We start from the raw sequence: 114281 nt of genomic DNA, 5'->3' as shown, positions 1-114281 counted from the left end.
ACTCACAAAAGATGGGCGTATGCAAGTCGATGAACAAGCATATAAGCAGCTTGTGTACGAACGGCTTCGCTCATACGGATTAAACGTTGTGCCAGACGTCGAACGCGTCATCACTCCGCTTCATATTGCTGAACAGTTTGGCGCATATCGCGGCGCATTGTATGGCGTGGCGTCGAATCGGCGGCGGGATACGTTTTTACGTCCGTCAAATGCATGTAAAGAAGTGAAAGGATTATATTTCGTTGGAGGGACGACCCACCCGGGAGGTGGATCGCCAATGGTTGTCATTAGTGGACAAAATGTCGCTTATTATTTGCTCGGTGTTAAGCTGTTGCTTCCTTTTTGACGAACGATTTTGTGCGCCATACATTTGATTTCCAGCGCCAATAGACGAGCAAGCCGCGCAGCCATTCGTCCGCCGTAAAGGCGAGCCAGATGCCAACTAAGCCGAGATTGAACGAAATGCCAAGAATATAGGCGAGCGGGACGCTGATCCCCCACATCGATGCGATACCGATGTAGACAGGAAATTTTACGTCGCCAGCCGCGCGTAAAGAGTTAATGATGACGAGATTAAACGAACGTCCGGGTTCGAGAAGCATCGTGAGTAAAATGAGCGTCCCGCCTGTTTCAATCATCCGATTGTTGCTTGTGAAAATGGAAAACAGTTGATCGGAAAAGACGGAAAACACGGCCGCAACGGTAAACGAAATGATGACGGCGAGCCGTAAACTTCGCAAGCAGCGGATATACGCCTCATGAAAGCGTTCCGCCCCAACGAGATGCCCGACGATAATTTGCGTCCCTTGCCCAATGGCAACGCTAAATAAAAAAATAAACATCATGATGTTTTGCGTATATACTCTTGTCGTTAACGCTTCTGTGCCAAGCATCGTAATGAAATAGGTGATGACAAGTTGTGATGTATTGTAAGCGACATGTTCGCCGGCAGATGGAATGCCGATTTTTAATAATTGTTTGACGTAAGAAAATGAAAGCGCCTCTTTCGATAAAAGCGGGAGCGGATGTCGGAGACGTTTCATCACGAGAAAAAATCCAACGACAAGCCCGATCATGCGGCTAATCGTCGTTGACCAAGCGACACCTTCGACACCTAATACAGGTAAGCCGAACGGCCCAAACAAAACGAAATAGTTTCCGATAATGTTTAATATATTGACCCCGATCGTAATGTTCATCATGTCGCGCGTAAACCCGTAGCTGCGCAATATCGCTCCGAGCGTCATAATGAGCGCTTGCACAAACGAAAAGCCGCCGACAATCCATAAATACGTGCGCGCATCTGCAATGAGTTCATTCGGGACGTTCATGAGTTGAAGAAGAGTGTCGCTTCCTGCCCAAAGGGCCACACTTAATACGATGCCAAATAACATATTTGCCCAAATGGAAACAGCTCCGATGTAGGAAGCTGTTTTTTCATCGTTTGCCCCCGCATATTGTGCAATTAAAATCGATGTTCCTGTTGCGATAAAGCCAAACATGACAACGACCATAAACAACAGTTGATTCGCTACACCGACCGCAGCCACCGCTTCATCTGCATATTGGCTAAGCATAAACGTATCGGCGTTGCCCGTTAACATATGAAGCGTCAATTCAATAAAAATCGGCCAAGTGAGCGCAAATAAAGAAAGCTTTTTTGCCAAAGAAGACAACTCCTTTACGATTTCCGACTTGCAAACTGTTTTCAGTGTAATGGATTGTTATAATGGAGAAAAGGGAAAAAGACGATTACTTTTGTACATTTCCGACTTAAAGGAGGGGTCTTATGTATATATCGTTTTCCGTTCCGCCGTTTCCTGTTTTTATTAAAGGGGGCGAGGCGATGTTTCGAAAAGGAATGAAACATTTTCGGCGCACGTTTTCTGTATTTGATTTTTTGTATGTGCAAAAAGGAACGTTATATATGACGGAACATGAAGAAACGTTCGTTGTTCGTGAAGGAGAATACGTGATTTTATGTCCGGGCTTTGAACATTACGGGCATGAGCCGTGCGATGAAGATACGCAGTTTATTTGGATTCATTTTTCAGTGCCGCAATACGATCGGGTTGAAAAACAGCCGTATGGCTGGGGTGATATTATTGAGAGAGAGGCTACATATGTCGATTATGCGCAATATCGTTTATGTATCCCGCAATATGGAAAGTTGAAACAATCGGGGATGGAGTCGATGCTCCAACACATTGTTCGTGAGCAACAAACGCCGGATCATGCGTTAACGCAACAGTTGTTATTCGCTCAATGGATCGTTCAACTGCAAAAACAAATGCTTCATATTCCGTCAGCTGCCGAGCATGTATGTGCAGCGGCGATGGAATATATTCATCGTCATTACGGAGAACCGTTTGACATGGAGCATCTCGCTTATGCGCTTCGTCTTCATCCAGACTACATTTCGCGTTGCATGCAAAAAACGATCGGCATGAGCGCGTTGCAATATGTGAACGATTATCGGCTAAAGATGGCGAAGAAAAAATTAGCCGCGACGAATGAGACGGTCGCGGCAATCGCAAAACAAGTCGGATTTGAAGACGGCGCGTATTTTTCGCGCGTATTTAAAAAAATGGAAGGAATGACACCAAGCGAATATCGTCGCTTTATTCAGCGGACGTAGCTTGTACGAGCAGCATTCGAAAGCCGTACGGTTCGATTGTCATCGTTCGCTCTGTTATTTGCTCGTTTGTCCAAAGGTTTGTCACCGTTTTGTCGCCAAGCGAAAACGGAACGGTCCATTCCAATGGGGCTTCTCCGTTGTTTAATACGCAAACGATCGTTTCGTCTTCATATGTTTTCACGTAAGCGATATGATTCGTTTCATCGTTTGCTTCTAACACATGAAATTCGCCAAAGCGCAAGGCACGATATTGTTTGCGCAGTGCAATAAGCGTTTGGACGTGTGCGAATAAATCGCGGTCTTGTTTTTCCTCTTCCCATACCATACATTTACGGCAAAGCGGATCTTGACCGCCAGTTAAGCCGATTTCGTCTCCGTAATATATGCATGGCGATCCGCTGAAAGAAAGTTGGAACGTAAACATAAGTTTCACTTTTTCTTTTTGTTCGCCGCATTGGGTGAGAATGCGCGGCGTGTCGTGGCTGCCGAGCAAATTAAAGGCGACTTCGTTTACGTTTTGCGGATAGTTATGCCATACGTGAATGATCGTGTTCGCAAATTCGCTGGCGCGCACATGTCCTTTCGCGAAATAGTTCAGCGCCCCGTTTGTAAAAGGATAGTTCATGACGGCATCAAACTGATCTCCGCGCAACCATGGCATCGCATCGTGCCAAATTTCACCGAGAATGTACACGTCCGGTTTGATCGCTTTCACCGCTTGGCGAAACTCGCGCCAAAATTGATGATCGACTTCGTTTGCTACGTCTAATCGCCATCCGTCGATGTCAAATTCGCGAATCCAATATGTTGCGACGTCTAATAAATATTGTTTCACTTCCGGGTTTTCTGTATTTAACTTCGGCATTTCTGGCACGAACGCAAACGTATCGTAATTTGGAATTGGTTTTGTTTGTAACGGAAACTGACGAATATGAAACCAATCTTTATAGCGCGATGTTTCCCCGTTTTTTAATACATCTTGAAACGGAGCGAAATAGTAGCCGCTATGATTAAATACCGCATCAAGCATGATGCGAATGCCTCTGTCATGGCATGCATCAACGAGCCGTTTAAACGTCTGTTTATCGCCAAATTGCGGATCAATTTCAAAATAGTCGATCGTATCGTATTTATGGTTCGACGGGGCTTTAAAAATAGGCGTAAAATAAATGCCGTTAATGCCGAGCTCGACAAGATAGTCTAGCCGTTTCATAATCCCTTCAAAATCGCCGCCAAAAAAGCTCGTTGTTGTCGGATCGACGCTTCCCCATGGGAGCGTATGAGGTGGATTTAATTTTGGATCGCCGTTGGCGAATCGTTCAGGGAAAATTTGATACCAGATTGTATCTTTCACCCAGCTAGGTGCGTCAAAAACGTCGATGCGATTTAAAAATGGAAAACAAAAGTAGTATGCGGTATCGTCTGTTGGCGCTTTTTCATAAAAGCCTTTTTCCGTATAGATGAGCACGTTTTCTTCATCGTGCAATTCAAATCCGTAGCGCAAGCGGCGATACGGTGGTTGCACAGCGATAAACCAATAATCAAATAGCGCGTCACAACCGCTTTTTTGCATCGGTTTTTTATCAAATTGCCACGCGCCATCTTCCCATACGTATGGGTCACCGAAAAGAAGAAAGACAGCATCGACATCATCTTTTTTTGTCCGTAAACGAATATGTAACGTTCGCTCATCGTATGCATAAGCAAACGCATCTTTTGGACGGTGGTAAATCGCTTCTTTTAACATGTTTCAATCACTCCTCTCCATTTAGCGCGCAATCGATTGCGCTTTTGTCACATAGTTGGACATGTTTTCTGTCTTCGTTTAAGGAAGCGGATACAATGCTTATGTTAAGCGTAAAATGAAAGAGATAAAAAAGTCAACATTCATTCAAAAAAAGATGAAAAAAATAGTTGTCAAAGCGGAAAATGTTTGTATAATAAAGATAAAGGTTGTGCAATCGTTTTCGCAAAAATGAAAGCGTTTGTACGTATTGCTTAAAACACAGGAGGGGTCGAAATGAAAAAGACGGTATCCATTTTTTCATCGCTTGCGTTGCTTGCAGGTGTGATGGCAGGTTGTGGTCCACAAGATGAGGCAAAGCCAAAAGAAAACGAAAATGAAGGAAAAACAGAAGTAACGGAAGACGGCATGCCGCCGAAACCAGAAAAGCTTGTCGTTTGGGAAGACGTGAAGCGCGGTGTAGCGTTAGAACCAGCGATTAAAGCGTTTGAAGAAAAATACGGCATTAAAGTGGAGTACAAAGAAGTTGAAATGGCAACAAAACAACGCGATCAACTTCGCCTAGATGGTCCGGCTGGCACAGGTCCTGACGTCATTACTGTTCCGCACGACCAAATCGGTCAGCTCGTAACAGAAGGATTAATTCGTGAAATTAACGTCGATCAAGCGGTATTAGATACGTTTACAGAATCTTCGATTGCGGCGCAAATGTATGATGGAAAGTTATACGGACTTCCAAAAGCAGTAGAAACTCCTGTATTCATTTATAACAAAAAATTAATGGACAAAGCGCCTGAAACGATGGACGAATTGTATCAGTTCTCAAAAGAGTTTACAAAAGGCGATCAATACGGTTTCTTAGCGCTTTGGGATAACTTCTATTTCGCACATGGCGTTATCGCTGGGATGGGCGGCTACGTATTTAAAAACAATAACGGTGCGTTAGATCGCAACGATATTGGCTTAAATAACGAAGGAGCAGTGAAAGGAACAGAGTATATTCAAAAATGGTATAAAGAGTTGTTCCCGAAAGGTATTATCGGTGAAAACGGTGGTTCAGCGATGGACGGCTTATTTAACGAAGGAAAAGCAGCGTCTGTCATGAACGGTCCGTGGGCGTTCCAAGGTATGCGTGATGCAGGTATTGATATCGGTGTAGCGCCAATGCCAAAATTGCCAAACGGTGAGCCTGTAAAAACGTTTATGGGTGTAAAAGGTTGGCACGTATCTGCATTCTCGAAACATCCTGAGTGGGCGACAAAACTGATTGAATTTATTACAAATGAAGAAAATGCGAAAAAACGCTTTGAGTTAACGCGCGAAATTCCGCCAGTGAAGTCGCTCATTAATGATCCGATAATCGCAGAAGATGAAGGAGCAAAAGCCGTTGCGATCCAATCTCAATATGCGATTCCGATGCCAAACATTCCTGAAATGGCAGAAGTATGGGGACCAATGGCGACAGCGCTTCAACTTGTCGCAAACCAAAAAGCAGAGCCAAAACAAGCGCTTGATGAAGCTGTAAAAACAATTAAAACGAACATTGAAACAAACCATCCAAGCAAGTAAGTAACGAGCGGTACCTCTCTTGTAGAGGTACTGCTTCAACTTTCTTTTTTTTGTTTACTTATTCACATTCAAGTGCGCTCCTCGCAATTGTTTAGAAAGGAGACAAAATCAATGGAAACACCAATGTATCAATCCAATCATCGGAAAATTGCCCTCGGTTTATCGCTCATTCCGGGATTTGGCCAACTATATAATCGCCAATACGTCAAAGGCGTTTCGTTTTTCATTTTAGCTGCTTCGTTTTTCATCGTTTTTAAAGATTTATTAAATATGGGATGGTGGGGGATCTTTACGCTCGGTGAAGTCATCGGACGTGACCATTCCATTTTCTTGCTTGTCGAAGGGATTTTAGCCGTTATTATTTCCGTGTTTGGTCTCGGTTTTTATGCGTTTAACTTGCGCGACGCTTATAAAAATGGGCAAAAGCGGGATTTAGGGTTGAAAATTAGCTCGTTGCGCGAGCAATATCGTGCGCTCGTCGACAACGGCTTTCCATATTTAATGATTTCACCAGGTTTTATTTTGCTTGTATTCGTCGTCATTTTCCCGATTATTTTCGTTGTCTTATTGGCGTTTACAAACTATGACTTATATCATTCTCCGCCAGCTAAACTTGTTGACTGGGTTGGGTTTCAAAACTTCATTGATTTAGTGAAGCTCGATCTTTGGCGAAAAACGTTTATTAACGTCCTTGCTTGGACGATCGTTTGGACGTTCGGGGCAACGACGTTACAAATTGCGCTCGGTATTTTCTTAGCGATTATTGTGAACCAAAAAGATTTAAAAGGAAAAGCGATCATTCGGACGATTTTCATTTTACCTTGGGCCGTTCCTGCGTTCGTGACGATTCTCGTCTTTTCCGGCATGTTTAACGAATCGTTCGGGGTCATTAATAAAACGATTTTAGCATCATTAGGCATCGGACCGATCGAGTGGATGACCGATCCATTTTGGACGAAAGTTGCCCTTATTTTGATTCAAACGTGGCTTGGTTTCCCGTTCATCTTTGCGATGACAACGGGGGTATTGCAGGCAATTCCGAACGAATTGTACGAGGCAGCGACAGTCGATGGCGCTTCAAGTTGGCAAAAGTTTACGAAAATTACTCTTCCGCTTGTGTTGTATGCCACAGCGCCGATTTTAATTACGCAATATACGTTTAACTTCAACAACTTTAACATCATTTACTTATTTAATGGTGGCGGCCCTGCGGTATCCGGGCAAAATGCCGGTGCGACAGACATTTTAATTTCATGGATTTATCGTTTAACGATGACATCTGCGCAATATTCGAAAGCAGCGGCGATTACGTTATTGCTTTCGCTCGTTGTCGTATCTGTTGCATTATGGCAGTTTAGAAGAACAAAATCATTTAAAGAAGAGGATATGATGTAATATGGATATGAAAAGACAAAAACTCATTCGGCTCACGTTGTCGTATGCGGTCATTTTGGTGATGACGATCATTATCGTCTATCCGCTTCTTTGGGTCGTTGGCTCGTCGTTTAACCCGGGGCAAAGTTTGTCCGGTTCGAAAATGATTCCAGACAACGCCACGCTTGCCCATTACAAAAAATTGTTTGATACGTCGCAAAGCGACTATTTGACTTGGTATTGGAACTCGTTAAAAATTTCAACGTTGACGATGATTTTTTCGGTCATTTTAGTTAGTTTAACGGCGTATTCATTTTCGCGTTATCGCTTTGTCGGGCGCCAAAACGGGCTCATGACGTTTTTAATTTTGCAGATGATTCCAAACTTTGCGGCGCTCATTGCGATTTTCATTTTAGCGCTTTTAACGGGATTAGTTGATACGCATTTAGGGTTAATTCTCGTATACGTCGGCGGTGCCATTCCGATGAATACGTGGCTCATGAAAGGATATTTAGATACGATTCCGAAAGAGCTTGATGAATCGGCGAAAATTGACGGAGCAGGGCACTTGCGCATTTTCTTCCAAATCGTTTTACCGCTTGCGAAGCCAATTATTGCGGTCGTGGCGCTCTTTACGTTTATTGCACCGTTTGGTGACTTCATTTTAGCGAGCGTTTTGCTGCGCAGCAAAGAAAAATATACGCTAGCGGTCGGATTGTACGATTTAGTGGCGAAGCAGTTCGGTAGCGAATTTACAACGTTTGCGGCAGGTTCGGTATTAATTGCTGTGCCGATCGCTATTCTCTTCCTTTCATTCCAAAAGTATTTCGTTTCTGGTTTAACGGCAGGTGGAACAAAAGGATGAGAAACGAAAGGAAAGAATCGTTTTGGTTCTTTCCTTTCTTACTATTTAGAGATATATTAACATAAGAAGCTTTGGAATGAATGGGGAGTGAAATGAAATGAAACGTGTATTTCGTGCGCTACTTATTTTTGTTTTGTTGTTGTCCGTGACGACGCCAGCGAGTGCGAAAACGGAGCGAGCGTGGCAAGATGAGCGCATTTATTTTATTATGGTCGACCGTTTTAATAACGGGAATCCGAAAAACGATTACGATGTCAATGTGCATGATCCGAAAGCATACCATGGCGGTGATTTACAAGGGATTATTGACAAGCTCGACTACATAAAGGAAATGGGCTTTACAGCCATTTGGCTGACGCCGATTTTTGCGAATGAAAAGGGCGGGTATCACGGCTATTGGATTGAAGACTTTTATAAAGTAGAAGAGCATTTTGGAACGCTTGATGACTTCAAACGGCTTGTGAAAGAAGCGCATAAACGCGATATGAAAGTTATTTTAGATTTCGTTGTCAATCATACGGGCTACAATCATCCGTGGTTAAATGATCCAGCGAAAAAAGATTGGTTTCATGAGAAAAAAGACATTTTTAATTGGGCGAACCAACAAGAAGTAGAAAACGGTTGGTTGTTTGGCCTCCCGGATTTAGCCCAAGAAAATCCGGAAGTGAAAGCGTATTTATTCGCTGTCGCGAAATGGTGGATAAAAGAAACAGACGTTGACGGATATCGTTTAGATACGGTGAAACATGTGCCAAAATCGTTTTGGGACGAGTTTTCAAAAGAAGTGAAGTCGGTGAAACAAGACTTTTTCCTTCTTGGAGAAGTATGGCATGACGACCCACGTTATGTCGCGGAATATGGGAAGCACGGCATCGATGCGCTAATTGATTTTCCGTTTTACAAAGAAGCGTCAACCATTTTTTCAAACGTCGATCAATCGCTTGAGCCGCTTTACAACGTATGGAAGCGAAACGTGGCGTTTTATGACCGACCGTATTTGCTCGGAACGTTTTTAGACAATCACGATACCGTTCGGTTTACGCGTTTAGCGTTGCAAAATCGCATCAATCCGGTGACGCGTTTAAAGCTCGGATTGACGTATTTGTTTGCAGCGCCGGGCATTCCAATCATGTACTATGGAACAGAAATTGCGCTTGACGGTGGGGAAGATCCAGATAACCGTCGTTTAATGAATTTCCGTACCGATAAAGAGTTGATTGATTATGTGACAAAGCTCGGAGAATTGCGCGAGACACTTCCGTCGCTTCGTCGCGGTGATTTTGAATTGCTTTATGAAAAAGATGGCATGGCTCTATTTAAGCGGACGTATGGAAAGGAAACGACGGTAATTGCGATCAATAATACGTCAAAAACGCAAAAAGTGACGCTCGACGATGAGCTAGAACAAGGAAAAGAATTGCGCGGGTTGCTGGCGGGAGATTTAGTGCGCAGCAAAGACGGCAAGTACGACATCATTTTAGATCGCGAAACGGCGGAAATTTACGTGCTTGCGCCAAAAACGGGATTAAACATTCCGTTTATTGCGGCGCTTCTTGCGGTATATACGGCATTTGGTCTGTTTTTATACTTCGCGCGCAAACGAAAAGCATAATGATGATGGGGGAGAGAGCATGCTAGAAGATACAAGTTTTGCGATTCGGCCGGTCGATCAGACGGATGAAGCGGAAAGATGGCAACCGATTGGACATGTGCAAAAAATTGAAGGAAAAAAGCAAATATTTGCATTTACGTGCGAGCGGGCATCGGGTAAAATACATTTTTATCGTGATGATATCGTTCGAGTGACGATCGATCCGTTCGCTCAAAAGTACGTCTCTGTCAGTCCTGCGGTCGTCGCAACGCCAGAAAAAGTGGACGTGCGCGTTCGTGAAGAAGAAAACGGTTGGACACTACAGACGAAACAGCTGACGGTCATCATCGAGCGAAGTCCGTTTCGTTTAGCGATATACGATCAGGAAGGGACGCTTCTTGTTCGCGACGTACAACCTGTATGTTTTGAAGCGAAAGGGCGCATGCGTTGTACACATGCGCTCGCTCCGACAGATGTCGTATACGGTTTAGGAGAGAAAACGGGTGTATTAAATAAGCGTGGCGAAGTATGGACGATGTGGAATACAGACGTGTATGCGCCACACAATTTAGAAACAGATCCGCTATATCAATCACATCCGTACATGATGGTGTTAAAAAACGGACATGCGCACGGCATCTTTTTTGACCATACGTATAAAACGACGTTTGATTTACGTCATGAATCGTTTTACACATTTACATCAGATGGGGGAGCGCTCGATTATTATGTGTTTGCTGGGCCGCATCCGAAAGATGTGTTAACGCAATATACGCACCTCATTGGTCGCATGCCGCTGCCGCCTAAATGGGTGCTTGGGTATCATCAATCGCGTTATAGTTATGAAACGGAACAAGAAGTGCGCGAATTAATTCATACGTTTCGCACGAAACAAATTCCGCTTGATGCGGTGTATTTAGATATTCATTATATGGATGAGTATCGTGTGTTTACATTTGATCAAAAACGATTTCCACATCCGCAATCGCTCGTTCAATATGCGAAAGAACAAGGGGTTCATATCGTTCCGATTGTAGATCCGGGCGTGAAAGTCGATGCGGAATACGAGACGTATCGCGATGGGGTGCAAAAAGATTATTTTTGTAAATATGCAGATGGAACGTTATACAAAGGAGACGTTTGGCCGGGGACGAGCGTGTTCCCAGACTTTTTAAAGAAAAAAGTGCGAAAGTGGTGGGGGGAACAACACGCGTTTTATACAAACATCGGCATAGAAGGGATTTGGAACGATATGAATGAGCCGTCCGTGTTTAATGAAACGAAAACGATCGACGAACACGTTGTTCATGACGGCTGGAAAACGCATCGTCAAGTGCATAACGTATATGGCATGATGATGACAGAGGCGACATATCACGGATTGAAAAAGCAATTGAAAGGAAAACGTCCGTTCGTATTGACGCGCGCAGGGTTTTCCGGCATTCATCGCTATGCAGCGGTATGGACGGGCGATAACCGCAGTTTTTGGGAACATGTTGAGCTTTCGTTGCCGATGTGTTTAAACTTAAGTGTGTCCGCTGTTGCATTTTGCGGGGCGGATGTCGGTGGCTTTGCGCATGATACGAATGGGGAGTTGCTCGTTCGTTGGACGCAAGTCGGCGCCTTTTTCCCATATTTTCGCAACCATTGTGCGATCGGTTTTGCGCGGCAAGAACCGTGGGCATTTGGGGAACGGTATGAACAAATGATTAAACGATATATTGAATTGCGTTATGAATGGCTTCCACATTTATATACGTTATGTTTTGAAGCGCATAAAACAGGTGTGCCGATGATGCGTCCGCTCATGATGGAATATCCGAACGATGAAGAAACGTGGAATATATCGGATCAGTTTATGGTCGGGGAACAAGTGATGGTCGCACCGATCGTTCGCCCATATACGAAACATCGCATCGTTTATTTTCCAGAAGGACGCTGGATCGATTATTGGACGAAAGAGCGATTTGAAGGTGGACGAAGATACATCGTTGAAGCCCCGCTTGATCGTTTGCCAATATACGTGAAGGAAGGGGCAATGATTGCTCACGCGAAAGTGAAGCCATCGACGTTCATTGAGGATGAACAGTTGACGTTATATGTGTATACAATGAAGGAAGGAACATCGATATATACGCTTTACGATGATGACGGTACGACGTTTGCGTATGAAAAAGGCGAATATGTACACATGCATATTCGTGCGACGTTTTTGGATGATACCGTTCATTTCGAAGTAGAAACAGAAGGGGCGTACGAACCAACTTGGCAGTTGCGTGTCGTGTTCGTTGGAGACGTACCGTTAACGGTTGTTGTAAACGGTGAACAACGAGCGGTAGAGGAAGCGGCAATTGTTTTGTAAGAGATGGGGGATTTTTTATGACAGTAACAATTAAAGATGTAGCGAAGCGAGCGAATGTCGCACCATCGACTGTTTCACGTGTCATCGCAGATAGCCCGCGCATTAGCGAGAAAACGAAGAAAAAAGTGCGCGAGGCGATGAAAGAGCTTGGCTATCATCCGAATTTTATCGCGCGCAGCTTAGCAAATAAGTCGACGCAAGTCATCGGCTTAATTATGCCAAGCTCAGCGGATAAGGCGTTTCAAAACCCGTTTTTCCCAGAAGTCATTCGCGGCATCAGTAAAGCGGTGCACGATCGTCAATATGCGCTGCAGTTATCGACGGGGGAAACGGAAGCGGAAATTTACGATGGCGTCGTGCATATGGTACAAGGAAAGCGCGTCGATGGAGTCATTTTGCTGTATTCGCGTGCGAACGATAAAATTATGGCGTATTTGCAAAAAGAAGACGTGCCGTTTGTCGTCATCGGGAAACCGCATAAAAAAGCGGAGGAAATTACACATGTCGATAACGATAACGTGCGCGCGGCGCGCGAGGCGACAGAATATTTAATTGAACTCGGTCATGAGCGCATCGCTTTTGTCGGCGGAAACGTCAATCTCATTGTGACGATGGATCGTTTGCGCGGATATGAAAAAGCGTTAAAATCGGCAGGGCTGACGTATCGAAAAGATTACATTGTACATGAAGAGTTTTTAAAAGAAGGCGGACAAGAGGCGATGAAAGAGCTGCTTTCACTCGCTGAGCCGCCAACTGCGCTCGTTGTCGCCGACGATTTAATGGCGCTCGGTGTCTTAAATACGCTTGCAGAAATGGGCTTAAGCGTGCCAACGGATTTATCGATCGTCAGCTTTAACAACGTCCTTTTATCGGAAATTTCCCGTCCGCCGTTAACGTCGGTAGACATTAACATTTTCCAACTTGGCTTTGAAGCGGCAAGAAATTTAATACAACAAATCGAAAATCCGAATGAGCCGATTAAACGAATTATCATTCCACATACGCTCGTGAAACGATTTTCGTGCGATTACTACAAAGCGCCTTCTGAATAAGAAGGTGCTTTTTTCGTAAACAGGATAGGCAAGAAGAAAAAAATGGTGTATCATATGATTAACATCATGTTCTTTGAAAACGCATATACGATGAGCAAGTACGGTGCATACAAACGTATGCTGAAAAGGGAAGAACGGTGCAAAGCCGTCGCGGTACCCGCCACTGTGATGGGGAGTTTCGTTGCAACGTGCCACTGATTTTTTGGGAAGGCGCAGCGAAATGATGAACCTAAGCCAGGAGACCTGCCTGCTTGCGATACGTCGGCTGCCTACGGGAATATAGGTAGACGTGCGGGAACGATGGACGTTATAGCGATGATGTATGCTTAGATGGCGTATGCTCTATTTTTTGAATCTTTCGTTTTTTCTGCACCTCTGCCTAGGGGTGCTTTTTTTATTTTTGATAAAAGGAGCGAAGATATATGGCGACGTGGAATTTGCAAGGAACGAAGCATCATGTGCTCATTTGCAACGGAGGGAGCTGCATGCGAAAGGGAGGAGAGGAGGTGACGCAAGCCATTCGTGATGAAATTGATCAACTTCAACTACATGCCGACGTGCATACGACGCGAACGAGGTGCAATGGTCGCTGTGAAGATGCGTGTGTTGTTATCGTGTATCCAGAAGGTGTTTGGTATCGTACGATCGATGAGCACGTTGCACGGGACATTGTCCGAAAACATATACGTGATGGCGACATGTTATGTGATTACGTGACGTACACATATGATGAAAATTTTAAGATGCCGAAATATAGTCAGGCGACAAGGGGGAAAGAAAAGTGAGAAAAAAAACATGGTGGATGACGATTTGTATTGCTGTGTACATTCTTTTCGCCCTTTCTCCATCTGCATATGCGATGCATATTATGGAAGGATTTTTACCTTGGCATTGGGCGCTCGTTTGGTGGTTACTCTTTTTGCCATTTTTCTTTGTTGGCATGCGCCATGTTTCACATTTGATGAAACAAAAGCCGGAGGTGAAACTACTTCTTGCGTTCGCGACGGCGTTTACATTCGTTCTCTCGGCATTAAAAATTCCATCGGTGACGGGAAGTAGCTCGCATCCGACTGGGACAGGACTTGGTGCGCTTTTATTTGGACCGTTTATTATGACGGTCATCGGTACAGCAGTGCTATTATTTCAAGCGCTTTTGCTGGCGCATGGAGGTTTGACGACGCTAGGGGCGAATGCTTTTTCTATGGCTGTTGTTGGTCCGCTCGTTGCGTACGGTTTGTTTGTTATATGTAAAAAGTGTGGAATATCCGTGCGTATATCCGTCTTTTTAGCAGCGATGATGGCTGATTTGGCAACATACGTTATGACGTCGTTTCAGCTCGCCCTAGCATTTCCAGATGTGACAAGCGGCGTATGGGGCGCATTTTTGAAATTCGCTTCCATTTTTGCACTGACACAAGTTCCGCTTGCGATTACGGAAGGACTTCTTACCGTTGTTGTATGGAACTTTTTGCATACGTACTCGAAGCGAGAGTTAGATGTGTTAGAGGAGAGAGGAGTGTTTTTTAAATGAGCAATCGTCTATTGTTGTTCATTGCCGCTCTGTTGATCGTGCTGCCGCTATTTATTGTGAAAAATACAGAGTTCGCTGGGGCTGATACGCTTGCAGAAGAAATGATTCAACAAATCGCTCCGCATTATGAACCGTGGTTTGATGTTTTATTTGAGCCGCCAGGCGGTGAGGTGGAAACGTTGCTATTTTCATTACAAGCAGCGCTTGGTGCTGGAGTCATTGGATATATTATCGGGCTATATAAAGGGCGAAAGCGAAATGGTTAGTTGGCTTGATGAATGGGCTTACCGAAACGAGCTTGCTAAACTAAATATCACTTTTAAACTGACGCTGACATTTGTCTGGCTCATATGGGCATTATGTGGAACGAATGTCGTTCGCTGTATCATCGTCGTTTGGTTGTTTAGTTGGCTTCTTTATCATGCGCGCTTGCCTTGGCGTGTTTGTGTTCGCTTTTTTGTCATCATCGTGCTTGTCGTGATCGGAAGTTGTGTTCCGCTTCTTTTTACGGTTGATCAGACGATTCATTTTGTCAGCGAAAATATGGCGGAAGCGGCGACGATTTGCTTGCGAGCATTGGCAAGTTCATTTGCCCTCTTTTTTCTCGCAATCACAACACCATTTTTTCGCATTGTCCATGGGTTAAGCAGGTGGCACGTCCCTAAAGCATTTATTGAGCTACTGTTATTGACGTATCGCTTCATTTTCGTGTTAGAAAAAGCAGCGATGCAATTGTTTATGACGGTGCGAATAAAAAATGGTGAACGAAGTTGGCGCCTCGCGTCGCTTGCGGTGGCACAACTGTTTCGCCAAGCGATGCGCGACTACGAAGCGACGATCATTGCACAAGCGGCGCGGAACGTATCGTTTATTTTTCCGATTTGTGGGGACGAACAATTGCCGCGCAAATATGTGATTGAAGCGTGTGTATGGTTTGTTGTTTTACTTATGATGGAGGTCTTATATGTTAACGTTTCATGATGTTCATTATACGTACCGAAACGGCGTATCCGCATTAAAAGGTGTATCGCTTACGATTGAGCGTGGGAAAAAATATGCGTTAATTGGGAAAAACGGTTGTGGAAAAACGACATGGCTCCTTCATGCAAACGGCATTTACCGTCCGACGAAAGGAGACGTATATTGGGAAGGCAAAAAGGTAGCAGATCGGCGTCAGCGATATGATTTGCGCCAGCATGTCGGCGTCGTTTTTCAAAACCCAGAACACCAATTTTTAGCTCCGACCATTGAAGAAGAATTAGCGATTAGTTTGCAATCAAATCGCGAGCGGATGAATGAAGTGATAGAGCAGTTTTCACTTCAACAATGGAGAGATATACCGATTCATCATTTAAGTCTTGGACAAAAAAAATGGTTATCGCTTGCGGTAGCCATAGCTCCGCACCCTCGCTTACTTATTGTCGATGAGCCGTCTGCTTATTTAGATTGTTCACAAAGCGAGCGCTTAGTGAGCAAATTAAATGAGTTGCACGAAGCAGGCACGACGCTTGTCGTCATTACACATGATCTCGATTTTGTTTGGCAGTGGGCGGACGAAGTATTTGTCATGCATGACGGACGCATCGTTTTGCACGGAACACCTGCCTTTGTATTTACACAAACGAATATATTTCGTGAACTTCATTTCCCATTACCGCTTCTTTTACGCATATGGGAGTATGAGAAGAAAACGTATACTGAACAACAATTCGCGCAATGGATTGAACGATGGAAAAAGGGGTGAAGATGTATGGCGGGAAAACTGTTTGTTGTTGGCTTTGGACCGGGAAGTGTTGATCATATGACAAAACGGGCGCGTGAAGCGATAGAGGAAAGCGACGTCATTGTCGGATACAAAACGTATGTTGATTTAGTAATGGATCTCATTCATGGAAAAGAAGTCATTTGTACCGGAATGACGGAAGAAGTCAGTAGAGCTCAAGAGGCGATCAAGCAAGCGGAGCGCGGCAAAAAGGTAGCTGTCATTTCAAGCGGAGATGCAGGACTTTATGGGATGGCGGGGCTCGTTTATGAAGTGTTAATTGAAAAAGGATGGAAAAAAGAAACAGGAGTCGAGGTAGAAATTATTCCAGGTATTTCAGCGATTCATTCTTGCGCTGCTTTGTTAGGAGCACCGATTATGCACGATGCATGTACGATTAGTTTAAGCGATCATTTAACTCCGTGGCATATGATCGCGAAAAGAATTGAGGCGGCGGCTGCAGCGGATTTTGTCATTGCGCTATACAATCCAAAAAGTGGTCGACGTACACAACAAATTGTTGAAGCGCAGCGCATTTTATTAACGTATCGCTCACCAAATACGCCGGTTGGACTTGTCAAAAGCGCGTATCGCGAGCGACAACATGTCGTTATTACAAATTTAGGAGATATGTTACAGCACGAGATTGGCATGTTGACGACGGTCATTATCGGAAACTCTTCTACGTTTATCCATGATGGTTTGATTATTACTCCGCGTGGTTACGAACGGAAATATACGCTATCAAGTGCCGTTCAACCGTTAAAGCCGCATGAACGGTTACGGCCAGAAGCGGAGCCATGGGCGCTAGCGAACGTGCGCACATTAGCGGAAGAAGCGTGTGAAAAAGTGACGTCTCCAAAAAAGATGGAACGGTTAGAAGTAGCCATTAGCCCGGGAGTGGCAAATAAAACGTTGACACCACAACAAATGACGAATATTGCGCGCATCGTTGGAGAACGAGGAACGATTGTGTATACTCCGGATCATTATTTAAAGGTGACAATGGAAACAGAGCGACCAGATGAGGTCATTGCATCTTTTTTAGCCGCAGGGTTAACGGTTGCGCCAGTTGGGGATGTACTTGTGTTGAAGGCGTGCGATTTTTGCGACGGGGAGAAAAAAGATGCCATTCCTTATGCAGAACAGTTGTACAAGCAATTTGGAGGGATGTCTTTACCAAAAGAGTTACGTCTCGGATTTAATGGGTGCGGCATGGCGTGTTACGGTGCAGTCAATGAAGATATTGGCATCGTTTATCGAAAAGGGGCGTTTGATTTATTTTTAGGAGGAAAAACAGTGGGAAGAAACGCTCATCCGGGTCAGCTTGTTGCAGAAGGCATTCATCCAGATGACATTGTTGCCACGATTGCACGCATTATTGAGCAATACAAAGAAGAAGGATATGCAAACGAACGTTTCCATAAATTTTTTGAACGAAAAAAAGAAGTCGGCAGCTTTGTTTACGGACAAACAAAGAAAGTAGAGCCGGCTGCATGTGGGGAGTGAAAAAAATGAAAGCTGTTTTGTTTGTTGGACACGGAAGTCGCGATGAAGAGGGGAACGAACAAGTTCGCCAGTTTGTACAAACGATCCGTCCGCAAATCGATGAAACGTTTTATGTGCATACATGTTTTTTAGAGTTTGGTGTTCCATCGGTTATTGACGGCATTGCTCATTGTGTGGAACAAGGGGCGAAAGATATCGTCATCATTCCAATTATTTTGCTACCGGCCGGTCATTCGAAATTACATATTCCGGCGGCCATTGACGAAGCGAAACAACGCTATCCGTACGTTTCTTTTACGTATGGACGACCGCTTGGCATTCACGATGCAACGTTTACTATTTTACAAGATCGTTTAAAAGAAGCAAAAGTTGCTTTAGATGAGCATACAGCGATCATTTTACTTGGGCGCGGTGGGAGCGATCCAGACGCCAATAGCGATTTATATAAAATTGCTCGTTTATTTTGGGAGCGAAATAAACAAGCAATCGTTGAACCAGCGTTTATGGGCGTCACAAATCCGTCATTAGATGAGGCTGTTGTAAGATGTACGAAGCTCGGAGCAAAAAAAATCGTTGTTTTACCTTATTTTTTATTTACAGGCGTGCTTATTAAGCGATTAGAAAAGAAAGTTTCCGAGTTTCAAAGCATGTATCCGAACATGTCATTTGTTCTGGCGCATTATTTTGGCTTTCATCCGTCGCTACAAACGATTGTGCTCGATCGGTTACAAGAAGCTATCGGTGATTTCGTGCCAATGAATTGCGATACGTGTCAATATCGCATTCATGTCGCCGAACACCATCATCACCATCATCATCACGAACATTGAGGTGAAACGAATGATTATGATGTTATCTGGAACGAGCGATGCCCGCCAATTGGCATTAGCGATTCGCGACGCTGGGCACGATGTGTTTGCCACAGTAGTGACAGAGCATGCAGCAGAACAAATGGCACATGTCGGATTGCGCGCGCATGTCGGGCGTTTAACAGCGTATGAAATGGTTCAGCTTATCCAGCAACATGGAGTGATCGCCGTCGTTGATGCGAGCCATCCGTTTGCGGAAGAAGCGTCGCGCCAAGCGATGAAAGCAGCAGAAGAAGCAAATGTTCCGTACATTCGTTATGAACGAAAAGAAAGCGTCATTACGTACGATCGCGTCACATTTGTTGACAGTTATGAAGTCGCAGCACAGTATGCAGCAAATAAAAAAGGGGTGGTGATGCTGACGACGGGCAGTAAAACGTTGCCGATTTTTGCACATACGTTGCTCCCGCTTCCTGATGTTCGTTTAATTGCCCGAATGTTGCCGCGAAAAGACAATATGGAATTGTGTGAACGATTGCGCTTTCCACAAGAAAACATTATCGCGATGCAAGGTCCATTTACGAAACAATTGGATATCGCTTTGATGCAACATTTCGGTGTGACGCTTCTTGTGACGAAAGAAAGTGGACGAGTGGGATTTGTCGATGAAAAAATTGCAGCAGCGAAACAACTTGGCATCGAAACGGTCGTCATCAGACGTCCGAAACTTTCTTATCCCGTCGTTTACCATGAATTTTCTGACGTCATTTGCGCGTTAGAAGAAATAAAAAAGAAAGGAGAAAAATAAATGGACTTTCGAACAACGTTTCGTCCGATAACGGTGCAACCAGAACAAATTGAACAAAAAAGCTTTCAAATCATTGATGAAGAAATCGGAGAACACTCGTTTACAAGCGAACAATATGCGGTTGTTCAGCGTATTATTCATGCGAGCGCTGATTTTGAATTAGGGAAAAGTTTATTGTTTCATCCACGTGCGATTGAAGCAGGTGTTTCTGCGATTCGCGCAGGAAAAAAAGTCGTCGCTGATGTACAAATGGTGCAAGTTGGAATTAATAAAGCGCGTCTTGAAAAATATGGTGGGAGTGTGCACGTGTATATTTCTGATGATGATGTCATGAAAGAAGCGAAGCGATTAAACACGACGCGGGCAATTGTTGCGATGCGCAAAGCTGTGAAGGAGGCGGATGGAGGGATATTTGCGATCGGGAATGCGCCGACAGCACTTCTTGAGCTGATTCGCCTTGTGAAAGAAGGGGAAGCGCGCCCAGGGCTTATTATCGGTTTACCGGTCGGCTTTGTTTCGGCAGCGGAATCGAAAGAGGAATTAGCGAAACTTGACGTGCCGTTTATTACGAACGTTGGAAGAAAAGGGGGGAGCACGGTTACGGTTGCCGCTTTAAATGCCTTGTCTATTTTAGCGGAGCGAGAATAAGTATGGAGAAAGAAAAATTGCGCGAAGGATATACAACTGGTGCATGTGCAACGGCTGCGACAAAAGCGGCGTTATGTGCGCTCATTACTGGGAGGAAACAAACAGAAGCGACAATTATGTTGCCGATTGGGCGGGAAGTCACTTTCCCGATCGTTTCTTGTGAAATTGAGAAAGATCGGGCGAGCGCGACCGTGGTGAAAGATGGAGGAGACGACCCTGATGTGACGCACGGTGCTTCCATTGTTGCGACGGTTTGCTGGACGGAAGAAGGGATTCATATTGATGGAGGAGAAGGCGTCGGAAGAGCAACGAAACCGGGATTGCCTATTCCAGTTGGCGAAGCAGCGATTAATCCCGTACCGCGTCAAATGATGACCGACGTCGTCCGTCATTTACTGACCGAGCACCGTTTAACACGTGGGGTACGCATTATCATTTCCGTTCCAAATGGAGAGGAAATAGCGAAAAAAACGTTAAACGCTCGGCTTGGCATCGTTGGTGGCATTTCTATTTTAGGAACTCGCGGCATCGTCGTTCCGTTTTCCACGTCTGCGTACCGAGCAAGTATTGTACGCGCGCTCGAAGTGGCAGTTGCTTGTGGCTGTGATCACGTTGTTGTCACGACAGGGGGAAGAAGCGAAACGTATGCGATGAAACAATATCCTCATTTGAAAGAAGAAGCATTTATTGAAATGGGCGATTTTGTTGGATTTACGTTGAAACAATGTAAAAGGCTGCGGATTCAAACGGTGTCGCTCGTTGGGATGATGGGGAAATTTTCAAAAGTCGCCCAAGGCATCATGATGGTTCATTCTAAAAGTGCGCCTGTTGACTTTCAGTTTTTAGCAGATGTCGCGAAGCAAGCGGGTGCTCCGAAGCCCCTCATTGAAGCGGTGAAACAAGCGAATACTGCGTCACAAGTTGGAGATATGATGTACGAAGCAGGATATTTATCGTTTTTCGATTTGTTATGTGATTATTGTTGTCAACATGCGTTGCGTGAAGTGAACGGCGGAATGGTCATTGAAACGACGCTTTATACGTTAAAAGGACAACGGTTAGGAAGGGCGGTACGAAACGATGGAGCGAATGAAATTAATCGGAATTGGAGCTGATGGAAGAGATTCTCTTCCTTCGTTGTATGAACGATGGATTCATGAAAGCGAGCGGCTTGTTGGCGGGGAAAGGCAACTATCTTTTTTTCCGCACTACAAGTGGGAAAAAATCGTTATCCGAAGCAACTTATCATCGCTTGTCGAAACGCTTGTAAACGAGCCGAAAAAAACGGTCATTTTAGCATCCGGTGATCCGTTATTTTACGGAATCGGTAGTTATTTAGCGAAAAAAGTTCCGATTGAAGTATATCCATCTGTCAGTTCTCTCCAATGGGCGTTTGCGAAAATGGGAGAAAGCTGGCACGATGCATATGTCGTTAGTTTGCACGGACGTTCGATAAAAGGGCTTGCTCAGCGTATAGATGGAAAAGAAAAAGTAGCCATTTTAACAGATGAAACGAACGATCCGCGTGCGATTGCTTCATATCTTTTAGAATATGGGATGACAGAATATGAGGCGTTTGTTGGGGAGAACCTTGGGGGAGAAAACGAACGCTGTCGATTCATGACGTTAGAAGAGATGAAAGATGGCATGTTCGCTTCCTTAAATATTGTTGTTTTACGACGTGTCCATCAAGGGCCGAGTTGGACGTTTGGTATAGAGGATGAAGAGTTTTTTCAGCGGAAACCAGAAAAAGGGCTCATTACGAAAAAAGAAGTACGCATCTTAAGCTTGCAAGCGCTTTGCCTTCATGAAAAAAGCGTCGTATGGGATATCGGTACGTGTACAGGATCGGTAGCGATTGAAGCGGCAAAAATGGCTCGTGAAGGAGCCGTATTTGCGATTGAGAAAAACGCTCATGACATAGAAATATGTCAGAAAAATATGAAAAAGTTTCGTGCGGATTTTACACTTGTTCACGGTCGAGCGCCAGAACAATTAGAGCAGTTTCCTGATCCGGATGCCGTCTTTATTGGAGGGACGGCAGGAAGTTTACGGGATATTGTTGCGGTTTGTTGTACGCGTTTAAAACAAGGGGGGCGCATCGTCGTGAATGCGGTGACGATTGAAACGTTATATGAAGCGATGGAAGCGTTTCGTCAATATGGGTATCATGCCGATATTTTGCTTGCCCAATTTTCACGAAGCAAACCGATTTTACAGTTAACGCGTTTTGATGCGTTAAATCCAATTTATATCATTTCAGCACGAAAGGATGAAAAAAATGATCGGTAAGTTATATGGTATAGGCGTTGGTCCAGGCGACCCTGAACTGTTGACTGTAAAAGCGTTTCGGCGTTTAAAAGAAGCAGATGTCATCGCCTATCCGAAAAAGACAAACGGCAGTAAAAGTTACGCGCAACAAATTGTAGAGGCATATTTTTCTCCGTCCGAAAAGCATATGCTTGGCCTCGTTTTTCCGATGACAAAAGATGAAAACGTACTGCGTGAAAAGTGGGATGAAACGGTAGATGCTGTATGGAAACATTTGTGTGAAGGAAAACATGTTGCATTCGTGACGGAAGGAGATCCGCTTTTATATAGCACGTGTATTCATTTTATGCGCACGATGCAAATGAAATATTCGGATGTATCGATCGAAATCGTTCCTGGTGTTTCTTCTATCAATGGAGCGGCAGCACGGTTGCAACTGCCGCTAGCTGATGGGGATGAGACGATTGCGATCGTTCCTGCACGCGATGATTATGATGCGATGAAAAAAGCGATCGAAGCACACGATTGTGTCATTTTTTTAAAAGTCGCGAAAGTGATGCCCCTTCTTTTATCGATTTTAAAAGAGATGAACTTAACAAAAAAAGCGGCAGTTGTGACGAAAGTGACGTCACATGAAGAAGTGCGATGGGACATCGAGCAATTAGAACATGTGTCGTTGCCATATTTAACGTTGATGGTGGTGAGAAAATGAAACTATACATTGTTGGAGCTGGTCCGGGAGCGAGCGATTTAATTACTGTCAGAGGAATGAAGTTGTTGCAGCGAGCGGATGCGATTTTTTATACCGATTCACTCGTCAATGAAGAGCTGCTTACATATGCGAAAACAGAAGCGCGTATTTTTCGTACTTCTGGTATGCATTTGCAACAAATCGTTTCACTCATGCGTGAAGAAGTGCAAAAAGGACACGTTGTCGTACGACTTCATACAGGCGATCCGTCGATTTATGGAGCGACGATGGAGCAAATCGCTCTTTTGAAAAAAGAAGGAATCGACGTGGAAATTGTACCAGGAGTCAGTTCAGCATTTGCTGCTGCCGCTGCGGCACAAGTGGAGTTGACGGTGCCGAACTTAACGCAAACGGTTATTTTTACGCGTGCGGAAGGAAGAACGCCTGTACCAGAAAAAGAACAACTTGCCTCTCTTGCGAAACATCATTGTACGATTGCCCTGTTTTTAAGTGCCACGTTAACGAAAAAAATAACGGCTGCTCTTCTTGAAGCGGGATGGAGCGATCAAACGCCTGTCGTAGTTGTATATAAGGCGACGTGGCCGGACGAAAAAATTGTACGTACAACGGTTGGCATGCTTCATGACGATATGCAACGTCACGGCATTCGCCAACATGCTCTTATTTTAGCAGGTTGGGCCCTTTCGAATGAGCTAGATGAATCGTATCGCTCGAAATTGTATGACGAAACATTTACGCACGGCTATCGCAAGGGAGGAAAGTAAGATGTATGCTGTTGTCGCGATTACGAAACACGGGGTACATATTGCGAGAAAGCTACACGATCGACTCCCGCATGCGCACATTTATTATGCCGATAAATTTGCGCAAGGGGACGAACACGAGAAAGGCATTTATTTATTTTCAGGAAATGTCCGGTTGTTGTTGCCGCAATTGTTTTCAACATATCGCGGGCTCATTCTCATCATTTCGCTCGGTGCCGTCGTACGCATGATTGCTCCGTTGCTAAAAGATAAAAAAACAGATCCTGCGGTTGTTGTCATTGATGATAAAGCAGAACATGTCATTAGTGTATTATCTGGCCATTTAGGAGGAGCCAATGAGCTGACAAAAAAAGTGGCGAATTTACTTGGCGCCCGTCCGGTCATCACGACAGCATCCGATGTGCAGCAAACGATTGCGGTTGACTTATTCGGTCGCTCATTCGGATGGGAATGGGAAAACGAAAACAATTTGACGCCTGTGAGCGCCGCGGTTGTAAATGAGCAACATGTTGCGATTGTACAAGAATCAGGCGAGCGCAATTGGTGGACGTATGATACGCCGATTCCATCAAACATTCGGCAATATGCTTCGATTGCTGAGGCGCTTGAAGCGAAGCCGGATGCGGCGCTGATCGTCACACATCGCTTGCTTGAAAAAGAGGAAGAAGCGATTTTACAAAACGGTGTGTTATATCGTCCAAAAGTCATTGTCATCGGTATTGGCTGTAATCGTGGGACGAGCGCAGAAGAAATTGAACATGTCATTGATGAAACGTTACAACAGCTTCGTTTTTCCATGAAAAGTGTCAAAGCATTATGCACGATCGATTTAAAAAAAGATGAAGAAGGGTTGCTAGCTGTCGCAAATAAGTATAAATGGCCGCTTATTTTTTACACGCCTGAGCAGTTAAACGCTGTTCCGATTGATGAGCCTTCGGAAACGGTATTTCGCTACACGGGAGCATATGGGGTAAGCGAACCTGCAGCGAAACGATATAGCGGACAAAATAAGCTTGTGTTAACGAAAAAAAAGAGCGGGAATGTAACGATTTCCGTTGCGCTATGGGAGGGAAAAGAGTGAGGCGGATTGTCGTTGCAGGAACGGGGAGCGGTGTTGGAAAGACGACGATCACACTCGGTTTAATGAGTGCGTTTAAACAAAAAGGATATGTTGTTCAAGGGTTTAAATGTGGGCCAGATTATATTGATCCAACGTATCATACGGCGGTAACAGGAAGACGTTCGCGCAACTTAGATAGTTGGATGGGAAATGAACAAATTGTGCGCCACGTATGTAGCCGTGGGAGCGAGGGAGCGCATTTGTCGATCATTGAAGGGGTGATGGGACTATTTGATGGAAAGCGAGTAGCGACAAATGAAGGTTCCACTGCAGAAATTAGCATTATCACCGAAAGTCCTGTCTTGTTAGTTGTCGACTGTTCAGGCATGGCGCGTAGCGCAGCGGCAGTTGTGCGCGGATTTCAACGGTTTGATGAGCGCGTTCGCATCGTTGGAGTTATTGCAAATCGCGTTGGGAGCGAAGGACATTTTCGTCTCGTCAAAGAAGCGATTGAACAACAATGCGGTATTCCTGTCGTTGGCTATTTGTTAAAAGAAAACGATTTGACGATTCCAGAGCGTCATTTAGGGCTTGTTCCATCTGTGGAGCGTGGAGAGCTTCAACCGTTTTTTGAACGGCTTGGTGAGCGCATCGCGCAAACGTTCGATTTAGATGCTATATGGAAGCTAGCGGAAACGACCGTCCTTCATAGCGAACCGTTTTTTACACCAAAACAAACGTACGATGTACGCGTGGCTGTCGCAAAAGATGCGGCGTTTCATTTTTATTACGAAGAAAATTTAGAAATGCTTCAGGCGTATGGGGCAACGCTCGTTTATTTTTCTCCGCTTGCCGGTGAATGTGTGCCGAACGATGTGCATGGATTGTATATTGGTGGAGGTTTTCCGGAAGAATTTGCCGCGGAGCTTGCGCGTCACGAAAAAGTGAAACGATCAGTTTCCGAAGCCATTCAGCGCGGTTTACCGACGCTTGCGGAGTGCGGTGGATTTATGTATTTAACAGAAGGCATTGAAACGACCGACGGGCAATATTATGAGATGGTCGGCGTTATTCCGGGGCACGTGTGTATGCATGAAAAGCTTGTAGCGCTCGGATATCGCGAAGTAACAGGAATGGAAGGAAACTTTTTGTTTGAACAAGATGAAGCGAAAGGACATGAATTTCATTATTCAACGTTTATTCGACGCGAAGAAGAAAAATTTGCATATGAAGCGAAAGGGCTGCGCGGATGCAAGCGAGATGGATATATGGATGAGCGGTTAGTCGCTGGTTACGTTCATTTTTATTTTCCGTCGAATGCTTTGCTTGTTGAGCGTTGGTTGAAGGCGTGCAGCGAGGTGAAAGGAGATGCGTAAAGCGCTGCCGATTATGTTTCAAGGAACGCATTCAGATGCGGGAAAAAGCGTGATCGCCACGGCTTTTTGTCGCATATTTGCTCGCAACGGTTGGAAAACGGCGCCATTTAAATCGCAAAATATGTCGCTCAATTCATACGTAACGGTCGATGGAAAAGAAATCGGACGCGCGCAAGGGGTGCAGGCGGAAGCGGCAGGTGTGTTAGCGACGACGCACATGAATCCGATTTTAATTAAGCCGAGCCGCGATCAAGAGGCGCAAATTGTCGTACATGGAAAACCGTATAAAAACATGCAAGCGAGCGCTTATCGAACCGAGTTTTTTCATACGGGATTGAACATTATTCAACAGTCGCTCGATGTATTGATGAAACAATACGATCGACTTGTCATTGAAGGAGCAGGAAGTCCTGCGGAAGTAAATTTGAACGATCGTGAGCTTGTGAATATGCGTGTGGCGCGCATGGCGAATGCCCCTGTTGTTTTGATTGGTGATATTGAGCGCGGAGGAGTGTTTGCGAGTTTAGTTGGCACATTGCAGTTGTTAGATGAATGTGATCGTAAACGTGTCATTGGGGTGATCATTAATAAATTTCGCGGCGATGTTGCGCTTCTTCAGCCGGGATTGCGTTGGTTTGAACAATATACAGGCGTGCCGGTGCTTGGCGTCGTTCCGTATATGCATTTGCGCATCGATGCGGAAGATTCTGTGACACTTTCTCGTTATGTGACAAAAAAAGACGATGCGAAAGCGATTGATGTAGCGGTCATTCAATATCCGCGCATATCTAACTTTACGGATATCGATCCGTTTTTTGACGAGCCGGACTGTTCGGTGCGATTTGTGACGGCTGCGTCGTTGTTAGGCGAGCCAGATATACTTATTTTGCCGGGCAGTAAAAATACGATTGAAGATGTCCAGTTTTTAAAAGAAACAGGGTTATTTGTAGCGATCCGACGTTTATATGAACGAAGCGATACGATCATGATCGGTATTTGCGGTGGTTATCAAATGCTTGGAGAACGTATAAAAGATCCGTTTCATGTCGAAACGCCACTCGATGAGATAGAAGGATTAAGTTTGTTGGCAATGGAAACGACGCTTGCTTGTGAAAAAACGACTGTGTTATGTGAAGGGATATTGACGTTTCAACGCGAAACGTTTCATGTGAGTGGATATGAAATTCATATGGGACGCTCGATCGTAAAAAGCGGTGAGCCACTTATTTCGCAGAATGGGAAAACAGATGGTTGTAAAACGAAAGATGAACGCGTGATTGGAACATATATGCACGATTTATTTCATAACGATGCGTTTCGCCATCATTTATTAAACGATGTGCGGAGAAAAAAACAACTGCCGCCACTTTCTACACGACCGCTTTATCGACAATTGCGCATGCAAGCATTTGATGAACTAGCCAATTGCGTCGAAACAAGCGTCAATGTGACAACAATTGAACGAAAAATGATGGAATTTCAAGGGGGAGATCATCATGCTTTATGAGCAAATTGGGGAAGAAGTACGCAACTATATTGATCAACTAACGAAACCGCGTGGAAGCCTGGGACGACTTGAAGAGTTAGCGATTGATATTGCGAAAATGACAGGGGAGCGTTTTCCTAGCGTGACGCCACCGGGTGTGCTCGTCTTTGCGGCCGATCATGGTATTGCAAAAGAAGGGGTGTCTGCGTATCCGCAAGAAGTGACAGCGCAAATGGTGCTCAATTTTGTGCGTGGCGGGGCTGCCATTAACGTATTTAGCAAACAAATTGGCGCAACATTTTCAGTTGTCGATGTTGGCGTGGCGGTTGATATTCATGAAGAACGTGTCATCGACGAAAAAGTAGCATATGGAACGAACAATTTTGCCAATGAACAAGCGATGACGAAAGAAGAAGCGGAGCGAGCAGTGCAAGCCGGATATCGCCAAGCAAATGCGATGATTGATCACGGCATCTGCTGTTTGATTGTTGGGGAAATGGGGATCGGCAATACGACGACAGCTAGCGCCCTGTTAGCAGCGATAAGCGGCCGCAACGTGGCTGAACTTGTCGGAAAAGGAACAGGCGTTCATGATGAAGCGTTGAAACGTAAGCGAGACGTGATTGAATGTGCGCTTGCAAAACATAAACCGAATGCGTCTGATGCCATCGATTTATTGACAAAAATCGGAGGGCTTGAAATTGCGGCGATGGCAGGAGCGATGATCGCGGCCGCAGAGCGACGCATTCCGATTTTGCTTGATGGCTTTATTTGTACGGTCGCAGCGTTAATCGCCGAACGACTGGATAAACGTGTCGTTCATTATATGATTGCGGGGCATCGGTCGCAAGAACCGGGGCATCGCATTGCTCTGGAGTTGTTACATAAAGAGCCGCTTGTTGATTTAGGTATGCGGCTTGGAGAAGGAAGTGGAGCGGCGGTAGCATTTCCGATTGTTCATATGGCGACGGCGATGCTTCATATGGCGACATTTTCATCAGCAAACGTAGCGACAGGGAGCGATCATGATGAATAAAGGAAAAGTATATATTGTTGGGGCAGGGCCGGGGGATCCGAAGCTTATTACTGTATACGGACGTGAATGTATTGAAAAGGCGGATGTTATTATTTACGATCGACTCGTGAGTGAACAGCTGTTGACTTACGCTAGAGAAGGAACAATGCTTTTATATTGCGGCAAAGAGCCGGGAAAGCATGGGAACATTCAACAACAAATTCATCAATGGCTTGTTGAACATGCGCTGCAAGGAAAGACGGTTGTTCGCTTAAAAGGCGGCGATCCGTTTATGTTCGGTCGCGGTGGGGAAGAGGTGGAGCATTTGCGCGCATATGGCATCCCTTATGAAATTGTCCCCGGTGTGACAGCCGGCGTCGCTGCCCCGGCATATGCTGGCATTCCTGTGACGCATCGCAATTATGCTGGCGGGGTGACGTTCATCGCAGGACATCTGAGCGGGGAACGTGATCGCATTCGCTGGGATGCATTAAGCGAGGCAACAAATACGATCGTATTTTATATGGGGATGGCAAATATCGCTTACATTTGTGAACAACTACAACGTCATGGCAAAAATGGCGAGACACCTGTGGCTGTGATCGAATGGGCAACGACGACAGAGCAACGAACCGTTGTCGGTACGTTACAAACAATCGTTGACATCGTTCATGAAAAACAATTTTCTTCCCCTGCTATTATCGTTGTCGGAGATGTCGTCCGCTTACACGATCAGTTAAAGTGGGTGGAAGAAAAATGGTGATTGTTTATACGGGAGACGGAAAAGGAAAAACAACTGCGGCGGTCGGCCTTGCCATTCGCGCTGCGGGGCATGGAAAAAAAGTGATCGTCATTCAATTTATTAAATCGCCGCATCGTCCATATGGCGAGGCGAAAATATTGCAGCAACTCGGTATAGAGGTGCATCAAACAGGCGTTGGCTTCACGTGGACAAAAACGCCAGAAGAACATCGCGAAGCGTTACAAAAAGGGTGGGCGCTTGCGAAACAACATGTGTTATCTAGTTTATATGATGTTGTCGTTTTAGACGAATTAAATGTTGCTTTAGCGATTACATCGTTTCCGATTGATGATGTTTTGCCAATGCAAGATGTTGTGCATACGTTGGCGAATAAGCCAGCGCATACGCATGTTGTCGTGACAGGAAGAGGGGCAAAAGAGGAAATGATTCACCTTGCCGATTTAGTGACGGAAATGAAAGAAGTGAAACATTATTATCATAAAGGCGTTCATGCGATCAAAGGGATTGATTTGTAGATGATATTTCATCTTTACCGTTGAATAATGTAAAGATAAAATAAAAGTAAAGAATATTGGGGGGATACGATGGAAAATAACACATATGTTTATTCGTCGACACTTTCTTCGAAACATCAAGTGACGATTCCGACAAAGGTGAGAGAATGGCTTGGAGCAGAACCAGGCGATCAAGTTGTGTTTGTTTATGGCGAAAATCAAGAAGTAACGTTGAAAGTAAGAAAGAAAGATTCGTTACTATCGTTATTTGGAAGCATGCCACCAAAGCGAGAACAAAAAGATATGAATTGGGAGGACATTCGAAAAGAAGCTAGAGAACAATGGCTTGCTAGCAAGCAAAAGAAAGAAGATGAACGATGTACATTTTAGATGCAAATGTAATTGTTCGCTTTTTAACGAACGATGATAAAATCCAATCACCAATTGCTTATCGATTATTCGAAAAGGCGGTAAACGGAGAACTGTCGTTTGTACTACATCCGTTAGTGATTGCAGAATGTTGTTGGGTTCTTGAGTCAAAACGTTACGGTTATCGGAAAGAAGAAATAGCTGAACGTTTAACACAGCTTGTTGAGGCTCCATGTATAAAAACGATCGATAAAGAGGTTGTGTTGCAAGCGATAGCGAGTTATGGAAAGTATCGTGTTGACTTTGCGGATGCTTATCTTAGTTCACTTATGAAACATTCTCCTACCGTACAAGCGGTCGTCACATGGAATGAAAAGGATTTTAAAAAACTAGCATGTGAATATTATTTGCCCGATCGTATTGTGTGAAAAAGCTGATCAAAGTCAGCTTTTTCACAACACGTTAAAATATCTCGCTTCCGGATGGGCGAAGACGATGGCGGAAACGGACGCTTCTGGTTCCATCATATACCCTTCCGTTAAATGAATGCCGATTTCTTCTGGGCGTAAAAGACGGAATAGTTTCTCTTGGTCTTCGAGATTTGGGCAAGCAGGGTAGCCGAAAGAAAAACGTTGTCCTTGATACTTCGCCGCAAATCGTTGTTCCATCGTAAAATCAGGAGAATCCGGAAAGCCCCAACGGTCGCGCATAATTTGATGGACGCGTTCCGCTAATCCTTCCGCTAGTTCAAGCGCTAGCGCTTGAATGGCATGGCTTTTTAAAAATTGTCCTTCTTCTTTTAGACGTTGTGCCATATCGAGCACTCCTGCTCCAGCTGTCACAGCAAATAGCCCGACGTAGTCGATTTGTTCATTCGAAAGATAATCTGCTAAGCATAAATGCGGCGCTTTCGTTTGTCTTGGAAACGTAAACGTTTCAATGACCGTTTGTTGATCGCGCGGATCGTAAATGATCACCGTATCGCCGTCGCTTCTGGATGGGAAAAATTGATATACCGCTTTCGGTGCAAGGGATTTTGTTTGTTTTGCTTCAGCGAGCAGCTCATCGATCAACTCTTTTAACATGATTGCTTTTTCGTTTCCTTCTGCCAACAGCTTTTTTACATTTCCTTTTAAACCGAGATGGTGGCCAAGAAGCATTTGCCAATTGACGTACGGTTCAATATGTGAAAGCGGAATGTCTTTTAATATATGTTTTTCTGTATCGGTCGGAACGTAAATCGGTGCCCGCTTCACATTTGACTTTGTCATGACAGCGACTGTGCTTTGCCGTTCGATTGTTTGTTTCGTTTTTTCTTTTTTCTCATAAGAAATGTCTTGTTGGACGATACGGTTGGCAAGCATCAATCCTTCCATCGCATCTTTCGCGTATAAAACGATGCCGTCATATTCGGGCGCGATTTTCGTATCGGTAAATTTGCGTGAAAGAGCGGCGCCGCCAACTAAAATTGGCAAGGAGATGCCTGCTTGTTTTAAGTCTTGCGCAGTGAGCACCATTTGTTGAGCCGATTTTACAAGCAGTCCGGATAAGCCGATCATGTCTGGCTGTTCGTTTCGCACCGCTTCGATGAGCTGCTGCGGCGTGACTTTAATGCCTAAATCGACGACGTGAAACCCGTTGTTGCTTAAAATAATATCGACTAAATTTTTTCCGATGTCGTGCACATCGCCTTTGACTGTTGCTAGCAACACTTTTCCTTTGACGCTCGTTTCGTTTTTTTCCATATACGGCTCTAAAAAGGCGACGGCCGCTTTCATCACTTCTGCGCTTTGCAACACTTCGGCGACGATGAGCTGATTATCGTTAAATAGGCGACCGACTTCGTCCATTCCGTTCATCAGTGGACCGTTAATAATGTCAAGCGGACTGTACGTTTGTAAGGCGAGCGTCAAGTCTTCGATAAGCCCATCTTTCGTTCCTTCAATGACGTATGTGGCAAGCCGCTCTTCTAACGTCATATGGACGTTTGTTTGTTTCGGTTGTTTCGTTTTATCGCGATAAAATTGAATAAATGCGTTTAACGTTTCATCGTTTGTGTGAAATAACAACGCCTCTGCTAAGCGCACTTCTTCTTCAGGAATGGACGCAAAGCGCTCTAATTTTTCCGTATTGACGATCGCGTAATCAAGCCCTGCTTGCGTGCAATGGTATAAAAAGACGGAGTTTAACACTTCGCGTCCGACAGGTGGCAAACCAAATGAGACGTTGCTAATGCCGAGCATCGTTAAACAGTTTGGCAAATGTTGTTTAATGAGGCGAATGCCTTCAATCGTTTCTTTTGCTGCGCCAATATATTGCTCATCTCCTGTACCGATTGGGAAGACGAGCGGATCGAAAATAATGTCGTGCGGTGACACGCCATATTTATTGACAAGTAAATCGTATGAACGAAGGGCGATGTCCAGTTTTCGTTTCGCTTCAATGGCCATTCCTTGTTCGTCAATTGTGCCGACGACGACCGCTGCACCGTATTGATGAAGAAGCGGGACAATTTTTTCAAATCGTTCTTCCCCGTCTTCTAAGTTAATGGAGTTAATAATCGCTTTTCCTTGGGAATACGATAACGCACAGGCGATGACGTCTTCATCGGTCGAGTCGATGACGAGCGGCACTTTCACTTTTTTCACGACTTGTTGAATAAATTGTTCCATATCTTCTTTTTCATCGCGGTCAGGGTCCGCTAAACAAATGTCGATGACGTGCGCTCCATTTTTCACTTGTGCGCGCGCAATTTCTGCCGCTTCTTCATATTTGCCTTCCGCGATGAGCCGTTTAAACTTACGTGAGCCAATGACGTTCGTTCGTTCCCCGACAAAAAGCGGCCGCATCGTTTCATCGTATATCAACGCATCAATGCCGGATACTGCATGCATGGCAAACTGTTTCGGGATGACACGAGGTGGAATGTCGCGCACCGCTTCAGCGATGGCGCGAATATGTTGTGGCGTCGTGCCGCAACAGCCGCCGACAATGTTTAGCCATCCTTTTTCAGCAAATTGGCGAATTTTTTTCGCAAGCATGTCTGGCGTTTCGTGGTAGTGCCCTTCTTCGTCAGGAAGCCCGGCGTTTGGATAACAGCTGACGGCCGTGTTCGCTAATGAAGCGAGCGAGCGCAAATGGTCGGTCATAAATTCCGGACCTGTGGCGCAGTTTAAACCGACGGCAAAAGGTTTCATATGTTGAATGGAAATAAAAAACGATTCGATCGTTTGTCCGGCAAGCGTCGTTCCCATCGGTTCAATCGTTCCAGAAATCATCAGCGGCACCCGTTTTCCGACCGCTTGAAACGCTTCGGTAATGCCGAGAAAGGCGGCTTTGACGTTTAACGTATCTTGGCACGTTTCTAACAACAATAAATCGACGCCGCCAATTAATAGCCCGCGCGCTTGTTCTTCATACGCAGCAACGAGCTCCGTAAACGTCGCTCCGCCTGTGACAGAAAGCGTTTTTGTCGTCGGACCCATCGAGCCTGCAACGAAGCGCGGCCAATCGGTTGTCGTATATTTTTCCGCTGCTCGTCTTGCAAGTTTCGCTGCCTCGATATTTAACTCAAGCGCTAAATGGCCGAGATCATATTCGTCTAGGACGATGCGCGTTGCCCCGAACGTATTCGTTTCGACAATGTCGGCCCCTGCGGCAAAATACGCTTCATGGATGTGAGAAATGACGTGTGGGGCGGTGATCGTTAAATATTCGTTGCATCCTTCATATGCTTCACCGCCAAAATCGTCCGCAGTTAAGTTGGCCGCTTGAATCATCGTTCCCATTGCACCGTCAATAATTAAAATTTTCTTTTCGAGCTGTTCAAATAAACTAGCCATAATAAACCGTCCTTTCTTTTGCGAGCCGCTCTTTTTCATGAATGTAACGAACGAGTTCGACCGTCATATCGTAACGTAAAAATGGGGTAATTAAATAAATGCCTTGGAATAAATCGAACGCGGCATCGATGAGCGCTTTGGCGATCGCTAATCCTTCTTTCGTTGATTGAACACGGTCGTTTGCGCACATGGCCATGCGGTTGCGAATGTCATCAGACAATGTAATGCCCGGCACTTCGTGATGTAAAAAGTCGGCGTTGCGTGCGCTTGTGAGCGGCATAATGCCGATGTAAATCGGCGTCGGTAAATGTTTCGTCGCTTCATACACGTCTTCGATTTGTTTTTCGCTATAAAGCGGCTGTGTTAAAAAGTAGTGCGCCCCGCATTCAATTTTTTTCTCTATCCGCTTTACTGCTTTATCTAAATGGCGCACGTTCGGATTAAAGGCGGCAGCGATCGAAAAGTTCGTCTTTTGTCCGAGCGGTTTGCCTGAGTACGACAGTCCTTCGTTAAATTGGCGAATTAACGAAATGAGGTCAAACGATGATAAATCGTAGACGGACGTCGCGCCTGGAAAGTCGCCTACTTTTGACGGATCGCCTGTTAAAGCGAGCACGTCGGTCATGCCGAGCGTATGAAGCCCCATTAAGTGCGACTGCAAGCCGATTAAGTTTCGATCGCGGCATGTAATATGAATGAGCGGACGCATGCCAAGCTGTTGTTTGACGATCGTGCCGACAGCGACGTTGCTAATGCGCGGTGTCGCAAGCGAGTTGTCGGCAAGCGTTAAGGCATCAATGTTTGCTTCTTTTAACGCTTTTGCGCCTTCTAAAAATGTCGTTAAGCCGAGCTTTTTCGGTGGATCGAGCTCGACGATAATCGAGCGTCGCGTGCGAGCGATGTCGGCAAGAGAAGGGGCTGTCGTTTGTTTTTCTTCTTGGACGACGATCGGATGGCGCTGTTTGACTTCTTTTTTATATACAGGCGTGCGATCGGAAAGGGCGCGAGCAATGGCGGCAATATGTTTTGGCGTCGTACCGCAACAGCCGCCGATGAGCCGAACTCCTTGTTCACGAAAGGCGCGCGCCGTTTCTTCAAAATATTGTTCGCTCGTTTCGTAAATGAAGCGACCGTCGCGATATTGCGGCAAGCTCGCGTTCGGATATACCGATAAAAAAGCGCGTGTAGGAATCGGTACTTCTTCTAGTGAGCGCAACATATGATATGGGCCGAGATGGCAGTTTAAGCCGACGACATCAGCCCCAAGTCGTTCTAATTCGGTCAGCGCTTCAGCAAGCGGCATCCCGTGTTGCAGGACGCCAATATCATGCAACGTGACGTGGGCGATGATCGGCAACGTCGTTTCTTTGCGAGCGATGGAAAGAACGGTTTGCAATTCTTCGAAATCGTAATATGTTTCAAGCAAAAGCCCATCGACACCTTCGTTTAACAACACATACAGCTGTTCACGAAATGTTCGTTTCACTTCTTCAAGCGAAATCGCGCTTTTGTTCGTGCTCCGTAGTCCTCCGATCGTACCGAGCACGTAGGCGCGCCCTTTTGCCGCTCGTTTCGCCAGTCCGACCGCTGCTTCGTTTATTTTTTTTACGTCATCTTGCAGCCCGTAACGTGCTAGTTTTACGTAGTTGGCGCCGTATGTGTTCGTTTGAATGACTTCTGCGCCTGATTCAATATACGCCTCATGAATATGGACAATTTCTTCAGGCTTTGTGACGTTTAATTCTTCAAAACAACGATCGATGCCGTGCGCATATAATAACGTTCCCATCGCTCCATCCGCGATGACGATGCGTTCTTTTAAATCATCTAATAATCCCACGTCCATTCCTCCGTTTCTTTGTTTAAAGTAAAAAAGTCCTCTCCATAAGAAGAAGACTTGACGCGCTCCTTCTTATCTTCCAAGCGAATCGCTTGTCTGGACTTAGCACCTTGACGATCGTCAGGTTGCTGAAGGTTCATCGGGCCAGTCCCTCCCCTTCTCTCGATAAGATGTTGTATGAAGTTACTCATAAATGTAACTGATTTTTTAGAAATATTCAACTATTTTATTTAAGAAAAGAAAAAGAAGGCAAAGTGCCTTCTTAACGGTAGTTGACGAATTGAACGTCAATCGGTAAATCTGCCTCGCGAATGGCGGCGATTACTTTTTGTAAATCGTCTTTACTTTTGCCGCTGACACGAATTTGGTCTTCTTGAATTTGACTTTTTACTTTTAAACCTGTATTTTTAATGATTGTGTTAATTTTTTTCGCATTGTCTTTGTCGATGCCTTGGACGAGTTTCGCACGTTGGCGCACCGTTCCGCCAGATGCAGCCTCTACTTTTCCGTATTGAATGTTTTTTGTCGGCACGCCGCGTTTAATGAGTTTGCCGATAAGCACATCTTTCAGCTGTTCAAGTTTAAACTCATCGTCAGAAATGAGAATGAGCTCATCTTTTTCAAGTGAAATGTCGCTTTTGCTTCCTTTAAAGTCGTAGCGGTTTTGAATTTCTTTTAACGCGATGTTGATGGCGTTCGTCACTTCTGACAAATCGACTTTCGACACAATATCAAACGAACTTTCTTTTGACATATGAATCACCTCGGCATAAATTCGTTGTGCTTCCATTATAGTCGATTGTTGGCATACGAACAACTTTACAAAGTTTTTATATATAAAAAGTAAACAAAATGTCGGAATGTGTCGATATAATAAATGAAGCGGGATTTGATTGAAAAGTAAGGAGATGAGGAAATTTGATGAAAAAAATGATTTCACTCATGATGGCATTCGTTTTATTGCTTGCCGCAGGGTGTTCGCAAACGAGTTCTTTTCAACCGAAAGATCGAATAAAAATAGGCATTATGTTGTCAGACGTCGGACTCGGTGATCAATCGTTTAGCGATTCGGCATTTAAAGGATTAATGAAAGCGCGCGATGAGCTAGGTATCTTTTTTGACTATCGTGAGTTAAAAGAAACCGAGACGTATGAAAAAGGGTTAACAGAGCTCGTTGAAGCAGGGAACGATCTCGTCATCGGATTAGGTTTTATGGTGCAACAAGATTTAGAAAAAGTCGCCAAAAAATATCCGAAACAGCAATTCGTCTTAATTGATGCGGTATCTGATTTACCGAACATTACATCGATTACGTTTAAAGAAGATGAAGGAAGCTTTTTAGCTGGCGTAGTGGCTGGCATGTTGACGAAAACAAACAACGTTGGTTTTGTTGGCGGAGCGGATGTGCCGCTTATTCGCAAATTTGCGAACGGCTTTATTCAAGGGGTAAAAGCGGTTAGACCAGAAGCAAAAGTGCAAGAAGTGTACGCTGGCAATTTCGGTGATGATAAACTTGGGGCACAAATTGCGAAACAAATGATCGCAAACGGGGCCGACGTCTTGTATGCCGCGGCTGGATTTACAGGTGTCGGTGTGCTTCGCGAGGCGGAAATGAATAAAAAATATGCGATCGGTGTCGATAGCGATCAATATTTTTATGCGGAAAAAGCAGTGGTCACATCGATGTTAAAAAATGTTGATGTCGCATTATATACAGTCATTAAACAATACGTTGAAACGAAAGAAGTGCCAAAAGGGACGGTTCAGCTTGGCTTAAAAGAAAACGGTGTTGATTTGGCGCCGATTCGCGTCGTGACATTCACTCCAGAGCAACAAGCAACGCTTGAAAAGTGGAAAGAAAAAGCGACAAACGGCATCGCAAAATAAAGGAGGAATATGATGACGATTAAACAACGGTTATTATTTCACTCATTAGCCACACCCGTCATTGCGGGGGCGATTATCGTGTTTATCATTATAAATATGCTTTCGATTCAATCGTCGAATCAAGATTTTGTTCCGCTCATGATGAAAGCGCAACATTTGCAGGCAGAGCTAAAAGCGACGAAACAAAGTTTAAGCAACTATGCTTACAGTCCGACAGAAGGAAATAAACAAGAAGTGATCGTTCATTTAGCGGAATCGGAAAAGCTGCTTCAAGCATTAAATAAAGGGTTAACTGAGCCGTATTTTCGTTCTGCACTTGAGCAAGCGAATAAAAAGTTTGCTGAGCTTGCGAAACAATCGAACGAAGCGCTTGATGCAAACCATGTAGCGGAAGTGCGCCGCCAGTCGATGCGCGCGGAAGGGGTATTAAACGATGTGTACGTCGTCAACACGTATGTGAGCGAATATTATACGTACATGCAAAAAACGTTACAAAAGCAAATTGATCGCGTCATTACGATTTCACTTGTGGCGATTGCTGTCGTATTATTGTTTGCGGGATTTAGCGGCGTCCGTTTAACGCAAAAAATGTCGACGCCGTTGCGAAAAATCGCAGAAAACGCAAAACAAATCGCCAACGGCAATTTGCGTATTGAGCCTGTAAAGTATAACGGAAAAGACGAATTGGCCGATTTAAATGCGGCGTTTACGACGATGGCCGATCAATTGAATGCATTGCTTCAATCAGTCGATACTGTCAGTAAGCAAGTCGAAGCGTTTGCGAAAGAAATTGATGAAGAAACAAAAGTGTTAACAGAAATTAACAACCAAGTCGCTGTGTCAACAAACGAATTATCCGCAGGGGCGCAAAGCATTTCCGAAGATTTGCAAAGTGCGGTACAGCTCATTGAGCGAATGGAAGGAACTGTACAGGAGAACGTCGGTCGGACGGAGCAAACAGCCCGTTATAGCGATGAAGCGGTTGTAGCGATTACAAATGGACAAGCCGCGTTAGCAGAACAAAAAGGATTTATTGATGAAAATACGAAAGCGACTGCTTCGATTGAACAATCGACTAAACAATTTGCGACGTATGCAAGCAAAATTGAAGATATGGCCAAAGCGGTCGCTGATATTGCGACGCAGACGAACTTGCTTGCGTTAAATGCGGCCATTGAAGCGGCGCGAGCAGGGGAAGCGGGCAAAGGATTTGCCGTCGTTGCTGAAGAAGTGCGCAAGCTTGCGGAAGAATCGTCGAAAGCGACAAGCCAAATTTTTGAGATGGTACAGCTCATTCAATCAGGGTTGACGAATGTGACCGAAGCGGTTCGTCGCGGGGTGGACATCGCGGAAGCGCAAGCGAAAGCGATTGAAACGACAACCGATGCGTTTGCACAAATTGAAAATAAAGTGCATCATATTACGACAGATATTCAAGCGCTTGTCGTCGGCATGAACGAATCAAAAGAGCTCGGCAAAAACGTTTTACAAAACGTTGAAAGCATTAGTGCGGTTGTCGAACAGTCAGCAGCAGGAAGCGAACAAATTGCCGCTTCCATGGTGGAACAGCTAGAAGCGTTCAAAAAAATGAGCGAAAAAGTGACGATGTTGCGCCAACTAACAGACGACTTACAACAAACGATGGCAAAGTTCCAAATGAAGTAAAAAAGATGCTCCGCGCGAGCATCTTTTTTACTAAGTATTGTTCAACTTTTTCGTTTTCAGTCGTATGTTGCAGTGATATAATGTGAATTGCACGGTGATATGCAGGGTGGGCAGTGGCTACTCCCTTATAGAAAGGGGGGCTACTGATGATTGCAGTTGAAGATGCACTAACGTTAATGATTGCCTTTGCATCTTTAATTGTCGCAGTAATTGCGGTTGCTAAAGATAAAAAGTAACCCACCCTGCTAGGCCCAAGTGAGGATAGGTTACTTCCTAACATGTCTCGGGCCACTGCACGTCTTGCAGTAAGCCGTGTATCGTAGGGCATTGGTGGCAGCCGATGCCCTATTTTTATGTCAATTCATTTTCACCTTTCATTATAACGCGAAAAGGGAACAATGAAAAGAGATACTGCGATCCTCTTGTTTTTACAAATGATTCGTTTCTTTTGAATAGGCGCGTTTGCCAGCTTGGCGGTTTTTTTCGCGCTCCATATTTTTTTCATGTCTTTTTGCATTATTGTCTTTTGCTTTTTTGTCGTTATCGCTTGTCATCGTCTCGCCCTCCTTTTATCGGTAGTGTAATCATTGCTCAAGCTGTTTATTCAAGAAAAAGAGGGCGATCGTTCCCGGTCCGGCGTGCGCTCCGATCGCACCGCCAATTTCAGAAATGAAAAATTGTTTGCATCCGAACGTTTCTTCAATCATCGCTTTTAGTTCGAGCGCCGTTTGCTCATCGTCGCCGTGGCTAATGCCGATCAGTTGGTGTTCAACGTTTGCTCCGCGCTGTTGCATTAGCTCAATCATGCGCTTCAATACTTTTTTCCGTCCGCGCACTTTTTCAATCGGAATTAATTTTCCGTCCTCGACATGAAGGAGTGGTTTAATGTTTAACACTCCACCGACGAACGCAGCGGTTTTGCTGACGCGCCCACCACGCGCTAAATATTGTAAGTCATCGACGGTGAAAATATGTTCCATATGGCGACAATACGTTTCAATCGTTGTCACGATATGCTCGTATGCTATGCCGCTTTCAGCTAGCTCAACCGCTTTTTTTACGACAAGTCCAAGCCCGAGTGATGCGCATTTCGAGTCGATGACCGTCAATTTGGCATGAGGATATTGCTCAAGCACTTCGTTTTTCAACATGACGGCTGTTTGATATGTGCCTGACAAAGCGGAAGAAAAAGCAATATAAATGGCAGGAATGTTTTCTTTCGCAAGTGTTGTAAATAGCTCTTTCATTTCGGAAGGTTTCGCTTGCGACGTTTTCGGCACTTCGCCTTTGCGCATCGCCTCATACACTTGCTGCGGTTGAATCGTCAGTTGATCATCATAATCGTGGTCGTTTATATGAACAGTTAACGGTAAAAAAGCAATTTGTTTTTCTCGTATAAAAGAAAGTGGCAAATCGCACCCGCTATCCGCTATAATTTTAATATTCATTTCAATCACCCCTATGTATGTACTTATTTTAAGTGTATCTATTATGATGGAAAAAAACAATCTTATCGTTTTGTAGGAGGATGTTCTGTGGATGTAAAAAAATTGTTTGTCGTCGTGATTGGCGGATTATTAAATGCGATCGGCATGAATTTATTTTTAATTCCAGCAAACGTATATACGAGCGGGTTTGCTGGGGCGGCGCAGCTCATTTCAAAAGTCGTTGGCGACTATACACCTTATGCGATTTCAACCGGATTGCTGCTTTTTTTATTTAACATTCCGGTAGCCATTTTAGGATGGAAGAAAGTAGGGAAGTCATTTACTTTTTACAGCTTTTTAAGCGTTGTGTTTATGTCGTTATTTCTCGAGCTCATTCCCGTTCGTTCGCTTTCAGAAGACATTTTATTAAATGCGGTATTTGGTGGGGTGATTGCAGCGGTCGGAACGGGCTGGACGTTAAAGTGGGGGGCGTCAACCGGCGGTTTAGATATTATTGCGCTCGTGTTGTCGCGCGTGAACGATCGTTCCGTTGGGACGTACATTTTTGCACTTAACTCGATTATTATTTTAACGGCTGGATATATGTACGGTTGGGAAAAGGCGCTCTATACGCTTGTGACGTTGTATGTCACGACGCGTGTCATCGACGCCATTCATACGCGCCATCAAAAGCTTACGGCGCTCATTATTACGACAAAAGGGGAAGAGATGAAGCAGGCGATTAAATCGCAAATGATTCGCGGCATTACCGTCATTCCAGCAAAAGGTGCATTTTTAAATGAAGATAAAGATATGTTAATGATCGTTATTACACGTTATGAATTGTTTGATTTAAAACGAATTATTAAAGAAGTCGATCCAAAAGCGTTTACGAACATTATGCAAACGACGGAAGTAGTCGGCTTTTTCCGAAAAGAGTAAAAGCTGCGCACGAGGCGCAGCTTTTACAATGTATCGAGTTCGTCTTGCAAGTCGTGCAGTTGTTTCCGTTCGGCATCGTTGGCGTTGGCGAAAGCGGATGAGAGCGTATTTTTTGCCACAGCGATGGCGCGTTCTGTTTTTTCCTCTTTCGCTTTGGCGACCGCTTTTTTCGCTTGTTGAAATAACGGATTGCCCATATTAAAATCCCCCGAGGTTTGTATGGTCTGCTTTTTCTGCTTTGCGTCGTTCCGCTTCTTCATATGTCATATGATACGGAATGCGCTCATCATGTTTATAGACAGCGTCGGCACCTTGTTGAATGAAACGTTTTGATTTATTTCGTTTGCCCACACGACATTCCCCCTTGTTTGCCGCTTATGACGCATATGGCGTCGATGATAGTTTGTTCATGTTTGCGCCACAATACGTAAGGGAATTTTTTATAACTTTAATAACGATTGCAAATACATAGCGACGCCATCTTCTTCATTTGTTTTTGTTACATCGTCTGCGATGGCTTTTAACGGTTCAATCGCATTGCCCATGGCCACGCCTACACCTGCCCATTTTAACATCTCGATATCGTTGTCTTCATCGCCGAAAGCGATGACGCGTTCGCGTGGAATGCCGTAGAAAGAAGCAATTTTTTCAAGACCGACCGCTTTATGAATGCCGGTTCGGACGATTTCAATAACGTGCCAAGGGTCTGTCCAACTGCGATGGTCGATGACGTTCGCATGCACGTCTGATAAATATGTGCGAATACGTCCAACGTTTTGTTCATCAGATAAAATTAAAATGCACGTCGGATCTTTGCGTAAAATGTCACGCAAGTTTCCGATATATACATTTGGGTTTCCTAAATTAAACAAATCAAGCAACTGTTCGTCATGTTCGTGAAAATATACATCGTCCATCACTTCGGCTAAAATGTTGCGCACGTTGTATTTTCGGCTTACTTCCACAATTTCTTTCACCGTTTCTAACTGAAGTGGCGTATGGTACATTCCCCAGCTGTCGTCTTTCGGATGATGAACGAATGCTCCGTTAAAATTGACGATCGGCGTCGTTAATTGTAATTGTTCATAATACATTTTGCTTGCGCGATACGGTCGTCCTGTCGCAATGACGACGATATGTCCCGCTTGTTTTGCCTTTTGAATGACGTCATATGTACGATCAGAAATTGTTTTATTATCTTTTAATAACGTACCGTCTAAATCAATTGCAATTAAATGTTGGTCCATCGTTTGTTCCCCTTTTCGTTAAAATCATTCGTTATTAGTGTATCGTTTTTCCAAAATATTTGTCTATATGGTAAGATAATGTTAAAACATAAAATGGGAGATGAGAACATGATATCCATTATTCGTGAGTCGATCGCAAACGTTCCGTGTTTGCATGTAGTAAAAGAAGATGATAAACATCATATGCGCCCACTTGTCATTTTTATTCATGGATTTACAAGCGCAAAAGAACATAATCTTCATTTCGGCTATTTGCTTGCCGAAGCTGGATATCGCGTCGTGTTGCCGGATGCGCTTTATCATGGGGAACGGCCAAATCCGCTTTCTGACAATGAATTACATTTGTCGTTTTGGGACATTGTGTTAACGACCATTCGTGAACTAGAAGAGATAAAAAATGAACTAGTCGATCGAAAACTTGTCGATCCTCATCGCATCGGTGTCGTTGGTACATCGATGGGGGGCATCGTGACGTTTGGTGCGTTAACGCAATATGATTGGATTCGCGTCGCTGGCTCGCTTATGGGAAGCCCGTGCTATCAAACGTTTTTCGATTTGCAGTTGCAATTTGCTGAGCGAAAAGGGATGACGTTGCCGCTTTCGAATGAACAAATTGAAACGTTGCGCAACACGTTAATGACGTACGATTTATCATTGCAACCTGAAAAATTAAACGGCCGTCCGCTTTTCATTTGGCACGGAAAACAAGATGATGTCGTTCCGTTTGATTATACATACGCCTTTTACAAACAAATTGAGCCGTTTCATGAGCCGCTTATGATGCTTATCGATGAACATGCGGGACATAAAGTGACGCGCGAGGCGTTTTTACAAACGGTTCAATGGTTTGTCACACATTTATAAAAAAATGTGACAGACGTCACAAAGAAAAAAGAAGGAGGATGGTACAATCGAACAAGAAGGAGGGATGATGATGGTTATTCCAAAACAACATGGCGCTTGGGCGATGTTACTTATTCCATTTTTATTCGGAATCGATATCGGCCAAGCGACGTGGCTTCATTTGCCGCTCTTTATCGCATGGTTTTTTCTTTATTTAGCGACATATATATGGATGTTAATGATGAAAAAGCAAGCGAACGCTCGTCATAAAAAATGGTTTATTTTGTATGCATCGCTTGCGGGCGTGTTTGTTGCCATTCCGATTGCTTACAAGCCACCGCTCATGTATTTCGGTTTAGCCATGATTCCGTTTTTTATCGTAAATATGTATTTTGCGAAAAAGAAAAAAGAGCGCTCGTTTACAAACGATGTCGCTGCAATTATAAATTTTTCGATCGGTGGGCTTGGAAGTTATTACATCGGTACAGGGAACATCGATGAAAAAGCGTGGTTTTTATTTATCGCCTCTATGTTATTTTTCATTGGAAGTACATTTTACGTCAAAACGATGATTCGCGAAAAAAATAATCCTCGCTATAAGTGGGCATCATGGTTGTTTCATACGATCATCATTGTCGCATGTGTGGTAACGGGAAACGGTTGGCTTGCTCTTGCATATGTACCAAGTGTTGTGCGAGCGATTTATTTTTATGGAAAAGCGATGTCGATTAAAAAAGTAGGGATTTATGAAATTGTAAATGCTGTTTATTTTGCGCTCGTCATTATGATCGTTTATTAAGCCGACAAATGTGTCGGCTTATTTCATGTTGCATATATCAATCGGACAGCCTTCACAGCGAATTTCATCTTTTAAAAATTGCACATCGTGAATCGTGATTTTCCCTTTTTCGACAGAAATGATGCCGAGTTCTTTTAATTCTTTTAGCAGACGGCTGACGACTTCGCGTGCGCTGCCGCAAAAATTGGCGAGCTCTTGATTGGTCATTGGCGTATTAATGAAAATGCCGTCTTCTGTTTCGACACCGTAGCTGTTCGCTAAGCGAATAAGCGTCGAATACAGCGCTCCTTTTTTTCCGTGCAAAATTAAATCGCGTATTTTCGTTTGCATTCGTTGCAATTGCAAATGAACCCATTGCATAAACTGTAACGAAAACGCATGATCCGTCAACAGCTTTTCTTCAAGTTGCTGTTTGTGAATGACAGCTAACGTTCCTCCTTCCATCATTTTTGCACTTACCGTACAGACGCACGTGAATTGAAACGGAACGACCTCCCCAAACGCATCGCCTTGTTCACAAATGCGAAGCAATAGTTCGCGCCCTTCCTCCGTCGTTTTGCTTAATTGCACTTTCCCTTCACATACAATATATAGCTCGTTTGCCGTTTCTCCTTCGCGAAATATATATTCTCCTTTTTGCATATCAATCATATGGTGAGGAAGGGAAAGAAGATCGGATAAGGAGATCGGTTGAATTGTCATACACTAACCACCTTTAATTATTGTCTACTTCCATTAAAAAGAAAAATACATATTCGGTCAATAAATGAATGAGAAAAATGAAAAAAATATTTAAATATACATTTGATTTTATTTTTATGCAGTATTATAATGATAACTAAATTTATAACAATATACAGAAAGTGGGGAGCCATTTCATGAAAGTCTCCATTATCGGAGCGACAGGCTATGGGGGCATTGAGCTCATTCGCTTATTGCAACATCATCCGCACATGCGCGTCGCTTCTGTTCATTCATCTTCACAAGCAGGTGTTTCGCTGCATGACGTGTATCCGCATATGGAGGAGCGTTTCGTCTTGCGCGATATTCGAAGCGACGATACCGAAGGCGAGCTTGTGTTTTTAGCGACGCCACCCGGCGTATCGAGCGAATGGACGCCAAAATTGCTTGCGGCGGGACATAAAGTCATTGATTTATCTGGAGACTTTCGTTTGCGCGATGGAAGCGTATATGCGAAGTGGTATAAAAAAACGCCGCCAAACGAAGAAGTGCTCAAACAGGCGGTATACGGTTTAACGGAATGGAATCGCGAGCGCATTGCAAACGCTAGTTTAATCGCCAATCCCGGTTGTTATCCGACAGCGACGTTGCTCGGATTAGCGCCGCTTGTCATTCAAAAGTGGATCGTGCCTCATTCTGTCATCGTTGATGCGAAATCAGGTGTATCGGGTGCAGGACGTGGATTATCGCTTGGCGTTCATTTTGCGGAAGCGAATGAAAACGTAAAAATATATAAAGTGAATACACATCAACATATTCCAGAAATTGAACAAATGTTACGTGATTGGAACGAACAAATGGGGCCGATGACGTTTAGCACGCATTTAATCCCGATGACGCGCGGCATTATGGCGACGATATATGCCGAAGCAGCATGCATCGTATCGCTTGATAGAATCATAGAGTTATATAAAGAAACGTATAAACATTGTCCGTTCGTGCGCGTTCGGGAAGCAGGGTCTTTCCCTTGCACGAAAGACGTGTACGGTTCAAACTATTGCGATATTGGAGTCAGTTACGATGAACGAACGAATCGCATCACGGTTGTGAGCGTAATCGACAACTTAGTGAAAGGGGCGGCGGGGCAAGCCGTTCAAAACGCTAATGTCATGCTTGGATTCGAGGAACAAACCGGATTAACATCGATGCCGATGTATCCGTAAATGGGGTGGAGAAGATGAAGTTGATCGAAGAAAAAGTGAAATATGTCGCAGATGGAACGATTGTCACACCAAAAGGATTTCAAGCTGCTGGTGTGCATGCAGGGTTACGCTATACGAAAAAAGATTTAGGGGTGATCGTTTGCGACGTGCCGGCATCGTGTGCGGCCGTTTATACGCAAAACGTGTTTCAAGCGGCACCGCTTCAAGTGACGAAACAAAGCATTGCGGTCGAACAAAAGCTTCAAGCAGTCATTGTCAATAGTGCATATGCGAACGCATGTACAGGGGAACAAGGATTAAAAGACGCATACGAAATGCGAAAGTTGTGCGTGGAAGTGTTTGGGCTTCCAGAACATCTCGTTGCTGTTGCATCGACAGGAGTGATCGGTGAATGTTTACCGATGGAAAACATTCGTGCAGGCATTCCGAAATTGAAACCGACGGCACAATTAGATGGAGCGGTTGATTTTCAAACAGCGATTTTAACAACGGATCTCGTCATGAAAAAAACGTGTTATGAAACGGTCATAGACGGTCAAGTCGTGACGGTCGCAGGAGCGGCAAAAGGATCGGGAATGATTCATCCAAATATGGCGACGATGCTTGCTTTTATTACGACGGATGCAAACGTCCCATCAGACGTGTTGCAAGATGCGCTTCGTTCCATTACAAACGTGTCATTTAATCAAATTACAGTCGATGGAGAAACGTCAACGAACGATATGGTCATTGTCATGGCGAGCGGATTAGCAGGCAACGAGCCGCTTTCCCCGCAACATCCAGATTGGGCAAACTTTTATGAAGCGCTCCGTCAAACGTGCGAACATTTAGCGAAACAAATTGCTCGCGATGGAGAAGGGGCTACGAAATTAATTGAAGCGCGCGTCAAAGGAGCGCGAACGGACGAAGAAGCAAAATGGGCAGCGAAACATATTGTCGGTTCCAACTTAGTGAAAACAGCGGTATACGGAGCGGATGCAAACTGGGGCCGCATTATTGGAGCGGTTGGACATAGCGGAGCATGGATAAACCCAGATTGCGTCGACGTATGGATCGGATCGATTCAAATGTTAAAACAAAGTCAACCGGTGCCGTTTTCGGAAGAAGAAGCGAAAGCCGCTTTAATGGAAGATGTCGTGGTGATTACAGTCGATTTGCATGTCGGCAATGGAGAAGGAGTGGCGTGGGGCTGTGATTTAACGTACGACTACATTAAAATTAATGCAAGCTATCGCACGTAAGGAGGGGATTCATGTGATTGTGATCAAATGTGGCGGCAGCGTGCTTCATGAGTTATCCCCATCGTTTTTTACGAGCGTCCAACAATTAAGAAACAGCGGTCTTGATGTTGTCATCGTGCATGGCGGAGGACCGGATATTGGACAGTTGTTACATGCGCTTCACATTCCGTCTGAATTTGTAAACGGATTGCGAAAAACGACAAAAGACGTGCTAGACGTTGTCGAAATGGTGTTAAACGGAAAAGTGAACAAAACGCTCGTCTCGCTGTTGCAAGCAAACGATATTCGTGCCGTTGGTTTGTCCGGTGTGGATGATCGCTTGTTACAAGCGAAACCAATCGACGTGCAGACGCTCGGTTATGTAGGAGAAGTCGTACACGTTCATGCGAATCTCGTCCATACGTTGCTGCGTCAAGGATACGTTCCTGTTATCGCACCGATCGGAATGGATGAGCATGGCCAGACGTATAACATTAACGCAGATACAGCGGCGGCGGCGATTGCACAGGCGCTTTCGGCTGACAAACTCGTTTTTGTGACAGACGTCGCAGGCATTTTAAACGGCGGAGAAGTTGTCAAAGAAGCAACCGCTCATATGATTGAAGCGATGATCGCAAATGGAACGATTTCAGGAGGAATGATTCCGAAAGTGAAAGCTGCTCTTCGTGCGCTCAAATCGGTCAACGAAGTCGCTATTGTAAGTGGAAAAGTTCCATTTTATAAAGAAGGAACGTGGCACGGAACGATGATGAAGAAAGAGGTGTACGTATGATTTTTCCAACGTATCAACGGTTTCCGATTACGGTTGCCAAAGCGGAAGGGACGAAACTGATTGCAACAGACGGAACACAATATCTCGATTTTGTCGCAGGCATTGCGGTATGTAATCTCGGCCATCGCCATCCGGCTGTACAGCGGGCGCTTGAGGCGCAGCTAAATGAAGTATGGCACGTGTCTAATTTATTTCATCTCCCCATTCAAGAAGAAGTCGCTTCTCTTCTTGTGCAACATTCCGTTGGCGATGCGGTGTTTTTTTGCAATAGCGGAGCGGAAGCGAACGAGGCGGCGATCAAGCTTGCGCGCAAACATACGGGACGTTCTAAAATCATTACGTGCGAACAGTCGTTTCACGGCCGAACGTTTGCGACGATGTCAGCGACCGGGCAAGCGAAAATTCACGACGGATTTGGCCCGTTGGTGCCGACGTTTACGTACGTGCCGTTTAATGATATCGCTGCGCTACAACGAGAAATGGATGAAACGGTGGCAGCTGTCATGGTTGAAGTCGTGCAAGGCGAAGGCGGTGTGGTTGTCGGAGAAAAGTCATTTTTACAGGCAGCCGAACAGCTTTGCGAAACGTACGGAGCATTGTTAATCGTCGATGAAGTGCAAACGGGCATCGGTCGAACAGGAACGTTGTTTGCGTATGAGCAGTTCGATCTTTCCCCTGATATCATTACCGTCGCAAAAGGATTAGGAAGCGGTTTTCCTGTCGGGGCGATGATCGGAAAGAAACATGTCGTACCGACGTTTAGCACCGGAGTGCACGGATCAACGTTCGGCGGAAACGCTTTGGCGATGGCGGCGGCGAAAGCGACGCTTCACGTTGTGACACAACCGTCATTTTTACAGGAAGTACGAGAAAAAGGGGCATATTTTAAACAAAAATTAGCCGAACAGCTAAAAGGTGTTCAAATGGTGCAAGAGGTGCGCGGTTTAGGGCTCATGATTGGCATCGCATGCAGTGAACCAGTTGCAAATATATTGCCGCATATTCATGAGCGTGGGCTTCTTGCTTTAGCAGCGGGGCCGAACGTCATTCGCTTATTGCCACCGCTCATCGTTACGAAAGAGGAGCTTGACGAAGCGATTCATATATTACAAGAAGCGTTAACGTCGTATGAACGCGATTTTTTATACGTATAAATGAATAAAAATTCCTTTTGTTTAATAAACATTCGTTTGGGGTGTGAACATGGAGGCGTATTTACATTTGCAAAACGGCAAAACGTTTGTCGGGAAATTGGAAACGGCATGGACGGGAGATATTGCGGGAGAAGTCGTCTTTTTTACAGGAATGACAGGGTATCAAGAAGTGTTAACAGATCCGTCGTACAAAAATCAAATCATCGTATTTACGTATCCTCTTATTGGAAACTACGGAATTAACGAAGTCGATTTTGAAAGCAAACAGCCGCATGTGAAGGCAGTGATCGTTTACGAGGCGGAGGAGACAGGGTTTCATTACGAAGCGACGTACAGTTTAAAACAATATTTGCAAAAATGGAACGTTCCGCTTCTTACACATGTCGATACGCGGGCGGTTGTGAAACAAATTCGTGAACACGGGGCGATGCCTGCTATCATTTCAGCGAGTCGGGAGGCGGTCGTACAAGTGGAAGAACAAGCGCCCGTGCCGCTTGTGAGCACAGCGGACATCCAAACGTACGGAAACGGTCATATGCACGTTGTTTTGTTTGATTTCGGATATAAAAAATCGATCGTTCATTCGTTAATGGCGTACGGATGTCGCGTCACGGTCGTTCCGTACGATACGACGTTACAGACGGTCGAACAACTGGATCCAGACGGAGTATTGTTATCGAACGGACCGGGAGACCCGAAACAATTGTCCCGTTATTTGCCAAATATTTTAGCGGTGATCGAACGGTATCCAACGCTTGCGATTTGTCTTGGGCATCAGCTCGTTTCGCTCGCTTACGGCGGGGATACGGAAAAATTGCCGTTTGGGCATCGCGGAGCGAATCAACCAGTATATGATGCGAAAAAGAAAAAAGTGTTTATGACTTCGCAAAACCACGGCTATGTTGTGAAGGCGGAAAGTTTAGCACATACGCCGCTTTCCGTTCGTTTTATTAACGTCAATGACGGTTCGGTGGAAGGGGTCGCCCATGAAACGAAGCCGATTTTATGCGTGCAATATCATCCGGAAGCGCATCCTGGACCAAACGATACGCAATTTATTTTTGCTGAATTTGTTGACATGATGAAAGCAGCGAGAAAGGAGAAAGTATATGCCTAAAGATTCAACGCTTCGTTCGATTCTTGTGATCGGTTCTGGTCCGATCGTCATCGGGCAAGCGGCAGAGTTTGACTATTCGGGAACGCAAGGTTGCTTAGCATTAAAAGAAGAAGGATATCGCGTCATTTTAGCAAACAACAATCCAGCGACAATTATGACGGATGAAGTACATGCGGATGCAGTATATTTTGAGCCACTGACGGTAGAAAGCATGGAAAAAATTATCGCAAAAGAGCGACCCGATGGGCTATTAGCGACGCTTGGTGGACAAACGGGACTCAATTTAGCGTTCGCTTTACATGAACAAGGCATTTTACAAAAGTATAACGTCCGCTTGCTCGGTACACCGATTGAATCTATTCAACGCGGTGAAGACCGTGAAGCGTTTCGGGCGTTAATGTATGAATTAAACGAGCCGGTGCCAGAAAGCGAAATTGTGACGACAGTTGAAGAAGCGGTACAATTTGCAAAACAAATCGGGTTTCCGATCATCGTTCGCCCGGCATATACGCTCGGGGGAACAGGTGGCGGCATCGCACAGACGATGGAGGAGCTTGTCGACATCGTCACAAAAGGATTGCAAGAAAGCCCGATTACACAATGTTTAGTGGAACGGAGTGTCGCGGGATTTAAAGAAATTGAGTATGAAGTGATGCGCGACCATACGAATACGTGCATTACGATTTGTAATATGGAAAATATTGATCCGGTCGGCATTCATACGGGCGACTCGATCGTCGTTGCGCCGTCGCAAACGTTGACGGATGTCGAATATCATATGTTGCGTTCAGCGGCCATTAAAATTATTTCGGCGCTCGGTGTTGTCGGAGGATGCAACATTCAATTTGCGCTCGATCCAAAAAGTAAAAAGTATTATTTAATTGAAGTGAATCCGCGCGTGAGCCGCTCCTCTGCCCTCGCATCCAAAGCGACGGGTTATCCGATTGCAAGAATGGCGGCAAAATTAGCGGTCGGTTATACGCTTTCGGAACTAGTGAATCCAGTGACAGGACATACGTATGCGAGCTTTGAACCTGCACTCGATTATGTCGTCGTGAAATTCCCGCGCTTTCCGTTTGACAAATTTCCGTTTGCCGATCGTCGTCTCGGCACGCAAATGAAAGCGACAGGAGAAGTGATGGCGATCGACCGTAATTTCGAGCGAGCGTTACAAAAGGCGCTCCATTCGCTTGAGCTAGATCATATCGGTTTATATTCACCAGCGCTTGCGAAACAGTCGACAAAGGTGTTAGTAGACATCGTCAAAGCGGGAGACGATCGCCGCTTTTTCGCGATACTCGAGCTGCTTCGCCGCGGTATAGCGACAGAACAAATATATGAATGGACGAAAATCGACTTATATTTTTTAACTCGTTTCGCTCAGCTCATCGCACTTGAACAACAAGCAAAAGAAACGACGCTTCATTCGATTGATGAACAAACGTTTCGCATGCTAAAAGAAAAAGGATTTTCTGATGCATATTTAGCTTATATATGGAACGTTGATGAAAAAGATGTGCGTCAAAAAAGAAAAGCATACGGCATTGTTCCAGCCTATAAAATGGTCGATACGTGCGCAGCTGAATTTTCAGCTAAAACATCGTATTATTATTCAACATATTTTGGCGAAAGTGAAATACAGACGAGCGATCAGCCGAAAATGCTTATTCTCGGCTCAGGTCCGATTCGCATTGGGCAAGGGGTTGAATTTGATTATAGCTCTGTTCATTGCGTATACGCTTTGCAGCAAGCAGGATATGAAGCCATTTTAATGAACAATAACCCAGAAACCGTCAGCACCGACTTTACAGTGGCCGATCGTTTATATTTTGAGCCACTCACGGTAGAAGATGTGTTAAATGTCGTGGAAGCTGAAAACGTCGAAGCGGTCATCGTGCAGTTTGGCGGCCAAACGGCCATTAACTTAGCGAACAAGCTTGAATCGTACGGCGTGTCAATCATCGGCATGAATAGCGAGATCATTGACCAACTAGAAGATCGGGAACGTTTTTATGCGCTTCTTCAGTCGCTTGACATTCCACATGTGAAAGGAACGACGGCAAACGACGAAGCGGAATTAATGGAAAAAGTGAAACATATCGGTTATCCGCTTTTGCTTCGTCCATCGTATGTCATTGGCGGACGTGGAATGCATATCGTTTATGATGAACAACAGCTTGCTTCACTTATAAAACAAGAAATGGTGTATCCGGTGTTAATCGATGAATATGTGCGCGCAAAAGAAGGGGAACTTGATGCGATTTGTGACGGACGTGATGTGTTCGTTCCGACAATCATTGAACATGTCGAAAAAACAGGCGTCCATTCTGGGGATAGTTATGCATGGTTGCCTGCTCAATCGTTTACGGAAGAAGAAAAAGCGAAAATGATCGATTATACGAAGCGGATCACAAATAAGCTTCATTTTAAAGGATTAATGAACGTGCAGTTTATTGTGCGAGATGGGGATGTGTACGTATTAGAAGTTAATCCGCGCGCAAGCCGCACCGTTCCAATCGTAAGTAAAGTGGCAGGTGTGCCGATGGTTCAACTCGCAACAAACGTATTGCTTGGGAAATATTTGTCGGAAGACGTCAAACAATCGGTTTCTATTCCGTATGTTGTCTTAAAGTATCCCGTGTTTTCGACATATAAATTGCCGGGTGTCGATCCGCTTGTCGGTCCGGAAATGAAATCCACTGGAGAAGGGATTAGCATCGCAAAAACGGTGCAAGAAGCGGCATATAAAGCATTTTATCCATATATCGTAAAGAAAAAAGAAGCGTATGAAATATATGTTGATGCACGAGACGAGGCGAAAGCGTTGAGCGAGCAAGCGAAACAACAAGGGGTAACGATCGTCACAGATGAACCGTTCGAACAATGGGTGGCGAAAAAAGAAGCGCTCGCATTTGTTAGTTTCATGCGTGATGAACAAAGTGCATGGCGAAGAAAGCAAGCGCTCGCTCGACATGTGCTCGTGTTGACGGAAGAAGAAACCGCGCATTTGTTTTTCCAAGCGTGGTCGACAAAACATTTTTCCGTTTGTTCCATTCAAGATTGGTTAAAAAATTTACGTGAAGTGGTGAGAAAATGAATATGACAGCAACGATTCAGTTAAAAGGAAAAGATTTTTTAACGTTAGCGGACTATTCGAAGGAAGAAATTGAGTATTTGCTTCATTTGGCGCTTGAATTAAAAGAAAAGCAACAAAACGGCGAACGATACACGCCGCTAAGTGGCAAAACGCTCGCGATGATTTTTGAAAAGCCGTCAACGAGAACGCGCGTCTCATTTGAAGTTGGCATGGTTCAATTAGGGGGGCATGCGCTTCATTTAAGTAGCCGCGATTTGCAAATTGGACGTGGAGAAACGATTGCGGATACGGCGCGCGTATTATCGGAATATGTGGATGGGATTATGATTCGCACATTCGAGCATGAAAAAGTAGAGGAGCTTGCTCATTATGCAACGATTCCTGTCATTAATGGGTTAACGGATGATGACCATCCGTGCCAAGCGCTTGCTGATTTATTAACGATTTATGAAGTGAAAGGAAAACTTCAAGGGCTAAAGCTTGCCTACATCGGCGACGGAAACAATATGGCGCATGCGTTAATGCTTGCGGCGGCAAAAGTCGGCATGCATTGTGCGGTCGCTTCACCGAAAGGATATGAGCCGAAAGAAGCGGTTGTCAACGAAGCGAAAAACATTGCAAGCGAAAGCGGTGCAACGATCGTTGTAACAAACGATCCGTATGAAGCGATTGTCGATGCAGACGTTGTATACACAGACGTATGGGCAAGCATGGGGCAAGAGGCGGAAGCGGACGAACGGATGCACATCTTTGCGCCGTTTCAAGTAAATGAAACGCTCGTTCAACAAGCGAAAAGCGATTTTATGTTTTTACATTGCTTGCCTGCTCACCGCGGCGAAGAAGTGACAGAAGGTGTCATTGATGGCGTGCGTTCGTACATTTTCCAACAAGCCGGAAACCGCCTTCATGCACAAAAAGCATTGCTCGTTTCGTTGCTGTAGCATTTGGATGTCGATCCGTTATTTCTCATCATCGTTTTGAAACAAGACGGGCATATTATGAAATGATCAGACGATGAGGAGGAATACGGATGGGACAAAGTAGACATTTTCGCCCCGGACAAAAAGCGCCAAACAACGGGATATATATTGAAATTGGCGAGACAGGGGATCAAGTGAAAAATCCGAAAAAATTAAAACTAAAAGCAGGTGACCGTTTCCCTGAAACGTCGAATCATAATCGGATATGGACGTACTTTCCAAAACCGTAAGCCATCCTTGCATAAGGGTGGCTTTCTCGTTATAATACGTAATAGATAAAGGTCAAAAAAAGTCAAAGTCAAAGGGGTGAGCGAGATGAATATGCAACAAATGACGGAAAAAGTGCAAGAGGCGTTCATGCAAGCGCAATCGTTAGCAGTAGAGAAGCAACATCAGGAAGTGGACGTTGAACACGTTTGTGTCGCGCTTTTACAACAAGAAGATGGGCTTGCAAGGCGCATTTATGAAAAAATGTCTATTCCTGTTTCCCATTTGTTAGATGAATGGAACAAACAGCTCAACAAAAAACCGCAAGTCATTTCTAGTTCGCAGGCCGGAAAAATATATGTCACGAGCCGTTTGCAACAATGGCTTGTTCGAGCGGAACAAGAAGCGAAACAAATGAAAGATGAATATATATCCGTTGAACACTTGTTGCTTGCGCTCATTGACGACAAAGAAGCGAAACATATATTGTCGCGCTATCGAATTGATCGAGAGAAACTATTACAAACGATTATGGACATAAGGGGGAATCAACGCGTGGTTAGTCCAAATCCGGAAGCGACATATGAAGCACTGCAAAAATACGGTCGCGATTTAGTAGCGGAAGTGAAAGCAGGAAAAATTGATCCAGTCATCGGCCGCGATAGCGAAATTCGCCGCGTCATTCGCATTTTATCGCGCAAGACGAAAAACAATCCGGTTTTAATTGGAGAGCCGGGCGTTGGAAAAACAGCGATCGTTGAAGGGCTCGCCCAACGTATCGTGCGTAAAGACGTGCCAGAGGGGTTAAAAGATAAAACGATTTTTGCGCTAGATATGAGTGCGCTTATTGCAGGGGCAAAGTTTCGCGGAGAGTTTGAGGAGCGGTTAAAAGCAGTATTAAACGAAGTAAAGAAAAGCGAAGGGCGCATCATTTTATTTATTGATGAACTGCATACGATTGTCGGCGCTGGACGGACGGATGGGGCGCTTGATGCTGGGAATATGTTAAAACCGATGCTTGCGCGCGGAGAATTGCATTGTATTGGAGCAACGACGCTTGATGAATATCGTCAATATATTGAAAAAGACCCTGCGCTCGAACGCCGTTTCCAACAAGTGCTCGTAGAAGAGCCGACAGTTGAAGATACGATTTCGATTTTGCGCGGCTTAAAAGAGCGATTTGAAATTCATCACGGCGTGAACATTCATGACGGTGCGCTCGTTGCGGCGGCGACGTTGTCGGATCGTTACATTTCTGATCGCTTTTTGCCGGATAAAGCAATTGATCTCGTTGACGAAGCGTGTGCGATGATTCGAACGGAAATCGATTCGATGCCGACAGAGTTAGATGAAGTGATGCGAAAAATGATGCAGCTTGAAATTGAAGAAGCGGCGTTGAAAAAAGAGCAAGATGAAGCGAGCAAACAGCGCTTGCAATCGTTATCGCAAGAGCTCGCGAATTTGCGCGAAAAAGCAAATGCGATGAAAGCACAATGGGAAAAAGAAAAGGAAGCGATTCAACAAGTGCGTGCGTTGCGTGAGCAGTTAGAAAAAGCGAAGCGCGAGTTAGAAGAAGCGGAAAACAATTACGATTTAAATAAAGCGGCAGAATTGCGCCACGGACGCATTCCGCAACTTGAAAAACAATTAAAACAGCTAGAAGAAACAGAAAAAGAGCGACGGTTGTTGCGCGAAGAAGTAACGGAGGAAGAAATCGCGACAATCGTGTCAAAATGGACGGGCATTCCGGTGACAAAACTTGTTGAAGGCGAACGAGAAAAGTTGTTGCGCTTAACGGACATTTTACATGAGCGCGTCATCGGACAAGACGAGGCGGTACAATTCGTGAGCGATGCGGTGTTGCGCGCACGCGCTGGCATGAAAGATCCGAATCGTCCGATCGGCTCATTTCTTTTCCTCGGTCCGACAGGTGTCGGAAAAACAGAACTGGCGAAGGCGTTAGCGGAAGCGCTTTTCGATAGCGAAGAACAAATGATTCGCATCGACATGTCAGAATATATGGAAAAACATGCAGTTTCTCGTTTAATCGGCGCGCCTCCGGGATATGTTGGCTACGAAGAAGGGGGACAGTTGACGGAGGCGGTGCGCAGAAAGCCGTATGCGGTCATTTTGCTTGATGAAATCGAAAAAGCGCATCCGGAAGTGTTTAACATTTTACTACAAATGTTAGACGACGGTCGCATGACGGATTCGCAAGGAAGAACGGTCGATTTTAAAAATACAGTCGTCATTATGACGTCAAATATTGGCTCGCATACGTTGTTAGAAGCGATCGATGCGCATGGAGACATAAGCGAAGAAGCGCGCGAACAAGTGTTGAAACAATTGCGGGCGCATTTTAGACCAGAGTTTTTAAACCGAGTAGACGACATTGTCCTATTTAAACCGTTAACCGCACGCGAAGTGAAAAGCATTGTGGATAAGTTTATGAAACAATTAGAGGAGCGACTTGCGGAACGACATATGACGATTACGTTAACGGACGAAGCGAAGACGTACATTGCGACACATGGGTTTGACCATGTGTACGGCGCTCGCCCGCTCAAACGGTTTATTCAAAAACATATTGAAACGAAGCTTGCGCGTGAAATCATTGCGGGACGTATTGGAGACTACGACACCGTCACGATTGATATCGAAGGCGACGAATTGGTCGTAAAAAAAGGATAAACGGACGTATGCCGTTTATCCTTTTTTAATGATGCACAGGTTCGTTCGGAATGAGTTGTGCAATCAATAAAATGAGAACGGTTGCAACGACTGCTAATGTTGTGCCTGTTTCGAAATGGTACGCCACGCCGATCATCGAGCTCACGACGTATGTCACCATGTTTACTAATAAAAACGTCCAGAAAAACGTCCAAAAAATACGCATGCCATTCCCTCCTTTACACTCTTTTTTATCTTAACATAAATGGTGAAGAGACGAAAACGAAAAATTGCAACGCCTAGTACACGAAAAAGAAAATCGCATACGATATATTGTACAATGATGTGCTTAAGGTGGACGATTATGACAGAGAAGCAACGATTTTTCCAATTCAGCGAGCAATGGTGTGCGATTCATGTCCCAGACCGACCGAACGGATTTGCCTTACTTCTTTTAGGAGACGTATCCCACTTCGTCGATGACAAAACGAGCTTATGGATGCAACATATTGGGAAAAACAAGTTGTTAAACGATTTATTACAACATGGCTATACGATTTTTTACTCACATTTGTACGGCGCCAATTGGGGAAGTCAAAAAGCGGTCAAACTAGCCAAACAGCTGATGCATTATGTGTTAAAAACGGAAATTTTAAATGAGCGCATTTATGTGTTAGCAGAAGGAATGGGGGCGCTTGTCGCCTTGCAGTTGATGAACGATTTACGCGATCAAATACGTGCGATTGCGCTATTAAATCCTTGTTTGCATTTACAGGCACAACTGCAATATGAAAAAGAGCATAAATTTTTTTATAAACGGTTCATGCGTCAATTAAAGCAAGCGTACGGAACAACAGAAGAGGAATTGGATCTCCCTCCGCTTTATGCTCCAACCGTACCGATGAAAATTTGGCAAGTGTCAGGAGTAAATCCATATCCTCCAACGATTCATGCAAGAGCGTATGCACAAGCGTTTGGCGTCCCCGTTTCATATCATTTGCCTGAAAAAACATATACGTTTGCGCAAGCCGTTCACGCGTTTTATGAACAATATAACGATGTATAGTCCCCATACACATGGGGATTTTTTCTTTACCGATCAGAAAGAAAGCAAGTAAAATAAAAAATGAGACGGAAAAAGGAGTGTTGCATGTTGATGTGGCGATATACATATTTCATTTTTGCACTACTTTTTATTTTATCTGCTTGCGCTCCTGCCCAATTATCATCGGGAAATGTACAAAAAGTCGGTTTGCTCGTTTCGGATACGATTGATGATCAAGTGTGGGGAACGAAAGGGTATAAAGGATTGCTTCGCATTCAAGCGAAGTTTGATGCGGAAGTGTTTTATCGCGAAGGGGTAAATTCAAAAGCAGCGACGGCACATGCGGTAAAACAATTTCACCAAAAAGGCGTTACCTTAATTTTTGGTCATGGAAGCGAGTATGGCGAGTATTTCGATGAGATCGCAGATCAATATCCGAATATTCATTTTGTGTTTTTTAACGGAGAGGCGAAAAAGAAAAATGTAACGAGCTTCAATTTCGCTGGGCATGCGATGGGGTTTTTTGGCGGCATGGTAGCGGGGCATATGACGAAAACGAAGAAAATTGGCGTCATTGCCGCATTTGAATGGCAGCCGGAAGTGGACGGCTTTTTCGAAGGGGTGTTATATGAGAACGGAAATGCTCACGTCGACGTACAATATGTACAACATTGGGATGACGTCGATACGGCCATGGCCATTACCGAACGAATGATTGCTGAAGGGGTGGATGTCGTATATCCGGCCGGCGATAAATTTAGCGTACCAGTGATTGGAAAAATGAAGGAACACGGTCTTTATGCGATTGGTTACGTAACGGATCAAGCAGATTTAGGGGAACGAACGGTACTAACGAGCACCGTCCAACATGTCGATGCGCTATATGAACTTGTTGCGAAAAAATTTATCGATGGGGAGCTAACGTCTGGAACGACATATGTTGATTTTCAAGACGGTGTCGTCGAACTCGGAACGTTTAGCCCGCTTGTCGATGAGCCTTTCCAACAAAAAATAACAAAAGCAATTAAACGATATAAAGCAACAGGAAAATTGCCGAATGAGTAAATGAGGTGTCGAGTAAACGCCTCATTTTTTTATTGCATGAAATGAAAAAAGAAAGTAAAATTAGTACCAAGTAATAAAGTTTGATAATAAAAGGAGACGATATTTCCGTGAGTGCAGGAATTATTGGAATTGGACGATATTTGCCGGAACGTATTGTGACGAATAAAGAATTAGAACAACGAATGGATACGTCAGATGAATGGATTCGGACGCGCACAGGGATTGAAGAGCGGCGCATTGCCTCAAATGATATGGATACGTCCGATATGGGTTATATCGCAGCAAAGCGCGCTCTTGATGATGCGGGCATTTCTCCGGAACAAATTGATCTCATTTTAGTGGCGACGGTGACGCCGGATCGCGCTTTTCCATCTGTCGCATGTATGTTGCAAGAAAAGCTTGGAGCGGTACATGCAGCGGCGCTTGACGTAAGCGCAGCATGTGCAGGGTTTATGTATGCGATGGTAACCGCGAAACAATTTATTGAAACGAATACGTACAAATACGTGCTTGTCGTTGGTGTAGAGAAATTATCAAAAATCGTCGATTGGAGCGATCGAAATACGGCGGTGTTGTTTGGAGACGGCGCAGGAGCTGTCGTGATGGGAGAAGTTTCAGAAGGGCGTGGCATCGTATCGTTTGAACTTGGGGCAGACGGTACAGGTGGAAAATATTTATATCAAGACGATTATGTGGTCATGAACGGACGGGAAGTGTTTAAGTTTGCGGTGCGCCAAATGGGCGAGTCATGCATTCGTGTATTAGAAAAAGCAGGATTGACGAAAGCGGACGTCGATTTTTTAATTCCGCATCAAGCGAACATTCGCATTATGGAGGCGGCACGCGAACGGCTCGAACTTCCTGTTGATCGCATGTCGATTACAGTAAATAAATACGGAAATACATCCGCTGCTTCCATTCCGATTTCACTTGTAGAAGAAGTGGAAGCCGGACGCATTCAAGATGATGACCTTATCATTATGGTTGGCTTTGGCGGTGGATTAACGTGGGGCGCTATTGCATTGCGCTGGGGCAAATAACGATGGTATGATGAAACAAAGGAGTGATGAGTGGTGAAAAAAAGACGAGTCGTCGTCACGGGATTAGGGGCTGTCACACCGTTAGGAAATGATGTTGAAACGACATGGAAAAACATCGTTGCTGGACAATCCGGCATCGGTCCGCTCACACGGTTAAACGCGGACGATTTTCCTGCGAAAGTAGCAGCGGAAGTAAAAGATTTTCAAGTGGAACAATTTATCGATAAAAAAGAAGCGCGCAAAATGGACCGATTTACGCAATATGCGGTCGCCGCTTCCATGATGGCAGTAAAAGATGCCGATTTACAAATTACGGAAGAAAACGCACCGCGCGTTGGCGTCTGGATTGGTTCGGGCATCGGCGGGATGGAAACGTACGAAGAACAGCTGAAAACGTTTTTAGAAAAAGGATATCGTCGTGTCAGCCCGTTTTTCGTTCCGATGATGATTCCGGATATGGCGGCCGGGCAAGTGTCGATTATGCTTGGGGCAAAAGGAATAAACTCATGTACGGTCACCGCTTGTGCGACAGGAACGAACTCGATTGGCGATGCGTTTAAAGTCATTGAGCGTGGCGATGCCGATGTGATGATTACAGGCGGAACAGAAGCGCCAATTACACATATGGCATTTGCCGGATTTAGCGCAGCGAAAGCGCTCTCGTTTAATCCCGACCCAAAAACAGCGTGTCGTCCATTTGATCAACATCGCGACGGATTTATTATGGGCGAAGGGGCTGGCATTATTATTTTAGAAGAACTAGAACATGCGTTAAAACGCGGTGCGCGCATTTATGCTGAAATTGTGGGCTACGGTGCGACAGGCGATGCGTATCATATTACCGCTCCAGCACCTGGCGGAGAAGGCGGTGTGCGTGCGATGCGTCAAGCGCTTCATGATGCAAATATGCAACCAGAGGACATCGATTACATTAACGCGCACGGCACGAGCACAGAGTATAACGATAAATATGAAACGATGGCGATTAAAGAAGTATTTGGCGAACACGCATACAAACTAGCTGTCAGCTCGACGAAATCGATGACGGGACATTTGCTTGGCGCAGCAGGTGCTGTTGAAGCGATTTTCTCTATTTTATCGATTCACGACGGCGTCATTCCGCCAACGATTAATTACGAAACACCCGATCCAGAATGCGACTTAGATTACGTGCCGAACGTGGCACGCAAACAACATGTGCGTGCGGTATTAAGCAACTCGCTCGGCTTTGGTGGACATAATGCAACGATTATTTTCAAAAAATATGAAGGATGAGGTTCGCCTCATCCTTTTTCACATTTTCCTTTCGTTTATCGTACAATGCGATAACGAAAGGAGGAGTGTCATGGGAGTGGTAAATACGAAAGATTGGTTTGTCGATGATCGATGGCGAAAAAAAATAAAAGAAGATGTGCAACGCCATTTATTTGCGCACGGCATGGCTCGGCGCAACCAACATGATACGATGAAACAGCTCGCACAAAAAAACGTATGGGCGTTTGTCGCCAAAAAGTTCACAGAACTCCAAAAAGAGTGGGATGGCCCAGATGTGCCTGTATTTATTTTCCCTGCTGATGCCACAAACCGTTCTCTACAACATGAATTTGGTGGAAAATCAGGTGTCGCTTTTCGCGATCAACTATTTTTATTTTTGCTTCCTCACGTATCGAACGAACATATTTATGCCCTTCTTATTCACGAATATAACCACGTTTGTCGTTTACATGCTGATCCGAAAGACGAGCGCGACTATACGCTTCTTGATCGCATCGTGATGGAAGGATTAGCAGAACATGCGGTGAAGGAGCGACTCGGAAGCGAATATGTCGCAACATGGACGACATATTATACAGAAGAACAACTAAAGCAATGGATGAAAAAATGGATGATTCCAAACCTCTCTACTCGGCCAGACGATGCTCGTTACCGCGCGCTTTTATACGGTTCAGCATTTTATCCGCGCATGCTTGGTTATGCGGTCGGATATATGGTCGTCAAGCGAGCGCTAGAAAAAAAGACGATGATGGAGCTACTTTCAATGAAATCAGAAGAAATTTTTTTTATGTAACGCATCGTTTGCATGCTTGTTCATACATATAGTAGTGGACAAGGGGGACTGGCGAATGCGTTTCTTTTTTTATTTGCTTGGGTTTGGGATGTCGGTCATTGGTGGGACGACGATGATTGCGTATTTAAATATTATGGCATCACGTTCAGATTGGAAAGAATATCTCGTGTTTATTAGCACAAAAGTGGAATGTTACTTTTTGCCGATCGGTTTGTTTATGACGTGGTTAAGCATTTATTTTCCGTCTCATGATGATGGTTAAATTTAGGGTGAAATGGAATAAAATGAACGACCTCTGACCATACTGTGAACAAATCGTTCGAAGTGAGGGGTTATGCATGTTATATCTTCACGATGTTTGGGTGAATTGGTTTGAAGGGGAAGAAAACGGGTATAACGTTTGCCACTTTTATGAGTGGAGAAAAGATGATGCGATTGAGCTGTTAGATCAAGTGCCTGTATTAAAAGTGAGCCCACAACTGTTTCATTACTTAGAAAATAGTTTGTCGGAAATTCCGAAGCTGCTGCTTGAAGATGTATATCAAAAAGCGTACGTGCGCAAAAATCATGAGCGCATCCAGCTTGATTATTGTTTTATTGCGACAGATGGTTGTGGCATTGTGGCAATTGATACGATTGGCTATCATATTCCGATTCGAAAAAGCCGGCTCATTCCACGCCAAGAACAGCTCGTTTATGAGATGGTCAAAGAACAAGATGTGCGCATATATCCATTTCAACAAAGTGAAAAAGAATATCATATTTTATCGCCGCATCCTGCATTGATGAGCGGATTAACGCGCAAAGAGCGGCAATTGAAGCAACTATTATTTATGGCGCTTGACCAGTTGTACGGAACGAAAAATGTCGCTGAAGTGCGCTATTGGTACACCGAATGGGCGCCAGAAAAGTATGCATACATTCAACAAATGTCGTTTGAAGAAGCGTGGAACGGTTTGTATGAAGAAGCGAAATACGGATGGTCAGAGCGGCACGTTCATTTATGCGAACGGCTCGTCAAAGGACAACCGTTTTTTGAGAAACTATGGGAAATGGAACAAGAGCCGAAAGTGAATTAAAAAACTCAGCCCGCGTGGAGCTGAGTTTTTTATCGTCTTTTTCTTCCTAAACCGATGGCGTTTTCCATTTTCTTTAACATTTTACTTGCGACGCGGTTTGCTTTTTCGGCTCCTTCGTCTAAAATGTCATCTAGTTTCGAGCTTTCCATGAGCTCGTAATATTTTTCTTGAATTGGCGTTAATGCGTCAATAATAACTTGAGCGACATCGGCTTTAAACTCCCCGTACCCTTTTCCAGCATATCGTTCTTCTAATCGCTCGATCGGTTCGTTTGCTAAAATGGAGTAAATCGTTAATAAGTTCGATACGCCTGGTTTATTTTCTTTATCATAGCGAATGACGCCTTCTGAGTCTGTGACGGCGCTTTTTACTTTTTTCTCGATCGTTTTCGCATCATCAAGCAACGTAATGTACGATTTTTGGTTCGGATCGGATTTGCTCATTTTTTTCGTCGGGTCAGTGAGCGACATAATGCGGGCGCCGATTTTTGGAATGCGCGCTTCTGGGATCGTGAAAATGTCCCCATATCGTTTATTAAATCGCTCCGCTAAATCGCGCGTGAGCTCAATATGTTGTTTTTGATCTTCACCGACAGGAACGATGTCTGTCGAGTAAAGTAAAATGTCGGCTGCCATAAGTGGCGGATACGTTAACAACCCAGCGCTTACGGCTTCTTTTCCAGCAGATTTATCTTTAAACTGCGTCATGCGCTCTAATTCACCAATGTAGGCGATGCATTGTAAAATCCAGCCCGCTTGCGCATGCGCAGGCACTTCGGACTGAATAAATAAAGTTGATTTGTTCGGATCAATGCCGACCGCTAAATAAAAGGCAGCTAAGCTGCGAATGTTTTTCCGAAGCGCTAGCCGATCTTGCGGAACGGTAATCGCATGTTGATCGACGATACAAAAATAGCAGTTATAATTGTCTTGTAGTTCAACAAATTGTTTCATCGCTCCAATATAGTTGCCGAGCGTAATAACACCGCTTGGTTGAATACCTGAAAAAATCGTCTTCATCGAATCACTCCTTTTCATTTTTTAACAATAAAAAAAGTCCTATCATCTTTAGGGACGATAGAACCGTGGTGCCACCCTAGTTATTGTCGTTGCGACAATCACTTTGCCCATGCGTATGCATGGCGCCTTTGTAACGTAAGGCAAACGTTCAAGCCTACTTTTTTTCAACTTGAATGCTCGAAAGCCCATTCCATACAACTAGCGGCTTGTTCGCACCGTCCACAAGCTCTCTGAACGCCTCGTTATATGTACTATTCTTTGTCATCGCATCGGTTTTTTAAAACATTATATGGTGTACGTGTTTCATTGTCAACGGACGTACGAGAAAATGAGTGTAAGCAATGTGACGATCAGTCCCGAGAAAAAGAGCGGTGCTCCCCACTGTTTTTTTGTTTCATCATCGTCTTCGTCATCTATGTAGTCACGTTCAACAGGAGAACGAAACAACCGTTTAAAACTAGAAATTGTCATATCGAAAAAACCTTTTTCATATATGAACCGAAATCCGCCAATAATAACAAGAGGTTGGGCGATGTAAAAAGAAATATTAATAAATGTGAGCCACCAATTGCTCGAAAAAAGTGCAACCGTTAGCGCAATGAAAAATACGAGAAAGCTTGTCACGACTGCTTTTTTCATTATTCATCCACCTTTCGCGCTTAATCGCTGTGAAGTATTATACTAAAAAAAGTGTAAATTTTCTATTTACAAACGAATAAAAAACAAATAAAATAGTCATCAAGCTGATTTTATCCGACTTGTTAACAAACCTAACATTTCTTTAAAATGTTAGAAAATTTAAAAAAAATTTTTAAAAAAATCTTTTCAAGTATATTAATTCATTATATAATGTCCTTGTGTTTCAAATCTTCTGATAAATCAGAAGATGGAAATAAATACAATAAACAGATGAGGGGGAAATCCGCATGAAGAAAAAGTTATCAATCTTTTTCGTTCTTCTTCTCGTTGCTTCCATGGTGCTAGCAGCGTGTGGCGGCAAAAAAGAAGAAGACAAGGCTGCCAATGAAGGCGAAAAGCCAGCTCAAGAAGCTCCAGCAAAAGAGCAAGTATTAAACTTGCTTGAAACGTCAGAAATTCCTTCATTGGATTCTACGTTAGCGACTGACAGCGTGTCATTCCGCGTCATGAACAACGTATTTGAAGGATTATACCGTTTAGACCAAAACAACGAGCCTACGCCAGGAATGGCTGAAAGCTATGAAGTAAGCGAAGATGGAAAAGTATACACATTCAAGCTTCGCGATGCGAAATGGTCAAATGGTGATGCTGTGACGGCAAACGATTTCGTATATGCTTGGAGAAAAGCGCTTGATCCAAACACAGGTGCTGAGTATGCGTACATTATGTACGACATTAAAAACGCTGAAGAAGTGAACACAGGAAAAGTACCTGTTGACCAATTAGGCGTAAAAGCAATTGACGAAAAAACGTTACAAGTTGAATTGAAAAACCCAATTCCATATTTCTTAAGCTTATTAGCGTTCCCAACATTCTATCCACAAAACGAAAAATTTGTGAAAGAACAAGGGGACAAATACGGTCTTGAAGCAAACACAACAATTTACAACGGTCCGTTCGTATTAAGCGAGTGGAAACATGAGCAAAGCTTCCAATTAAAGAAAAACGAACAATATTGGGATGCACAAACTGTAAAACTTGAAACAATTAACTTCAACATCGTAAAAGATGTTGCGACTGGCGTAAACTTGTATGAAACAAACAAAGCAGACCGCGTTGGTTTAAGTGCGGAGTTTGTTGACAAATATAAGAGCGACAAAAACTTTAAAACAAAATCAGAGCCTGTATTGTTCTTCATTCGTATGAACCAAAAGAACGAAGTGTTGAAAAACGTAAACGCTCGTAAAGCAATCGCAATGGGCTTTGATAAAGAAGCAATGGTTGCGACAATCTTAAATAACGGTTCAAAAGCAGCAAACTACTTCGTTCCAGAAGGATTTGTTACAGGTCCGAACGGAAAAGATTTCCGTGAAGAAAATGGTGACTTAGTGAAATTTAACGCTGAAGAAGCGAAAAAATATTGGGAACAAGCGAAAAAAGAGCTTGGCAAAGACAAAGTGACGCTTGAGTTGTTAAACTACGACAATGAAAGTGCGAAGAAAATTGGTGAGTTCTTAAAAGAGCAACTTGAAACAAACTTACCAGGCTTAACAGTGAACATTAAGCAACAACCATTTAAGCAAAAACTTGATCTTGAAAGCAAAATGCAATATGAATTATCGTTTGCTGGTTGGGGTCCAGACTATCAAGACCCAATGACATTCATTGACATGTTTGTCACAAACGGTGCACACAACCAAACTGGTTGGTCAAATGCTGAGTACGACAAACTTGTACAAGATGCGAAAACAACGCTTCTTTCTGACTTACAAGCTCGTTGGGATGCGATGGTAAAAGCTGAGAAAATGTTGTTAGATGAGGCGGTTATCGCGCCAATGTACCAACGTGGTGCAGCGTACTTAGAGCGTGAATACGTGAAAGGTATCGTTGATCATCCATTCGGTCCAGACAACAGCTACAAGTGGGCTTATATCGAGTAATCGAAAAGAAAGGAGAGTATATGTGCGACAAGCGTATACTCTCCTTTTGCCTGCTAGTCAAAAAAATTCAAAAAGTTTTTAATTTTGTAAGGAGGTGTGCAATATGGCACGATATACGTTACAACGGCTTATTTATATGTTGATTACACTATTCATTATCGCGACAGCCACGTTCTTTTTAATGAAGCTTCTCCCAGGTTCCCCTCTTCAAAATCAAGAGAAGCTATCACCAGAACAACAAAAAATCATTTTGGAAAAGTACGGTTTGAACGATCCCGTTCCTGTGCAATACGTTCGTTATTTAGGCAACTTAGCCAAAGGAGATTTAGGCGTTTCTTTCCAATATGATAATCGTCCAGTCACACAACTAATTGGTGATCGCATTGGTCCATCTGCACAACTTGGGTTTCAAGCGCTTGTACTCGGAACAATTGTCGGTATTTTGCTCGGTGTGATTGCGGCTGTTCGTCATAATACAGCGATTGACTATGGAGCAACGGTGTTAGCGGTTTTAGGTATTTCTATTCCATCATTTGTATTCGGTGGACTATTACAATATTATGTTGGTGTAAAATTGAAACTACTCCCTGTTGCGTTTTGGGACGGTTTTGAGTATACGATCATGCCAACGTTAGCGTTATCGGTATTCGTTATCGCGAGCATTGCGCGCTTTATGCGTACAGAAATGTTAGAAGTGCTCGGTTCGGATTATATTTTAACAGCGCGTGCAAAAGGAATTAGCGGCTTCGGCGTCATTTTTAAACACGGATTGCGAAACGCAATGATTCCAATTATTACAATTCTTGGTCCGATGGCTGTCAACTTAATGACAGGAACGCTTGTGATTGAGCAAATTTTCGCCGTTCCTGGATTAGGGGAGCAGTTCGTTCGTTCCATTAACTTAAATGACTATCCGGTCATTATGGGTACGACGATTTTCTATAGTGCGTTATTTATTTTTGTGATTTTCATTGTGGACATTCTTTATGGCTTAATTGATCCGCGAATTCGTTTAGCGGGAGGGAAAAAATGATGACAGAAAAGCAATTATCTCCTGAATTGTTTGAGCTAGCGACAGAACGTCAAGGCGATATGGAAAAAATTAATCGTCCAAGCTTAACGTTTTTACAAGACGCTTGGATTCGATTAAGAAAAAATAAAGGTGCTGTGTTCGGATTAATCATGATTATTGTCATTACATTGATGGCTATTTTTGCACCGATCATGAGTGATCGTACGTACAAACAGCAAAATTTACAACATGCGAAATTACCACCGCGCATTCCGGTGTTAGAACATATTGATTGGCTTCCGTTTAACGGAAAAGATATGAACGGCATTGATGTGTACGAAAAACGTGGGGTAAAAGAATATTATTGGTTCGGTACAGACGACCTCGGTCGCGACTTATGGACGCGGACATGGTATGGTGCTCGCATTTCGTTATACATCGGTGTATTAGCAGCAACGATTGACTTATTAATTGGAATTATTTACGGTGGCGTTTCAGGATTTTACGGCGGTCGCGTCGATAACGTCATGCAGCGCATTATTGAAGTGCTCGTTGGTATTCCAAACTTAATTGTTGTCATCTTATTTATTCTCGTATTTGAGCCGGGAATTATTTCAATTACGATGGCGATGGTCATTACCGGTTGGGTCACGATGGCACGTATTGTGCGTGGACAAATTTTAAAGCTAAAAAATATGGAATACGTTTTAGCCGCACGCACGCTTGGAGCATCTGATGCACGTATTATCGGAAAACATTTGCTTCCAAACGTCGTTGGACCGATTATTATTACGACGATGTTTACGATTCCGAGTGCGATTTTCACAGAGGCGTTTTTAAGTTTTATTGGACTCGGTATTCGTCCTCCTGAAGCGTCGCTCGGTTCACTCGTCAACGATGGGTATAAATCGATCCAAACGTTCCCGCATTTAATGATGATTCCAGCGTTTGTGATCAGCTTGCTCATTTTAAGCTTTAACTTATTGGCAGACGGTTTGCGCGATGCGCTTGATCCGAAAATGCGTAAATAACGAATGAAAGGGGTGGAACAATGGAAAAAGTACTAGAGGTAAAAGATTTGCATATTTCGTTTGATGTGTACGGCGGAGAAGTACAAGCTGTACGCGGTGTATCGTTTGATTTGCATAAAGGAGAAACGCTTGCGATCGTTGGAGAGTCTGGTTCAGGAAAATCGGTCACGTCAAAGGCGCTTATGCGTCTACTTCCGATGCCGCCTGCGCGCATTAAGCAAGGACAAATTTTATTAGAAGGTCGCGATTTGACAAAGCTGTCAGAAAAAGAAATGCAACGTGTGCGCGGAGCGGAAATTTCGATGATTTTCCAAGATCCGATGACCGCGTTAAACCCAACGATGACGATCGGAAAACAAATTACAGAAGTGTTATTAAAACATCAACAAATGTCCAAAGCAGAGGCGAAGGAGCGCGCCATTGAATTGCTTGACCTTGTCGGCATTAAAGAGCCAGCGCTTCGCTTTAAACAATATCCGCATCAATTATCGGGCGGTATGCGTCAACGGGTCGTCATTGCGATCGCGCTTGCATGCAATCCGAAAGTGTTAATTGCGGATGAGCCGACGACAGCGCTAGACGTGACGATCCAAGCGCAAATTTTAGAGCTCATTAAAGACATTCAGAAAAAGACAGGAACGTCGATTATTTTCATTACGCACGATTTAGGCGTTGTAGCAAATGTGGCGGATCGTGTTGCGGTCATGTATGCGGGCAAAATTGTCGAGAAAGGGACAGTTGATGAAATTTTCTACAATCCGAAACATCCGTATACATGGGGTCTACTTGCCTCGATGCCAAGCTTAGAACATGGGGAAGAAGAATTGTACTCGATTCCAGGAACGCCTCCAGATTTATTAAATCCGCCAAAAGGAGATGCGTTTGCCCCTCGAAATGCGTATGCGTTAAAAATCGATTATGAAATGGAGCCGCCGATGTTCCAAGTGTCTGACACGCACTATGCGGCAACATGGTTGCTTCACCCGAACGCACCGAAAGTCGAACCTCCGAAAGTCGTGCGCGAACGGATGAAAAAGTTCGAAGCATTAACGAAAGATCGAGGAGGGGAGAAGCGATGAACAAACTCGTTGAAGTGAAAAACTTAAAACAATATTTTAAAGTCGGTAAAGGCCAAGTCGTTAAAGCCGTTGACGATGTCACGTTTGATATTTATAAAGGAGAAACGCTCGGTCTCGTTGGTGAGTCGGGATGCGGAAAGTCGACGACAGGGCGCACAATTATTGGGTTATATGAAGCAACAGGCGGCGAAGTGTTGTTTAACGGGTTAAGCGTGCATCGGAAAAAGTCAGCGAAAGAAGCGAAAGAGTTAAAACGGAAAATGCAAATGATTTTCCAAGATCCGTATGCGTCATTAAACCCGCGAATGACTGTTGCGGATATTATTGCAGAAGGAATCGATATTCACGGCTTAGCATCGTCGAAAGAAGAGCGCATGAACCGCGTATATGAACTGCTTGAGACGGTCGGATTAAACCGTGAACATGCGAACCGTTATCCGCATGAGTTTTCAGGCGGTCAGCGTCAGCGGATTGGCATTGCGCGCGCGCTTGCGGTCGAGCCAGAGTTTATTATTGCCGATGAGCCAATTTCGGCGTTAGACGTATCGATTCAAGCGCAAGTTGTCAACTTAATGAAAAAGTTGCAACGCGAAAAAGGGTTGACGTATTTATTTATCGCCCACGACTTGTCGATGGTGAAATACATTAGCGATCGAATTGGCGTCATGTATTTCGGAAAAATGGTTGAGCTTGCGGATGCGGAAGAATTGTATCGCAATCCGATTCATCCGTATACGAAGTCGCTTTTATCTGCCATTCCGCATCCAGATCCAGAAACGGAGCGGACGCGTAAACGTATCATTTACGATCCGACGCAACATAACTATAAAGAAGGCGAAGACGTGCGCATGCGCGAAATTACGCCAGGTCATTTCGTCTATTGCTCAGAAGCAGAGTATGAAAAATATAAAGCGATGTACAGCTAATCTCTCGTTTGAGAGATTAGCTTTTTTCGTTTGATGTACTAAAGTATTATACAATATTTTGATTCGTTTGACTATTTTGTTTTTAAAAAAAGCCCCGAGATTATCTCGAAGCTTTTTTTCCGCCAACTGTTTTCCAGCCGGTTTGAATATGTTCGCTCATCGCTGTATGTAACCGCTTTTTTTGTCCACCAAATATGTTTTCACCAATGCCGTTTAAAATGACACCCATAAGCGCGGTGATGCCGATGACTAAAATGGAAACAATCGTAAAATCAATAAAAAATTGCGCCATACAAAAAACCCCCTTTGTTTGCCATGTCTATTTTTATTGTAGAGAAAATTTCAAATGAAAGCAACGAAAAACGAAACCATTTATATCGGACAACCGTATATTATATGTGTGAAGTGAAAAAAAGGTGTATCTTTCTAAACTTTTTTGTTGTATAATGTACGTTGTAAAGTTTTTTAAACTCATTTTAAAATAAGATGTGTTTTAATACAGAAAACTATGGAAGCAACCCATTTTTAAGGGAGTGATATATATGGTCATCGTGTACTCATCGCCAAGTTGCACGTCTTGCCGAAAAGCGAAAGCATGGTTAGAAGAGCATAACATTCCGTATAAAGAGCGTAACATTTTTGCGGAACCGTTAACGATTGAAGAAATTAAAAGCATTTTGCGCATGACAGAAAACGGAACGGATGAAATTATTTCAACGAGATCGAAAATTTTTCAAAAGCTAAACATTCAAGTCGACTCGTTGCCGTTACAAGATTTGTATGAAATTATTCGCCAACATCCAGGATTGTTGCGCCGTCCGATTATTATGGACGAAAAGCGTCTGCAAGTTGGCTACAACGAAGATGAAATTCGCCGCTTTTTACCGAGAAAAGTGCGGACGTATCAATTGCGTCAAGCACAGCAGCTCGTCAACAGCAAAGGCTTAGCGTAACGTACACGCTAAGCCTTTTATAATAATGGAGAAAGAAGACGGGCGGTTGATTCAGCGATGCGCATCCAAAGCGGGCGCTGCTGAAATTGGGCTATATCAATTTTTGATGAATGATGAAAATCGTTCATAAAATCATTGACTAACGTTTGTACGCTTGGCGTTTGATATAAAAATGCGTTCACTTCAAAGTTTAAATGGAAGCTGCGCATATCCATATTCGCTGTGCCAATCGAAGCGAGTTCCCCGTCTACGACGATAATTTTGCTGTGCATAAACCCTTTTTCATATTCGTAAATCGTTGCTCCTGCTTCTAATAATTCAGGAAAGTAAGAGCGGGAAGCGTAAAAAACAATTTTTTTATCCGGTCGCTTCGGCACAAGAAGCCGCACATCAATACCGCTTAATGCCGCCACTTTTAACGCCGTTAAAATATCTTCATCTGGAATGAAATATGGAGAGGCGATCCAAATGGAACGTTGAGCCGATGTAATCATCGCAAAAAATAAATGTTTAATGACTTCCCACTTCGTATCCGGTCCACCAGCGACAAGCTGAACGCCTCCGAGCGCATCATCAGCGACGGTCGGAGCGCTTAAATAGTTCAACGTCAATAATTGTTGCCCAGTCATGTAATACCAATCTTGTAAAAAAATAAGTTGCAACGTGCGAACGGCTTCACCGGAAACGAGTAAATGCGTATCGCGCCAAAAGCCAAAATATTCGTTTTTCCCTAAATATTCGTCGCCAATATTTAACCCGCCGACAAAACCGACTTTTCCATCAATGACGATAATTTTGCGATGGTTGCGGAAGTTGATCGTATTGTTTAAAAACGGCAAGCGAACAGGGGAGAACGGAATCATATCGACGCCTGCTTCGCGCATTTCCTGTATGTACGTTTTCGATAGTTTCCAACTTCCGACAGCATCGTATAAAAAGCGGACGTGTATCCCTTTTTTTGCTTTCGCCATTAATATGTGCTTTAGTCGTTGACCGATGTCGTCATCGCGCACGATGTAATATTCAAGATGAATGTGATGCTCTGCTTTTTCTAATTCCGCAAAAATGGCGGCAAACGTTTCTTCTCCATTCGTTAACACGCGTGTTTTTGTCGCCGTAGAGATTGACTCTTTCGTCAATCGTTTCGCTAGTTGTAACAACGGTTGTTGATGAGGTTTCATATACAGTTTTCGCTCTTGATCGGCACGATTTGTTTCAAGTTTGCGAAACGTTTGTTCATCAAGCAGCGCCTTTTTTCGAAAAAGTTGTTTTTTGCGATAATTTTGCCCGAAAAATAAATAAAAAATAAAGCCGACGAGCGGAAAACTGCCGAACAAAACGAGCCATGTGAGCGTTTTTGTCGGATGGCGGTTTTCTAAAAAGATGACGAATGAAATAAAAATGACTGACAAGGTGACAAATAAGCTGAACGTTCCGAGCAGCCAGCCTTCCCAATAGTCTTTCGTTATCGTTAAAAAGCCAATGAAAATAAGGATAAACAGTGCCACTTTTAAAGCATTTCTCATGTCTCGTTCACCTAACCTTACAGAAAAAAAGCCGATTTCAAGCAATTGAAATCGGCGTTATGAGTTTGGAAAATGTTTTGCGATCATCGTTAGCGCTTGTTCTTCGATGACGACTTTTCCGTATTCTTCAAGACGATGAATCGTCATTTGGGAATCTTGCCCATATTCAAGCAATATGCTTAACATATTGTCAATGTCGCGATCGGCATCTTCTTCTGTAAATTCGACGTATAAATAGTAGCTGTTTTCAAATGCGAATAGGCGATTGTTTAATGTTGAAAAATCGCGACGATGAGCAAGGGCGATGACGTCTTCAATATTTTTGAAGCGGATGACAAATTGTAGCGGATTTTCAGGCGCTGTCGATGATGATGTTTTAATGATGTTAAAATGTTGATCTAATATTTGCTCGATTTTTTCATCGACAGGTAAATCTTTAAATCGTTCATCGTTAATTGGAAGTTCTAACTTCGTTCCGTCTTTAGAAATTTGCGCTCTTGTGACGAGCACTTCAATGCCTTTTTCAAGCGCATGCACTTGAATCCAAAGCGGGCCTTCTAAATAAAGTTCCGCTTCTTGATGAATTTCGTCCATCATTTCCCAAAATAATTCTTCGCTTCGTTCGCGATTGTACCAAATTTCTTCGCGATCAAATCCGCGTTCTTCAATATCTCCGTACGATATATATAGCTTCAACGTATATTCATTGATGCGTTCGATTTCCATGTTCCTCAGCTCCCTTCTATAATTATCCATTCAGGAAGGGAATTCACCCCTGAGCATTCGCCCATCCTCCCACATCTTGTACTTCTATTGTATGACAAAATGTGAAAGAAGGGAAATAAAAAACGCCTAATTCAATAAATTTAGTTGTTCCCCTATTTTTTGTATTTCTTGCAGGACAATTGTTCATTTTGTTGAAAACATGTGAGGAGAAAGGAGAGGTTATATGTTTGTTGCTTTGTTTAAAAATGGGGAAGTATGTTCGTTATTAGACGATTGGACGGTTGAACAGTTACATGTATGGCGAGCGACTGAATCGTTTTTTTGTCCCGTTTGTCGCAAGCGGGTACAGTTGAAAATCGGTAAAAAACGCATGCCGCATTTTGCCCATGAAGCAAAATGTATCATTGAAACAGAGCGAGAAACGATCGCACATTTACAAGGAAAACAACAGCTGTACGAATGGTTGTTAAATGAACGGCTAGAAGTCGGGGTGGAAACGTATTTGCCACACATTCAACAACGGCCAGATATATTTGTCGTCCATCAGCAAAAGATGTATGCGTTAGAGTATCAATGCTCCACAATTTCATCCTCTTTATTTACGAAACGAACGAAAGCGTATATGAACGCAAACATGATCCCAATTTGGATTGTTCATTCGTCACATGTGCAGCGTCGCGGATTGTTTTTTCGATTGTCTTCGTTTCTGTGGCTTTTTTTCAACGACCAAGAGATGATCCCGTTTTATTGCTCAACGCAGCGCACCATGTCGTTTCTTCATCATCTCATTCCGCTATCGGCAACGATTGCATATGGGGAGTGGACGACGGTTCCGCTTCATGCGCTCTCGTTTTCTTCTTTGCGAAAACGAATGAACCGACAACAAACCGCCCTTTTTGACGCTTGGAACATAAAAAAGAAGCAGTGGCGCATGTCTCCTCTCTACTACCGAACGAACCGCACGTTTTGTCGCATCGTGTATGAAGCGCATATGACTCCATCGTTATTTCCGCATGAAGCAGGCATCCCCCTTCGCCATTCGTATTGGTTTGAGACGCCGCCGTTTGTTTGGCAAACGTATATGTTGCTTGAAATGATGAATATTCCGCTTCATGTGACGTTTTCGTTTCATCAATTATATGATCGACTGCAGCGTTTCATTCGTCAAAATCTCATTCATATTCGCTCGCTTCCGCTCGTTACAAAAACGCATTATTCATATGCGCTCATGGACTATTTACATGCGCTCGTTTCGCTTCGTTTTTTAAAAAAAGTTGGAAAAAGTTCGTTTCAGCGCATTCGGTCATGGTCGCTTCCGCAAAACATGGAAGAAGCGATTCGTGGAGATGAACAAGTGTTGCGACGAATTGTAAGCAAAAAAGAGGATTTTTTCGTAAAACGAGAATAATATATAAGTAAACATTTTGATGGAAGAGGTGATTCATATGGCAAAATCGTTGCCGACACGTAAAGACGTTCCGACAGAGTATACGTGGCGTCTTGAAGATATTTTTGCGACAGATGAACAATGGGAAGAGGAGTTTCAGGCGATTACCGCGCTTCTTCCGAAATTTTCGGAGTATAAAGGAAAGCTAGGGGAAAGTGCAGAAACGTTATATGAAGCGTTACAATATCGCGATCATGTGTTGTTGCGATTAGGAAAGCTATATGCGTATGCTCATATGCGCCATGATGAAGATACGACAAATTCGCTTTATCAAGGATTGGAAGCAAGAGCGGAAGGATTGTATGCGGAAGCAGGCAATGTGATGGCGTTTATCGTGCCGGAAATTTTAGCGCTTGATGAATCGGTCGTGCGCACGTTTTTACAACAATACGAACCGCTTCGACTGTATGAGCATGAACTAGATGAAATGAACCGCCAACGTCCACACGTGTTATCGGAAAAAGAAGAAGCGATCCTTGCGCAAGCGGCGGATGTCATGAATGCGTCGAGCAATACGTTTGGGGCGCTAAATAATGCCGATTTGCGTTTTCCGACAATTCAAGATGAGAACGGGGAAGAAGTGGAAGTCACGCACGGTCGTTACATTCGTTTTCTTGAAAGCGAAGATCGCCGCGTGCGGCACGATGCGTTTAAAGCGGTGTACGATACATATCGTAAATATGAAAATACGTTCGCTAGCACGTTAAATGGAGCGGTGAAGCGCAATAACTTTTTTGCGCGCGTTCGCAACTATCGCTCGGCGCGTGAGGCGGCATTAAGCAAAAATCAAATTCCTGAAACGGTGTACGATAATTTAATCGAAACGATTCATCACTATTTGCCGCTGTTGCATCGTTACGTTCAGCTGCGCAAGCGCGTGCTCGGATTAGATGAGTTGCATATGTACGATTTATATACGCCGCTTGTGAAACAAGTCGATATGAAAGTGACGTACGAAGAAGCGAAAGAGTTATTATTAAAAGGGCTCGCTCCGCTTGGCGAACAATATATTGCGATCGTAAAAGAAGGATTTGACAATCGTTGGGTCGATGTGCATGAAACGCGCGGCAAACGAAGCGGCGCATACTCGTCTGGTTCATATGGCACGAATCCGTACATTTTAATGAACTGGCAAGACAATGTCAATAACTTATTTACGCTTGCGCACGAGTTTGGCCATTCGGTGCATAGCTATTATACGCGCAAATATCAACCGTATCCGTACGGAAACTATTCGATTTTCGTAGCCGAAGTGGCATCGACGTGCAACGAGGCGCTGCTAAACGACTATTTATTACAGACGATCGATGATGAAAAGAAAAAGTTATATTTATTAAACCATTATTTAGAAACGTTCCGTGGTACGGTGTTCCGTCAAACGATGTTTGCTGAGTTTGAACATATGATTCATCAAATGGCGCAAAATGGCGAGGCGCTCACTGCACAAACGTTAACGGAAAAATATTACGAATTGAATAAAACATATTTTGGGGACGGCATCGTCATCGATGAAGAAATCGGCTTAGAATGGGCGCGCATTCCGCATTTTTATTACAACTATTATGTATATCAATATGCGACAGGCTTTAGCGCGGCCACAGCGTTAAGTAAACAAATTTTAGAAGAAGGCGCGCCAGCTGTCGAGCGCTACATTGCGTTTTTAAAAGCTGGAAGCTCCGATTATCCGATTGAAGTGTTGAAAAAAGCAGGTGTCGATATGACATCTCCAGAGCCAATCGAACAAGCATGCCAAGTGTTTGAACAAAAACTACAACAACTGGAGCAACTATTATAAAAGGCGACGGAATGGTCGCCTTTTTTCTGATTACCGAAACCCACGAAAGCGATGGCGGTTGTTGAGATAAGTGAAAAATGAAAAGAAAGAAAGGAATAAAAACGGAATCGATATGAATAGCGGAAATAACCGCATTAATGCAAAAAAGTGAATAATGAGCGCAACGACGATCCAAACGATATATAAAATGAGCATCGAATCCCTCCTTTCTTCAAAAGATAAGAAAGTATAAAATGTAAGATTTAGAGAGCTGTCTAGCTCCAAGCGCCATCGGCTCGAGTCGCTCCGCCCCTTCTTTCGGTGGCGACACATTGAGATGCTTCAGTGTCGTTACCCACGCAGAACCAAGCGCCCGCTTGGTTCGAGCTCTCCTCGGTGGGGCTTGTGCGCTCTTCGCGGAGCCAAGGATGGCGACATTTCGCCGTTGCCCGCAGGATGCGGGCTGCCTTTAGGCGGAATTGGGGCGCTTTCCGCTTTTCTTCATTCATAATAAGCAAAAGGGAAAATAATTATGACAAATGTGTGAACAAGTAAACAAAACACTTGTCAAGACATGAAGGAGTTTGTTAATATATAAACGTGAAGTGAATCACAATCAAACAAACTTATACCCCTTTGTTTGACCGTGAAAAATTTCTCCCATCCCCTTTGTTGTCTTTATGACAAAGAAAAAAGACTCGGTGTTAGCCGAGTCTTTTTTCTTTATCAATCCAGCGCCAAAACGAGCCGATTTGTTCCACTTTTTGTTTTAAACGTAGCTTTTTTAATTCACATTCCGCTTTGCAGCGGGGAATGTTATACACCATCGCAATGTCATCGATCGTTACGAACTGAGCGTGATGTAAAAACTGTTCAATTGGTGGAAGCGGAGATGGTTGAGGATGAAATCCGAGCATTTCATGGATTAAATCGACATATACGTCGTACGGATAACAGCCTGAAATTTTAATGCCTTCATCTTCAATATTTTCATTGAAAAAGACGAGCGTAGGAACTTCGCGAACATCCATTTCCGCACTAATTTTTAAATCGCATTGAAACGCTTTGACAGCGGTCGGTGAAGATAAATCGTTTATAAATTCTTGCACGTCTAAACCGGCATCGATGGCGCATTGAATAAGTGTACTTGTGTCTGTCATTGTTTTCCCTTGAATAAATACAATTTCTTGGAGTTGACGTAAAAAACGGATGCTTGCTTGCCGCCCTTGTAATTCCGCCGCTTTGACGGAAAGGGAGGCAACGTATGGAATTGGAAGCGGTGTCTCAAGCAACACTTCATCTTCACATGCGATGCCGATGCGCGTCGCATGTCGATCAATTCGTTTATACGCCACGCCGTTGAGCCGATCTAGTTGACCTGTTAAGACGTGGCGCAACGTAAAATATTGTCCATATTCCATCCAAAGCTTTTTTAAAACAGGTTCGAGCGCCCAACAGTCCGGACAAAGAGGATCGACAAATAAGTAAATTTCTAATTGTTTTGTCGTTCCTTCTTGTTGATCGATTCGCTTTTCATTCACCTTCATGCTCCTTTCGCTCATCTTCTGGGGTGTTAATCATATGTTGGGCAGTTAAAATAAGCCGTTGGTACAATTCATCTCGCACAGGTCCTTTTAGTCTGATCGCATCCATCGCTTCATGCATACACGCAAGCCATGCTTTTGCGCGCGTAGGCGTAATCGGAAACGGCAAATGGCGAGCGCGCAACATCGGATGTCCATGTTCGGCTGTATATAGCGGAGGACCGCCTAAATATTGTGTTAAAAATTGTTTTTGTTTTCGCGCTGTTTCTGTTAAGTCTTTCGGAAAAATAGGCGCCAAGTCAGGATGTTTGGCGACCCGTTCGTAAAAGGCATCGACGAGCTTTGCGACAACTTGTTCGCCTCCGAGCGCTTCATAAGGGGATTGAAACATACAGAAAACTCCTTTGTCGAAATATATCAATATTGTAACAACGACTTTGTTGAATCTCAAACGATGCGACTTGTGGCATAGTACGTTTGCATGACTTTTTTGACGTAGTTTATCGTTTCGCGAAAAGGTGGAATGCCTCCGTGTTTATCGACATTTCCCGGCCCTGCGTTATAGGCCGCAAGCGCAAGCGCCACATTCCCGTCATAACGATCGAGAAGTTGGCGTAAATATTTTGTCCCACCTTCAATGTTTTGTTTCGGATCGAATGCGTCTTGTACCCCTAGCATGCGCGCCGTGCTCGGCATTAACTGCATCAGCCCCATCGCACCGACGCGGCTTTTTGCTTGTGGGTTAAAATTTGACTCATGGCGAATGACTGCATAAATGAGCTTCGGATCGACATCATATTTTGTAGCGGCTTCGTCGATCCATTGCTGCATGCTGTTTGAAGAAAGCGAGGCATTTTCTTTCTCATATGTTGGTGCGTTCGTTTCTTGCGTCGTCATGAGTGGAAGTGACGGACGCATCGTTTCGGTTTCTTCATTCATTTCCGTCGTTAACAACTCGCGAAACAAGTCGTGAAACGGTGTTGTCGGCGCTTCTTTTTTCCCTTGTAAATTTTGTAACGCTTTCAGTTCAAAAAGCAATTTTAATTGTTGCACGTTCATGACGATCGCTCCGTTTCGTATTTTGCTTCGTAAAATCGTTCAATTTTATTTTTCGTTTTTCGTTTCGGAATATGAAACGACTGCAATAGCTCTGTAAACGTTTTTTCGCCTTCCGTTCGATCTGTTGCTTCGTATTCGATTTCATAGTCCGACACGTTCATATATTCGCTAAAGTCAAAAACGAGCGTGCCGTTTTTATACGGGCGTTCAACGCGGCGGGTCGTTAGCGCACCGAAGCAAACGACAGCTGTCGGATCAATATGAAGCGACTGCAACGTGTTTGCCATCCCGCCTTCAAGTCGTTGCGTGCCCGAAATGAGCGCGGTTGCGGTTTGTTTTGTTAATCGTTCGTGCGTTTCTAACAGCCCGTCTTTATATGGTTGTTTTAATGTTAATGTATATGTGTCATTTTTCATACGAATGCGCAATGCGCTTTTTTGTCGTTTTAATTGAAAGTCTAAAGTGTCAAAATAATAATTTTGTTGCACGTTCCATTCATCATCGCGCACCGCAAACGCCGTCGTTAAACGAGCAAATTCTTCAGCGGTCAACAGATTTTTAAATTCAATTTCAAGTTCCTGTTTCATCTCTTTTCTCCTTCACACCATTCTACTTTTTATTATCAACATGTATGAGAAAAAGTGCAACTAGTGAACATCGGTAGGTGAAATGTGGTAAAATAAAGGCGGACATCATAGATGGACGGAGGAAAGAACATGAAAATATATGTACATTCAGCTGAAAGAAAAGAAAACGGATGGAATATGTCATGTGACGAAACGCTTCAAGGCTTGAAGCCAAAACGGCATATGCTTGTCGATTCCGACGCGTGTGCGTTCGTATACATATTAGAAGCAAGCGATGCATTTATTTATGTTGTGATGCCAAAAGCGGTGTGGGGAGCGTTAAAGGAAGCACTTGCGACAAACGAGCCGATCTTTCTCGTTGGGCGTGATGCCACGCTTGAATTAGAAGGCATTCATGAAGAAGTGGCATATTTAATTGATAATATTAAAGGAAATGCAAACTACGGTGAAGAAATGGAACAGGCGGTAACGGCATTTTTCGCGTAAGTAGGTGGTTTCATGGAGAAACATTGGGAATTTTTTTTAGCTCCGTACAAACAGGCGGTAGAGGAGTTGAAAGTCAAGTTAAAAGGGATGCGCGCCCAATTTGAAATGCAAGGGGTGCACTCTCCGATTGAATTTGTGACAGGAAGAGTGAAACCCATTGCAAGCATTTTAGATAAAGCGCAAAAGAAAAATATTCCGCTCGATCAACTAGAAGAACAAATGCAAGACATTGCAGGCTTGCGCATGATGTGTCAGTTCGTTGATGACATTAAAACGGTCGTTCAACTGCTTCGGCAACGAAACGATTTTACAATTGTCGAAGAGCGGGATTATATTACGCAAAAAAAAGAGAGCGGCTATCGTTCGTATCATGTCGTCATTCGTTATCCGGTACAAATGATTTATGGTGAAAAAAACATTTTAGTCGAAATTCAAATTCGCACGCTTGCGATGAACTTTTGGGCGACGATTGAACATTCGTTAAACTATAAGTATAGCGGCAAGTTTCCGGAAGATATTAAGCAACGATTGCAGCGGGCAGCGGAAGCCGCGTATTTGTTAGATGAAGAAATGTCAAAAATTCGCTTTGAAATTCAAGAGGCGCAAGCAGCGTTTTCGCGCAAGCAAGAGTTAAAAGATAACGAGGAGTGAGGGCGCGTGAAATTTGCGGTCATATCAAAAGGGGATGCGATATCAAACGAATGTATGTATAAAATTCGTACATATTTAACCGATTTTCGTTTAACGTATGATGAAGATGAGCCAGATATCGTCATTTCTGTCGGAGGGGATGGGACGTTATTGTATGCGTTTCATCGTTATCGCAGCCGGCTGGAACAGACGGCGTTTGTCGGCGTGCATACAGGGCATTTAGGATTTTATGCCGATTGGGTGCCTGATGAAATTGAAAAGCTCGTCATTGCGATTGCGAAAACGCCATATCAAATCGTCGAATATCCGCTTTTAGAAGTGACAATTCGATATGTGCGCGGCGGGCGTGAAACAAAATATTTAGCGCTCAATGAATGTACGGTGAAAAGCGTCAGCGGCACGCTTGTGATGGATGTCGAAATTCGTGGCGATTTATTTGAGACGTTTCGAGGGGATGGATTATGTATTTCGACGCCATCGGGAAGCACCGCATACAATAAAGCGCTCGGCGGGGCGATTTTACATCCGTCGTTAGAGGCGATTCAAGTGGCGGAAATGGCGTCCATTAACAACCGCGTGTTTCGTACGATCGGTTCGCCGCTTATTTTGCCTGCGCATCATACGTGTATGTTAAAGCCGGTCAATGACGTCGATTTCCAAATTACGATCGATCATTTATCGCTATTGCATAAAGATGTCAAGTCGATTCAATGCCGCGTCGCTGATGAAAAAATTCGTTTTGCTCGCTTCCGTCCGTTTCCGTTTTGGAAGCGCGTGCGCGAATCATTTATTCAATAGAAAGGGATTTGTATGTTTCAACTTCGTTGGATCGTCACCATGCAACAAGATGGGATGCTCGTTCGTGAATTTTTAAAAGAAAAGCATATTTCAAAAACGGCGTTAACGGATATTAAATTTAAAGGTGGGAACATCGAAGTGAACGGTACACCGGTTACCGTTCGCTACGTGCTGAAAGAAGGCGATGAAGTGTGCGTGTCGTTTCCACCGGAACAAAAAAGTGCGGACATGGCAGCAGAACCGATTCCGCTTTCGATTGTGTACGAGGACGATTACGTCATCGTTCTTGACAAGCCGCCGCATATGTCGACGATTCCGTCGCGTGAACATCCGAATGGAACGATCGCCAATGCGCTATTGTTTCATTACGAAAAGCAACAGTTACAACCGACCGTTCATATCGTCACAAGGCTTGACCGCGATACATCAGGACTTGTGCTTGTCGCGAAGCATCGCCATGTGCATCATTTACTTAGCGAACAACAAAAACAAGGAAAAGTGAAACGGCGCTATGAAGCGGTTTGCCACGGCTATGTCACCCCGCTCGTTGGAACGATCGATGCTCCGATTGGACGAAAAGGGGATAGCATCATCGAGCGGCAAGTGCGGCCAGACGGTCAGCGGGCGGTGACGCATTATGAAGTATTGCAACAGAAAAATGAGATGACGCACGTGTCGATTCAATTAGAAACGGGGCGCACGCATCAAATTCGCGTCCATTTTTCTCATATCGGTCATCCGCTCGTTGGCGATGATTTGTATGGCGGCTCGCGCGCACAAATCGATCGCCAAGCGTTACATAGTTGCGAGCTGACGTTTTTTCATCCGTTTGTTGCACGCATGATGACGTTTCATTCGCCGCTTCCTGACGACATCGCCCGTTTGCTTTAGTCAAACGGGCGAAATTTTTCTGCGACATATGGCATCGTTGACGGGACGGAGACGGTTTCCATTTCCGGATAGCGAAGCGCCGTTAATCGTCCGCCGAATACGCAGCCGGTGTCGATGTTGACTGTACGATTTAGCCAGCGCGGCTCTTTCACTGGCGTATGTCCGTATACGATGAGCGCATCGCCGCGATAATGTTTTGCCCAATCTCGTCGCACAGGGGAGCCGTCTGGATGTTTTTCGCCTGTAATGTCGCCGTATAAGACGAACGTTTTTACTTTTTGATGAAATTGCCCAATGTAATCGGCGCGAATGCCAGCATGGGCGATCACAAGTTTTCCATCGTCTAAGACGGCATAAAGCGGCGCGTTTTCGTACAGTTTCATAAATTGCGTACGAATGCGCGTTTTCGTTTGCTCATCGGCTTGTTCCCATTCGGCAACCGTCGTTTCCAGTCCGTGTGTAATTTGCACGTTTCGACCGAGAAAAAAGCGGTATAGTTTGTCGCAATGATTGCCCGGCACGTACACCGCTTTGTTTTGTTGAACGAGCGAAACGACCGTATCAATGACTCGCAATGACTCGGGACCGCGATCGGCTAAATCGCCGACGAATGCAAGCTTTCGCCCGTTTGGATGAATCGGTATATCGTGTTCCCAAACGTAGCCAAGCTTTTTTGTTAGTAACGTCAATTCATGAAAACAACCGTGAATATCGCCAATAATGTCGTATATCATTTATTGATCTTCCTTTAAAAAATGTTTGCTATTCATTATGTACAAAAAATCCCCAGGGCAATACGCACTGGGGACTACTCATTTGCTATTTTGCCAAAAGATTTTTGGATCATATTCCGTAATTGTCATTTTGTCGTTATAAATACTTACTTGAATAAGTCGATGATCTTTACTAAATACATAGCGATTTTCGCCTATTTTTTTAATCGCTTCTTCATCTTTCCAGCCTTCATTCACAATTATCTGATAGAAAGGATGAGATGGTATTAAGTCAGGTGACATAGGTTCTTTTAATTGGAACATAGCTTGTTCGATAAAGACAGGATGTACCTTGCTTTTATCGCTATCTATTTTTATAACTTTTGCTCCTTCAGGAATTGGAAACCCATTGTACATAGGAATTTCTTTATTATTGCATCCTATCAACAAGCCTAACAAGATGAATAACAATATACACTTCTTCAATGTTTTCTCCTCACTTTAAACTGGACTAATTAGAATACCAGTAATCATTTGTTTGAATAAAGTAATGTTTTGCTGACGGATTGACTGATTTCCAAGGGCGGTTATAGTCACTTGGAGTATGTTGAGCAGTCAAAGGTTCTCCGTTGCTATCATAATTCACTACAATAGAAAGGTGATCGAAATAACCATCGTTGTCAAAGTCATATCCAACAAGACTACCTATTTTCAAATCTTTTACATTACTTATATAATAAGCACCTAATCCACCAGCATCATCGTTCCTTCTTGCATAATATACATAGTCATGAGCAACAGACCAACTTGTAGTGTTTTGAGTACCTTGATACCACCAACGCAAATCACCCCACCAATCCATATTTACCCCACCACCACGGTTAATTGCTTGTGAAACAAAATTTGTGCAGTTGTTTGCAAAGACTCTAAAGTCAGGGTTATTTTTGTTATACCAATTGTATGCATATGATTTAGCTCCTGATCGATTGTACAAATGTTGCGTGGACATTATACTTATATCGTTAGTTGTTTTAACAGCAGCAGTGTACTGTTTAGCCATCTCTTCGATTGTAGGTAAATTGTGATTTGGAGATTGTTCACCGGAGTAGTCCATTTCATCCTCGAATTTGTAGTCAACTAGTGAATATGAATCGCTTCTTTTGTTTTCGTTAAAAGAGAAAACAAACTCATGTGTTCTTGTCTCTAGCCATGGATGTTCCTCCATCTGTTTTTTATTTTTGTACTGATAGTATTTAGCTACCTCCACACGTAAGCTCAATTTGATTGCTTCATTCATTTTATCTATTTGTATATCATCTACGTTTAAAATTTCTATTTTCTTGTAGGATGCACCTAGTTCGTTCATATAATTTTTATCTCTCGTTATAATATTTTCTAATCTCAATTGCGACTTAGTGTTTTTCAGTTGAAGTATTTCACTTTCTTCTTGTTGTTGAGGAATGAGAGAGTTGTATCTCTTTTCAATAACTTTTAAAGCTTCTTAAACAATTTTATTTTTCTCTTGCTCGCTTATATTGTTATGGGCTGAAGTGGTGGAAAAAGGAAGTAGAAAAAAGAAAAACAAAACAGAAAGAGTTGAGATGAAAATATTTCTCATATAGAAACCTCCTTTTTAAAAAGAAAATTTTATAAATCAAGAATAATTTTAACATGTAAGTGAAAATTATTTCAACAGGACCTGTTTACCAAAATTATAGTAGCACGTCGTATATGTGAGAGGGAGCGACATGTGAAAAACAGCAGGGGAGGTGACAAAGTCTAACCTCCCCTATTGTTCTGCAGAAAACATAAATTTTTGTGTGCGCGAACGGACGTTTAAGACAAGCCCAATGGCGAGCATGTACGTCGCAAGCGAGCTTCCTCCGTAGCTGACGAACGGAAGCGGAAGGCCGGTAATCGGTAGTAAGCCGATCGTCATGCCGACGTTTTGAAATACTTGGAACGTAATCATGCCGATGACGCCCGCGCATAAGTAGCTGCCAAACGGATCGTGGCACTCTAACGCAATTTGAATCATGCGGTAAATTAATAAGAAAAAGAGCGAAACGACGATGCTTGCCCCGATAAAGCCAAATTGTTCCCCGATAATGCTAAAAATAAAGTCGGTATGCGACTCTGGTAAATAGACGTCTAAATTTTTATATCCTTTTCCGTATAATTCCCCTGAGCCGATCGCAAGCAACGATTTAATGAGCTGGAATCCTTGATCGCTTGAATATTCGTACGGATTGAGCCAGCCGTAAAAACGGTTTAATTGGTATTGTTGAATTTTTAATACATCTGGGAAATATAAAAACGCCACGATAAACGATGTTACTCCCACAACGGCGAGACCAGCAATGGCTGCGATGATGCGCAAGCGAATGCCGGAGACGAGAATGAGCGAGCCAGCAATCGCCATAAACACCATCGACATGCCCATATCAGGCTGACGAGCAAGTAAAAAAAGCGGCGGCAATAGCGACAGCGCGATTTTTCCGAGCAATTTCAAGTCGTCTTGCAACGTCGGTTCGTGGTATTTTTCCCGATGGTTGACGATGATGCGGCTCATGACGATAATCATAAAAATTTTCATGAGCTCAGATGGCTGAAAGTTTCCGCCCGGAAGGCTGTACCAGCTCGTTGCCCCTTTAATCGTTAATGTACCCGGGACGTTGAATTCTAATCCAAGCAAAAGAATCATCCCGAACCCATATAAATACCAAGCAATTTTAAATAGACGGTCGTAATCGACAAGCATCGTCACCGCAATGACGACGGCACCGACGCCGTACCACATGAGCTGTTTTTGCGCAAAGTTAATATGTTGCAATTTGGCAGGGAGCGTCTCGCGCGCACTTTCAATGGCGATGGCGCTCACGATCGCAATTAAAAATAAAATAAATAGTAAATGATAATCTATTTTTGATTGAACAGTTTTTTCGTTTTCCATCACAGTTCCCCCTGCTTTTTTCGTGCATTATCATTTTACATCGTCGCTTGCAAGTTGGCAAAGATTCGCGCATAATAAAAAAAGCGATTTTTGTCGAGAGGAGGGAAAACATGTTAGTACAAGCATTACGGGATGAAAAAATGGAAGAGTTTCGAAAACAGTTTTTAAAACTTCATCCGTACGATCGGGCGAAGTTTTATGTCGAACAAAGTCCCGAAGTGAGAAAGCGCATGTACGAATATTTGTCGCCAGCAGAAATGGCGGAAATTTTTGACCATCTCGACATTGAAGAAGATGAGTATAAAATTTATTTATCGGAAATGGATCCGTTGTTTGTGGCGCAAATGCTTGCGCACATGTATGCTGACAATGCGGCGGACGTATTGAATGAACTAGATAAAAACGAAGTAGCGAATTATTTAACGATTATGGACGATGAAGCGGCGAAAGATATTCAAGGGTTGCTTCATTATAAAGAATATACGGCCGGAAGCATTATGACAACGGAATATATCGCCATTCATGCCAATCAAACGGTGCGTTCGGCGATGCAAATTTTAAAAAGAGAAGCAGCGAATGCGGAAACGATTTATTATTTGTACGTCGTCAACGAACAACGGCAGCTCGTTGGGGTATTGTCGCTAAGGGAACTGTTGACATCGGATGACGATGCGATGATTCATGATGTCATGAACGATCAAGTCGTTTCTGTGCTCGTTGATGAAGACCAAGAAGATGTGGCGCGTAAAATGCAAAACTACGATTTTTTAGCGCTTCCTGTTGTCGATGCGAACAATCATTTACTTGGGATTATTACTGTTGACGACATTGTCGACGTCATTTCTGAAGAAGCGACAGACGACTATTCAAAACTGGCAGGGGTTCCTGATGTCGATATTCAATACACCCCGTTCGAAGCGGCAAAAAAGCGGCTGCCATGGCTGATTATTCTGTTGTTTTTAGGGATGATGACCGCGAATTTAATTAGCCGTTTTGAAGACACATTGCAAAAAGTCGCCATTTTAGCTGTGTTTATTCCGCTTATTGCAGGAATGTCTGGAAATACAGGGACGCAATCATTGGCGGTAGCGGTGCGTCGCTTGGCGATGGGGGATTTAGAAAAAGAAGGAAAATGGCGTATGCTTGCGCGCGAGGCGATAACGGGGCTTTTAATTGGCTTGTCTTGTGGCGTCGTCATTACAATTGTTGTGTACGTATGGAAGCAGCAGTTTTTCTTAGGTGTGCTCGTTGGATTGGCGTTGTTTGCGACATTAACCGTGGCGACAGTCGCTGGTGCGCTCATTCCGCTTGCGATGCATAAGCTGCGCATCGACCCGGCCGTTGCTTCTGGTCCGTTTATTACGACAATTAACGATTTAATTAGCATTCTCATTTATTTTGGCTTAGCGACAATGTTTATGGATTATTTATTATAAATTCCCTATTTGAAAGTAGGGAATTTTTTGTTATAATCATATTAATACTAGGTTCTAATAACAAATCATAATTTAAGGGGATGAACGAATATGCAATTATCGTTACAAGGGAAAACGTACGTCATTATGGGTGTGGCAAATAAACGAAGCATCGCTTGGGGCATTGCGCGTGCGCTTCATGCAGCAGGGGCGCGATTAATTTTTACATATGCTGGCGAGCGATTTGAAAATGAGGTAAAAAAATTAGTCGCAACGTTAGAAGATGAAACAGCGCTTGTATTGCCTTGCGATGTGACGAAAGATGAAGAAATTGCCTCATGCTTTGCGCAAATCAAAGAGCAAGTGGGTGTCATTCACGGTGTGGCGCATTGTATCGCATTTGCGAATAAAGAGCATTTAGAAGGCGAGTATATGAACGTCGATCGCGAAGGATTTTTACTTGCGCACAACATTAGCGCCTATTCGTTAACAGCTGTGGCGAAAGCGGCGAAAGAGCTAATGACAGAAGGCGGCAGCATCGTCACGTTAACATATTTAGGCGGCGAGCGCGTCGTGCAAAACTATAACGTCATGGGTGTCGCAAAAGCGTCGTTAGAAGCGAGCGTGAAATATTTAGCGAACGACTTAGGAAAATACGGCATTCGCGTCAACGCCATTTCGGCAGGTCCAATTCGCACGTTATCTGCCAAAGGTGTCGGCGACTTCAACTCCATTTTAAAAGAAATTGAAGAACGCGCACCACTGCGCCGCACGACGACACAAGAAGAAGTTGGCGATACAGCATTGTTTTTATTTAGCGACTTATCGCGCGGCGTGACAGGCGAAATTATCCACGTTGACTCTGGCTACCATATTTTAGCGCGCTAATCAAAAAGCTGTTTGGCATTTGCCGAACAGCTTTTTTTAGTAAAGGTAACATGTTGTTACTGTTTTAAAGTGGTTGTTACATTTTTTAGATTTTGTTCTTCGTTTTTCCATATTTCTTTATTTTTATAACTGATTAAACCGCTTATGATATAACATAATGCAGATGTATAAAATGCAGAGGTAATACCGTACGTATCCGCTATAAAACTTAATAGTAATGTAGACACTCCAAATGTAATCGTGCTGATTACTCCTTGAACCGCAAACACATTAGGCAGTAAATGTGGCTCTGTATTTTTTTGCAGAATTGTTTGTAGGGATACGAATCTAAATTGTTCTGTTATCCCATATATCATAGACCAAAATAAAGATAACCATGCGTATTGTTCATTTCCAAATAGAAAAGTTACAGTTGCTATAATAAATGGAGTGGATAGTACAATCGTTTGCTGGCTAGCTTCGATGAATTTATTAAATTTTATGATTAAAAACCCACCTATAACCATTCCACCGAAGAAAATAGAATTAATATACCCCCACCATTCCTCTCCTAAATGCAATTGCTCTTTGACGTATACATAAAGTATTGCTGAAATCCAAACACCATTCCCGACTCCCTCAAACAAAGTCATAAAACTTATAGATTTGGAATGTTGATTTGTGAATGTATATTTCCATCCTATGCTCATAGATGATGGAACTTTCTTTGTACCTTTTCGATTAACATTTTCTCGCTTACTTGTTTCTTCTATGTTGAGAAGGAACATAAAAAAGCATGAAATCATGTAAAGCAACAAAGTCATGTTGATCAAAAAAGCTGGAGATAGAAAGGCTATGATTAAACTACCAATAGGCCATGCGCTTAGCTTGATAAATTGATCTAACGTGTTTAACATACTGTTTGCTTTTAAAATTTCTTCCCTCTTAACTACTAAAGGGATTAACGAGCTTTTAATAGGGTTACTTATCCCATCAAAAAAACTAATGCATAATACAACCGTGTAAATGAGCCAAACATTACTTACTATATTCATGTTTATATAAATACATAAAATCATTAATAATATTGTTTTAAACATTTGCCCATAAGCTAATATAATCTTCAATTTAAATTTTTCGAAAAAAATAGGAGCAATTATCCCACTAATAGAAAGCGACAATGTAACTAAAAATGTAACGAATGCTGTAGCCATGCTTTTTGATGTTAGATGGTAAAGATACGTGATTAATGAAACGATATAAAAGACATCGCCAAAATTAGCAAAAGATTGACCTATCCAAAAGAAATGAAACATCTTATTTCTCATTGAATTTCCTCTTTTCTATACTGTAGATGAGCATTTTTCATTACAATAATTTCCATAGTTAAAGAAACAAACAGGGAACCCCTTAGGCGACATGGAGCTGTTTTTTGATCACATCAATGGGAATCTCTTGCTTCGCGGCGTTATAAATGAACTCGACGACGCTGTGTCCTTTCCGCGATCGAAGAAGCTCCAATCCGGTGGAGAGGTCTTGCTGGGATTCCGCTATGCTGTACACGCAGGCCAAGAGCACCACCGCCCAATACCGTTTCACCGCCCGAATGTGGCGAACGCGGTATCCATCCAGCTTCAGTTGATCTTTCGCCTGCCGGAAAAAGCATTCGATTGTCCAACGCTGGGCATAGTAACGCAAGATGTCTTCGTCCCCGAGCTCCCGGTCGGTGCTCAAGACGCAATGGAGATGTTCCGATGTCATCGGCTGATCCGCCTTCCAAGCCAGCAGCACCACCGCGTCATCGAGGCCATGGATCGCCCCCTCATAGCGATACACGCGGTAACGCTCCTTCCCCACCGTGACGAGGCGGGTGTCTTGGGGCTCGATATAGCGGGCGAACTGCTTCGCTTGGATTGCAATGCCGTTCGGATCAAGAATCCGATTCGTCTTGAGCATCGCGATGACATGAAATCCCTTGCTCAAGCAGGCTTCGATGAGCGTTTTGGACGGGTACCACGAATCCATGAGCACATACACCGGCCGATCCGGTTCCACCTTGAGTGAGGAAAGCATCTCGATCGCCAGGTCGATTTTGCTCCTTCCCGCCTTCTTGTCATACAGGCGGAACGCGAACGGAAACGCCTGCGTGAAGGTGTGCACCATCAGCCAAACGAGCGAATGCCCCCAGACCGATTGATGATCTTTGTGAGAGAAATGCCAACCACACCCTTGAATGGCGTGCGTTGCCCGTGACGAAGGCTTCGTTTTTTGGCAAATGGTATCATCAATCGAAACAAAAAGGGGTTGATTCTCCCGTTTGGCGATTCGCTTGATGCGATGAAGGATCCATTGCTGGAGTTTGCGAAGCAACGTCTCTTCATCCCAAGGGCTTTTCGTGAAAAAATGGCTGAGCGTTGTTCGATGATTAGGATGAAAACGCCAGTGATGGAGATCTGTCAGCGTTCCCGAGAATCCCTTGGTGGTCAAGGCATCGACGATATGAACGAGATGCTTCAGAACCGGCTTCGAGAAATGCAATGCCAATCCCAATGCGAAGAAAAACTTGTGGATTCCTTGATGATGTGCTAATCTATTCATGAGACATGAACCTCCTTGTGAATGGTTGGTTAGCACATCTATTTTAACCAAGGAGTCGGGTTCATGTTTCCTTTTTTGTTTGGTTGTCAATTTATGTTAGTGAATTTGCTCATCTACAGTTCTATATATTTTTTGTAATCATGTTCTATTGCTTATTATGAATTCACATTGTTTGACACCTCTAAATTCTTATTTTCAGAAATAAAAAAACTGGCTCTTCACCACAAGTTGTACTTGATCATTTAAGATCGGTGTGCATAGAGAAAATAGAGGGGACAAAAAATGCGAATTTTCCTGTATGGTAAAGGTGACCAAACCAAACCATTGGAGGAAAATTCGCATGTACTCTCAGTTTATCAAAGAACTCATCGATTTACCAGATGTTTTGATTCAAAAGGTGCGAAAAGAAGAAGAACATTGGATTTTCGAACTTTCTCTGCCCGAACAATGCCCGTTATGTCCTGTCTGCTTGAAGCGCACGATCAAAATGACATGCAAAAAGAAGCAATGGATGCATGGCTATGCTCAGCGAATCGGAATTTTTTGGATTGAACTCCCTGTCGAGCGCAGACGTTGTGGTACGTGTGGCATGACATTCAGCACGTCTTATCCAGCGATCTCTCCTCGAAGTGTAGCGACGGATGCTTTTCAGCAATGGGTCGCGCAATCTTGTATCGGAACATCCATTCAGGCAGTGGCTCGGATGCTCAAGCTTCCTTACACGACGGTGGAACGTTGGTTTTATATCCATGCCCCATCCTTCCTATCAAATGACATCCAACCAAAGGCGGTTTGTGTCGATGAGTTCGCTTTTCGAAAAGGGCATGACTACGGAGTGGCGGTCATGGATGCCGAAACAGGTGAAGTGTATGCCATTGAAACAGGAAAGAACGAGGAAGCCATTGGACGTGCGTTGGCTCATGTGTCTCGTTCTGTTCAGTTTGTCGTGAGCGATTTAACTCCAGCGATGAAAAAATCCATTCAAGGGGTTTGTCCAGAGGCGACACACGTGGTCGATTATTTCCATGTCATTCAGCTGTTTACAGATGCTTTAGAGCGTTGTCGCAAATATGTAGACAAATGGGGCTACAAACGCGAAAATGTTCGTTACGTTTGTCGTTTATTGAGCCAATGTCCAGAGAAGCTGATGGAGGAAGAACGTCAAATTGTACGAGAATGGTGTAAGGAAAGTGATGACTTAAAGTCTGTCTACCGATCGTTTCAACATTTTCGCTATGTGTCCAAAAGCAAAGACGAACAACAGGCGAAACGACGTTTGGAGGCTTGGATGCATCGGTATTCGTTTTGTCCTTGTTCGGTTGTGCGTGCCATCGCAAAATCACTCGTCAAACGAACAGACGAAATCATATCGTGCATGTTATCGCCTTATTCGAATGGGAAAATGGAGGGAACGAATAACAAGATTAAGCTGATCAAACGTCGGGGATACGGATACAGAAATATCCAACGTTTTGCATTGCGGGTTCGGTTAGAAACAGCTACCATACTTTAATGGCTGGTGCAAGTACATCTTTTGGTGATGAACCAAAAAACTTTATTTTTTGTTTTTTTTTGCTAATATTCAAATATGATGGTTTTGTTAAAATTTATATTAGAGAAGGAGGTGTTTTAAAGTGGCACCCATGTCAAGGACACTATAAAAAAAGAGATTAAGCAGCTAGAAGATGATTCCTATATTGAATAGGGGTCATCTTTTTTAAATTCCACTGATAGCGGTAATTGTTATAGTAAACCATGTAATGATTAATTTTTGACTTCAATTCCTTCAATGTTCTTGCCGATTGATAATCCACTTCATCCTTAAGGTGGCCAAAGAATGATTCTTGAGGGGCATTATCCCAACAGTTGCCTCTTCGTGACATAGACTGGCCCAGGCCATACTCCTTTAAAAGCTTCTGGTAACGTGGGCTCGTATAGTGGCTTCCCTGATCCGAGTGGATAAAAGCCTCTTCATGGAGAGTAATTTTCTTATTGTTCATCAATTGATGGATCGTCTGGGTGGCGATGTCCAAGGTGATGCGATCAGACACATGGTAAGCCAGGATTTCATTGGTGGAGGCGTCTTTTACGGTCGACAAATAAGCCATACAATTCCCGTTATATGGAAGATAAGTGATATCCGTAAGTAGTACTTTCCCGGGGATTCCCTGCTTGAATTCCCTGTTTAATTTGTTCGGGACAACCTGATGCTCCTTCGTTGCTTTAGCGATCTTTTTATAAGGGTTAGGCTTTCGGTGAGGACAGACGATTCCGTATTTCCTCATGATCCTCTGGATCTTTTTACGGCTGAAGATCATATCAAACTCATTCTCCAATATCATTTTGATGGAGCGTGAACCTTTCTTATATCCCCGCCGGTCAAAGGCCTTTAAGATGATTTCCTTCGCTTCAAGGTCCAATTTCTCCCGTGCTTCCCGGACAGAGGAAGCCTTCAGGTAGCTGTAATATCCCGACCGTGAGACATCCAGAAGGTCACAAAAATACCTGGTCATCCCCTTGAATCCATTCTGTTCAATGGTCTCCTGTATCAATTGGTACGCTTTATTCGGATTGAGATTTTCGCTTGCGTTTAGCAGCCTCCTTTCGGTCAATTCTAGCTTTTTTAACAGCTCCACCTGTCCTTCCAACAGTTCAATTCTGGCCCTTTGCCTTTCAATCACTTCGGACTGTGTAAGCTCACGCTTTAAGGGTCTCCCAGAAGCCGTTTTCCTTGAATCTGTAATCCCTATCAGGCCATTCTTTTCATAGGCTTTTTTCCATCTATGGGCTGACTGTTCCATTCGTTTTATGCCGATAACGTCCACATCAAAGCCGTTTTCCTCAAAGATCTGACGAGGGAATTTGCCAGCTTGGTATTCATCTATAAATCTATTTTTAAAATCGTCAGTATAGGTAATAGACCTTTCGCTGACACGTTGTACATTTGGATTTTTTTGAAGTATGTTTATCTCTTTAGATGAAAAAGTTATTTTACTCATATTGTCCCCTACCCCCCCCCATATTCTGAAATTCAAGTATATAAAAATACCTGTAGGTTGAACACTCTTTTTTTCGAGTGTCCTACCTACAGGTACCATTTTATTTATATAATCTAATTTTACCTTATTTTATATTTTTTTGAATAAATCGAAATTAAAGTCGTAGTCACTGGGAAGCTAATTTCATTGTAACTATTCAGCCACATCATAAAGTGAGCTGAATATTTTTTGCTTTTCCTGTCGCTTTTCCTGTCTATGATGTGAATATTGATAGACAAGGAGGTGAATCGCATGTTGACGGTACAACAAGCTGTATTCACGGTTGAGAGCTTAATGGGCAAAGTCCAACAACAAAAGCAGCTCATTCATCAACTCATTCAAGAAAATGAACATTTGCGTCAAGAAAACAAACAGCTACGCAAAGAAAATGAACAACTGAAGTATCGCGTTCAAGAGCTGGAAGCACGCACGAAAAAAAAAAGCTCTAATAGCCATCTGCCCCCATCTTCTGACCGTTTTGAGAAAAAGCGCTCCTCTCGTGAACCGTCTGGCAAAAAGCCTGGCGGGCAAGAGGGACATGAGGGAACGACGCTCCGTCAAGTGGAACATCCACATCATCGTGTCGTCCATCGCGTACATACGTGTCAAGGATGTGGGGCTTCTTTGCGTGACGTAAAACCGTTCAAAGTCGATGTCCGTCAAGTGTTTGATCTGCCTCCCGTGTCGATTGAAGTGACACAACATGAGCGTGAAGTGAAATCATGTCCGCATTGTCGATGCGTGCAACAAGCGGAGTTTCCACCACATGTCACGAATCATGTGCAATATGGTCCACGGCTCACGGCACTTGTCGTGTATTTGTACAACATACAAATGATTCCATATCAACGTTTACGTGACATGATGGAAGAGCTATATCAACATCCGATCAGCACAGGAACACTTGTCAATATGGTCAAACGAGGACGCGAAGCACTCGAGCCAAACATGGACATCATCGAGGAAGCATTGCTTTCATCGGACATCTTGCATGTCGATGAAACGAGCTTGCGGATCGATAGCAAACAGGCCTGGGTTCATGTCGCCTGTACATCCGCATATACATACTTAGTTCCTCATGCTTCTCGTGGAAAGAAAGCAACCGATGAAATCGGGATTCTTCCACGATATAAAGGAACGATGATGCATGATGCATTCGGTACGTACCCGAGATACACCGAAGCCACGCATGCCCTTTGTCATGCCCATCATTTACGTGACTTGAAAGGGTTCATCGAACAAGGGCATACATGGGCAGAACGGATGATCGCGTTTCTATTATCCGCCAAACAAGTGGTCGAACAACATGGTGGTTTTCTTCCTGAAGAAGAAGCGAAACGTTGGGAGCGCGTGTATGATCGCATACTCGCGAAAGCGCAACATCGGTTGGAAGGGATGACACCGTTGCCAAAAAAAGCGCTCTCCTTCGTTCGGCGACTTCAAAAACGGAAGGAAGAAGCGCTGCGCTTTTTGCGTGAAGCTCACGTTCCCTTTGACAACAACCAAGCCGAACGAGATCTTCGCATGGTCAAAGTCAAAGAGAACATCTCGGGTACATTTCGTCAAGAAACGTTCGCGCAGTCGTTTTGCATCGCAAGAAGCATCGTTTCCACACTCACGAAACACGAAAAAAACGTGTGGGACTCGTTGTGTCTTCTGTTGACAGGCGAAACGATAGATCGAGTTCTTTCCGCTACGTAGGGCATTTTCTATGACCGAAATGCCCTATTTGTGCTGGGCTACTTTACACACTAGCATTCGGATGAATAGTTACTCGAAAATAATGTATAACCGACAAGATATTATTATAAATGATCAAAATATTTTATTTTTCATAAAATTTTATATTGACAAAATTATATATATATATATATAATTACTAATGTATTTAATTTTTGGAGAGAGGAGGAAAAACATGCAGGTAAAAGTAATTAAGAAATCTGGTAAAAAACTTGCTAAGGAAACTTGTTATGACTGGTAAGTTAAATCACCGTGACTAGTGACTTCACTTAGTCACGGTTCCCTTTTACTTGCATGTGCACTAGATGTATATTCATTCTAAAGATGAGATTTTTAGAAAAATTGTTGTTCAGTCTCTTGATCGATTTATGATTGCATTTAAACAGTATTTATCTAAAAATGTTGAACTTCCTCGCAATGTCCAAGTCGATATACTTCGTATTTACTTTGAAAGAGGCTGTTCGTTTTCTTTCTTTTTCTTCTTAGAAGTTGTTAAGTATGCTTATCAAAATGATATGAATGATATGGCGGAATCACTTTTAGAAACAGTAGTTAGCCACTTCGGAGAGTTTAATTATGGGGTGTTGGTAAAGTCTAAAAATGGTTACGAGCTATATGTTTCTGAAATAGGTAGAGATGCTTCTGTTTTTCTTTTTCATGACAAGCTACAGTTCGAAAAATTCAAAGAACAAAAAAAGGGAATTATATATTATGAGATATGTTAAAGAAAACTATATCCTCGTTTTTTTATATTTTTTCCTAATTTTAGCTTCAGGTATGGCTTATTCCTATACTATTACTAGAATTGTATCGATTTCTAGTCTATCTCCTTTTTTAGTTATAATTATAAATTCACTGATTAGCGTCTTTATTGTTATTGATTTTTTATTTATAAGAAAAATTTCGACTTTACACTTCAAGATTATTAGTTTGATCACAAGCTTTTTTTTATTGATATTATTCCTTTTATCATACGTTTTAAAAGATGAGGTAGTCATTTTATTGGTCACATATGCAGTTTTATTTTTCTCCTCTTCATATGTAGGAAGAAGTTTGGAAGAAAAAATTCTTGAAAATGATAAACGTTTGTTTGGTGGCATGGTTAAAATAAGTGTAGTTGGGAATTTAGCTAAACTTGTAGGATTTGGATTAGGAGTGTTCATCTTTAGTATTCCGTTGAGGATATATATGTTCTCATCATTATTTTTGTTTATTGCAATTGCGAGTATAAATGTCCAACATAATTTTTCAACTAATAAAGCTGTTATCTTATCTCGAAAAAAAGTAGATAGTATATCTTTGTTAATATTTATGGGGATTATATCATCCATCCCAATTCTTTGGATTCCATCTCTAGTAGAAAGATTTGATCAAGAAGGGATGATAAGGTTATCTTTCATCCCATTTGTGTTACCAGGAATAATGAATGTTTTATTTTTAAGATATCTCAAAGCCAAGGGGTATAATAGACATATTCCTCTTTTTTATTTTGTGCTAACCGTATTTTTTATGGTGATATACTTCACCGATACCCCTCTCATTTTTCAAGCTGTAGTACTAAGCACGATCATCACTTTAGGTGTAGCGATAAATGTTCATATCAATACGATTTTTATTCACAAAAATAAAAAAAGAGATAAAAGAGAGTTAATGCAAATAATTAAAGTAGTCATATCGATTTCCACATTATTATTTAGTTTTTTAGGTATGTATATTTATTTTATCGTCCACCTTATGTTATTAATAAGTGCTATTTTAAGTTTGATTGTTTTTGTATCTTTTGAACGTATGAAAGTGAATGAATGAGGAATGCTACAACAGCTCTAGCTAAAAACAAGCTAAACTTCCTAGTTTACATAATTCACAAAAGAAGGAAGGGGTTGTCAATAGTGATAAAGATAGGAATATGCTATAGAGATTCTATTCATGAGGAGTTTATTGATAAATTAATTGAATATGTAGATTTTCTCGAATTAATGCCTGATATAACTGGATACAAGGAAACGAAGAGATTATTGAAAATTTGTAAGGATAAAAATATAGATATAGGTATACATTGTCTAAAATCTTCCTTAGGATCGAAGGAAGGAATATACAGACCGGCAATTGAACAATATGCTTTTTATAGTGAGTATGTAGAAGCAGCATATTACTCAGACCATGTCGCCTACTCTCACATGCATGACGTTTATTTATCAAAAGTTTTTCCGGTAGAGTATGATATGGAAAATATACTCATCATGAGAAGGAATTTGGAAATTGTATCAAGCTTTTTTTCTAATCAAATACTCCTAGAGAATATTACACAAAATAAATTATCTAACAAAGGTCAATTAAACGAGGGGAGATTTTTTAGAGAATTGCTGAAGAATGCAAACTCTCGTATAAAAATTTTGTTCGATGTTACAAATGCTTATGTAACAGCCTTAAATAATAACTATGCTTTTGAAGAATATGTTTCAGAATATCCTTTTGAAAAAATCGAGTGCATTCATGTATCTGGATTCGAGAGGGACAATGAGGGGGTGTTGAGAGATACACATTCCAATTCCCTTAATGAAGAGATTTTAATATCAACAGAGTGGATATTGCAACGCACTAATCCAAAGTACATACTTGTAGAAAGGGATTTTAATGTTCAATGTATAGATGATGTGTTAGAGGACATTTATAAACTGAGACGTATCGTTCATAAGAGATGAGTAACTTGTAAATTTGATATGGATCTCCTTAGCATTCCCCTTTCTTTTTACGCATATATTCGTAAAAAGGAGGGGTGTGGGAATGAAAAAGCGTGTGGAAAATGCGCCGTTGTTGTATATTGTCCAGCCGAATTTAGGACCGAAAACGTGTTATATGCAACAGACGTTTCGAACGAGAAAAGAAAAGCCGTCGTATCCGCCGCCGTCATTTGCGAATTTTCGTGATATGAATACGGCTGAGCGCATTGAATTTTTAGCGACGCTTCCGAATGAACTTCGACCGGTGACGTGTGAATTGAAAACGAAAAATCGCACGTATGAAGGCATTGTTCAAACGTGCGATAAGAAAAAAGTCGTCTTTATCGTAAGTGATGAAGAAAAAACGATCACGATCCCGCTCGAACATATCGTATCGGTATCGCTTATTGGCAAATCTTAATATACACACGTTCCAGCTGCTCGGCTGTGTTTGCGAAGGAAAACATCGTTTCCGCTCGTTTTCGTCCTTCGTAAGCAAGTGCGAGCGCTTTTTCTTTATTCCCTAGCAATTCGCTGATCGCATGGGCGAACGCTTTTGGTGACGCATAGTCGTCAATGACGAGCCCGTTTTTGTTATGTTCGATCACTTCGCGATTTCCGCCGCGGTTTGTCGTAATGATTGGCACGCCTGCCGCCATCGCTTCGTAATGCACGCGGGCGAGCGGCTCGTGCCATTGCGAACTGCAAACGAACACATCGCCCATTGTGAATATGTGTGGAATATGTTCAGACGGGATGTAGTTTGTAAATTGAATGCGGTCGTTGTAAGGTTTCGCCAATTGATGAAGAAAGCGTACGTAATCGTTCGCCCGATTGTCGCTAAACCATTTCCCGCCGACGATGACGAGCTTTGCGTTTCGATGTTCAGTTAATACGTGATTCATGCTTTCGATTAACACGTGTACTCCTTTTGTTTTGCTTAACCGCCCGATAAATAAAATAACGTCGTCTTTTTCAACAAAAAACCGTTGGCGCATATTGGTGCGCAGTTGTTTTCCTTCGTCTGTCCATGGCGGCATGTAGCGCGTAGCATCGACGCCAGAGTAGACGACTTGAATACGATCGTTCGGGACATCGTATCGTTTTGTGACGGTGCGTTTCATATATTCACTGACCGTTGTGATGGCATCCACTTCCGCGATGACTTGTTTTGCAACGTCTGGCGTCATTTTCATCGGTGAAAACATATCGTTATGCAAACTAGTGACGAAGCGGCTGTTTGGCGCGGCTTGTTTGTAAAACAGCACGTTTGCGGGACGGTTAAAGACGTGAATGACATGAAATGTTCGTTTTTTCAATTCATTTGCAATATGTTGTTCGTATCGTTCTTTTGGTACACGTACGTATTCAATGCCATCACGTATTTCGTACATCGGAAGCGATGGGTCGGTAATGGAAAAAATGGTGAGCGAATGAGTTTCGGCAAAAAACGGGGCGATGCCATCAATCATGAGTTGAATGGCCCCCCCTTTTATTGCTGGAGACGGCAATTTTTCGGTACAAATCCATGCGATGCGCATTACGACCTCCCATAAAGCGAACGAATATATTCGACTTCACGACGCAATCCTTCTTGTAACGGTACGTTCGGGGCGTAGGCAAGCATGTTTTCTGCTTTCGAAATGTCCGCCCACGTATGTTTCGGCTCGCCGATCGCTTGATTGACATATTGTTTTTTTGCTTGTTTTCCGATCAACGTTTCAAGCATCGCGATGATGTCGTTGACGGATGCGCGCTCTTTTCCGCCGATGTTAAACGTTTCGCCAATCGCTTTTTCATTGCCGAGAACAGCGAGCGTGCCGTTGACGCAATCGGAAATGTACGTAAAGTCGCGCGTTTGTGTGCCGTCTCCAAAAATCGTGATCGGTTCGTCAAACAACATTTGCCGAATAAAACGATGAAACGCCATATCGGGCCGTTGCCGTGGACCGTATACGGTAAAATAGCGCAAAACGGTGATCGGTACATGAAATGATGATTCGTATATGCGGCATAAATGCTCCCCCGCAAGCTTCGTCATGCCGTATGGTGACAGAGGGGCTGGAGGTGTGTTTTCATGCACGCGCCCGTTCGTTTCACCGTATACAGATGACGTTGACGTATAAATGAACTGTTTTGGCCGATGTTGTTTACATGCTTCAAGCAACCGTTGCGTCGCTAATATGTTGTTTGTCGTATATAAATCAAACGATGTTCCCCAGCTTGTGCGCACGCCCGGCATGCCGGCAAAATGATAAATGACATCCACTTGTTGGACGATATCGTCAAGCGGCAACGACAACAAATCCCCTTCGATCCATGTGAAACGGTCATACGTGTTTAACGTTTCTACTGTTTTTTGTTTCATCGCTTTTGGCGTCGGACCGATCAAAGAATCTATGCCAATGACGTGATGATGTGGCAACAATGCTTCACATACGTGCGAACCGATAAATCCAGCTGCTCCTGTGACAAGTATGTTCATCCGCGACCCACCCCTACATAGTTTAGTCCTGCGTTCATGATCGCCTCACGAGGCAAGCAATTTCGTCCATCGATGACGACGTTTCCGCTCATCATTTGTTTCACATATGCCCAGTTTAATTGTTTATACTCATCCCAATCGGTCGCCACGATGAGCGCATCTGCTTGTGCGATCGCTTCTTCTAGCGCGTTTGCTTGCTTTACATCGACATTGTGTAACACAGCTTTCGGGTCATGAGCGATGACATTCGCCCCATGCGCATGCAGTTTTTTAATGAGTGAAACGGCAGGCGATTCGCGAATGTCATCTGTATTTGGCTTAAAGGCAATACCGAGCACCGCAATCCGCTTTTTAGACATATGTCCTAGCGTACGCTTTATTTTTTGTACGTACCAATTGAGCTGTGTGTCATTAATCGTTTTTGTCGCTTCTAACATGTACGGACGCACGTTTTGTTCGTATGCCATTTGTTGTAGGGCGGTGACGTCTTTCGGAAAACAAGAGCCACCGTACCCGATGCCAGCTTGTAAAAAGTGCGGGCCGATTCTTCCGTCAAGTCCGATTCCTTTTGCGACATCGACAACGTCGACGCCGTACGCTTCACAAAGGCGGGCCATTTCGTTTATAAATGAAATTTTTGTTGCTAAGAAGGCGTTGGCAGCATATTTAATCATTTCGGCGCCGCTTAAACTCGTCACGATATACGGCGCGTGAATGCCCGCATATAACGCTTGCATAATCGAAAGGGAACGGTCATCGTCCTCGCGTAAACCGATGACGATGCGATCAGGATAAAGGGAATCAAAAATGGCGGACCCTTCGCGTAAAAACTCGGGGTTTGATACGACGTGGATATGTTTTCCTTCGTTTTTGAAATGGTTGTATATGCGTTCGTTCGTTCCGATTGGGACGGTGCTTTTTATAACAAGTGTTTGTTTTTCGTTTATGTGTGGGGTCAAGTCCGCGATGGCACGGTTGACGTATGAAACGTCTGGCTTTCCTTTCGAATCAGCGGGAGTGCCGACGCAAATAAAAATAACATCTGCTTCTACATGTATTTGTTTATGATGAAAAAAAAGCCGACTTTGATGGTCGGTAAATAACTCGGCTAAGCCCGGCTCATAAATGGGAACGTCTCCGCGTTTTAAGGCGGCAATTTTTTGTTCATTTTCATCTACGCAATGAACGGTATGCCCAAGTTTTGCGAGAACAGCTGCCGTCGTTAATCCGACATAGCCGGCACCAATGATACAAACGTTCATTTTTTCACTTCCTTTATTCGTCTTCGTCGTCTGTTTTCGTTATTCCGATTGTCGTCGTTTGTTCTTGTGTTGCGGCAACGAGCGATTGTGTTGGGAACTCCACGGCAACGACGTCACGGCAGTGGATCGTCATGTATTTTCCGCCGTTTTCGTAAAATGGGTCGACGACGACGGTCAATGTTTTTGTGGCGGTGTCTAGTTGGACGAATTGAGCATTGTAGTACGTCTCTTTGTTTGTGTGCACATGTAGTTCTGTTCCTTCGCTTACATTAGCTAGCGCGTCACACAACTGTTGCATATGACGATGTTTAGCTAAAAAATGTTTGCTGAAAAAAATGTTATACATCGTTTCACATCCTTTTTCGTTAGATCACTCATTGCATTATATGTGAAACAACAAAAAGGGGTACATTTTTTGCGACATGAGGCATAAAGTGAAGGGGAGGAGGAGAGAAGATGGACGTCTTTCACTTTTTTCTTTTATGTGTTGCATCGTTTCGTTTGACGCGGTTAATTGTATATGATCGGATTACGTCGTTTTTGCGGGCGCCGTTTCATGACGAGTTTGAACAAGATGGGGAAACGTATATTGTGATCAAAGGGACAGGAATAAGAAAATGGATCGGGGAGTTGTTCAGTTGCCATTGGTGTACAGGGATATGGTGCGCAGCTGGGTTGTATGTCGGAACGGTTTATGCGCCAAGCATCTTTATGCCGCTCGTATCGGTATTAGCGATTGCAGGGGGAGCGGCGCTCATGGAAACAGTTGTCCAAAAATGGAGCAAATAAAAAAGCGGGCAAACGCCTGCTTATTTATTTACAACAATATAATTAGAAGATGATACCCCTTGTTTCAGTTGGCGGAAATAGACGAATGCTTCCACGACAACGGTTTGGATGATGCGCAATTCAAATGACGGAAAGCGCAGTTGTTCGTTCGGTAAAAGGGTTGTTTCGGCGATGGGCTTTAACCAATATTCTCCTTCTTTCATTTTTTCACGCCAATGTTCGACCGCAAATGTCCAGCCGCCTTCTTCTTGCATTTGGCGAAATGAAAATTTTCCGCTTAGTTGCGCGTGATCGGGAGGGCGAAGACGAAGGCAAATAATCGGATCGTTAAGCGGTGTATTGCCGCTATTTTCGATGACGAAATCACCGATAATGGTCGCATCTTCCTCTTTTTGTTCTGGCATCATGACAGTGTACGTGAAATAAGCATAGGCGCGCACGACGTCTTGTTTGATTTCTTTTTTCCGCCGTTTTTCTTCCTCAAGCGCCACTTCGTAAAAAAGAAGTTGTTGTTTTAACTGTTCAATCGTTTGTTCATATTCGTCGAGTTGCTCCAGTTTTTTTTGGACATATTGATTGCGCAATTGCTCGCGCTTTAACTCTGTTTCGACAAGCTGTAATAGCTGTTTATATTTTGCCACTTCCGAGCGGTAATGAATAATTTTTTGTTGGAGTTGAATATGTTGGCTGTTCATCATGTACCTCCTTTCTCTATTTCATATATATGTAGCAATGAAAGGAAACATCAATAAAAAAAGGCTGCTGAACGACAACAGCCTTTCATTCATTAATGTGCTGGGAATACTTCTGGGCATTGCGGTGGGAATTTGTCTGTTGGGCAAAGTGTTGCTTCTAAAATTTCTTCGCGCGGTTGGCAGAAGCGTGCTTCGACTTCGATTTTTACGTCTGCTTCCATTTGCACTTCTAAGCATAATGTAATCGATACATCAAGCTGTGAGAAGTTGTCAGTGCAAATTAAGCTTGCGTCACATTCGAAAAACGAAATGTGGCAGTCGAGCGTCGTTCCTTCTGGTGCGCATAAAATAAATGTTTGTGCTGTCGCAAACGGAATTGGGTTTGACTCGCAAACGACGTGGCCGTTCGCATTAACGACTTGCACGACGACGTGACCTTTCACAAGTGCTTTTACTTTTTGCAATGTGACTGTATCTCCGGATGGAAGTGTGACGTGCACCGGTTGACGGCCGTTTGGCTGTAAAATTTCTTGGCAAATTAACGCGTTGTTGTCAATGGTTTGATCAATGCGGTTTCCTTCATCGTCAGTTAAAAAGCAGCGAATCGAGAAATCGCCAGCGCTTAAGCCATTCGATGCGAAAAAGTCACAAACCGTTTGCCCGTGGCGTGGACATTTGCTTTCAGGAAAGATCGTCTCCAAATCCCCGTTTGAAAAACTACGCAACGGCACATCGACTTGACGAGTAACCCAGTCATACACTTTGCGTGTTTTAATACACACTTTTTCTTTACGCTCTTTATGATGCGTCATGCCTCGTTCCTCCTATTTCAGTTTTTCCCGTCGCATGTATCGGGACTACTGTATAGTATGAGAAAGGTAGGTAAGTGTGCAGGGATATGTGCGGAATTTTTTTGTCATAAATCGCGACGTTTTCGAATTGTTATGTAGTAGAAAGGAGGAGGGATATGCAAGAAATAGACGTATTGCGGGCAGAAAACGTGTTGTTAAAAGAATTGGCGGCGTTAAGCGAACAACGTTATGAAGAAATTAAACGATTAAGAAAAGAAAACGAGGAACTAAAAAAACAGCTAGAACAATTAACGAAACAGCTATTCGGGCAAGGGACGGATTCATGGTTTATGCATACGGTCAAACGCCAACAAGCGTTAAAGCAAGGTGTACAACTGCCGCTTTCGACGCCATTTTCATTTGCAGAAAAAAAGAAATAGGGAAAACGCATAGTCGTTCGCTCCATCTTTTTCATATGCTATTGTATCTTACATGTGTGGAGGGTTTGCTATGGAAAAGAAAAAACCGATTGTCCTCGGTGGAACACAAACAACGAAAGTATACACATCGTCACCTGCTCCTGTGAAAAAAACAGGCGGTTGCGGATGCGGAAAGAAATTAAAACAATAGCGGGGAGGGGAAAAAGATGGAGCGTTTTAAAAATTACGGGCTATGGTTAGCGATCGGTTCATTTATCCCGCTTTTATTACAGACGTTTGGCATTGATTTAGATTTAGGGAAATACGAGCAATTATGGAATGCGTTTTTAAGCATTTTAGTCATGGCAGGTATTTTAAATAATCCGTCGCTTGGGAACGGATTTCGCGATAAACGTTAGCTCCTTCGGGGGCTATTTTTTTTGTATAACTTTTTCGGATCAGCGCATGCTATGTGATGAAAAAACGAAGGAGGTTTTTATATGACTGTTGCAAGTTCTGTAAAGCAAACGTTAGCGGGGTTGAAATCAGCGCAGGCAAGTTTTGAAACGTTCGCCTTGCAAACGGAAAATGAAAAGGCAAAACAATTGTATCAACAAGCAGCGCAACAAACGCAAGCGATCGTCGATTTAGTTGCCCCACGCTTGCAAGAAATTGAACAAGAAGAGCCGCAATATAAACAATAAGTCATTTGGGTGTCCAATCGGGACGCCCTTTCGTTACATGAATAGAAAGGTGAACGCCATGAAAAAATGGTTTGTACTTATGAGTATGTTTTTTCTTATAAGTTGTGCGCATGAACAAAAAGAACAACAACAGTCGCTTCAACAAGAAAACATGACAAACGTCAGCCATGACGGAAGCGCGAAACGAAGCGATCAACAACAGGCAAAACGGGCGGTTGATATGTTAAAGGAGAGGCAAGATGTCAAAGATGCGGTTGCCGTCGAAGCGAACGGGCGGCTGCTTGTCGCATATCAAGTGAAACATTTGCATCGCTTTCGCATGAAACAAATTGAAAAAGAGGTAGGAAAAGCGCTGAATGAACAATTTCGCGAAAAAGTGATCGCATCGCACGATTTGAAAATTTTTTGGAAAACGAAAGCGTTAAAAGAAAAAATCGAAACGAAAAACATAAGCGAAAAAGAAATCGAAAAAGAAATGACAGTCATTCAAAAATTAAGTGAAGAACAAACGTAGCGAGGTGAGAGGATGGCGAATGAAAAACGGAAAAATTTAACGCCCGTTCAACAAGAGTATCATCAATTTGAACAAGCGCGTGAAACGAAGCGTCCGGTGTTGAAAAACTGTGTGCGCGCCTTTTTTGTCGGAGGTTTGATTTGTACCATCGGACAAGCCATTTCGTATTTTTACATGTATTTTTTCGACTTTACGGAAAAAACGGTCGGCAATCCGACGGTGGCGACGATGGTATTTATCGCCATGTTGTTAACCGGGTTTGGTGTGTACGACCGATTGGCGCAATTTGCAGGGGCAGGAAGCGCTGTGCCTGTCACCGGATTTGGCAATGCTGTCATTTCAGCAGCCATTGAACATCGGACGGAAGGGTTTGTGCTTGGCGTTGGCGGCAATATGTTTAAGCTAGCCGGTTCCGTCATTTTGTTCGGTACGTTTTCTGCGTTTGTCGTGGCGCTCATTAAAACGATTGCGGTGAAATGGGGTGGGCTCGGATGATGAAAGGGCATCGCACATGGGTGTTTGAAAACCGTCCGGTCATCGTCGCTACCGCAACGGTCGGTGGACCGTTTGAAGCGAACGGAAAGATTGCCGATGATTTTGACTTGTTGCATGAAGATCTTTGGCTTGGAGAAGATTCGTATGAAAAAGCGCATAAAGTGCTATTTGAAGAAGCGTTTTTTCAAGCGATGAAAAAAGCGCGCATCGAAAAAGAACAAGTGCAGTTTATTATTGCAGGAGATTTAATTAATCAAATGACCCCTTCAAGCTTTGCCGCCCGCACGCTCAGCACTCCGTATTTAGGCGTATTTGGCGCCTGCTCGACGTCGATGGAAGCGCTCGCTTTAAGTGCATTTATCGTCAATTACGGTGGGGCGAAGTACATATTAACAGGCGCCGCTAGCCATAACGCGGCGGTTGAAAAACAGTTTCGCTATCCGACCGAATACGGTGGACAAAAGCCGCCGACAGCGCAATGGACGGTGACAGGGGCAGGGGTGGCGCTCGTCGGAAAAGAAGGAGATGGACCGCGCATTACGTCGGCAACGATTGGGAGAGTCGTCGACATGGGATTGACAGACCCGTTTAATATGGGTGGGGCGATGGCACCAGCGGCGGTCGATACGATTGAGGCGCACGTTCGCGATATGGGAATCGATCCGTCGTATTACGATCTCATCGTTACAGGCGATTTAGGAAAAATCGGGCGCACCGTTTCCCTTGATCTGTTGCGGAAAAACGGGATGGAGCTTGAAGAAGAGCGGTATCAAGATTGCGGATTACTCATTTATCGAGAAGGGCAGCCGGTGTTGTCGGGAGGAAGCGGGGCAGGGTGTTCGGCGACAGTCGTGTACGGTCATTTGTTACATCGCATGAAGCGAGGGGAAATAAAGCGAATGCTTGTCGTTGCGACAGGGGCGCTTTTATCACCGCTCACGTTTCAACAAGGGGAAACGATTCCGTGCATTGCGCATGCAGTAGCGATTGAGTATGGAGGCGATGATCGATGATGGCGATGTTTTTTTGGGCATTTGTCGTCGGAGGGCTTATTTGCGTTATCGGGCAAGTGATGTTTGATGTGTTTAAGTTGACGCCTGCTCATACGTTAAGCGCGCTCGTTGTTGCTGGAGCGATTTTAGACGGATTTGGGTTGTACGAGCCGCTTATTGATTTTGCAGGTGCAGGGGCAACGATTCCGATTACAAGTTTCGGGAATGCGCTCGTACACGGGGCGATGCAAGAGGCGGAAAAGCATGGCATCGTCGGGGTGTTGACGGGCATGTTTGAAGTGACGAGCGCCGGCATTTCTGCCGCCATCGTGTTCGGTTTTATCGGAGCATTATTATTTAAACCGAAAGGATAGATGGAGATGACGATTGGTTCACAAGTGAAACAAAGTTTAGCGAATATGAAAGCGATTCATGCGACGTTGCAAGAGCTTGCGCTTACTTCAACGAACGAGGAGGCGCAGCGTACGTTTCATGAAGCGATGTTACAGACGGAACAAATGATTGCGGCGCTGAAAGGGCGTATCTCGACGCTTGAGCGCGAGGAGCCGCAATATAAGGGGATGTAAACATGCCAGCATGGTTAGAAGTGGCGATTCGTTCGATTTGCATTTTAATCGGCCTATTTGTCATTACAAAATTATTAGGAAAAAAGCAATTATCCAAATTGTCGTTTTTTGAATATATCGTCGGCATTACGATCGGGGATATTGCCGGATCGATGTCGATGGATTTAGATATTCGACTAACTGAAGGAATCACAAGCATTTTAATTTGGTCGCTTTTCCCTGTTGCTATTTCGATCATTTCGTTGCGAAGTAAAAAATTTCGCGACTTCGTCGAAGGCAACTCGACCGTATTTATTAAAGACGGAAAAATTTTAGAGGACAATTTGAAAAAAGAAAAATATACAGCCGACGAACTGCTTGAGCAACTGCGGAAAAAAGATGTGTTTCGCGTCGCGGATGTCGAATTTGCGACGCTTGAGGCAAACGGTGATTTAAGCATTTTGCTAAAGCGTGACAAACAGCCGCTGACGATTGGAGACGTACAATCGTACGTTCCAGAGGAAAAAGAGCCACAAACGGTCATTATGGACGGAAAAATTTTAGACGAACCGCTTGCGACAGCCCGCCTAAACCGCGGATGGTTAAAGCAACAGCTCGATCAAATGGGGGTTGCTGTCGAAAACGTTTTTTTAGCGCAAGTCGATTCGTACGGTCAGCTTACTGTCGATTTGTATGACGACCGCATTCAAGTACCAGCGCCACAACAAAAACAACTATTGCTTGCATCGATGAAAAAAGCAGAAGCCGACTTTGAACTATTCGCCTTGCAAACAAACGATCCGAAAGCAAAACAAATGTATGAACAACAAGCGAAACAAATGCAACAACTTATTCAAAAACTACAACCGTTTTTAACTTAAGCCACGGCACGCACGTGGCTTTTTCGTGTGGGGAATTCAAACAATCAGCCAAATTAGCTGATTGTTTGAAGAAACTCCTCGACTTGTTCGCGCGTTTTGGCATTGGCGCTATGTAAGTGAGCGATTTTTTCCCCGTTTTGGAATACAAGTAAGCTTGGAATGCCCATGACGTTGTACGTTTCTGCGATGTCTGGCACATCGTCGCGATTGATGTCATACCACATAAATTGCGGGTACGCCGCAATGACTTCATCGATAAATTGATCCATGCGCACGCAATCTGGGCACCATGTTGTAAAAAATTTAACGACAACCGGCGTGCTGGAGGCGATCGCCTGTTCAAATTGTTGTGTGTTTTGTAGTCGTTCCATATGACACGTCCTTTCTTTTCATTTCGTCTTTTATTTTAGCACACGTTTCTGTTTTTTACGTATGAAAAAGCAAAGGGGGGAAGAGGCGATGAACAAATTCGAAAAAGAACTGCAATCATATGCGCGGGCAAAACATGAAAAGCACGATGCGCTTATGAAGGCGTTTGAAACGTGGGGAAAAGACATGGAAGCGACGTTAAATAAATTAGAAAAAATAAATGATGCCCTATTTCAACAGTTTCAAGCGAACATGAGCGATGCCGAGGCGTTTTTTGCGAAAAAAGAAAAACAGTTTGCGCGCATGTTTCATCATTTTCGCTAAAGCGCCCATACCAAATGAAATTCGGTGCATATGATGTAAGCGAAAACGTTGAAGGAGGTGGAGTCTCATGGGCTTCGGATATTGCGGATATGGTTACGGTGGCTACGGCTACGGCGGCGGATACGGTTCAACATTCGTGTTAATCGTTGTGTTGTTCATCTTATTGATTATTGTTGGTGCAGCGTTCGTTCACTAAGAAGAGGCGTTCCAAAGGATCAAACCTTTGGAACGTTTTTTTTTTGTTTTTCATATGCTGAAAAAGAAAAATGAAGGAGGCGGAGGAAGATGGATCAACATTTTTTTAAAAATATCGAGAAGAAAACGGGCGTGAATATGCAAGATATTTTTGCGCTCGCCAATTCATTACAAAACGCCAATTTTAAAGACGAAAAAACGGTGCGCGGCATCGTCAAACGCGTCGCACAAATTGCGAATCGCAACGTGCCAAAAGAATTGGAAGATAAAATTGTGCAATCGATCGTCAACAACGGAAAACAAATCGATTTTAACACGATTGCGAACATGTTAAATAAAAAATAACGAAAAAGCGAAAAGTCTTATACGAGGCTTTTCGCTTTTATTTCGAGAAAAGAAAGCAAGCGGGAGGTGTTTGCTTTTTTTAAGCGGCGCATGGACGGAACGGAAATAAAGAGGCGCTCTTTTGCGCGTGTGATCGCAACGTAAAGAAGGCGGCGTTCTTCTTCAAGCGGAGCGACATCTCCATTTCGATACGCCTCAAGCGCATAATCGTGCGGCAACAGTCCGTCTACTGCTCCAATGATATATACGATTGGAAACTCTAACCCTTTCGAGCGATGAATCGTCATGAGTTGAATACCGTCGTCGCACGTTTTGCTCGCATACGTTTTGACGCGCTCGACGTGAGAAAGAAACGCTTGAATCGTCTTAAATTTTCGCGCGACGACTTTCATGTCGCGCACATCATCTGATCCTTTTTCGATCGCATTTCCTTCGTTTCCGCGCTTTTTTAAAAAGTCGCCAAAGCCCATGTCTTTTTCGATAAAGTCGATCGCTTCGAGCGGTTTCATTTCTTTTACTTTCGCAAAGAGCGGAGCGATCGCGCGCAATTTTTGTTGTTGAAACGGTGGAATGCCATCGAGTTTGGCAAGCGCTTCGACGAGCGAACAGTCTTGTAAAATCGAGATCGCTTTGACGTCGTTTATGACCGTCTGTTTTAAAAACAATACGGTGACGACATCAGCAAGCGCCTGTTCGTCGTTCGGATTGATGCTTAATTGAAAAAAGCTTAATAAGTAGCGCACGATGCGACGATTGTAAAACGAGTCCGCATCTGTTGTGACAGGCAAACGAAGTTGTGAAAGCCGTTCAAAGACGGCGCGTCCTGAAGCGTTTGTCCGGCATAAAATCGCAATATCGCTCGGTTTTGCGCCTTCTTGTAGCCGTTCGACGATGTCGCATGCGATCATCGTCGCTTCTTCTTCTTCATCGTACGGAAAAAAACAGATCGGCATATGTCCGCTATCTGTTTGGGCGTTCATTTGTTTCGGAATGCGCGTGCGACTTTTCGAAATGATGCGATTAGCAAGCGAGACGATCGGATGCGGCGAGCGATAGTTTTCCGTTAGCTTCACAATTGTTGTATTTGGAAAATCTTTTTGAAATTCGTGAATAAACGATGAATCTGAGCCGCGAAACGCATAAATGGATTGGTCGTCATCGCTAACTGCGCAAATGTGATGCGTATGTGAGGCGAGCAGTTTCATCGTTTCGTATTGCACGTTGTTAATGTCTTGAAATTCATCGATGAGAAAATAATGAAACCGTTCGTGATATTGTTTCAATCGTTTTTCATCTGTTCGCAACATGTCATAGCACGCATATAACATATCATCAAAATCAAATACATCGAGCTGCCGTTTTTTTTCTTCATATTGCACGTACAACTGTACGACGCGCTCGTCCCATTCGTTTTCAATGGCGATATGATCGAGTGAGGTGAGCGTATTTTTCCAATACGAAATGCGCTGCATCGCTTCATCATACGGAAAATCGCGTTCATCGATGCCGATGTCGCGACCGATTTCTTTCATCATCCGTTCTTTTTGCCAGTCGCGAATGAGCCGCTCATGACGCCAACGAAACGGATCGGCATGTTGTAACATGCGATAAAATAAGCTATGAAACGTTCCGATAGTCGGCAACGCATCAAGGTTGTATGCATGAAGTCTTTCCGTCAGTTCTTTCGCGGCTTTTGTCGTAAAGGTGACGATCATCATGTTTGCCGCTTTGATGTGATGAGTTGCCATCATGGCAGCGGCGCGCGTCGTTAACGTGCGCGTCTTTCCGCTGCCAGCCCCCGCAAGCACAAGAAGGGGACC

Annotated in this window: 121 protein-coding genes, 2 riboswitches and 1 other annotated feature (2 of these 124 only partly in view); of the genes, 84 read left to right on the top strand and 37 right to left on the bottom strand. The window is 43.6% G+C overall.

The genetic code is table 11. From position 1 onward, the window contains the following. Positions 1 to 346 carry the 3' end of a phytoene desaturase family protein gene (locus K1I43_RS02980; RefSeq protein WP_019417918.1) on the top strand. Its footprint begins 1121 nt before the window's first position, so 346 of the gene's 1467 nt are visible here — the last part of the coding sequence; its start codon lies beyond the left edge, outside the window; the stop codon is at positions 344 to 346. Here the strand turns inward: K1I43_RS02980 and K1I43_RS02975 are convergent. Further along, positions 324 to 1667: an MATE family efflux transporter gene (locus tag K1I43_RS02975; protein ID WP_083842730.1), complete on the bottom strand. Its 1344-nt coding sequence runs from the start codon at positions 1665 to 1667 to the stop codon at positions 324 to 326. The genes K1I43_RS02980 and K1I43_RS02975 overlap by 23 nt on opposite strands. A gap of 122 nt (positions 1668 to 1789) precedes the next feature. Here K1I43_RS02975 and K1I43_RS02970 point away from each other — a divergent pair, with 122 nt between their 5' ends. After that, positions 1790 to 2638 (top strand): helix-turn-helix domain-containing protein, encoded by an 849-nt coding sequence (locus K1I43_RS02970; protein WP_019417916.1) that lies wholly within the window; start codon positions 1790 to 1792, stop codon positions 2636 to 2638. Here K1I43_RS02970 and K1I43_RS02965 read toward each other — a convergent pair. Then, positions 2622 to 4385: an alpha-glycosidase gene (locus K1I43_RS02965; protein WP_019417915.1), complete on the bottom strand. Its 1764-nt coding sequence runs from the start codon at positions 4383 to 4385 to the stop codon at positions 2622 to 2624. The two genes, K1I43_RS02970 and K1I43_RS02965, sit on opposite strands and share 17 nt — an antisense overlap. 273 nt (positions 4386 to 4658) lie before the next feature. Here K1I43_RS02965 and K1I43_RS02960 point away from each other — a divergent pair, with 273 nt between their 5' ends. From K1I43_RS02960 to K1I43_RS02830, 27 genes are all read left to right on the top strand, one after another. Then, positions 4659 to 5951: an extracellular solute-binding protein gene (locus K1I43_RS02960; protein ID WP_026011731.1), complete on the top strand. Its 1293-nt coding sequence runs from the start codon at positions 4659 to 4661 to the stop codon at positions 5949 to 5951. Positions 5952 to 6062: 111 nt separating this feature from the next. Continuing rightward, the gene (locus K1I43_RS02955; RefSeq protein ID WP_026011730.1) at positions 6063 to 7346 is read left to right on the top strand and encodes a carbohydrate ABC transporter permease; all 1284 of its coding nucleotides are present in this window, start codon (positions 6063 to 6065) and stop codon (positions 7344 to 7346) included. Position 7347: 1 nt separating this feature from the next. After that, positions 7348 to 8190 (top strand): sugar ABC transporter permease, encoded by an 843-nt coding sequence (locus K1I43_RS02950; protein WP_019417913.1) that lies wholly within the window; start codon positions 7348 to 7350, stop codon positions 8188 to 8190. A gap of 97 nt (positions 8191 to 8287) precedes the next feature. Continuing rightward, positions 8288 to 9802, top strand: a complete 1515-nt coding sequence (locus K1I43_RS02945; RefSeq protein WP_019417912.1) for an alpha-amylase family glycosyl hydrolase — start codon at positions 8288 to 8290, stop codon at positions 9800 to 9802. Between the two features lie 19 nt (positions 9803 to 9821). Beyond that, positions 9822 to 12143, top strand: coding sequence for a glycoside hydrolase family 31 protein (locus K1I43_RS02940; RefSeq protein WP_019417911.1), 2322 nt, complete (start codon positions 9822 to 9824; stop codon positions 12141 to 12143). Positions 12144 to 12160: 17 nt separating this feature from the next. Next, a complete protein-coding gene (locus tag K1I43_RS02935; RefSeq protein WP_019417910.1) occupies positions 12161 to 13195 on the top strand; it encodes a LacI family DNA-binding transcriptional regulator in 1035 nt (344 codons plus the stop codon). Between the two features lie 83 nt (positions 13196 to 13278). Continuing rightward, a riboswitch (cobalamin riboswitch) is annotated at positions 13279 to 13460 on the top strand. A 157-nt stretch (positions 13461 to 13617) separates the two neighbouring features. Next, positions 13618 to 13980 carry a (2Fe-2S) ferredoxin domain-containing protein gene (locus K1I43_RS02930; RefSeq protein WP_019417908.1) on the top strand — a complete coding sequence of 121 codons (363 nt, stop codon included), beginning with the start codon at positions 13618 to 13620 and terminating at the stop codon, positions 13978 to 13980. 17 nt (positions 13981 to 13997) lie between these two features. Continuing rightward, the gene (locus tag K1I43_RS02925) at positions 13998 to 14726 is read left to right on the top strand and encodes an energy-coupling factor ABC transporter permease (protein ID WP_033383458.1); all 729 of its coding nucleotides are present in this window, start codon (positions 13998 to 14000) and stop codon (positions 14724 to 14726) included. Continuing rightward, positions 14723 to 14992: an energy-coupling factor ABC transporter substrate-binding protein gene (locus tag K1I43_RS02920; RefSeq protein WP_019417906.1), complete on the top strand. Its 270-nt coding sequence runs from the start codon at positions 14723 to 14725 to the stop codon at positions 14990 to 14992. Before K1I43_RS02925 ends, K1I43_RS02920 begins: the two co-directional genes overlap by 4 nt. Beyond that, positions 14985 to 15707 (top strand): CbiQ family ECF transporter T component, encoded by a 723-nt coding sequence (locus K1I43_RS02915; RefSeq protein WP_019417905.1) that lies wholly within the window; start codon positions 14985 to 14987, stop codon positions 15705 to 15707. The genes K1I43_RS02920 and K1I43_RS02915 overlap by 8 nt, the downstream gene beginning before the upstream one ends. After that, on the top strand, positions 15691 to 16470 hold the full coding sequence (locus K1I43_RS02910) for an energy-coupling factor ABC transporter ATP-binding protein (protein ID WP_026011729.1): 780 nt from the start codon (positions 15691 to 15693) through the stop codon (positions 16468 to 16470). Before K1I43_RS02915 ends, K1I43_RS02910 begins: the two co-directional genes overlap by 17 nt. A gap of 6 nt (positions 16471 to 16476) precedes the next feature. Then, the gene (cobJ, locus tag K1I43_RS02905) at positions 16477 to 17997 is read left to right on the top strand and encodes a precorrin-3B C(17)-methyltransferase (RefSeq protein ID WP_116052114.1); all 1521 of its coding nucleotides are present in this window, start codon (positions 16477 to 16479) and stop codon (positions 17995 to 17997) included. Between the two features lie 5 nt (positions 17998 to 18002). Continuing rightward, a complete protein-coding gene (locus K1I43_RS02900; RefSeq protein ID WP_026011727.1) occupies positions 18003 to 18827 on the top strand; it encodes a sirohydrochlorin chelatase in 825 nt (274 codons plus the stop codon). Between the two features lie 10 nt (positions 18828 to 18837). Beyond that, complete coding sequence (gene cobK, locus K1I43_RS02895; RefSeq protein ID WP_019417903.1) at positions 18838 to 19614, top strand: precorrin-6A reductase; 777 nt, start codon at positions 18838 to 18840, stop codon at positions 19612 to 19614. Continuing rightward, positions 19615 to 20262 carry a precorrin-8X methylmutase gene (locus K1I43_RS02890; protein ID WP_019417902.1) on the top strand — a complete coding sequence of 216 codons (648 nt, stop codon included), beginning with the start codon at positions 19615 to 19617 and terminating at the stop codon, positions 20260 to 20262. A gap of 2 nt (positions 20263 to 20264) precedes the next feature. Further along, positions 20265 to 21377 carry a cobalt-precorrin-5B (C(1))-methyltransferase gene (locus K1I43_RS02885; protein ID WP_019417901.1) on the top strand — a complete coding sequence of 371 codons (1113 nt, stop codon included), beginning with the start codon at positions 20265 to 20267 and terminating at the stop codon, positions 21375 to 21377. Further along, entirely contained in the window at positions 21343 to 22554 is a 1212-nt protein-coding gene (cbiE, locus tag K1I43_RS02880) for a precorrin-6y C5,15-methyltransferase (decarboxylating) subunit CbiE (protein WP_220382605.1), read from the top strand. The genes K1I43_RS02885 and cbiE overlap by 35 nt, the downstream gene beginning before the upstream one ends. Continuing rightward, positions 22544 to 23245: a precorrin-2 C(20)-methyltransferase gene (cobI, locus tag K1I43_RS02875; RefSeq protein WP_026011726.1), complete on the top strand. Its 702-nt coding sequence runs from the start codon at positions 22544 to 22546 to the stop codon at positions 23243 to 23245. Before cbiE ends, cobI begins: the two co-directional genes overlap by 11 nt. Beyond that, positions 23242 to 24009 carry a precorrin-4 C(11)-methyltransferase gene (gene cobM, locus K1I43_RS02870; RefSeq protein WP_019417898.1) on the top strand — a complete coding sequence of 256 codons (768 nt, stop codon included), beginning with the start codon at positions 23242 to 23244 and terminating at the stop codon, positions 24007 to 24009. Before cobI ends, cobM begins: the two co-directional genes overlap by 4 nt. 1 nt (position 24010) lies before the next feature. Then, on the top strand, positions 24011 to 25090 hold the full coding sequence (locus K1I43_RS02865; protein WP_026011725.1) for a cobalt-precorrin 5A hydrolase: 1080 nt from the start codon (positions 24011 to 24013) through the stop codon (positions 25088 to 25090). Continuing rightward, positions 25072 to 26445, top strand: a complete 1374-nt coding sequence (locus tag K1I43_RS02860) for a cobyrinic acid a,c-diamide synthase CobB (protein ID WP_019417897.1) — start codon at positions 25072 to 25074, stop codon at positions 26443 to 26445. The genes K1I43_RS02865 and K1I43_RS02860 overlap by 19 nt, the downstream gene beginning before the upstream one ends. Then, a complete protein-coding gene (locus K1I43_RS02855) occupies positions 26438 to 27952 on the top strand; it encodes a cobyric acid synthase (protein ID WP_019417896.1) in 1515 nt (504 codons plus the stop codon). The genes K1I43_RS02860 and K1I43_RS02855 overlap by 8 nt, the downstream gene beginning before the upstream one ends. Beyond that, positions 27942 to 28967 carry a nicotinate-nucleotide--dimethylbenzimidazole phosphoribosyltransferase gene (gene cobT / locus K1I43_RS02850; protein ID WP_019417895.1) on the top strand — a complete coding sequence of 342 codons (1026 nt, stop codon included), beginning with the start codon at positions 27942 to 27944 and terminating at the stop codon, positions 28965 to 28967. Before K1I43_RS02855 ends, cobT begins: the two co-directional genes overlap by 11 nt. Beyond that, the gene (gene cobA, locus K1I43_RS02845) at positions 28960 to 29709 is read left to right on the top strand and encodes a uroporphyrinogen-III C-methyltransferase (protein ID WP_026011723.1); all 750 of its coding nucleotides are present in this window, start codon (positions 28960 to 28962) and stop codon (positions 29707 to 29709) included. The genes cobT and cobA overlap by 8 nt, the downstream gene beginning before the upstream one ends. Next, on the top strand, positions 29703 to 30224 hold the full coding sequence (gene cobO / locus K1I43_RS02840; protein WP_026011722.1) for a cob(I)yrinic acid a,c-diamide adenosyltransferase: 522 nt from the start codon (positions 29703 to 29705) through the stop codon (positions 30222 to 30224). Before cobA ends, cobO begins: the two co-directional genes overlap by 7 nt. Before the next feature lie 69 nt (positions 30225 to 30293). Beyond that, positions 30294 to 30593, top strand: a complete 300-nt coding sequence (locus K1I43_RS02835) for an AbrB/MazE/SpoVT family DNA-binding domain-containing protein (RefSeq protein WP_019417892.1) — start codon at positions 30294 to 30296, stop codon at positions 30591 to 30593. Further along, the gene (locus K1I43_RS02830) at positions 30581 to 31000 is read left to right on the top strand and encodes a type II toxin-antitoxin system VapC family toxin (protein ID WP_019417891.1); all 420 of its coding nucleotides are present in this window, start codon (positions 30581 to 30583) and stop codon (positions 30998 to 31000) included. The genes K1I43_RS02835 and K1I43_RS02830 overlap by 13 nt, the downstream gene beginning before the upstream one ends. 24 nt (positions 31001 to 31024) lie before the next feature. On the opposite strand, the gene metH is transcribed toward K1I43_RS02830, so the two are convergent. From metH to K1I43_RS02815, 3 genes are all read right to left on the bottom strand, one after another. Next, positions 31025 to 34414 (bottom strand): methionine synthase, encoded by a 3390-nt coding sequence (gene metH / locus K1I43_RS02825; protein WP_026011721.1) that lies wholly within the window; start codon positions 34412 to 34414, stop codon positions 31025 to 31027. Beyond that, a complete protein-coding gene (locus K1I43_RS02820) occupies positions 34407 to 36254 on the bottom strand; it encodes a bifunctional homocysteine S-methyltransferase/methylenetetrahydrofolate reductase (protein ID WP_020424563.1) in 1848 nt (615 codons plus the stop codon). The genes metH and K1I43_RS02820 overlap by 8 nt, the downstream gene beginning before the upstream one ends. A gap of 69 nt (positions 36255 to 36323) precedes the next feature. Beyond that, a riboswitch (SAM riboswitch) is annotated at positions 36324 to 36426 on the bottom strand. A 90-nt stretch (positions 36427 to 36516) separates the two neighbouring features. Continuing rightward, a complete protein-coding gene (locus K1I43_RS02815) occupies positions 36517 to 37008 on the bottom strand; it encodes a YajQ family cyclic di-GMP-binding protein (RefSeq protein ID WP_009361924.1) in 492 nt (163 codons plus the stop codon). 167 nt (positions 37009 to 37175) lie between these two features. Here K1I43_RS02815 and K1I43_RS02810 point away from each other — a divergent pair, with 167 nt between their 5' ends. From K1I43_RS02810 to K1I43_RS02800, 3 genes are all read left to right on the top strand, one after another. Further along, positions 37176 to 38141: a BMP family lipoprotein gene (locus K1I43_RS02810; RefSeq protein ID WP_019417887.1), complete on the top strand. Its 966-nt coding sequence runs from the start codon at positions 37176 to 37178 to the stop codon at positions 38139 to 38141. Between the two features lie 9 nt (positions 38142 to 38150). Next, on the top strand, positions 38151 to 39806 hold the full coding sequence (locus tag K1I43_RS02805) for a methyl-accepting chemotaxis protein (RefSeq protein ID WP_238148419.1): 1656 nt from the start codon (positions 38151 to 38153) through the stop codon (positions 39804 to 39806). Between the two features lie 146 nt (positions 39807 to 39952). Next, positions 39953 to 40042 carry a putative holin-like toxin gene (locus tag K1I43_RS02800; RefSeq protein WP_003395444.1) on the top strand — a complete coding sequence of 30 codons (90 nt, stop codon included), beginning with the start codon at positions 39953 to 39955 and terminating at the stop codon, positions 40040 to 40042. A gap of 192 nt (positions 40043 to 40234) precedes the next feature. Here K1I43_RS02800 and K1I43_RS02795 read toward each other — a convergent pair whose 3' ends face one another. Together K1I43_RS02795 and K1I43_RS02790 are read right to left on the bottom strand one after the other, a co-directional pair. Next, positions 40235 to 40360, bottom strand: coding sequence for a DUF3941 domain-containing protein (locus K1I43_RS02795; RefSeq protein WP_003395443.1), 126 nt, complete (start codon positions 40358 to 40360; stop codon positions 40235 to 40237). A gap of 30 nt (positions 40361 to 40390) precedes the next feature. Then, entirely contained in the window at positions 40391 to 41254 is an 864-nt protein-coding gene (locus tag K1I43_RS02790) for a DegV family protein (protein WP_026011720.1), read from the bottom strand. Between the two features lie 87 nt (positions 41255 to 41341). On the opposite strand from K1I43_RS02790, the gene K1I43_RS02785 reads away from it, so the two are divergent. Continuing rightward, positions 41342 to 42175 (top strand): YitT family protein, encoded by an 834-nt coding sequence (locus K1I43_RS02785; protein ID WP_009361920.1) that lies wholly within the window; start codon positions 41342 to 41344, stop codon positions 42173 to 42175. 23 nt (positions 42176 to 42198) lie between these two features. On the opposite strand, the gene K1I43_RS02780 is transcribed toward K1I43_RS02785, so the two are convergent. The 3 genes from K1I43_RS02780 to K1I43_RS02770 form a co-directional block, all read right to left on the bottom strand. Next, positions 42199 to 42372: a DUF3813 domain-containing protein gene (locus K1I43_RS02780; protein ID WP_019417884.1), complete on the bottom strand. Its 174-nt coding sequence runs from the start codon at positions 42370 to 42372 to the stop codon at positions 42199 to 42201. 1 nt (position 42373) lies between these two features. Next, the gene (locus tag K1I43_RS02775) at positions 42374 to 42526 is read right to left on the bottom strand and encodes a hypothetical protein (protein WP_009361918.1); all 153 of its coding nucleotides are present in this window, start codon (positions 42524 to 42526) and stop codon (positions 42374 to 42376) included. Positions 42527 to 42615: 89 nt separating this feature from the next. Next, the gene (locus K1I43_RS02770) at positions 42616 to 43422 is read right to left on the bottom strand and encodes a Cof-type HAD-IIB family hydrolase (protein ID WP_019417883.1); all 807 of its coding nucleotides are present in this window, start codon (positions 43420 to 43422) and stop codon (positions 42616 to 42618) included. 108 nt (positions 43423 to 43530) lie between these two features. Here K1I43_RS02770 and K1I43_RS02765 point away from each other — a divergent pair, with 108 nt between their 5' ends. Further along, positions 43531 to 44286, top strand: coding sequence for an alpha/beta fold hydrolase (locus K1I43_RS02765; RefSeq protein WP_026011719.1), 756 nt, complete (start codon positions 43531 to 43533; stop codon positions 44284 to 44286). A gap of 70 nt (positions 44287 to 44356) precedes the next feature. Then, positions 44357 to 45064 (top strand): YwiC-like family protein, encoded by a 708-nt coding sequence (locus tag K1I43_RS02760; protein WP_019417881.1) that lies wholly within the window; start codon positions 44357 to 44359, stop codon positions 45062 to 45064. An 18-nt stretch (positions 45065 to 45082) separates the two neighbouring features. Here K1I43_RS02760 and K1I43_RS02755 read toward each other — a convergent pair whose 3' ends face one another. Then, positions 45083 to 45766, bottom strand: a complete 684-nt coding sequence (locus K1I43_RS02755) for a Crp/Fnr family transcriptional regulator (protein WP_019417880.1) — start codon at positions 45764 to 45766, stop codon at positions 45083 to 45085. A gap of 176 nt (positions 45767 to 45942) precedes the next feature. Here K1I43_RS02755 and argC point away from each other — a divergent pair, with 176 nt between their 5' ends. From argC to clpB, 9 genes are all read left to right on the top strand, one after another. Continuing rightward, a complete protein-coding gene (gene argC, locus K1I43_RS02750; RefSeq protein WP_026011718.1) occupies positions 45943 to 46968 on the top strand; it encodes an N-acetyl-gamma-glutamyl-phosphate reductase in 1026 nt (341 codons plus the stop codon). Between the two features lie 14 nt (positions 46969 to 46982). Next, positions 46983 to 48209 (top strand): bifunctional ornithine acetyltransferase/N-acetylglutamate synthase, encoded by a 1227-nt coding sequence (gene argJ / locus K1I43_RS02745; protein ID WP_019417878.1) that lies wholly within the window; start codon positions 46983 to 46985, stop codon positions 48207 to 48209. After that, complete coding sequence (argB, locus tag K1I43_RS02740) at positions 48190 to 48981, top strand: acetylglutamate kinase (protein WP_049720859.1); 792 nt, start codon at positions 48190 to 48192, stop codon at positions 48979 to 48981. Before argJ ends, argB begins: the two co-directional genes overlap by 20 nt. After that, positions 48978 to 50135 carry an acetylornithine transaminase gene (locus K1I43_RS02735; RefSeq protein WP_026011717.1) on the top strand — a complete coding sequence of 386 codons (1158 nt, stop codon included), beginning with the start codon at positions 48978 to 48980 and terminating at the stop codon, positions 50133 to 50135. Before argB ends, K1I43_RS02735 begins: the two co-directional genes overlap by 4 nt. Before the next feature lie 49 nt (positions 50136 to 50184). Continuing rightward, positions 50185 to 51252, top strand: a complete 1068-nt coding sequence (locus K1I43_RS02730) for a carbamoyl phosphate synthase small subunit (RefSeq protein ID WP_019417875.1) — start codon at positions 50185 to 50187, stop codon at positions 51250 to 51252. Further along, the gene (locus K1I43_RS02725; protein WP_019417874.1) at positions 51245 to 54349 is read left to right on the top strand and encodes a carbamoyl-phosphate synthase (glutamine-hydrolyzing) large subunit; all 3105 of its coding nucleotides are present in this window, start codon (positions 51245 to 51247) and stop codon (positions 54347 to 54349) included. The genes K1I43_RS02730 and K1I43_RS02725 overlap by 8 nt, the downstream gene beginning before the upstream one ends. Then, positions 54346 to 55290 (top strand): ornithine carbamoyltransferase, encoded by a 945-nt coding sequence (gene argF / locus K1I43_RS02720; RefSeq protein ID WP_019417873.1) that lies wholly within the window; start codon positions 54346 to 54348, stop codon positions 55288 to 55290. The genes K1I43_RS02725 and argF overlap by 4 nt, the downstream gene beginning before the upstream one ends. An 89-nt stretch (positions 55291 to 55379) precedes the next feature. Further along, on the top strand, positions 55380 to 55559 hold the full coding sequence (locus tag K1I43_RS02715; RefSeq protein WP_003395421.1) for a YjzC family protein: 180 nt from the start codon (positions 55380 to 55382) through the stop codon (positions 55557 to 55559). Between the two features lie 85 nt (positions 55560 to 55644). Next, positions 55645 to 58227 (top strand): ATP-dependent chaperone ClpB, encoded by a 2583-nt coding sequence (gene clpB / locus K1I43_RS02710; RefSeq protein WP_019417872.1) that lies wholly within the window; start codon positions 55645 to 55647, stop codon positions 58225 to 58227. A 25-nt stretch (positions 58228 to 58252) separates the two neighbouring features. Here the strand turns inward: clpB and K1I43_RS02705 are convergent, their stop codons facing one another. Then, positions 58253 to 58432, bottom strand: coding sequence for a YjzD family protein (locus tag K1I43_RS02705; RefSeq protein ID WP_009362195.1), 180 nt, complete (start codon positions 58430 to 58432; stop codon positions 58253 to 58255). Between the two features lie 138 nt (positions 58433 to 58570). On the opposite strand from K1I43_RS02705, the gene K1I43_RS02700 reads away from it, so the two are divergent. The 7 genes from K1I43_RS02700 (at position 58571) to K1I43_RS02670 (ending at position 64503) form a co-directional block, all read left to right on the top strand. Beyond that, positions 58571 to 59272, top strand: coding sequence for an alpha/beta fold hydrolase (locus tag K1I43_RS02700; protein WP_019417871.1), 702 nt, complete (start codon positions 58571 to 58573; stop codon positions 59270 to 59272). An 84-nt stretch (positions 59273 to 59356) separates the two neighbouring features. After that, entirely contained in the window at positions 59357 to 60316 is a 960-nt protein-coding gene (locus K1I43_RS02695; RefSeq protein ID WP_272947706.1) for a BMP family ABC transporter substrate-binding protein, read from the top strand. Positions 60317 to 60423: 107 nt separating this feature from the next. Then, on the top strand, positions 60424 to 61356 hold the full coding sequence (locus tag K1I43_RS02690; protein ID WP_009362191.1) for a beta-ketoacyl-ACP synthase III: 933 nt from the start codon (positions 60424 to 60426) through the stop codon (positions 61354 to 61356). A gap of 33 nt (positions 61357 to 61389) precedes the next feature. Then, positions 61390 to 62631 carry a beta-ketoacyl-ACP synthase II gene (gene fabF / locus K1I43_RS02685; RefSeq protein WP_026011715.1) on the top strand — a complete coding sequence of 414 codons (1242 nt, stop codon included), beginning with the start codon at positions 61390 to 61392 and terminating at the stop codon, positions 62629 to 62631. A gap of 70 nt (positions 62632 to 62701) precedes the next feature. After that, a complete protein-coding gene (locus K1I43_RS02680; RefSeq protein WP_019417868.1) occupies positions 62702 to 63424 on the top strand; it encodes a DUF2268 domain-containing putative Zn-dependent protease in 723 nt (240 codons plus the stop codon). Between the two features lie 55 nt (positions 63425 to 63479). Continuing rightward, positions 63480 to 63686, top strand: a complete 207-nt coding sequence (locus tag K1I43_RS02675; protein ID WP_009362188.1) for a YuzI family membrane protein — start codon at positions 63480 to 63482, stop codon at positions 63684 to 63686. A gap of 76 nt (positions 63687 to 63762) precedes the next feature. Further along, entirely contained in the window at positions 63763 to 64503 is a 741-nt protein-coding gene (locus K1I43_RS02670) for a YjbA family protein (protein WP_019417867.1), read from the top strand. Positions 64504 to 64532: 29 nt separating this feature from the next. Here K1I43_RS02670 and trpS read toward each other — a convergent pair whose 3' ends face one another. Continuing rightward, positions 64533 to 65522, bottom strand: a complete 990-nt coding sequence (gene trpS / locus K1I43_RS02665) for a tryptophan--tRNA ligase (protein WP_019417866.1) — start codon at positions 65520 to 65522, stop codon at positions 64533 to 64535. A 47-nt stretch (positions 65523 to 65569) separates the two neighbouring features. Beyond that, positions 65570 to 65796 (bottom strand) — a binding site (T-box leader). A gap of 35 nt (positions 65797 to 65831) precedes the next feature. Further along, on the bottom strand, positions 65832 to 66161 hold the full coding sequence (locus K1I43_RS02660; protein ID WP_035064938.1) for a DUF3899 domain-containing protein: 330 nt from the start codon (positions 66159 to 66161) through the stop codon (positions 65832 to 65834). Between the two features lie 287 nt (positions 66162 to 66448). On the opposite strand from K1I43_RS02660, the gene K1I43_RS02655 reads away from it, so the two are divergent. The 5 genes from K1I43_RS02655 to K1I43_RS02635 all read left to right on the top strand — a co-directional run bounded on the left by K1I43_RS02655 (position 66449) and on the right by K1I43_RS02635 (position 72149). Further along, complete coding sequence (locus tag K1I43_RS02655; protein ID WP_136260259.1) at positions 66449 to 68101, top strand: peptide ABC transporter substrate-binding protein; 1653 nt, start codon at positions 66449 to 66451, stop codon at positions 68099 to 68101. A 103-nt stretch (positions 68102 to 68204) separates the two neighbouring features. Further along, positions 68205 to 69134 (top strand): oligopeptide ABC transporter permease, encoded by a 930-nt coding sequence (gene opp3b, locus K1I43_RS02650; RefSeq protein WP_035064943.1) that lies wholly within the window; start codon positions 68205 to 68207, stop codon positions 69132 to 69134. Continuing rightward, positions 69131 to 70144: an oligopeptide ABC transporter permease gene (gene opp3C / locus K1I43_RS02645; RefSeq protein ID WP_035064945.1), complete on the top strand. Its 1014-nt coding sequence runs from the start codon at positions 69131 to 69133 to the stop codon at positions 70142 to 70144. The genes opp3b and opp3C overlap by 4 nt, the downstream gene beginning before the upstream one ends. Positions 70145 to 70164: 20 nt before the next feature. Continuing rightward, on the top strand, positions 70165 to 71223 hold the full coding sequence (locus tag K1I43_RS02640) for an ABC transporter ATP-binding protein (RefSeq protein ID WP_035064948.1): 1059 nt from the start codon (positions 70165 to 70167) through the stop codon (positions 71221 to 71223). After that, positions 71220 to 72149 carry an ABC transporter ATP-binding protein gene (locus K1I43_RS02635; RefSeq protein WP_035064951.1) on the top strand — a complete coding sequence of 310 codons (930 nt, stop codon included), beginning with the start codon at positions 71220 to 71222 and terminating at the stop codon, positions 72147 to 72149. The genes K1I43_RS02640 and K1I43_RS02635 overlap by 4 nt, the downstream gene beginning before the upstream one ends. 100 nt (positions 72150 to 72249) lie before the next feature. Here K1I43_RS02635 and K1I43_RS02630 read toward each other — a convergent pair whose 3' ends face one another. After that, positions 72250 to 72441, bottom strand: a complete 192-nt coding sequence (locus tag K1I43_RS02630; protein WP_019417864.1) for a hypothetical protein — start codon at positions 72439 to 72441, stop codon at positions 72250 to 72252. Between the two features lie 250 nt (positions 72442 to 72691). Here K1I43_RS02630 and spxA point away from each other — a divergent pair, with 250 nt between their 5' ends. Beyond that, positions 72692 to 73102 (top strand): transcriptional regulator SpxA, encoded by a 411-nt coding sequence (gene spxA / locus K1I43_RS02625; protein WP_009362179.1) that lies wholly within the window; start codon positions 72692 to 72694, stop codon positions 73100 to 73102. Between the two features lie 17 nt (positions 73103 to 73119). On the opposite strand, the gene cls is transcribed toward spxA, so the two are convergent. Both cls and mecA read right to left on the bottom strand, forming a co-directional pair. Continuing rightward, positions 73120 to 74628 carry a cardiolipin synthase gene (gene cls / locus K1I43_RS02620; RefSeq protein WP_220382604.1) on the bottom strand — a complete coding sequence of 503 codons (1509 nt, stop codon included), beginning with the start codon at positions 74626 to 74628 and terminating at the stop codon, positions 73120 to 73122. Positions 74629 to 74685: 57 nt separating this feature from the next. Further along, positions 74686 to 75354 carry an adaptor protein MecA gene (gene mecA, locus K1I43_RS02615; RefSeq protein ID WP_009362177.1) on the bottom strand — a complete coding sequence of 223 codons (669 nt, stop codon included), beginning with the start codon at positions 75352 to 75354 and terminating at the stop codon, positions 74686 to 74688. A 223-nt stretch (positions 75355 to 75577) separates the two neighbouring features. Between mecA and K1I43_RS02610 the strand changes: the two genes are divergently transcribed. Both K1I43_RS02610 and pepF read left to right on the top strand, forming a co-directional pair. Then, positions 75578 to 76762, top strand: coding sequence for a competence protein CoiA (locus tag K1I43_RS02610; protein WP_019417861.1), 1185 nt, complete (start codon positions 75578 to 75580; stop codon positions 76760 to 76762). 37 nt (positions 76763 to 76799) lie between these two features. After that, positions 76800 to 78596, top strand: a complete 1797-nt coding sequence (pepF, locus tag K1I43_RS02605; protein WP_100215872.1) for an oligoendopeptidase F — start codon at positions 76800 to 76802, stop codon at positions 78594 to 78596. 30 nt (positions 78597 to 78626) lie between these two features. Here pepF and K1I43_RS02600 read toward each other — a convergent pair whose 3' ends face one another. From K1I43_RS02600 to K1I43_RS02580, 5 genes are all read right to left on the bottom strand, one after another. Beyond that, positions 78627 to 78791, bottom strand: coding sequence for a hypothetical protein (locus K1I43_RS02600; RefSeq protein ID WP_009362174.1), 165 nt, complete (start codon positions 78789 to 78791; stop codon positions 78627 to 78629). A gap of 488 nt (positions 78792 to 79279) precedes the next feature. Next, the gene (locus K1I43_RS02595; RefSeq protein ID WP_019417859.1) at positions 79280 to 80122 is read right to left on the bottom strand and encodes a ClpXP adapter SpxH family protein; all 843 of its coding nucleotides are present in this window, start codon (positions 80120 to 80122) and stop codon (positions 79280 to 79282) included. Beyond that, on the bottom strand, positions 80109 to 80510 hold the full coding sequence (locus tag K1I43_RS02590) for a globin domain-containing protein (RefSeq protein ID WP_019417858.1): 402 nt from the start codon (positions 80508 to 80510) through the stop codon (positions 80109 to 80111). Before K1I43_RS02590 ends, K1I43_RS02595 begins: the two co-directional genes overlap by 14 nt. 56 nt (positions 80511 to 80566) lie before the next feature. Further along, positions 80567 to 81178 carry a lytic transglycosylase domain-containing protein gene (locus K1I43_RS02585; protein WP_019417857.1) on the bottom strand — a complete coding sequence of 204 codons (612 nt, stop codon included), beginning with the start codon at positions 81176 to 81178 and terminating at the stop codon, positions 80567 to 80569. Further along, entirely contained in the window at positions 81175 to 81765 is a 591-nt protein-coding gene (locus K1I43_RS02580; RefSeq protein WP_220382603.1) for a CYTH domain-containing protein, read from the bottom strand. The genes K1I43_RS02585 and K1I43_RS02580 overlap by 4 nt, the downstream gene beginning before the upstream one ends. A 129-nt stretch (positions 81766 to 81894) precedes the next feature. Here K1I43_RS02580 and K1I43_RS02575 point away from each other — a divergent pair, with 129 nt between their 5' ends. Genes K1I43_RS02575 through K1I43_RS02560 form a run of 4 tightly spaced genes read left to right on the top strand, consistent with a single transcriptional unit; the run spans position 81895 to position 84591 of the window. Beyond that, on the top strand, positions 81895 to 82251 hold the full coding sequence (locus tag K1I43_RS02575; protein ID WP_370628341.1) for a UPF0738 family protein: 357 nt from the start codon (positions 81895 to 81897) through the stop codon (positions 82249 to 82251). A 12-nt stretch (positions 82252 to 82263) separates the two neighbouring features. Then, the gene (gene yjbM, locus K1I43_RS02570; protein ID WP_009362168.1) at positions 82264 to 82902 is read left to right on the top strand and encodes a GTP diphosphokinase; all 639 of its coding nucleotides are present in this window, start codon (positions 82264 to 82266) and stop codon (positions 82900 to 82902) included. 6 nt (positions 82903 to 82908) lie between these two features. Then, positions 82909 to 83700: an NAD kinase gene (locus K1I43_RS02565; protein ID WP_009362167.1), complete on the top strand. Its 792-nt coding sequence runs from the start codon at positions 82909 to 82911 to the stop codon at positions 83698 to 83700. Positions 83701 to 83712: 12 nt separating this feature from the next. Then, positions 83713 to 84591, top strand: coding sequence for an RluA family pseudouridine synthase (locus tag K1I43_RS02560; RefSeq protein WP_019417856.1), 879 nt, complete (start codon positions 83713 to 83715; stop codon positions 84589 to 84591). On the opposite strand, the gene prpE is transcribed toward K1I43_RS02560, so the two are convergent. The 4 genes from prpE to K1I43_RS02540 all read right to left on the bottom strand — a co-directional run bounded on the left by prpE (position 84588) and on the right by K1I43_RS02540 (position 88257). Beyond that, a complete protein-coding gene (gene prpE, locus K1I43_RS02555) occupies positions 84588 to 85325 on the bottom strand; it encodes a bis(5'-nucleosyl)-tetraphosphatase PrpE (protein ID WP_019417855.1) in 738 nt (245 codons plus the stop codon). The genes K1I43_RS02560 and prpE overlap by 4 nt on opposite strands. A 78-nt stretch (positions 85326 to 85403) precedes the next feature. Next, entirely contained in the window at positions 85404 to 85790 is a 387-nt protein-coding gene (locus K1I43_RS02550) for a hypothetical protein (RefSeq protein WP_019417854.1), read from the bottom strand. A gap of 25 nt (positions 85791 to 85815) precedes the next feature. Continuing rightward, positions 85816 to 86670, bottom strand: a complete 855-nt coding sequence (locus tag K1I43_RS02545) for an amidase domain-containing protein (RefSeq protein WP_019417853.1) — start codon at positions 86668 to 86670, stop codon at positions 85816 to 85818. Positions 86671 to 87093: 423 nt separating this feature from the next. Then, positions 87094 to 88257 carry an FtsW/RodA/SpoVE family cell cycle protein gene (locus tag K1I43_RS02540; protein ID WP_136260260.1) on the bottom strand — a complete coding sequence of 388 codons (1164 nt, stop codon included), beginning with the start codon at positions 88255 to 88257 and terminating at the stop codon, positions 87094 to 87096. A gap of 110 nt (positions 88258 to 88367) precedes the next feature. On the opposite strand from K1I43_RS02540, the gene mgtE reads away from it, so the two are divergent. Together mgtE and fabI are read left to right on the top strand one after the other, a co-directional pair. After that, a complete protein-coding gene (mgtE, locus tag K1I43_RS02535; RefSeq protein WP_033383448.1) occupies positions 88368 to 89693 on the top strand; it encodes a magnesium transporter in 1326 nt (441 codons plus the stop codon). 90 nt (positions 89694 to 89783) lie between these two features. Further along, the gene (fabI, locus tag K1I43_RS02530) at positions 89784 to 90560 is read left to right on the top strand and encodes an enoyl-ACP reductase FabI (protein ID WP_019417850.1); all 777 of its coding nucleotides are present in this window, start codon (positions 89784 to 89786) and stop codon (positions 90558 to 90560) included. Positions 90561 to 90616: 56 nt separating this feature from the next. On the opposite strand, the gene K1I43_RS02525 is transcribed toward fabI, so the two are convergent. Then, entirely contained in the window at positions 90617 to 91867 is a 1251-nt protein-coding gene (locus K1I43_RS02525; protein ID WP_012575646.1) for an MFS transporter, read from the bottom strand. An 82-nt stretch (positions 91868 to 91949) separates the two neighbouring features. Next, positions 91950 to 93137, bottom strand: a complete 1188-nt coding sequence (locus K1I43_RS02520; RefSeq protein ID WP_026011713.1) for an IS701 family transposase — start codon at positions 93135 to 93137, stop codon at positions 91950 to 91952. 340 nt (positions 93138 to 93477) lie between these two features. On the opposite strand from K1I43_RS02520, the gene K1I43_RS02515 reads away from it, so the two are divergent. After that, on the top strand, positions 93478 to 94650 hold the full coding sequence (locus tag K1I43_RS02515; protein ID WP_043964645.1) for an ISL3 family transposase: 1173 nt from the start codon (positions 93478 to 93480) through the stop codon (positions 94648 to 94650). Positions 94651 to 94807: 157 nt separating this feature from the next. On the opposite strand, the gene K1I43_RS02510 is transcribed toward K1I43_RS02515, so the two are convergent. Then, a complete protein-coding gene (locus K1I43_RS02510; RefSeq protein ID WP_043964648.1) occupies positions 94808 to 96136 on the bottom strand; it encodes an IS3 family transposase in 1329 nt (442 codons plus the stop codon). Between the two features lie 291 nt (positions 96137 to 96427). Between K1I43_RS02510 and tnpC the strand changes: the two genes are divergently transcribed. The 5 genes from tnpC to K1I43_RS02485 all read left to right on the top strand — a co-directional run bounded on the left by tnpC (position 96428) and on the right by K1I43_RS02485 (position 101056). Then, positions 96428 to 97876 (top strand): IS66 family transposase, encoded by a 1449-nt coding sequence (gene tnpC, locus K1I43_RS02505; RefSeq protein ID WP_043964649.1) that lies wholly within the window; start codon positions 96428 to 96430, stop codon positions 97874 to 97876. A 344-nt stretch (positions 97877 to 98220) separates the two neighbouring features. Beyond that, a complete protein-coding gene (locus K1I43_RS02500) occupies positions 98221 to 98640 on the top strand; it encodes a hypothetical protein (protein WP_012575641.1) in 420 nt (139 codons plus the stop codon). A gap of 328 nt (positions 98641 to 98968) precedes the next feature. Continuing rightward, positions 98969 to 99721 carry a hypothetical protein gene (locus tag K1I43_RS02495; protein ID WP_019418204.1) on the top strand — a complete coding sequence of 251 codons (753 nt, stop codon included), beginning with the start codon at positions 98969 to 98971 and terminating at the stop codon, positions 99719 to 99721. Next, the gene (locus tag K1I43_RS02490; RefSeq protein WP_012575639.1) at positions 99718 to 100617 is read left to right on the top strand and encodes a multinuclear nonheme iron-dependent oxidase; all 900 of its coding nucleotides are present in this window, start codon (positions 99718 to 99720) and stop codon (positions 100615 to 100617) included. Before K1I43_RS02495 ends, K1I43_RS02490 begins: the two co-directional genes overlap by 4 nt. A gap of 82 nt (positions 100618 to 100699) precedes the next feature. Then, complete coding sequence (locus tag K1I43_RS02485; protein ID WP_009362161.1) at positions 100700 to 101056, top strand: CotO family spore coat protein; 357 nt, start codon at positions 100700 to 100702, stop codon at positions 101054 to 101056. On the opposite strand, the gene K1I43_RS02480 is transcribed toward K1I43_RS02485, so the two are convergent. From K1I43_RS02480 to K1I43_RS02465, 4 genes are read right to left on the bottom strand one after another with little or no spacing between them, the layout of a single operon-like run. Further along, a complete protein-coding gene (locus K1I43_RS02480; RefSeq protein WP_043964653.1) occupies positions 101040 to 102176 on the bottom strand; it encodes a glycosyltransferase family 4 protein in 1137 nt (378 codons plus the stop codon). The two genes, K1I43_RS02485 and K1I43_RS02480, sit on opposite strands and share 17 nt — an antisense overlap. Beyond that, on the bottom strand, positions 102176 to 103120 hold the full coding sequence (locus tag K1I43_RS02475) for an NAD-dependent epimerase/dehydratase family protein (protein WP_043964655.1): 945 nt from the start codon (positions 103118 to 103120) through the stop codon (positions 102176 to 102178). Before K1I43_RS02475 ends, K1I43_RS02480 begins: the two co-directional genes overlap by 1 nt. Beyond that, positions 103117 to 104382 (bottom strand): UDP-glucose dehydrogenase family protein, encoded by a 1266-nt coding sequence (locus K1I43_RS02470; RefSeq protein WP_220382602.1) that lies wholly within the window; start codon positions 104380 to 104382, stop codon positions 103117 to 103119. The genes K1I43_RS02475 and K1I43_RS02470 overlap by 4 nt, the downstream gene beginning before the upstream one ends. 13 nt (positions 104383 to 104395) lie before the next feature. Beyond that, complete coding sequence (locus K1I43_RS02465) at positions 104396 to 104728, bottom strand: hypothetical protein (protein WP_043964659.1); 333 nt, start codon at positions 104726 to 104728, stop codon at positions 104396 to 104398. Positions 104729 to 104838: 110 nt separating this feature from the next. On the opposite strand from K1I43_RS02465, the gene K1I43_RS02460 reads away from it, so the two are divergent. Continuing rightward, positions 104839 to 105171, top strand: a complete 333-nt coding sequence (locus K1I43_RS02460; protein WP_043964661.1) for a DUF1360 domain-containing protein — start codon at positions 104839 to 104841, stop codon at positions 105169 to 105171. Between the two features lie 20 nt (positions 105172 to 105191). Here the strand turns inward: K1I43_RS02460 and K1I43_RS02455 are convergent, their stop codons facing one another. Together K1I43_RS02455 and K1I43_RS02450 are read right to left on the bottom strand one after the other, a co-directional pair. After that, complete coding sequence (locus K1I43_RS02455) at positions 105192 to 105869, bottom strand: hypothetical protein (protein ID WP_012575632.1); 678 nt, start codon at positions 105867 to 105869, stop codon at positions 105192 to 105194. A gap of 89 nt (positions 105870 to 105958) precedes the next feature. Then, a complete protein-coding gene (locus tag K1I43_RS02450) occupies positions 105959 to 106678 on the bottom strand; it encodes a BMQ_0737 family morphogenetic spore coat protein (protein ID WP_043964664.1) in 720 nt (239 codons plus the stop codon). 155 nt (positions 106679 to 106833) lie between these two features. On the opposite strand from K1I43_RS02450, the gene K1I43_RS02445 reads away from it, so the two are divergent. The 9 genes from K1I43_RS02445 to K1I43_RS02405 all read left to right on the top strand — a co-directional run bounded on the left by K1I43_RS02445 (position 106834) and on the right by K1I43_RS02405 (position 111228). Then, the gene (locus K1I43_RS02445; RefSeq protein ID WP_009362153.1) at positions 106834 to 107097 is read left to right on the top strand and encodes a spore coat protein regulator YlbO; all 264 of its coding nucleotides are present in this window, start codon (positions 106834 to 106836) and stop codon (positions 107095 to 107097) included. Positions 107098 to 107303: 206 nt separating this feature from the next. Then, positions 107304 to 107495, top strand: coding sequence for a phage holin family protein (locus K1I43_RS02440; protein ID WP_009362151.1), 192 nt, complete (start codon positions 107304 to 107306; stop codon positions 107493 to 107495). A gap of 81 nt (positions 107496 to 107576) precedes the next feature. Next, positions 107577 to 107780, top strand: coding sequence for a DUF1657 domain-containing protein (locus tag K1I43_RS02435; protein ID WP_009362150.1), 204 nt, complete (start codon positions 107577 to 107579; stop codon positions 107778 to 107780). A 58-nt stretch (positions 107781 to 107838) separates the two neighbouring features. Then, positions 107839 to 108294 (top strand): YhcN/YlaJ family sporulation lipoprotein, encoded by a 456-nt coding sequence (locus K1I43_RS02430; protein WP_043964666.1) that lies wholly within the window; start codon positions 107839 to 107841, stop codon positions 108292 to 108294. A gap of 12 nt (positions 108295 to 108306) precedes the next feature. Then, positions 108307 to 108789, top strand: coding sequence for a stage V sporulation protein AC (spoVAC, locus tag K1I43_RS02425; protein ID WP_009362148.1), 483 nt, complete (start codon positions 108307 to 108309; stop codon positions 108787 to 108789). Next, a complete protein-coding gene (gene spoVAD / locus K1I43_RS02420; protein WP_041638727.1) occupies positions 108786 to 109802 on the top strand; it encodes a stage V sporulation protein AD in 1017 nt (338 codons plus the stop codon). The genes spoVAC and spoVAD overlap by 4 nt, the downstream gene beginning before the upstream one ends. Next, entirely contained in the window at positions 109799 to 110155 is a 357-nt protein-coding gene (spoVAE, locus tag K1I43_RS02415; RefSeq protein WP_012575626.1) for a stage V sporulation protein AE, read from the top strand. Before spoVAD ends, spoVAE begins: the two co-directional genes overlap by 4 nt. Before the next feature lie 6 nt (positions 110156 to 110161). Beyond that, positions 110162 to 110368 (top strand): DUF1657 domain-containing protein, encoded by a 207-nt coding sequence (locus K1I43_RS02410; RefSeq protein WP_009362145.1) that lies wholly within the window; start codon positions 110162 to 110164, stop codon positions 110366 to 110368. A 2-nt stretch (positions 110369 to 110370) separates the two neighbouring features. Then, positions 110371 to 111228: a DUF421 domain-containing protein gene (locus K1I43_RS02405; protein WP_136260473.1), complete on the top strand. Its 858-nt coding sequence runs from the start codon at positions 110371 to 110373 to the stop codon at positions 111226 to 111228. Between the two features lie 53 nt (positions 111229 to 111281). Here K1I43_RS02405 and K1I43_RS02400 read toward each other — a convergent pair whose 3' ends face one another. Then, entirely contained in the window at positions 111282 to 111599 is a 318-nt protein-coding gene (locus K1I43_RS02400; RefSeq protein ID WP_136260474.1) for a thioredoxin family protein, read from the bottom strand. 88 nt (positions 111600 to 111687) lie between these two features. Between K1I43_RS02400 and K1I43_RS02395 the strand changes: the two genes are divergently transcribed. The 3 genes from K1I43_RS02395 (at position 111688) to spoVIF (ending at position 112461) form a co-directional block, all read left to right on the top strand. Continuing rightward, positions 111688 to 111921, top strand: a complete 234-nt coding sequence (locus K1I43_RS02395; RefSeq protein ID WP_009362141.1) for a hypothetical protein — start codon at positions 111688 to 111690, stop codon at positions 111919 to 111921. A gap of 67 nt (positions 111922 to 111988) precedes the next feature. Further along, entirely contained in the window at positions 111989 to 112117 is a 129-nt protein-coding gene (locus K1I43_RS02390; protein ID WP_009362140.1) for a YjcZ family sporulation protein, read from the top strand. Between the two features lie 89 nt (positions 112118 to 112206). Next, positions 112207 to 112461, top strand: a complete 255-nt coding sequence (gene spoVIF, locus K1I43_RS02385; protein ID WP_009362139.1) for a sporulation-specific transcription regulator SpoVIF — start codon at positions 112207 to 112209, stop codon at positions 112459 to 112461. 17 nt (positions 112462 to 112478) lie between these two features. Here the strand turns inward: spoVIF and K1I43_RS02380 are convergent, their stop codons facing one another. After that, a protein-coding gene (locus K1I43_RS02380) for an ATP-dependent helicase (RefSeq protein ID WP_136260475.1) crosses the window boundary here: on the bottom strand, positions 112479 to 114281 show its 3' portion. Its footprint extends 321 nt past the window's final position; the window shows 1803 of its 2124 coding nt (coding positions 322-2124); the start codon falls outside the window, past its right edge — the gene reads right to left on this strand; its stop codon occupies positions 112479 to 112481.

The sequence above is a fragment of the Anoxybacillus sp. ST70 genome (genome assembly GCF_019553625.1).
Lineage (GTDB): Bacteria > Bacillota > Bacilli > Bacillales > Anoxybacillaceae > Anoxybacillus > Anoxybacillus gonensis.
The sequence above is the reverse complement of the archived record's forward strand: the minus strand, read 5'-3'. Positions and strand labels throughout refer to the sequence as shown.

Excerpts from the sequence above, each read along its gene's own strand:
- K1I43_RS02970 (WP_019417916.1), top strand. The coding sequence starts at position 1,790 with ATGTATATATCGTTTTCCGTTCCGCCGTTTCCTGTTTTTATTAAAGGG.
- K1I43_RS02965 (WP_019417915.1), bottom strand. The coding sequence starts at position 4,385 with ATGTTAAAAGAAGCGATTTACCACCGTCCAAAAGATGCGTTTGCTTAT.
- K1I43_RS02960 (WP_026011731.1), top strand. The coding sequence starts at position 4,659 with ATGAAAAAGACGGTATCCATTTTTTCATCGCTTGCGTTGCTTGCAGGT.
- K1I43_RS02955 (WP_026011730.1), top strand. The coding sequence starts at position 6,063 with ATGGAAACACCAATGTATCAATCCAATCATCGGAAAATTGCCCTCGGT.
- K1I43_RS02950 (WP_019417913.1), top strand. The coding sequence starts at position 7,348 with ATGGATATGAAAAGACAAAAACTCATTCGGCTCACGTTGTCGTATGCG.
- K1I43_RS02945 (WP_019417912.1), top strand. The coding sequence starts at position 8,288 with ATGAAACGTGTATTTCGTGCGCTACTTATTTTTGTTTTGTTGTTGTCC.
- K1I43_RS02940 (WP_019417911.1), top strand. The coding sequence starts at position 9,822 with ATGCTAGAAGATACAAGTTTTGCGATTCGGCCGGTCGATCAGACGGAT.
- K1I43_RS02935 (WP_019417910.1), top strand. The coding sequence starts at position 12,161 with ATGACAGTAACAATTAAAGATGTAGCGAAGCGAGCGAATGTCGCACCA.
- K1I43_RS02930 (WP_019417908.1), top strand. The coding sequence starts at position 13,618 with ATGGCGACGTGGAATTTGCAAGGAACGAAGCATCATGTGCTCATTTGC.
- K1I43_RS02925 (WP_033383458.1), top strand. The coding sequence starts at position 13,998 with ATGACGATTTGTATTGCTGTGTACATTCTTTTCGCCCTTTCTCCATCT.
- K1I43_RS02920 (WP_019417906.1), top strand. The coding sequence starts at position 14,723 with ATGAGCAATCGTCTATTGTTGTTCATTGCCGCTCTGTTGATCGTGCTG.
- K1I43_RS02915 (WP_019417905.1), top strand. The coding sequence starts at position 14,985 with ATGGTTAGTTGGCTTGATGAATGGGCTTACCGAAACGAGCTTGCTAAA.
- K1I43_RS02910 (WP_026011729.1), top strand. The coding sequence starts at position 15,691 with ATGTTAACGTTTCATGATGTTCATTATACGTACCGAAACGGCGTATCC.
- cobJ (WP_116052114.1), top strand. The coding sequence starts at position 16,477 with ATGGCGGGAAAACTGTTTGTTGTTGGCTTTGGACCGGGAAGTGTTGAT.
- K1I43_RS02900 (WP_026011727.1), top strand. The coding sequence starts at position 18,003 with ATGAAAGCTGTTTTGTTTGTTGGACACGGAAGTCGCGATGAAGAGGGG.
- cobK (WP_019417903.1), top strand. The coding sequence starts at position 18,838 with ATGATTATGATGTTATCTGGAACGAGCGATGCCCGCCAATTGGCATTA.
- K1I43_RS02890 (WP_019417902.1), top strand. The coding sequence starts at position 19,615 with ATGGACTTTCGAACAACGTTTCGTCCGATAACGGTGCAACCAGAACAA.
- K1I43_RS02885 (WP_019417901.1), top strand. The coding sequence starts at position 20,265 with ATGGAGAAAGAAAAATTGCGCGAAGGATATACAACTGGTGCATGTGCA.
- cbiE (WP_220382605.1), top strand. The coding sequence starts at position 21,343 with ATGGAGCGAATGAAATTAATCGGAATTGGAGCTGATGGAAGAGATTCT.
- cobI (WP_026011726.1), top strand. The coding sequence starts at position 22,544 with ATGATCGGTAAGTTATATGGTATAGGCGTTGGTCCAGGCGACCCTGAA.
- cobM (WP_019417898.1), top strand. The coding sequence starts at position 23,242 with ATGAAACTATACATTGTTGGAGCTGGTCCGGGAGCGAGCGATTTAATT.
- K1I43_RS02865 (WP_026011725.1), top strand. The coding sequence starts at position 24,011 with ATGTATGCTGTTGTCGCGATTACGAAACACGGGGTACATATTGCGAGA.
- K1I43_RS02860 (WP_019417897.1), top strand. The coding sequence starts at position 25,072 with ATGGGAGGGAAAAGAGTGAGGCGGATTGTCGTTGCAGGAACGGGGAGC.
- K1I43_RS02855 (WP_019417896.1), top strand. The coding sequence starts at position 26,438 with ATGCGTAAAGCGCTGCCGATTATGTTTCAAGGAACGCATTCAGATGCG.
- cobT (WP_019417895.1), top strand. The coding sequence starts at position 27,942 with ATGCTTTATGAGCAAATTGGGGAAGAAGTACGCAACTATATTGATCAA.
- cobA (WP_026011723.1), top strand. The coding sequence starts at position 28,960 with ATGAATAAAGGAAAAGTATATATTGTTGGGGCAGGGCCGGGGGATCCG.
- cobO (WP_026011722.1), top strand. The coding sequence starts at position 29,703 with ATGGTGATTGTTTATACGGGAGACGGAAAAGGAAAAACAACTGCGGCG.
- K1I43_RS02835 (WP_019417892.1), top strand. The coding sequence starts at position 30,294 with ATGGAAAATAACACATATGTTTATTCGTCGACACTTTCTTCGAAACAT.
- K1I43_RS02830 (WP_019417891.1), top strand. The coding sequence starts at position 30,581 with ATGTACATTTTAGATGCAAATGTAATTGTTCGCTTTTTAACGAACGAT.
- metH (WP_026011721.1), bottom strand. The coding sequence starts at position 34,414 with ATGGCTAGTTTATTTGAACAGCTCGAAAAGAAAATTTTAATTATTGAC.
- K1I43_RS02815 (WP_009361924.1), bottom strand. The coding sequence starts at position 37,008 with ATGTCAAAAGAAAGTTCGTTTGATATTGTGTCGAAAGTCGATTTGTCA.
- K1I43_RS02810 (WP_019417887.1), top strand. The coding sequence starts at position 37,176 with ATGAAAAAAATGATTTCACTCATGATGGCATTCGTTTTATTGCTTGCC.
- K1I43_RS02805 (WP_238148419.1), top strand. The coding sequence starts at position 38,151 with ATGATGACGATTAAACAACGGTTATTATTTCACTCATTAGCCACACCC.
- K1I43_RS02800 (WP_003395444.1), top strand. The coding sequence starts at position 39,953 with ATGATTGCAGTTGAAGATGCACTAACGTTAATGATTGCCTTTGCATCT.
- K1I43_RS02795 (WP_003395443.1), bottom strand. The coding sequence starts at position 40,360 with ATGACAAGCGATAACGACAAAAAAGCAAAAGACAATAATGCAAAAAGA.
- K1I43_RS02790 (WP_026011720.1), bottom strand. The coding sequence starts at position 41,254 with ATGAATATTAAAATTATAGCGGATAGCGGGTGCGATTTGCCACTTTCT.
- K1I43_RS02780 (WP_019417884.1), bottom strand. The coding sequence starts at position 42,372 with ATGGGCAATCCGTTATTTCAACAAGCGAAAAAAGCGGTCGCCAAAGCG.
- K1I43_RS02770 (WP_019417883.1), bottom strand. The coding sequence starts at position 43,422 with ATGGACCAACATTTAATTGCAATTGATTTAGACGGTACGTTATTAAAA.
- K1I43_RS02765 (WP_026011719.1), top strand. The coding sequence starts at position 43,531 with ATGATATCCATTATTCGTGAGTCGATCGCAAACGTTCCGTGTTTGCAT.
- K1I43_RS02760 (WP_019417881.1), top strand. The coding sequence starts at position 44,357 with ATGGTTATTCCAAAACAACATGGCGCTTGGGCGATGTTACTTATTCCA.
- K1I43_RS02755 (WP_019417880.1), bottom strand. The coding sequence starts at position 45,766 with ATGACAATTCAACCGATCTCCTTATCCGATCTTCTTTCCCTTCCTCAC.
- argC (WP_026011718.1), top strand. The coding sequence starts at position 45,943 with ATGAAAGTCTCCATTATCGGAGCGACAGGCTATGGGGGCATTGAGCTC.
- argJ (WP_019417878.1), top strand. The coding sequence starts at position 46,983 with ATGAAGTTGATCGAAGAAAAAGTGAAATATGTCGCAGATGGAACGATT.
- argB (WP_049720859.1), top strand. The coding sequence starts at position 48,190 with ATGCAAGCTATCGCACGTAAGGAGGGGATTCATGTGATTGTGATCAAA.
- K1I43_RS02735 (WP_026011717.1), top strand. The coding sequence starts at position 48,978 with ATGATTTTTCCAACGTATCAACGGTTTCCGATTACGGTTGCCAAAGCG.
- K1I43_RS02730 (WP_019417875.1), top strand. The coding sequence starts at position 50,185 with ATGGAGGCGTATTTACATTTGCAAAACGGCAAAACGTTTGTCGGGAAA.
- K1I43_RS02725 (WP_019417874.1), top strand. The coding sequence starts at position 51,245 with ATGCCTAAAGATTCAACGCTTCGTTCGATTCTTGTGATCGGTTCTGGT.
- argF (WP_019417873.1), top strand. The coding sequence starts at position 54,346 with ATGAATATGACAGCAACGATTCAGTTAAAAGGAAAAGATTTTTTAACG.
- K1I43_RS02715 (WP_003395421.1), top strand. The coding sequence starts at position 55,380 with ATGGGACAAAGTAGACATTTTCGCCCCGGACAAAAAGCGCCAAACAAC.
- clpB (WP_019417872.1), top strand. The coding sequence starts at position 55,645 with ATGAATATGCAACAAATGACGGAAAAAGTGCAAGAGGCGTTCATGCAA.
- K1I43_RS02705 (WP_009362195.1), bottom strand. The coding sequence starts at position 58,432 with ATGCGTATTTTTTGGACGTTTTTCTGGACGTTTTTATTAGTAAACATG.
- K1I43_RS02700 (WP_019417871.1), top strand. The coding sequence starts at position 58,571 with ATGACAGAGAAGCAACGATTTTTCCAATTCAGCGAGCAATGGTGTGCG.
- K1I43_RS02695 (WP_272947706.1), top strand. The coding sequence starts at position 59,357 with ATGTTGATGTGGCGATATACATATTTCATTTTTGCACTACTTTTTATT.
- K1I43_RS02680 (WP_019417868.1), top strand. The coding sequence starts at position 62,702 with ATGGGAGTGGTAAATACGAAAGATTGGTTTGTCGATGATCGATGGCGA.
- K1I43_RS02675 (WP_009362188.1), top strand. The coding sequence starts at position 63,480 with ATGCGTTTCTTTTTTTATTTGCTTGGGTTTGGGATGTCGGTCATTGGT.
- K1I43_RS02670 (WP_019417867.1), top strand. The coding sequence starts at position 63,763 with ATGTTATATCTTCACGATGTTTGGGTGAATTGGTTTGAAGGGGAAGAA.
- trpS (WP_019417866.1), bottom strand. The coding sequence starts at position 65,522 with ATGAAGACGATTTTTTCAGGTATTCAACCAAGCGGTGTTATTACGCTC.
- K1I43_RS02660 (WP_035064938.1), bottom strand. The coding sequence starts at position 66,161 with ATGAAAAAAGCAGTCGTGACAAGCTTTCTCGTATTTTTCATTGCGCTA.
- K1I43_RS02655 (WP_136260259.1), top strand. The coding sequence starts at position 66,449 with ATGAAGAAAAAGTTATCAATCTTTTTCGTTCTTCTTCTCGTTGCTTCC.
- opp3b (WP_035064943.1), top strand. The coding sequence starts at position 68,205 with ATGGCACGATATACGTTACAACGGCTTATTTATATGTTGATTACACTA.
- opp3C (WP_035064945.1), top strand. The coding sequence starts at position 69,131 with ATGATGACAGAAAAGCAATTATCTCCTGAATTGTTTGAGCTAGCGACA.
- K1I43_RS02640 (WP_035064948.1), top strand. The coding sequence starts at position 70,165 with ATGGAAAAAGTACTAGAGGTAAAAGATTTGCATATTTCGTTTGATGTG.
- K1I43_RS02635 (WP_035064951.1), top strand. The coding sequence starts at position 71,220 with ATGAACAAACTCGTTGAAGTGAAAAACTTAAAACAATATTTTAAAGTC.
- K1I43_RS02630 (WP_019417864.1), bottom strand. The coding sequence starts at position 72,441 with ATGGCGCAATTTTTTATTGATTTTACGATTGTTTCCATTTTAGTCATC.
- spxA (WP_009362179.1), top strand. The coding sequence starts at position 72,692 with ATGGTCATCGTGTACTCATCGCCAAGTTGCACGTCTTGCCGAAAAGCG.
- cls (WP_220382604.1), bottom strand. The coding sequence starts at position 74,628 with ATGAGAAATGCTTTAAAAGTGGCACTGTTTATCCTTATTTTCATTGGC.
- mecA (WP_009362177.1), bottom strand. The coding sequence starts at position 75,354 with ATGGAAATCGAACGCATCAATGAATATACGTTGAAGCTATATATATCG.
- K1I43_RS02610 (WP_019417861.1), top strand. The coding sequence starts at position 75,578 with ATGTTTGTTGCTTTGTTTAAAAATGGGGAAGTATGTTCGTTATTAGAC.
- pepF (WP_100215872.1), top strand. The coding sequence starts at position 76,800 with ATGGCAAAATCGTTGCCGACACGTAAAGACGTTCCGACAGAGTATACG.
- K1I43_RS02600 (WP_009362174.1), bottom strand. The coding sequence starts at position 78,791 with ATGCTCATTTTATATATCGTTTGGATCGTCGTTGCGCTCATTATTCAC.
- K1I43_RS02595 (WP_019417859.1), bottom strand. The coding sequence starts at position 80,122 with ATGAAGGTGAATGAAAAGCGAATCGATCAACAAGAAGGAACGACAAAA.
- K1I43_RS02590 (WP_019417858.1), bottom strand. The coding sequence starts at position 80,510 with ATGTTTCAATCCCCTTATGAAGCGCTCGGAGGCGAACAAGTTGTCGCA.
- K1I43_RS02585 (WP_019417857.1), bottom strand. The coding sequence starts at position 81,178 with ATGAACGTGCAACAATTAAAATTGCTTTTTGAACTGAAAGCGTTACAA.
- K1I43_RS02580 (WP_220382603.1), bottom strand. The coding sequence starts at position 81,765 with ATGAAACAGGAACTTGAAATTGAATTTAAAAATCTGTTGACCGCTGAA.
- K1I43_RS02575 (WP_370628341.1), top strand. The coding sequence starts at position 81,895 with ATGAAAATATATGTACATTCAGCTGAAAGAAAAGAAAACGGATGGAAT.
- yjbM (WP_009362168.1), top strand. The coding sequence starts at position 82,264 with ATGGAGAAACATTGGGAATTTTTTTTAGCTCCGTACAAACAGGCGGTA.
- K1I43_RS02560 (WP_019417856.1), top strand. The coding sequence starts at position 83,713 with ATGTTTCAACTTCGTTGGATCGTCACCATGCAACAAGATGGGATGCTC.
- prpE (WP_019417855.1), bottom strand. The coding sequence starts at position 85,325 with ATGATATACGACATTATTGGCGATATTCACGGTTGTTTTCATGAATTG.
- K1I43_RS02545 (WP_019417853.1), bottom strand. The coding sequence starts at position 86,670 with ATGAACGAACTAGGTGCATCCTACAAGAAAATAGAAATTTTAAACGTA.
- K1I43_RS02540 (WP_136260260.1), bottom strand. The coding sequence starts at position 88,257 with ATGGAAAACGAAAAAACTGTTCAATCAAAAATAGATTATCATTTACTA.
- mgtE (WP_033383448.1), top strand. The coding sequence starts at position 88,368 with ATGTTAGTACAAGCATTACGGGATGAAAAAATGGAAGAGTTTCGAAAA.
- fabI (WP_019417850.1), top strand. The coding sequence starts at position 89,784 with ATGCAATTATCGTTACAAGGGAAAACGTACGTCATTATGGGTGTGGCA.
- K1I43_RS02525 (WP_012575646.1), bottom strand. The coding sequence starts at position 91,867 with ATGAGAAATAAGATGTTTCATTTCTTTTGGATAGGTCAATCTTTTGCT.
- K1I43_RS02520 (WP_026011713.1), bottom strand. The coding sequence starts at position 93,137 with ATGAATAGATTAGCACATCATCAAGGAATCCACAAGTTTTTCTTCGCA.
- K1I43_RS02515 (WP_043964645.1), top strand. The coding sequence starts at position 93,478 with ATGTACTCTCAGTTTATCAAAGAACTCATCGATTTACCAGATGTTTTG.
- K1I43_RS02510 (WP_043964648.1), bottom strand. The coding sequence starts at position 96,136 with ATGAGTAAAATAACTTTTTCATCTAAAGAGATAAACATACTTCAAAAA.
- tnpC (WP_043964649.1), top strand. The coding sequence starts at position 96,428 with ATGTTGACGGTACAACAAGCTGTATTCACGGTTGAGAGCTTAATGGGC.
- K1I43_RS02500 (WP_012575641.1), top strand. The coding sequence starts at position 98,221 with ATGTATATTCATTCTAAAGATGAGATTTTTAGAAAAATTGTTGTTCAG.
- K1I43_RS02490 (WP_012575639.1), top strand. The coding sequence starts at position 99,718 with ATGAGGAATGCTACAACAGCTCTAGCTAAAAACAAGCTAAACTTCCTA.
- K1I43_RS02485 (WP_009362161.1), top strand. The coding sequence starts at position 100,700 with ATGAAAAAGCGTGTGGAAAATGCGCCGTTGTTGTATATTGTCCAGCCG.
- K1I43_RS02480 (WP_043964653.1), bottom strand. The coding sequence starts at position 102,176 with ATGCGCATCGCATGGATTTGTACCGAAAAATTGCCGTCTCCAGCAATA.
- K1I43_RS02475 (WP_043964655.1), bottom strand. The coding sequence starts at position 103,120 with ATGAACATACTTGTCACAGGAGCAGCTGGATTTATCGGTTCGCACGTA.
- K1I43_RS02470 (WP_220382602.1), bottom strand. The coding sequence starts at position 104,382 with ATGAACGTTTGTATCATTGGTGCCGGCTATGTCGGATTAACGACGGCA.
- K1I43_RS02465 (WP_043964659.1), bottom strand. The coding sequence starts at position 104,728 with ATGTATAACATTTTTTTCAGCAAACATTTTTTAGCTAAACATCGTCAT.
- K1I43_RS02460 (WP_043964661.1), top strand. The coding sequence starts at position 104,839 with ATGGACGTCTTTCACTTTTTTCTTTTATGTGTTGCATCGTTTCGTTTG.
- K1I43_RS02455 (WP_012575632.1), bottom strand. The coding sequence starts at position 105,869 with ATGATGAACAGCCAACATATTCAACTCCAACAAAAAATTATTCATTAC.
- K1I43_RS02450 (WP_043964664.1), bottom strand. The coding sequence starts at position 106,678 with ATGACGCATCATAAAGAGCGTAAAGAAAAAGTGTGTATTAAAACACGC.
- K1I43_RS02445 (WP_009362153.1), top strand. The coding sequence starts at position 106,834 with ATGCAAGAAATAGACGTATTGCGGGCAGAAAACGTGTTGTTAAAAGAA.
- K1I43_RS02440 (WP_009362151.1), top strand. The coding sequence starts at position 107,304 with ATGGAGCGTTTTAAAAATTACGGGCTATGGTTAGCGATCGGTTCATTT.
- K1I43_RS02435 (WP_009362150.1), top strand. The coding sequence starts at position 107,577 with ATGACTGTTGCAAGTTCTGTAAAGCAAACGTTAGCGGGGTTGAAATCA.
- K1I43_RS02430 (WP_043964666.1), top strand. The coding sequence starts at position 107,839 with ATGAAAAAATGGTTTGTACTTATGAGTATGTTTTTTCTTATAAGTTGT.
- spoVAC (WP_009362148.1), top strand. The coding sequence starts at position 108,307 with ATGGCGAATGAAAAACGGAAAAATTTAACGCCCGTTCAACAAGAGTAT.
- spoVAD (WP_041638727.1), top strand. The coding sequence starts at position 108,786 with ATGATGAAAGGGCATCGCACATGGGTGTTTGAAAACCGTCCGGTCATC.
- spoVAE (WP_012575626.1), top strand. The coding sequence starts at position 109,799 with ATGATGGCGATGTTTTTTTGGGCATTTGTCGTCGGAGGGCTTATTTGC.
- K1I43_RS02410 (WP_009362145.1), top strand. The coding sequence starts at position 110,162 with ATGACGATTGGTTCACAAGTGAAACAAAGTTTAGCGAATATGAAAGCG.
- K1I43_RS02405 (WP_136260473.1), top strand. The coding sequence starts at position 110,371 with ATGCCAGCATGGTTAGAAGTGGCGATTCGTTCGATTTGCATTTTAATC.
- K1I43_RS02400 (WP_136260474.1), bottom strand. The coding sequence starts at position 111,599 with ATGGAACGACTACAAAACACACAACAATTTGAACAGGCGATCGCCTCC.
- K1I43_RS02395 (WP_009362141.1), top strand. The coding sequence starts at position 111,688 with ATGAACAAATTCGAAAAAGAACTGCAATCATATGCGCGGGCAAAACAT.
- K1I43_RS02390 (WP_009362140.1), top strand. The coding sequence starts at position 111,989 with ATGGGCTTCGGATATTGCGGATATGGTTACGGTGGCTACGGCTACGGC.
- spoVIF (WP_009362139.1), top strand. The coding sequence starts at position 112,207 with ATGGATCAACATTTTTTTAAAAATATCGAGAAGAAAACGGGCGTGAAT.